The sequence below is a fragment of the Novacetimonas pomaceti genome (assembly GCF_003207955.1).
In the GTDB taxonomy this organism is placed as follows: Bacteria; Pseudomonadota; Alphaproteobacteria; order Acetobacterales; family Acetobacteraceae; genus Novacetimonas; species Novacetimonas pomaceti.
In genome coordinates this window covers 345,874-430,529 of record NZ_NOXG01000002.1, presented here as the reverse complement: position 1 = coordinate 430,529, position 84,656 = coordinate 345,874, and the positions used below count along the sequence as shown (strand labels likewise).

The 84,656-nt window shown below is 64.5% G+C and carries 77 protein-coding genes and 1 tRNA gene (1 of these 78 running past the window's edge); 34 read left to right on the top strand and 44 right to left on the bottom strand.

Features of this window, described 5'->3' with window-relative positions; genetic code table 11:
• On the bottom strand, positions 1 to 284 hold a 284-nt coding region (locus CFR71_RS04295), incomplete at its 3' end, for a transposase (RefSeq protein WP_207781322.1).
• Between the two features lie 378 nt (positions 285 to 662).
• Between CFR71_RS04295 and CFR71_RS04290 the strand changes: the two genes are divergently transcribed.
• From CFR71_RS04290 to spt, 4 genes are all read left to right on the top strand, one after another.
• Entirely contained in the window at positions 663 to 1,796 is a 1,134-nt protein-coding gene (locus CFR71_RS04290; protein ID WP_110527427.1) for a sensor domain-containing protein, read from the top strand.
• 53 nt (positions 1,797 to 1,849) lie between these two features.
• Positions 1,850 to 3,586, top strand: coding sequence for a fatty acyl-AMP ligase (locus CFR71_RS04285; RefSeq protein ID WP_207781321.1), 1,737 nt, complete (start codon positions 1,850 to 1,852; stop codon positions 3,584 to 3,586).
• A 219-nt stretch (positions 3,587 to 3,805) separates the two neighbouring features.
• Positions 3,806 to 4,057 carry an acyl carrier protein gene (locus CFR71_RS04280; protein WP_110527421.1) on the top strand — a complete coding sequence of 84 codons (252 nt, stop codon included), beginning with the start codon at positions 3,806 to 3,808 and terminating at the stop codon, positions 4,055 to 4,057.
• A 5-nt stretch (positions 4,058 to 4,062) separates the two neighbouring features.
• Positions 4,063 to 5,274 carry a serine palmitoyltransferase gene (gene spt, locus CFR71_RS04275; RefSeq protein WP_110527418.1) on the top strand — a complete coding sequence of 404 codons (1,212 nt, stop codon included), beginning with the start codon at positions 4,063 to 4,065 and terminating at the stop codon, positions 5,272 to 5,274.
• On the opposite strand, the gene CFR71_RS04270 is transcribed toward spt, so the two are convergent.
• A complete protein-coding gene (locus CFR71_RS04270) occupies positions 5,249 to 6,217 on the bottom strand; it encodes a hypothetical protein (protein ID WP_110527647.1) in 969 nt (322 codons plus the stop codon). The two genes, spt and CFR71_RS04270, sit on opposite strands and share 26 nt — an antisense overlap.
• Positions 6,218 to 6,225: 8 nt before the next feature.
• A complete protein-coding gene (locus CFR71_RS04265; RefSeq protein ID WP_110527644.1) occupies positions 6,226 to 7,203 on the bottom strand; it encodes a diacylglycerol/lipid kinase family protein in 978 nt (325 codons plus the stop codon).
• A gap of 181 nt (positions 7,204 to 7,384) precedes the next feature.
• On the opposite strand from CFR71_RS04265, the gene CFR71_RS04260 reads away from it, so the two are divergent.
• From CFR71_RS04260 to CFR71_RS04225, 8 genes are all read left to right on the top strand, one after another.
• Positions 7,385 to 8,302 carry a metallophosphoesterase family protein gene (locus CFR71_RS04260; RefSeq protein WP_408891638.1) on the top strand — a complete coding sequence of 306 codons (918 nt, stop codon included), beginning with the start codon at positions 7,385 to 7,387 and terminating at the stop codon, positions 8,300 to 8,302.
• A 17-nt stretch (positions 8,303 to 8,319) separates the two neighbouring features.
• On the top strand, positions 8,320 to 9,540 hold the full coding sequence (locus CFR71_RS04255) for an LptF/LptG family permease (RefSeq protein WP_165829196.1): 1,221 nt from the start codon (positions 8,320 to 8,322) through the stop codon (positions 9,538 to 9,540).
• Complete coding sequence (locus tag CFR71_RS04250) at positions 9,537 to 10,664, top strand: LptF/LptG family permease (RefSeq protein WP_110527412.1); 1,128 nt, start codon at positions 9,537 to 9,539, stop codon at positions 10,662 to 10,664. Before CFR71_RS04255 ends, CFR71_RS04250 begins: the two co-directional genes overlap by 4 nt.
• A complete protein-coding gene (locus CFR71_RS04245) occupies positions 10,661 to 11,443 on the top strand; it encodes a sterol desaturase family protein (RefSeq protein WP_110527410.1) in 783 nt (260 codons plus the stop codon). Before CFR71_RS04250 ends, CFR71_RS04245 begins: the two co-directional genes overlap by 4 nt.
• On the top strand, positions 11,440 to 12,222 hold the full coding sequence (locus CFR71_RS04240; RefSeq protein ID WP_110527407.1) for a nucleotidyltransferase family protein: 783 nt from the start codon (positions 11,440 to 11,442) through the stop codon (positions 12,220 to 12,222). The genes CFR71_RS04245 and CFR71_RS04240 overlap by 4 nt, the downstream gene beginning before the upstream one ends.
• Positions 12,223 to 12,290: 68 nt before the next feature.
• A complete protein-coding gene (locus CFR71_RS04235; protein ID WP_239020259.1) occupies positions 12,291 to 12,809 on the top strand; it encodes an MmcB family DNA repair protein in 519 nt (172 codons plus the stop codon).
• A 35-nt stretch (positions 12,810 to 12,844) separates the two neighbouring features.
• A complete protein-coding gene (locus CFR71_RS04230; protein ID WP_110527404.1) occupies positions 12,845 to 13,636 on the top strand; it encodes an inositol monophosphatase family protein in 792 nt (263 codons plus the stop codon).
• Positions 13,637 to 13,783: 147 nt separating this feature from the next.
• Entirely contained in the window at positions 13,784 to 14,569 is a 786-nt protein-coding gene (locus tag CFR71_RS04225) for a lipid-binding SYLF domain-containing protein (protein WP_110527401.1), read from the top strand.
• Positions 14,570 to 14,736: 167 nt separating this feature from the next.
• Here the strand turns inward: CFR71_RS04225 and mltG are convergent, their stop codons facing one another.
• From mltG to CFR71_RS04175, 10 genes are all read right to left on the bottom strand, one after another.
• Positions 14,737 to 15,729, bottom strand: a complete 993-nt coding sequence (gene mltG / locus CFR71_RS04220) for an endolytic transglycosylase MltG (RefSeq protein ID WP_110527398.1) — start codon at positions 15,727 to 15,729, stop codon at positions 14,737 to 14,739.
• Between the two features lie 50 nt (positions 15,730 to 15,779).
• Positions 15,780 to 17,066, bottom strand: coding sequence for a beta-ketoacyl-ACP synthase II (gene fabF, locus CFR71_RS04215; RefSeq protein WP_110527395.1), 1,287 nt, complete (start codon positions 17,064 to 17,066; stop codon positions 15,780 to 15,782).
• Positions 17,067 to 17,138: 72 nt separating this feature from the next.
• Positions 17,139 to 17,378 carry an acyl carrier protein gene (locus CFR71_RS04210; RefSeq protein WP_003618476.1) on the bottom strand — a complete coding sequence of 80 codons (240 nt, stop codon included), beginning with the start codon at positions 17,376 to 17,378 and terminating at the stop codon, positions 17,139 to 17,141.
• Between the two features lie 271 nt (positions 17,379 to 17,649).
• A complete protein-coding gene (gene fabG, locus CFR71_RS04205) occupies positions 17,650 to 18,411 on the bottom strand; it encodes a 3-oxoacyl-[acyl-carrier-protein] reductase (protein ID WP_110527380.1) in 762 nt (253 codons plus the stop codon).
• A gap of 77 nt (positions 18,412 to 18,488) precedes the next feature.
• The gene (fabD, locus tag CFR71_RS04200) at positions 18,489 to 19,460 is read right to left on the bottom strand and encodes an ACP S-malonyltransferase (protein ID WP_110527377.1); all 972 of its coding nucleotides are present in this window, start codon (positions 19,458 to 19,460) and stop codon (positions 18,489 to 18,491) included.
• A 68-nt stretch (positions 19,461 to 19,528) separates the two neighbouring features.
• Positions 19,529 to 20,056, bottom strand: a complete 528-nt coding sequence (locus tag CFR71_RS04195; RefSeq protein WP_110527374.1) for a YdcF family protein — start codon at positions 20,054 to 20,056, stop codon at positions 19,529 to 19,531.
• Positions 20,056 to 21,324, bottom strand: a complete 1,269-nt coding sequence (locus CFR71_RS04190) for a class I SAM-dependent methyltransferase (RefSeq protein WP_239020257.1) — start codon at positions 21,322 to 21,324, stop codon at positions 20,056 to 20,058. The genes CFR71_RS04195 and CFR71_RS04190 overlap by 1 nt, the downstream gene beginning before the upstream one ends.
• Before the next feature lie 7 nt (positions 21,325 to 21,331).
• Entirely contained in the window at positions 21,332 to 22,093 is a 762-nt protein-coding gene (locus CFR71_RS04185; protein ID WP_110527368.1) for a glycine betaine ABC transporter substrate-binding protein, read from the bottom strand.
• Positions 22,094 to 22,220: 127 nt separating this feature from the next.
• Entirely contained in the window at positions 22,221 to 23,045 is an 825-nt protein-coding gene (locus CFR71_RS17235; RefSeq protein ID WP_239020256.1) for a Dabb family protein, read from the bottom strand.
• A 29-nt stretch (positions 23,046 to 23,074) separates the two neighbouring features.
• Positions 23,075 to 23,899: a ferritin-like domain-containing protein gene (locus CFR71_RS04175; protein ID WP_110527366.1), complete on the bottom strand. Its 825-nt coding sequence runs from the start codon at positions 23,897 to 23,899 to the stop codon at positions 23,075 to 23,077.
• 184 nt (positions 23,900 to 24,083) lie between these two features.
• On the opposite strand from CFR71_RS04175, the gene sucC reads away from it, so the two are divergent.
• From sucC to CFR71_RS04140, 7 genes are all read left to right on the top strand, one after another.
• Positions 24,084 to 25,286 (top strand): ADP-forming succinate--CoA ligase subunit beta, encoded by a 1,203-nt coding sequence (gene sucC, locus CFR71_RS04170; RefSeq protein ID WP_110527363.1) that lies wholly within the window; start codon positions 24,084 to 24,086, stop codon positions 25,284 to 25,286.
• The gene (sucD, locus tag CFR71_RS04165; protein WP_110527360.1) at positions 25,286 to 26,158 is read left to right on the top strand and encodes a succinate--CoA ligase subunit alpha; all 873 of its coding nucleotides are present in this window, start codon (positions 25,286 to 25,288) and stop codon (positions 26,156 to 26,158) included. The genes sucC and sucD overlap by 1 nt, the downstream gene beginning before the upstream one ends.
• Positions 26,159 to 26,314: 156 nt before the next feature.
• Positions 26,315 to 27,346, top strand: a complete 1,032-nt coding sequence (gene bioB / locus CFR71_RS04160; protein WP_110527357.1) for a biotin synthase BioB — start codon at positions 26,315 to 26,317, stop codon at positions 27,344 to 27,346.
• Between the two features lie 57 nt (positions 27,347 to 27,403).
• Positions 27,404 to 28,039 (top strand): 7-carboxy-7-deazaguanine synthase, encoded by a 636-nt coding sequence (gene queE / locus CFR71_RS04155; RefSeq protein ID WP_110527355.1) that lies wholly within the window; start codon positions 27,404 to 27,406, stop codon positions 28,037 to 28,039.
• 1 nt (position 28,040) lies between these two features.
• On the top strand, positions 28,041 to 28,766 hold the full coding sequence (queC, locus tag CFR71_RS04150) for a 7-cyano-7-deazaguanine synthase QueC (protein WP_110527352.1): 726 nt from the start codon (positions 28,041 to 28,043) through the stop codon (positions 28,764 to 28,766).
• Positions 28,759 to 29,292 (top strand): 6-pyruvoyl trahydropterin synthase family protein, encoded by a 534-nt coding sequence (locus tag CFR71_RS04145; RefSeq protein WP_110527349.1) that lies wholly within the window; start codon positions 28,759 to 28,761, stop codon positions 29,290 to 29,292. The genes queC and CFR71_RS04145 overlap by 8 nt, the downstream gene beginning before the upstream one ends.
• 91 nt (positions 29,293 to 29,383) lie before the next feature.
• On the top strand, positions 29,384 to 30,847 hold the full coding sequence (locus CFR71_RS04140) for a SulP family inorganic anion transporter (protein WP_110527346.1): 1,464 nt from the start codon (positions 29,384 to 29,386) through the stop codon (positions 30,845 to 30,847).
• A gap of 39 nt (positions 30,848 to 30,886) precedes the next feature.
• On the opposite strand, the gene CFR71_RS04135 is transcribed toward CFR71_RS04140, so the two are convergent.
• From CFR71_RS04135 to CFR71_RS04095, 9 genes are all read right to left on the bottom strand, one after another.
• Complete coding sequence (locus CFR71_RS04135; RefSeq protein ID WP_110527343.1) at positions 30,887 to 31,789, bottom strand: hypothetical protein; 903 nt, start codon at positions 31,787 to 31,789, stop codon at positions 30,887 to 30,889.
• The gene (locus tag CFR71_RS04130) at positions 31,789 to 32,745 is read right to left on the bottom strand and encodes an MlaD family protein (RefSeq protein WP_110527338.1); all 957 of its coding nucleotides are present in this window, start codon (positions 32,743 to 32,745) and stop codon (positions 31,789 to 31,791) included. Before CFR71_RS04130 ends, CFR71_RS04135 begins: the two co-directional genes overlap by 1 nt.
• On the bottom strand, positions 32,745 to 33,440 hold the full coding sequence (locus CFR71_RS04125; protein WP_110527334.1) for an ABC transporter ATP-binding protein: 696 nt from the start codon (positions 33,438 to 33,440) through the stop codon (positions 32,745 to 32,747). The genes CFR71_RS04130 and CFR71_RS04125 overlap by 1 nt, the downstream gene beginning before the upstream one ends.
• Positions 33,441 to 33,442: 2 nt before the next feature.
• On the bottom strand, positions 33,443 to 34,351 hold the full coding sequence (locus tag CFR71_RS04120; RefSeq protein WP_110527330.1) for an MlaE family ABC transporter permease: 909 nt from the start codon (positions 34,349 to 34,351) through the stop codon (positions 33,443 to 33,445).
• On the bottom strand, positions 34,348 to 36,693 hold the full coding sequence (locus tag CFR71_RS04115) for an adenylate/guanylate cyclase domain-containing protein (RefSeq protein WP_110527327.1): 2,346 nt from the start codon (positions 36,691 to 36,693) through the stop codon (positions 34,348 to 34,350). The genes CFR71_RS04120 and CFR71_RS04115 overlap by 4 nt, the downstream gene beginning before the upstream one ends.
• Before the next feature lie 150 nt (positions 36,694 to 36,843).
• Positions 36,844 to 37,524 carry a DNA polymerase III subunit epsilon gene (dnaQ, locus tag CFR71_RS04110; RefSeq protein ID WP_110527324.1) on the bottom strand — a complete coding sequence of 227 codons (681 nt, stop codon included), beginning with the start codon at positions 37,522 to 37,524 and terminating at the stop codon, positions 36,844 to 36,846.
• Positions 37,521 to 38,135 carry a dephospho-CoA kinase gene (gene coaE, locus CFR71_RS04105; protein WP_110527321.1) on the bottom strand — a complete coding sequence of 205 codons (615 nt, stop codon included), beginning with the start codon at positions 38,133 to 38,135 and terminating at the stop codon, positions 37,521 to 37,523. Before coaE ends, dnaQ begins: the two co-directional genes overlap by 4 nt.
• Positions 38,136 to 38,181: 46 nt before the next feature.
• Entirely contained in the window at positions 38,182 to 39,078 is an 897-nt protein-coding gene (locus CFR71_RS04100) for a shikimate dehydrogenase (protein WP_207781324.1), read from the bottom strand.
• A gap of 2 nt (positions 39,079 to 39,080) precedes the next feature.
• A complete protein-coding gene (locus tag CFR71_RS04095) occupies positions 39,081 to 39,875 on the bottom strand; it encodes an N-formylglutamate amidohydrolase (protein WP_110527318.1) in 795 nt (264 codons plus the stop codon).
• A gap of 240 nt (positions 39,876 to 40,115) precedes the next feature.
• Between CFR71_RS04095 and argH the strand changes: the two genes are divergently transcribed.
• Positions 40,116 to 41,582: an argininosuccinate lyase gene (gene argH, locus CFR71_RS04090; RefSeq protein ID WP_110527316.1), complete on the top strand. Its 1,467-nt coding sequence runs from the start codon at positions 40,116 to 40,118 to the stop codon at positions 41,580 to 41,582.
• The gene (locus CFR71_RS04085; RefSeq protein WP_110527313.1) at positions 41,579 to 41,779 is read left to right on the top strand and encodes a hypothetical protein; all 201 of its coding nucleotides are present in this window, start codon (positions 41,579 to 41,581) and stop codon (positions 41,777 to 41,779) included. The genes argH and CFR71_RS04085 overlap by 4 nt, the downstream gene beginning before the upstream one ends.
• Positions 41,780 to 41,803: 24 nt before the next feature.
• On the opposite strand, the gene CFR71_RS04080 is transcribed toward CFR71_RS04085, so the two are convergent.
• Entirely contained in the window at positions 41,804 to 42,226 is a 423-nt protein-coding gene (locus CFR71_RS04080) for a cytidine deaminase (protein WP_110527310.1), read from the bottom strand.
• Between the two features lie 107 nt (positions 42,227 to 42,333).
• Between CFR71_RS04080 and lysA the strand changes: the two genes are divergently transcribed.
• Together lysA and CFR71_RS04070 are read left to right on the top strand one after the other, a co-directional pair.
• Entirely contained in the window at positions 42,334 to 43,692 is a 1,359-nt protein-coding gene (gene lysA, locus CFR71_RS04075) for a diaminopimelate decarboxylase (protein WP_110527630.1), read from the top strand.
• Positions 43,689 to 46,463 (top strand): DUF4175 domain-containing protein, encoded by a 2,775-nt coding sequence (locus CFR71_RS04070; RefSeq protein ID WP_110527307.1) that lies wholly within the window; start codon positions 43,689 to 43,691, stop codon positions 46,461 to 46,463. The genes lysA and CFR71_RS04070 overlap by 4 nt, the downstream gene beginning before the upstream one ends.
• 237 nt (positions 46,464 to 46,700) lie before the next feature.
• On the opposite strand, the gene CFR71_RS04065 is transcribed toward CFR71_RS04070, so the two are convergent.
• The 7 genes from CFR71_RS04065 to glmU all read right to left on the bottom strand — a co-directional run bounded on the left by CFR71_RS04065 (position 46,701) and on the right by glmU (position 55,439).
• The gene (locus CFR71_RS04065; protein WP_110527304.1) at positions 46,701 to 49,325 is read right to left on the bottom strand and encodes a cation:proton antiporter; all 2,625 of its coding nucleotides are present in this window, start codon (positions 49,323 to 49,325) and stop codon (positions 46,701 to 46,703) included.
• A 253-nt stretch (positions 49,326 to 49,578) separates the two neighbouring features.
• Complete coding sequence (locus CFR71_RS04060; protein WP_110527301.1) at positions 49,579 to 50,211, bottom strand: thiamine phosphate synthase; 633 nt, start codon at positions 50,209 to 50,211, stop codon at positions 49,579 to 49,581.
• On the bottom strand, positions 50,208 to 50,981 hold the full coding sequence (locus tag CFR71_RS04055) for a thiazole synthase (RefSeq protein ID WP_110527297.1): 774 nt from the start codon (positions 50,979 to 50,981) through the stop codon (positions 50,208 to 50,210). The genes CFR71_RS04060 and CFR71_RS04055 overlap by 4 nt, the downstream gene beginning before the upstream one ends.
• A gap of 9 nt (positions 50,982 to 50,990) precedes the next feature.
• Entirely contained in the window at positions 50,991 to 51,188 is a 198-nt protein-coding gene (gene thiS / locus CFR71_RS04050) for a sulfur carrier protein ThiS (RefSeq protein WP_110527627.1), read from the bottom strand.
• Positions 51,189 to 51,210: 22 nt separating this feature from the next.
• On the bottom strand, positions 51,211 to 52,218 hold the full coding sequence (gene thiO / locus CFR71_RS04045; RefSeq protein WP_110527294.1) for a glycine oxidase ThiO: 1,008 nt from the start codon (positions 52,216 to 52,218) through the stop codon (positions 51,211 to 51,213).
• A gap of 36 nt (positions 52,219 to 52,254) precedes the next feature.
• The gene (glmS, locus tag CFR71_RS04040) at positions 52,255 to 54,078 is read right to left on the bottom strand and encodes a glutamine--fructose-6-phosphate transaminase (isomerizing) (protein ID WP_110527291.1); all 1,824 of its coding nucleotides are present in this window, start codon (positions 54,076 to 54,078) and stop codon (positions 52,255 to 52,257) included.
• Positions 54,078 to 55,439 carry a bifunctional UDP-N-acetylglucosamine diphosphorylase/glucosamine-1-phosphate N-acetyltransferase GlmU gene (gene glmU, locus CFR71_RS04035; protein WP_110527288.1) on the bottom strand — a complete coding sequence of 454 codons (1,362 nt, stop codon included), beginning with the start codon at positions 55,437 to 55,439 and terminating at the stop codon, positions 54,078 to 54,080. Before glmU ends, glmS begins: the two co-directional genes overlap by 1 nt.
• 111 nt (positions 55,440 to 55,550) lie before the next feature.
• Here glmU and CFR71_RS04030 point away from each other — a divergent pair, with 111 nt between their 5' ends.
• Positions 55,551 to 56,228 carry an HAD-IA family hydrolase gene (locus CFR71_RS04030; RefSeq protein ID WP_239020255.1) on the top strand — a complete coding sequence of 226 codons (678 nt, stop codon included), beginning with the start codon at positions 55,551 to 55,553 and terminating at the stop codon, positions 56,226 to 56,228.
• A gap of 13 nt (positions 56,229 to 56,241) precedes the next feature.
• Here the strand turns inward: CFR71_RS04030 and gyrB are convergent, their stop codons facing one another.
• The 6 genes from gyrB to mutM form a co-directional block, all read right to left on the bottom strand.
• Complete coding sequence (gyrB, locus tag CFR71_RS04025) at positions 56,242 to 58,710, bottom strand: DNA topoisomerase (ATP-hydrolyzing) subunit B (protein ID WP_239019244.1); 2,469 nt, start codon at positions 58,708 to 58,710, stop codon at positions 56,242 to 56,244.
• A 99-nt stretch (positions 58,711 to 58,809) separates the two neighbouring features.
• Positions 58,810 to 59,934, bottom strand: a complete 1,125-nt coding sequence (recF, locus tag CFR71_RS04020) for a DNA replication/repair protein RecF (protein ID WP_110527286.1) — start codon at positions 59,932 to 59,934, stop codon at positions 58,810 to 58,812.
• Between the two features lie 25 nt (positions 59,935 to 59,959).
• Positions 59,960 to 61,084: a DNA polymerase III subunit beta gene (dnaN, locus tag CFR71_RS04015; protein WP_110527283.1), complete on the bottom strand. Its 1,125-nt coding sequence runs from the start codon at positions 61,082 to 61,084 to the stop codon at positions 59,960 to 59,962.
• A gap of 112 nt (positions 61,085 to 61,196) precedes the next feature.
• A complete protein-coding gene (gene dnaA / locus CFR71_RS04010) occupies positions 61,197 to 62,645 on the bottom strand; it encodes a chromosomal replication initiator protein DnaA (protein WP_110527617.1) in 1,449 nt (482 codons plus the stop codon).
• A gap of 374 nt (positions 62,646 to 63,019) precedes the next feature.
• Positions 63,020 to 63,289 carry a 30S ribosomal protein S20 gene (gene rpsT / locus CFR71_RS04005; protein WP_110527280.1) on the bottom strand — a complete coding sequence of 90 codons (270 nt, stop codon included), beginning with the start codon at positions 63,287 to 63,289 and terminating at the stop codon, positions 63,020 to 63,022.
• 103 nt (positions 63,290 to 63,392) lie between these two features.
• Complete coding sequence (gene mutM, locus CFR71_RS04000) at positions 63,393 to 64,259, bottom strand: bifunctional DNA-formamidopyrimidine glycosylase/DNA-(apurinic or apyrimidinic site) lyase (RefSeq protein ID WP_110527277.1); 867 nt, start codon at positions 64,257 to 64,259, stop codon at positions 63,393 to 63,395.
• Positions 64,260 to 64,288: 29 nt separating this feature from the next.
• Here mutM and CFR71_RS03995 point away from each other — a divergent pair, with 29 nt between their 5' ends.
• The 5 genes from CFR71_RS03995 to CFR71_RS03975 all read left to right on the top strand — a co-directional run bounded on the left by CFR71_RS03995 (position 64,289) and on the right by CFR71_RS03975 (position 69,892).
• On the top strand, positions 64,289 to 65,095 hold the full coding sequence (locus CFR71_RS03995; protein WP_110527274.1) for a class I SAM-dependent methyltransferase: 807 nt from the start codon (positions 64,289 to 64,291) through the stop codon (positions 65,093 to 65,095).
• On the top strand, positions 65,095 to 66,327 hold the full coding sequence (coaBC, locus tag CFR71_RS03990) for a bifunctional phosphopantothenoylcysteine decarboxylase/phosphopantothenate--cysteine ligase CoaBC (RefSeq protein WP_165832029.1): 1,233 nt from the start codon (positions 65,095 to 65,097) through the stop codon (positions 66,325 to 66,327). The genes CFR71_RS03995 and coaBC overlap by 1 nt, the downstream gene beginning before the upstream one ends.
• Positions 66,324 to 66,785 carry a dUTP diphosphatase gene (dut, locus tag CFR71_RS03985; protein ID WP_110527272.1) on the top strand — a complete coding sequence of 154 codons (462 nt, stop codon included), beginning with the start codon at positions 66,324 to 66,326 and terminating at the stop codon, positions 66,783 to 66,785. Before coaBC ends, dut begins: the two co-directional genes overlap by 4 nt.
• Positions 66,786 to 66,859: 74 nt before the next feature.
• Positions 66,860 to 68,503, top strand: coding sequence for an ABC transporter permease (locus tag CFR71_RS03980; RefSeq protein ID WP_239019253.1), 1,644 nt, complete (start codon positions 66,860 to 66,862; stop codon positions 68,501 to 68,503).
• A gap of 9 nt (positions 68,504 to 68,512) precedes the next feature.
• Positions 68,513 to 69,892: an ABC transporter ATP-binding protein gene (locus CFR71_RS03975; protein WP_110527269.1), complete on the top strand. Its 1,380-nt coding sequence runs from the start codon at positions 68,513 to 68,515 to the stop codon at positions 69,890 to 69,892.
• Between the two features lie 312 nt (positions 69,893 to 70,204).
• Here CFR71_RS03975 and CFR71_RS03970 read toward each other — a convergent pair.
• A tRNA-Cys gene (locus CFR71_RS03970) sits at positions 70,205 to 70,278 on the bottom strand.
• Between the two features lie 183 nt (positions 70,279 to 70,461).
• On the opposite strand from CFR71_RS03970, the gene CFR71_RS03965 reads away from it, so the two are divergent.
• The 4 genes from CFR71_RS03965 (at position 70,462) to msrA (ending at position 76,245) form a co-directional block, all read left to right on the top strand.
• The gene (locus CFR71_RS03965; RefSeq protein WP_239020254.1) at positions 70,462 to 71,163 is read left to right on the top strand and encodes a protein-L-isoaspartate O-methyltransferase family protein; all 702 of its coding nucleotides are present in this window, start codon (positions 70,462 to 70,464) and stop codon (positions 71,161 to 71,163) included.
• A gap of 141 nt (positions 71,164 to 71,304) precedes the next feature.
• Positions 71,305 to 72,750, top strand: coding sequence for a TolC family outer membrane protein (locus tag CFR71_RS03960; RefSeq protein ID WP_110527266.1), 1,446 nt, complete (start codon positions 71,305 to 71,307; stop codon positions 72,748 to 72,750).
• Between the two features lie 161 nt (positions 72,751 to 72,911).
• Positions 72,912 to 75,608 carry a valine--tRNA ligase gene (locus tag CFR71_RS03955; RefSeq protein ID WP_110527263.1) on the top strand — a complete coding sequence of 899 codons (2,697 nt, stop codon included), beginning with the start codon at positions 72,912 to 72,914 and terminating at the stop codon, positions 75,606 to 75,608.
• An 88-nt stretch (positions 75,609 to 75,696) separates the two neighbouring features.
• Positions 75,697 to 76,245 carry a peptide-methionine (S)-S-oxide reductase MsrA gene (gene msrA, locus CFR71_RS03950; RefSeq protein WP_110527259.1) on the top strand — a complete coding sequence of 183 codons (549 nt, stop codon included), beginning with the start codon at positions 75,697 to 75,699 and terminating at the stop codon, positions 76,243 to 76,245.
• Between the two features lie 214 nt (positions 76,246 to 76,459).
• Here the strand turns inward: msrA and CFR71_RS03945 are convergent, their stop codons facing one another.
• From CFR71_RS03945 to CFR71_RS03935, 3 genes are all read right to left on the bottom strand, one after another.
• Positions 76,460 to 76,807, bottom strand: a complete 348-nt coding sequence (locus CFR71_RS03945; protein ID WP_110527256.1) for a hypothetical protein — start codon at positions 76,805 to 76,807, stop codon at positions 76,460 to 76,462.
• Between the two features lie 554 nt (positions 76,808 to 77,361).
• On the bottom strand, positions 77,362 to 78,330 hold the full coding sequence (gene glk / locus CFR71_RS03940) for a glucokinase (protein ID WP_110527253.1): 969 nt from the start codon (positions 78,328 to 78,330) through the stop codon (positions 77,362 to 77,364).
• 212 nt (positions 78,331 to 78,542) lie between these two features.
• On the bottom strand, positions 78,543 to 79,385 hold the full coding sequence (locus CFR71_RS03935) for an SDR family NAD(P)-dependent oxidoreductase (protein ID WP_110527250.1): 843 nt from the start codon (positions 79,383 to 79,385) through the stop codon (positions 78,543 to 78,545).
• Positions 79,386 to 79,537: 152 nt separating this feature from the next.
• Between CFR71_RS03935 and CFR71_RS03930 the strand changes: the two genes are divergently transcribed.
• Positions 79,538 to 80,707 carry a hypothetical protein gene (locus tag CFR71_RS03930; protein WP_110527246.1) on the top strand — a complete coding sequence of 390 codons (1,170 nt, stop codon included), beginning with the start codon at positions 79,538 to 79,540 and terminating at the stop codon, positions 80,705 to 80,707.
• 208 nt (positions 80,708 to 80,915) lie between these two features.
• Here the strand turns inward: CFR71_RS03930 and thiL are convergent, their stop codons facing one another.
• The 4 genes from thiL to recQ form a co-directional block, all read right to left on the bottom strand.
• A complete protein-coding gene (gene thiL, locus CFR71_RS03925; RefSeq protein ID WP_110527243.1) occupies positions 80,916 to 81,902 on the bottom strand; it encodes a thiamine-phosphate kinase in 987 nt (328 codons plus the stop codon).
• A gap of 42 nt (positions 81,903 to 81,944) precedes the next feature.
• Positions 81,945 to 82,496, bottom strand: a complete 552-nt coding sequence (nusB, locus tag CFR71_RS03920; protein ID WP_110527240.1) for a transcription antitermination factor NusB — start codon at positions 82,494 to 82,496, stop codon at positions 81,945 to 81,947.
• Between the two features lie 83 nt (positions 82,497 to 82,579).
• Entirely contained in the window at positions 82,580 to 83,086 is a 507-nt protein-coding gene (nrdR, locus tag CFR71_RS03915; RefSeq protein WP_110527237.1) for a transcriptional regulator NrdR, read from the bottom strand.
• Positions 83,087 to 83,218: 132 nt separating this feature from the next.
• Positions 83,219 to 84,656 carry the 3' portion of a DNA helicase RecQ gene (recQ, locus tag CFR71_RS03910; protein ID WP_110527234.1) on the bottom strand. The gene runs 395 nt beyond the window's last position, so 1,438 of the gene's 1,833 nt are visible here — the last part of the coding sequence; its start codon lies off the right edge, out of view — the gene reads right to left on this strand; the stop codon is at positions 83,219 to 83,221.

Below are 84,656 nucleotides of genomic sequence, written 5' to 3'. Positions count from 1 at the left end.
TCATGCCGCAGGGCATCGTGATCATTGAGATCTTCATAGCCCAGTGCCAGGCCCATGATCCGCTGACGGACAAGGTCTTCAACCCGGTATTCCACAAAGCCGGGATGCCGCTTATCGCGAAAACAGGCAGCAAAGCGGCGGCTGAGCCCCAGAATGTCATCAGCCTGCTTCACCAGAATGACGCCCCCATCCGAACTCATGCGACCCCCGTCAAAACGGGCCACAACACGCCGTCCACAGGAGGCTGGAAACTCATACGCGCCTGCGCTACACTCTGTCTGCATCGGGTTTTCTTATAGCTTACGAAAATTTCTTTTGTGCAAAACAGACTTTTTCATAATCTAACCCGATGTACAACCCTTCTGTGAGATTTCCGCGTTGAACATTCAGGGATCAGTCCCCGTCAACAACATGCCCGTCAATCGTCAGGTGGTCATCCGACGCCGAAACCTTCACCGTCTCGCCATCATGAATGTCAGCAATGTCAACAGACAGGCGAACGGGACACTTGATGGGCCTGCATGCGCCATGAAATAACATCTGCCATCATATCCGCAGCAGCCTTTCGCGTCTGCATGCCAACGTCCCTTACTTAATCTATCGCAAGGATCGTTCCGAACGTCATTCCCTTGTTACGATACAACAGCTGTCTGGATTGAAACGTGCCACGCGTTATTTTTCCTTATATCGGACATCCGCATCAGGTGTTCCATTCGTTGCCTATCGCACTTGAAATGGCGGCCCGCCATCCAGAGACAGAAGTGCGTCTGGCCAGCCTGACAGAAAAACGCGAAGCCCACCTTCAATCCCTGGCCAGCTTCTATCCCGAAGCGGGCGTGCATTATGATCTGCTGAAACTTCCCCCGTTCCTTCGCAGGAAGATCGACCGCCACGGACCCCAGCCATTCGACAAGCTGCTGACCCTCTTTTTAAACAAAGAATATTTCCGAACGTTTCAGGCGATCGTTGTTCCCGAACGCACCAGCCTGTATCTCCGTCGCATGGGGGTTCGTGCCCCCAGACTGATCTGGACCCGCCATGGCGCGGGGGATCGTGCGGTGGGTTTTGCCAAGGATGTCCGGCACTTCGACTATATCCTTCTTGCCGGCAGCAAGGTCGAACAGCGCCTGATGGAACACGGAAGCCTGCGACCCGGCCATTACCGAAGTGGAATTTATGCAAAATTCGACCTGGTCCGGCGCATGAATATTCAACGTGAACCCCTGTTCCGGAACAACCGCCCGACCATCCTTTATAATCCGCATTTCAGCCGCCACTTGTCATCATTCCCGAAATTCGGCATTCAGATACTCGATTATTTTGCACGACAGCAGAAATACAATCTGGTTTTCGCGCCGCATTTCAGGATGTTCGACGGTCATCGCGCCCGGGCCGAGCGGCTGTTTCATCCCTACCGGGACTGTGGACACATGCTATTCGATCCAGGTAGCGAGAAAAGCATCGACATGACTTACACCATGGGGGCCGACCTCTATATGGGTGACGTCAGCAGCCAGATCGCCGAGTTTCTGATCACGCCGCGTCCATGCCTGTTTGTGGATGCGCACGCGACCCAGTGGCAGAATAATCCCAACTATGCGAGCTGGACCCTGGGAAACGTGATCCATTCCGTCGCCGACCTGGGCCATGAAATCGACAGGGCGTTTACGATGCAGACCCAATTCCTCGATCGGCAGAAATTATATATAAGCGATACGTTCGGCAGCGCCTTGCCGGGACCGACAGCTGCGACTGGTGCGAATTCAATCGTTGACTTTCTGAGGTCAAATGATTGATGACCAATTTTTCTTCATTCCAAGTCCTGCCAGTGGAAGTCACATTACCGGAAATGACACGTCTCCCGACCCCTACAGATTCTGGCCAGCCGCGACGCTACGGCGATTTCGATACCTTCCCGCAGGCGCTTGATTACGCCGCACAGGGCGAAAGTGGTTTCAATATCTATTCGGGTCGCGGTGAACTTCTCGAAGCCCTGCCTTACCGCGTCCTGCGCGAACAGGCGCGGGAAGTCGCGAAACGCCTGCTGTCGCTGGGGCTGCGGCCGGGGGACCGGGTCGCGATCGTGGCGGAAAGCGACGGGGATTTCGCCCGGATTTTCTTCGGCTGCCAGTATGCCGGCCTGATCCCTGCCCCGCTGCCGCTTCCGGTGGCATTCGGGGGGCGTGAGGGCTATATCGCGACCCTGCGTGGCATGGTGACGGGCGCTGATGCCTCGGCCGTGGTCATCGCCTCCATCATTGCGTCGTGGAAGGATGACCTGACCGAAGGGCTGGACCTGAAATTCGCGGGGGTACCCGAAGACCTGCTGGCAACGCCAATCACGGTGACCGACCTGCCCGAGGTTGGCGCGGACGATATTTCCTATCTGCAGTTTTCATCCGGCAGCACGCGTTTCCCCATGGGCATCGCGGTGACGCAGCGTTCGGGCATGGCCAACGCACACGCCATCGCGCTCAATGGACTGAAAGTACGTGAAACGGGTGATCGCTGCGTTTCGTGGCTTCCGCTTTATCATGACATGGGACTGGTGGGTTTCTTCCTGACCCCCATGACCTGCCAGCTGAGCGTGGATCTGCTGCCCACCCGTGAATTCGCGCGCCGCCCCCATGTCTGGCTGGACCTCATCAGCCGCAACAGGGGGACGATTTCCTATAGCCCGTCCTTCGGTTACGAACTGTGCGCCCGCCGCGCGACGTCCATTTCCCTCGACCTGTCATGCTGGCGCGTGGCCGGAATCGGTGGGGACATGATCCGCTACCATATCCTGGAGGATTTCGCCGAACGCTTCGCGGCATCGGGGTTCGACAGCCATGCCTTTACCGCCAGCTATGGCATGGCGGAAACCACGCTTGCCATCAGTTTCGTGCCGCTTGGTTCCGGGATTCAGACCGATACGATCGACCTGCGCGTTCTCGAGACACAGGCCATCGCCTCGCCTTCCAATGATCCGTCCCAGGTGCTGCGCACTTTCGTGATCTGTGGGGAGGTGCTGCCGGAGCACGAACTGGAAATCCGCGATAGCAATGGCAAGGTGCTTGAAGACCGGAAGCTGGGGACGATTTTCGTACGCGGCCCCAGCCTGATGCAGGGCTATTTCCGCCAGCCGCAGGAAACTGCCAAGGTGCTGGATGCGGATGGATGGCTCAATACGGGCGATCTGGGGTATATGCTGGACGGGCAGGTTGTCATTACCGGTCGCGCCAAGGACCTGATCATCATCAATGGCCGCAATATCTGGCCACAGGATCTGGAATGGTCGGCTGAAACGGAAATCTCCTCCCTCCGCAGCCGTGACGTGGCCGTTTTCTCGGTCGATGAAAATGAGGGGGAAAAGATCGTGGCCCTGGTGCAGTGCCGCGCCACCACCCCCGAAGCGCGGGAAACCCTGCGCAACGAGACCGTAAGCCTGTTCCGTCGCCAGCATGGCGTCGACGTTTCGGTCATCCTCGTGCCGCCGCACACCCTGCCCCAGACTTCGTCGGGCAAGCTGACGCGGGCACGGGCCAAGGCAATGCTGCTGTCTGGCGCGTTCAAGCCGATCGACACCACCATTTCCGTCGCCTGAGCCTGCCCGCACCTGCAGGTCAGGCCTGCGGAGAGCCCCTTCCTGCGGGAAGTGGCTCAACGCGGCACTGGTCAAAATGACGTTTTTCAATCATAAGGGGTTCCGTCATGGGGGACGCCATGTGGCGCGACCCCTGTTCCGGGGAAATCCGGACTCTGGCAACGATATGCTGATCCCCTACCGCAATATCCGGCAGGGTCATGCCATAAGGATGTAATAATGAGTGAAACGGTAGCGGACGTCTCGGCCATCATTGTGCAGACACTGCTGGCGAACCCCAAGGTTCCTCGCGATATCAATGGCAGCAGCAAGATCGTCGAGGATCTGGCTTTCGATTCACTGGCCGTCATGAACTTCGTGATGGAAATCGAGGACAAGCTTGACGTTTCCGTTCCGCTGGACCGGCTGGCGGATATCCGCACGATCGACGATCTGGCGGCCTGTATCGTGTCACTCAAGCAGGCGTCCTGATCCGCATGTCCATCTTCTCGAAATATGAAGGTCTGTCGCACTCGCTGTCCAGCATCACGGCCGACGGGGGACGCAATCCGTTCGATGTCGTGATCGAACGCCCGATCTCCTCCACGGTGGGCCTGATCGAAGGGCGTGAGACGCTGCTGTTCGGCACCAACAACTATCTCGGCCTGAGCCAGTCGCCCGCGGCAATCGAAGCGGCGGTCGAGGCGGCACGCAAATATGGTGTGGGAACGACCGGATCACGCATCGCCAACGGCACGCAGGGCCTGCACCGTCAGCTGGAAAGCCGTCTGGCCGCCTTTTTCCGTCGCCGCCACTGCATGGTGTTTTCGACGGGATACCAGGCGAACCTGGGCACGATTTCCGCGCTGGCGGGCAAGGATGACTATCTGCTGCTCGATGCCGATAGCCATGCCAGCATCTATGACGGCAGCCGTCTGGGCCATGCGCAGGTGATCCGTTTCCGTCATAACGATGCCGATGACCTGCACAAGCGCCTGCGCCGCCTTGACGGCAGGCCGGGCGCCAGGCTGATCGTGGTGGAAGGCATCTATTCCATGATGGGCGACGTGGTCCCGATGGCGGAGTTCGCGCAGGTGAAGCGCGAAACCGGCGCATGGCTGCTGGCCGATGAAGCCCATTCCGTGGGCGTGATGGGCGAGCATGGCCGCGGCGTGGCCGAGGCGGACGGCGTGGAGGAAGACATCGACTTCGTTGTCGGCACGTTCTCCAAAAGCCTTGGCACGGTCGGGGGATACTGTGTTTCCAACCATGACGGCCTGAACCTCATCCGCCTGTGTTCGCGTCCCTACATGTTCACCGCCTCCCTCCCGCCGGAAGTGATTGCAGCCACCATGGCGGCGCTGGATGAGCTGGAAAACCGGCCGGAACTGCGCCATCAGCTGATGGACAATGCCCGTCGGCTGCATGCGGGACTGAATGCCGCGGGCCTGCGCACCGGTCCGCAGGCGAGTCCTGTCGTTTCCGTCATCCTTGATGATGTCGGACAGGCGGTCGCTTTCTGGAACCGGCTGCTGGATCTGGGGGTGTACGTCAACCTCAGCCTGCCGCCCGCGACACCGGACCAGCATCCGTTGCTGCGTACCTCCGTCATGGCAACGCATACGCCGGCCCAGATCGATCAGGCCGTCAGTGTCTTCGCCGCCGTGGCCGGGGAAATGGGGATCAATCGGGCTGCTGTTTCCGCCTGAAAAAGCCTGCCTGCCGCAGCGACCATAACAGGCGCGGCAGGCAGATCAGGGGATGGCGTTCGGCAAAGGGCGACAGCGGCAGCTCTATGCCGGAATGCCGCTTTATCTTCCACGCGATGTAGCGCGCGCCACCCGTAAAGGTGAACGCGGCCTTTGTCAGGCGTGCGATATTCAGCGGACGCCCCGCCTTCTGCCGCAACCACCAGCCCGCATGCATCCGCTCCCGCCACGCCGCGTTCGTCCGGGGCACGAGCATGTCGCCATGCTGATCGAAAGGAAGACCGTCCGCGCGCCACGCGGCCGTCAGCAGCGCTGCATAGCGGGCTTCCTTTCCTTCGACGAGGGCGCGCGGACGCTTGCGGCTGCTTTCGACCCGCAGTTCCGCGCCATAGGTATTCGAAAAAAGCGCGTTCCAGAATTCGTCTGCCCGCCCTTCGCGCGGCCCCAGCGCCATGGCCCATCGCGCCGCCATGCCAACTGCCCGGATCAGGCAGCCAAGAATTGCATCGGCCGCATCGGGACCACTGACCCAGACAAGCCTCACGGGCTGGCAGAACCTGGCCCAGATCGTCGTATCCAGCGTCGTGCGGCCTGTCATGTGCCGGAACTGCTCCAGTGTCAGGATCGCGACCTTGGCCCGCAGGATGCGCCCGTTGACCGGCAATTCATGGTATTCCACGTTTGGCGGCAGCAGCCGGTTGGCCGTCCGCGCCCACCCACCGGCGGGCCAGTCGGACAGGTGCCGCACGATGACATAGAAATCCAGCACCCCATCCATGTCCGGCTGGCGCAGGGCCGACCCGTAAAACAGCACGCCCATGGGCTGCGCCGCGCCGATCATACCGGTCACGAAGGCCGTGATTTCGACAGGAACCGGCTGGACCAGTTCGGATGCCAGCAGATGGGCGACCTGGCCGCCGGCGCTGTCGTGTCGTGCGTTCATCTTGTCCATCAGGCCTGAATGAAATCGATGGGGGGTGTCACCGAAAGGTAGGTCACGCCGTCAGGGCCGGAATCGAGGACTTCGCCATCAAGGACGAAATCCTCCTTCATCTCCAGCCGGATCCGCATGGCGCATCCGCTGTCATAGGCGCTTTCGTTCCTCAGCCACTGGGGCACGCGCCCGCGCAACAGCGACGTGACGGCGGCGGTCAGCCGGGGCGGCATGCCCGCGACATCCAGATAACGGATGCCATCATCGTCCGAGTCGGCGCCGTGCCAGAAGGGCCATACGCCATAAGGCAGGCTTTGCAGCGTGGTCGCCAGGAACAGGAAGCAGTTCTCCTGCCGCGCGGGGGCATCCCCCACCGTGATCAACAGGCGGTCGCCCTGCGTCCATTCACGCCTGAAGCGTCGTGACAGCAGGTGCGCAACGGACGATCCCAGCGTCACCACCACCGCCATTTCATGGGAGTACCGGTCCAGGATCGCGGGCTGGTGCGCCAGTTCGATGGCGCGCCGGAACGCGGCCGTGCCGTGGAACATCCCCACGACGGACGGGCGCTGCGGGTCGCTCCAGCTGACGACAAGGCCACGGCGACGACGGATGTTGCGCCGCATGTCCCCCCCCAGCGCAAGCTGGTTCAGGCGGACCAGCGCCTCCACCCCCCGCAGCCCGAAACCGACGTCGCCGGCGATCAGGTTGGTATTGCCCGACGGCAGGAGCGCCAGCGCGGGCAGCCGGTCGGGACGGTAATATCTGTGAATGGCACTGAGCACATCGCTCAGCGTGCCGTCCCCCCCATCAACGACGATGCACCCGACATCGCGGCGCGCCAGTTCCTCCACCTGGTGGAGCAGTTCTGCCTGTGACGCGGGCGAGAGGAAATTTTCCCCCAGCGACTGCCGGGCCATCATGCTGTAATGTTCGTTCCCGCTCCGATTCCGCCGACTGCGCGGATTATGGATGATGACGAAGCGTGCTGTCACGGATGATCCCAATCGTTTAGAAATTTGACGTACGGGCCATAAGCAACCATCTGCCTTTTATTGCAAGGCACGAAAACCCGCCTTCCCCCGACATTGTCCCTGTCGGGGCGGCCCGACCCGGCCAGCGCAATGCCTGATATGCAAAGCCCGTTTGGCGCATCCATGATGCTTCCAGAGGAAAGTGCCTTTGATCGACATTACACTTGCACACGCCTCCGACCCGCATCTGACGATGGACAGTCTTCATATCCGTCCGCGTGACCTCCTCAACAAACGCGCGCTGAGCTACCTCTCATGGCAGAGGCGGCGGCGGTGTCATCAGGCACGGACGCTGCAGCGGGTCATGGACGACATCATCGCCCATGATGTCGACATGCTGGCGCTGACGGGGGACCTGACCAACCTTGGCCTGCCGGATGAATGCGCGCAGGCGGCCCGGTGGCTGTCGCGCCTGCCGATGCCTGTCACTGTCATTCCGGGCAATCATGACGCGCTTGTCCGCAGCGACTGGCACGAGACGATCGGCCAGTGGAGCGCGTGGATGGGCCCCCTGCCCTTTCCCTATGTCCGCCGGATCGGGCCGGTCGCCCTGATCGGCGTCAATTCGGCCCATCCCACGCCCTGCTTCTGCGCGGCGGGAAGCATCGGCCCCCGACAGTGCGCGCGCCTTGCCACGATCCTGGAGGAAACGGGACGCCAGGGACTCTATCGCGCCGTCATGATCCACCATCCGCCGCTTGCGCGCCTGACGACGCCGCGCAAGGCCCTGCGCGACGCGGACGCGTTCGCCGCATGCATCGCACGCAATGGGGCCGAGCTGGTGCTGCATGGACATACCCATGTCTCCACCCAGACGACCATGCCCGGCCCTGCGGGGCCAGTGCCGGTCGTGGGGGTGGCGTCGGCCTCCGCCACGGTGGCTGATCCCGCGCGCGCGGCGTCATGGAACCGGGTGCACATCTCGACCCAACCGGGCGGCTATCGCACCGAAATCACGCGCCGCATCATCGTGCCGGGGGAAGCGCCCCTTGGCACGCCGCCAATTATTTTCACGACGGCTGCTGCATCGCCGCGTCTTTCGGGTATAAGCAGCCCCTGATGAACGTTCCGCCATTCATGCACCGCGGTCTCCGGGGATTGGTGCCCGGAACGCTGGATCGTTACCTGCTGCTGCAGGTGGTGCCACCATTTTCCATTTCGCTGGGCGTGGTGATGGCGGCCCTGCTGCTGGAACGGCTGCTGGCGCTGTTCAACATGCTGGCGTCGAACGGCAGCTCGATGAAGACGTTCCTGGCGCTGCTGACGGATCTGGTGCCGCATTACCTTGGCCTCGCCCTGCCGGCCGCCATGTGCGTCAGTGTGTTTTCCGTCATCCGGCGCATGAGCCAGAATCACGAAATCGACGCCCTGATGGCCAGCGGCGTATCGATGTTCCGGATCGCGCGGCCCTTCATCATCGTGGGAACGATCCTCGGCGCGCTCAGCTTCTCGCTCTATGGCTTCATCCAGCCCTATGCGCGCTACGACTACCGCTCGGCGCTGTATTTCGCCAGCCACAGTGGCTGGGCGCCGCACCTGCAGTCCCACATGTTTGCAGCGCCGTCGCGCGATCTGATGCTGACGGCGGAAAAGGTCGATGACGCCGGGTCGCGTCTGTTCACGGTCTTCATCCGCGATAACAGCAGCCATGAGGTGACCCGCTATATCACCGCGCGCAAGGGATACCTGTATATCCCGAACAGCGACGAGAAGATCCGCCTCGACCTGATTGACGGGACGATCATCACCGACCGGCATGACAAGAGCCCGTCAATCATCCATTTCGACCATACGACCGAACTGTTCTCGCCCCATGGCCAGCTTGACAAGATGCAGGCCAACCGCAGCCGGGGACAGACGGAACGTGAACTGACGCTGCCAGAGCTGTATCACGACATCCGCCATGGCATGCCGGGGATCAAGCATTCCTATCTGGTCGCGGAACTGCATTTCCGCCTTGCACGCACGATCGCGATCCCGTTCATTCCCTTCCTTGCCTGCGCGCTGGCGATCATGGCCAAACGGCAGAAACGCAGCATCGGCCTGCCGATCGCCGCCGTTACGCTGGTAGGTTTTGACCATACGTTGCAAATGGGTCTCAGTCTTGTCGCGAATGCCCACATGTCGCCACTGGTGGTGATCTGGCTCCCGACGCTGGTATTCGCCGTGGGCTGTGTCGGGACACTGGTCTGGCGCTGCGGGGGCCTTCGCGTCCTGCTCATGGCGCCGCATCCTTCTTCGCAACGCGTCCTGTCGCCTGACGGCCTGCCGACGCGGACGCAGGATTCGCATCCATGAACCTGAAGGGAAAGACAATACGCCTGCTGCCCGGCGGGCGCGTGCTTGTGGGCTATCTGACCCGCGAACTGCTGGGCAAGATTTTCGCCACCGCCGCGGTCATCGTCGCGCTGATGGAGGTCCTGGCGCTCTTGGAACAGGTGACGGAAATCATGGGCCGCCATCTGGGCCTGTCCGGTGTGCTGTATTACGCCGTGATCCGCCTGCCGCTGCTGTTTGGCAACGCGATGCCGCTGGCGGTGCTGATCGGGGCGCTGATCACATTGCTGCAGCTGACGATCTCGAACGAGATTTCGATCCTGCGCGCCGCCGGGCTGTCGACGCCGGGCCTGTTCCGCCTGTTCCTGCCCGCGATACTGGGGCTGGGGCTTTTGTGCGTGGTGGTGGACGATCAGGTCGTCCCGCGCAGTGAAATCGCGCAGGCACGATGGTGGAACGCCACCAATCCCTCCCCCACCGGGGTGTCGCGCGATGTCTGGTTCCGCACCGGCATGACGCTTGTCAACGTTCAGGGCATCGCGAAGGGAGGGCGCGAACTGCATGACGTGACCGTCTATCGCCGCGATCACGACGGCCAGGTGGAAAAGGTCATCCACCTGCCAAAGGTCAGCTATTTCATCAACAGATGGAGTGGATATCCCGATCATGTCCTGACGGTCATCAGCCCCACGCGCATGGAACAGCTCGATCCCGATTCCAGTTCCGACACGCGCCTCGTGCTGGACTGGCCGCGGACGCTGACGCCGGATCTGGTCCTGCAGCTGGCGCTGGATACGCCACAGTCGATTCTGACCATGATGCAGGTGCTCGACAATGATTTTCCTTCCAGCCAGTCCCCTGCATTTTTCATGACCGAAATACTGGGTCGTATCATGTTACCCCTGACATTTACGGTTATGCTGTTATTGGCTATCCCGGTGGTTTATATCCCCCCGCGGGCCGGAACACGCAGCTGGCTGCCAATATGGTGCCTGGGGGCAGGTCTGCTGTTTGTCGTATTCCAGGGGTTATTGCGGGCCTTGGGCAATGCCGGTACGCTTCCCTCTCTGGTGGCGGTTTTTGTCGGGATCGTAATTTTCATTCTCGGCGTGGTGACAGTGCTATTGAGGATTGAAGAACGATGATTACCAGTACCCTGAAGAACACAACCATCAGGACGGGGCGCAGCTTCGACCTGGGGAAGATGAATCTTCGCCAGCTGTGGATCGCCTATCTGACCTATCCGACCATCCTTCTCTACTTCGCCCTGGCGGCGGGAAGCTTCGCGGTCACGGTCCATACCTTCGTCTCGTGGCTGCCGGTCGTCATCAGCATCCTGTCGGTCGTCCTGGTCTATCCGCTGGTCTGGTACGCCATCCACCGCTTCATCCTGCACGGACGCTTCCTCTATCGCCTGAAAATGACCTCCGCCCTGTGGAAGCGCATCCATTTCGACCATCATCAGGACCCGCACCTGCTGGACGTCCTGTTCGGTTCCCCGCTGAACACCATCCCGACCATCGCGATCGTCACCATTCCCATCGGCTTCGCCATCGGACAGGCCGCGGGTGCCGCCGCCGCCTTTGGCGCGGGACTTACGATCACCTGCATCTATGAATTCTTTCACTGTATCCAGCATCTCAATTACAAGCCGAAAATGACGTGGATCCAGCGGATGAAGCAGCGTCACGTGCTGCATCACTTCCACAACGAAAACGGTAATTACGGCATCACCAGCTTCGTCGCCGACCGCCTGTTCCGCAGCTATTACGTCGATGCCAAAAGCTGCACGCGCAGCCCCAGCGTCTTCAACCTGGGATACGATCAGGACGAGGCAAAGCGTTACCCATGGGTCATGGACCTGACCGGGTCGCCGCCGCGTGACCGCCCCGATGGCGCGAATTCCAGCCGGAATGCTGCATGACCGACATTCCGGGGCTTAACGTCCTTATCCTTGCCGGCAGCCGCCGGGGGGTGCGCGACCCCATGGCGCAGGCCGCGGGCATTTCGCACAAGGCCCTTCTTCCCGTCTGTGGCCGCCCGATGATCACCCGCGTATGCGATGCCCTGATGCAGGTGCCGGGGCTTGGCAAAATCGTGGTGTGCATTGACGACCCCGAAGCCCTGCGCGGCGCGGTACCCCCCTCCGTCACCTTCATCCCCGAGGCGGCAGGCCCGAGCGCAAGCGTCATGAACGCGCTTGCCACGCTTGGCGCGCCCCTTCTTGTCACGACCGCCGATCATGCGCTGCTGCGGCCGGAATGGGTCGAGTCCTTCATTGCCGATTCCACGCGCGCGCAGTGCGACATGTCTGCCGGAATCGCGCTGGAGGCCGCCATTGCACGCGACGTGCCCGATACGAAACGCACGATGATCCGCCTGGCGGACGGGGCATTTTCGGGATGCAACCTGTTTTTCCTGCGCACGCCTGCGGCGATGTCGGTCCTCAAGCTGTGGCAGCGGCTGGAAAATGACCGTAAGCATCCGCTGCGCATGGCCCGCCTGCTGGGCCCCGGCATCCTGCTGCGTTTTGTCCTGCGCCGCCTGACGCGCGCGGCCCTGTGCCAGCGCATCGGCCGCCTGACGGGCGCGCGGGTCGGGCTTATCCCCATTGATGACGGACGCGCCGCCGTGGATGTAGACAAACCGGCGGACCTTGAACTGGTGACCCGCCTGATCGGACGGGACGCGGTGCCGGCCTGAAGGTTCAGACGGGATGATCGCAACGCCGGGTGTTATCCACGACCTGAAAAATGGCATCGGATAGTCGCATGGACGCCCCTCCGACCGATACCGACATGACGACCGCAGATGTCCAGCCCGCAATCCGGCGGGCTGTGGCGCATCTGTGTGGTCAGCATGACTGGGCCATCCTGCACGAAATGCCATTGCCCAACCGTCGCCGCGCGGATGTCATGGCGCTGTGTCCCGCCGGTCGGCTGACCTGTATTGAAATCAAGTCCGGGCTGCCTGATTTCCGCAGTGACCTCAAATGGCCGGAATACCGGCCATGGTGCGATGCCTTTTATTTCGCGGTGCCCGGCTTTTTCCCCCCCGACGTCCTGCCCGACGATGTCGGGGTGATGGTGGTGGACCTGCCCGCGTCCCCTATCCGGGCCAACATGATCGCGGATGCCGCCATCGTGCGTCCCGCGCCCTCCCATCCCCTGGCGGCGGCGCGGCGGCGCAGCCTGACCCACAGGTTCGCCATGCTCGCGGCACAGAGACTGAACAGGATGGAAGATCCCACGCTGGCTGCCGTTTTGCAGACGGCACTTCGATCCGACTGACGCGTTTGCCTTCCCACCCCCAAAAGGAGTTCCCCATGCCCAGCCCCCATATCCTGTACCGTTTCGAGGCCGCGCGTTCCGTCGTGCGTGATGCGGCGGAACTGGCGATGAAGATGCGCCCGGCCCCCGGCGGTCCGCAGGCGACGCAGAAAGCCGCGCAGGACTGGCTGACGGAAACCGATGGCGCGGTGGAAGCCCTGATTTCGCATCGCATCGGCCAGCTGTTCCCCGAAGACGGTTTCCAGGGCGAAGAGGAAGGCCGCACCCGTGGCGGCAGCCTGCGCTGGGTGGTTGATCCCATCGACGGGACCTCCAACTACGCGCGCGGACGCAACCGCTGGTGCATTTCCCTTGGGCTGATGGATGGCGATACCCCCATCGCCGGCATCATTGAAGCCCCCGCCCTGCGGGAGACCTATACCGCCGTGCGGGGACAGGGCGCCTTTCTGAACGGACGGCCGATCCATGCCTCCACCGTTTCGGATCCCGCCTCATCCATGATCGAGATGGGGTGGAGCAACCGGGTGAAGCCGGGCGTATTCCAGCAGAAGATCGACGCCATCCTGAACCTTGGCGCGATGCCACGTTCCGGCGGATCCGGCGCCATCGCCCTTGCCGAAGTCGCCTGCGGACGGCAGGACGGCTATCTGGAAATGAGCATCAACCTGTGGGACGTCGCCGCCGCCCTCGTCCTGCTGGAGGAGGCTGGCGCGCGGGTTTCGCCCTTCCTGCGCGACGGCGGGCTGGAGGGGGACGCCACAATCCTGGCGGCGGCCCCGCATATTGCCGATGTCCTTTCGCAGGCGGTCGGCGTATCGATGGATTGATGAACCGCCGACACTGACATAAGCAGCCATTATTCGGCCACGAAAACGGGGCATGTCCCGGCGCGGGGCATAACCCGTTCATGCCACGGCCCGGCACGATCGAGAGGGAGCACAGGCGTGCGAAACGGTTTTTTCGTCAAAAGTCTCATGGCCGCAACGCTTATGGCCATGCCATGCCATGCCGTCATGGCCGCAACGGCCACGGCGGAAAAGGAGCAGAACCTTGTCGATCAGGCGACGCTGACGGTCCGCGACATGTTTTCGGGCGCGAAGTCCAACAGCAAGATCACGCGCTACCTTGCCCAGGCGCGTGGGGTCATCGTGTGTCCGTCGGTCATGCGCATGTCCATCGGCTTTGGCGGGGGCAGCGGGGGGTGCGTGCTGCTGACGCGCGACGGGCGCGGGTCATGGTCGGACCCGGCCTTCTACAAGATCACGACCGCCAATTTCGGGCTGCAGCTGGGCATGCAGGATGCGGAGATCATGATGTTCGTCATGACCGATACCGGCGTGCAGTCCCTGCTGGACAGCCAGTTCAAGCTGAGCGCCGACATGGGCACCTCTTTCGCGTCATCCGGATCGGGGGTCGAAAGCGGCACGGCAGGGTCCCATAACACGGGCATCATGGGCGTTCAGAAATCCAAGGGCCTGTTTGCCGGCGCCGCCCTCGGCGGGTCCAAGCTGAAGGTCAACAGCCCGGCGAATCGCGCCTATTACAACCAGATTGTCGGCCCCGAAGACATCGTGATTTCCATGCGCGTCAACAATCCGGGCGCCGACCCCCTGCGCAGCGCGCTCAGCGAGGTCCTGACGACGGCGCAGGCAAACGTTCCCCCGGGCGAAAACGCGACATCAGGCACGACCGGTAGCCAGCCCGTCGTCCAGCCCGCGCAGGCGGGACAGGTCCACAGTCAGGAACTGCCGAGCCAGTAAGTAAACGGCCGTTTGAAAGCAACAGAAGGTTTTGGGCGTCGCCTTCTTTCGGACAGGCGACGCCGTCCAGAGCTTTTTGAAAAAAGCTTCACCAAAAACCTTTAAAATTTCAGAGTGTTATGGGCCTACCTTTTCAAACGTCCTCCAGGGACGCGTGATCGTATGTCCTAGTGTTCCGGCTGCGCTGCCTGTCGCGCCCGGAATGCACTGACATGGCGGTTATGTTCGCCCAGGCTGGCCGCGAAATCATGGCCGCCACTTCCGTTGGCAACGAAATACAGCATATCGCCTTCCGCCGGATGGGCCGCAGCTTCCAGCGACGCCAGCCCCGGAGAGCAGATCGGCCCCGGTGGCAGGCCGGATATGACATAGGTGTTATAGGCGGTGGGCGTGGTCAGGTCGGCGTGTGACAGGGCATGCCCCAGCGGTCCCGCGCCCTGATTCAGGCCATAGACCACCGACGGGTCGGACTGAAGCCGCATTCCCTGATGCAGGCGGTTGAGGAAGACACGCGCCACCATGGGGCGTTCCTGCGCCACGGCGGTTTCACGTTCGATCATGGAGGCAAGGATCAATAGCGTCCGGGGATCGGGTATGGCGGGATCGGGCTGCCGTCCGTCCCATACGCGCGACAGCGTACGCGTCATGGCATGCTGCATCCGGCCCAGCAGGGCCTGACGCGCCATTCCCCATTCATAATCATAGGTCAGGGGCATCACGTCCCCTTCCGCTGGCGGGGTAACCGTCCCTTCCAGCGCGGGCGCATCATTCAGCAGTGCCGCAATCTGCAGGGATGACCTTCCTTCGGGAATGGTCAGGCGATGTATGACCGGCTTTCCATGGCGCAGCACGAACAGGACCTGCTGCATTGACGCATGGGCGGGAAAGTTCAGTTCGGCGGCATGCAGCGCACCGTCAGGACGGGTCAGTTGCACCGCGATACGGAATATCGCATGCGTCCACGCATCCCCGGGAAATACGCCCGCATCACTAAGCGAGGCAAAGGCACGTCCCTCGCCCCCCCTGGCCACCACGATCACGCGTGCGTCGGGCATGGGACCGGGACGGGTAAAGACCCATGCCCCGTAACCGACACCCGCAAGCCCCGACAGAACCAGAACAAGAAAGACGATACCAAGTCCTGTCAGAACCCTGCGCACGTTTCTCCCTTCCTGTCGGCCTCATGCCACCGGGCGGGCACGCCCCGTTTTCAGACCCCGCGCAGGATGATGCTGGCGTTCGTGCCGCCAAAGCCGAAGCTGTTGGACAGGATGGTGTCGATACGGCGTTCCTGCGCCGTATGGGCGACACGGTCGATCACGCTTTCACGTGACGGATTGTCCAGATTGAGGGTGGGCGGCGCGACATTGTCACGCATCGCGAGAATGGAATAAATCGCCTCCACCGCGCCGGCAGCACCCAGCAGATGCCCGACGGCCGACTTGGTGGACGACATCGCCAGCTTGCGCGCGTCATCGCCAAACAGGCGTTCGACCGCTTCCAGTTCAAGGTCATCGGCCATGGTGGAGGTCCCATGCGCGTTGACATACTGGATATCCGCAGGCGTCAGGCCCGCGCTGCGCAGGGCGCCCTGCATGGCGCGGAAGGCGCCATCATGCCCTGGCGCGGGCGCGGTGATGTGATGGGCGTCACCCGACATCCCGTATCCCACCACCTCGGCATAGATTTTCGCGCCACGTGCCTTGGCGTGTTCATATTCTTCCAGCACGACAATGCCCGCGCCCTCGCCCATGACGAAACCGTCGCGGTCACGGTCCCACGGGCGCGATGCCTTGGCCGGCGTATCATTGAAATGGGTTGACAGCGCCTTGGCCGAACAGAAACCGGCGATGCCAAGTTCGCACACCGCTGCCTCCGCCCCGCCGGCGACCATGACATCCGCATCGCCCAGCATGATCATGCGCGATGCGTCGCCAATGGCATGCACGCCCGTCGCACAGGCAGTGACCACCGAATGGTTCGGCCCCTTGAATCCGTACTTGATGGAGACATGCCCCGACACGAGGTTGATCAGCGCGGAAGGAATGAAGAAGGGCGACAGACGCCGCGCGCGACCTTCCTTGACCGTGACCGATGCCTCGTAAATGGTCTGGAGACCGCCGATGCCCGCGCCGATCATGACGCCGGTGCGGCAGCGATCCTCCTCGGATTCGGGCTTCCACCCGGAATCCTCGACCGCTTCGGTTGCTGCCACCAGTCCCAGATGGATGAAGCGGTCCATCTTCTTCTGGTCCTTGACAGGAACCCAGTCAGAAAGAGTCAGGCAATGATCTTCGGTGGGTCCGACCGGAACCTCGCCCGCGACCTGGGCCGGCAACCCGGACGGATCGAACGCGGTAATGCGGCCAAAGCCGTTTTCCCCCGCCACCAGACGTGACCAGTTATGTTCGATCCCCAGCCCGAGCGGACTGACGATGCCCATACCGGTCACAACAACGCGTCGCTGCTTCGACGCCAATCCGGCAGACTGTATCAACCCGACCTGCTCCCTGACTCTAACGATATCTGACTGTTTTTCTACTCAAGCCACAAACGCCACGCGCGTGGCTCAGGCAGCCTTCTGCTTCTCGATGTAATCGATCGCGTCCTTGACGGTCGTGATCTTTTCCGCCGCATCTTCGGGGATCTCGACGCTGAAGGCTTCCTCGAACGCCATCACCAGTTCAACGGTGTCCAGGCTGTCCGCACCCAGATCGTCAATGAAAGAGGCGTCCGGCGTCACCTTGCTTTCGTCGACACCAAGGTGTTCGACAACGATCTTCTTAACCTTATCGGCAATTTCGCTCATCTGTCTCTGCTTCCTGTCTGCCCCTGAAGAAACGGGCGGTTCGAAACTCATTCGTCCTGATAACGTCCCGCAAACCGGAACTGCGGGAAAAGCGTCCGGCCCGCTTCGGACGAAGCTGCGGGCGATTAGCACGGTTTACCTGTCCACGCCAAGGCGATGATCGCATTTCGTTATGCCTGCGATGCCCCGGGGTGGATCCCCCGCGCCCGTTCACCCCTTCTTTTTTGCCACTTCGGCGCTGGTGTCCAGCGAAATTCCGTACCCCACGCCTTCAGGACATGGCCATGCCGCCATTGACATGCAATGTGGCGCCCGTCACCCACGCGGCCTCCGCCGAGACAAGATACACCACCGCCGAGGCCACGTCGGCGGGCTGTCCCATGCGGCCCAGCGGAATCGCGGATGTCAGCTTTTCCTTCTGCGCATCAGGCAGGACATCGGTCATCGCGGTCTGGATGAAGCCCGGCGCCACGACATTGACCGTCACCCCGCGCGACCCGGCTTCCTGCGCCATCGACTTGCTCATGCCGATCATGCCCGCCTTGGCGGCGGAGTAATTGACCTGCCCCGCATTGCCCGTCACGCCGACGACAGAGGCGATGTTGACGATCCGGCCGGAGCGCCGCCGCAGCATTCCCTTCAGCGCCGCGCGCGACAGCCGGAACGGGGCCGAAAGGTCCACGTCCATGACGCGGTTCCAGTCATCGTCCTTCATGCGAATCGCAAGCGTATCGCGCGTCAGCCCGGCATTGTTGACCAGAATATCCAGCGGCGCGCCGGCCTTTTCCTCCGCCGCCGCGACCAGGGCGTCAGCCGCCGCAGCGTCGGACAGGTCAGCCGTGCAGACATGCAGCCGCCCTTCATCCGTGCCCGCGTCCGACGCAATGGCCGTCGCGACATCGCGCAGCACCTGCTCACGCGTGCCCGACAGCACCACAACCGCGCCCTGCGCATGCAGGCTCCGCGCGATCGCGCTGCCGATTCCACCCGACGCCCCGGTTACCAGCGCCACCTTTCCATCAAGCCTGAACATCTACCCGTCATTTTCCCTGTTATCTGGAGGTGCGGCCCACATTGCCGGCAGGCGGGGCCGCCACAAGCCACGCCGCATCAGCGCGCGGCCAGAAAAGCCTCGATATCGGCCGGGGTCCCCACCGAACGCGTGGCCACGTCGCCGTTGATGCGGCGCACGAGACCCGACAGGACCTTCCCCGCCCCGATCTCCACAAAACTGTCCACGCCCATGCCGACCATCGCCTCCACGCTTTCGCGCCAGCGCACGGTGCCCGTCACCTGCCGCACCAGCAGGTCGCGGATGGTCGCGGGGTCCGTGACCTTCGCCGCCGTCACGTTGGCGACAACGGGGATCACCGGCGGACGGATGTCCTCGCGCGCCAGCGCTTCACGCATCGCCTCGGCCGCGGGTTCCATCATGGAACAGTGAAACGGCGCGGAAACGGGCAATGCCAGCGCCCGCTTGACCTTGCGCGCCTTGGCGATCGCGATCGCACGTTCGATCGCGGGCAGTTCGCCCGCCACCACCACCTGCCCGCCGCCATTGTCATTGGCGATCTCGATGATCTCGCGCCGGTCGGGCCGGCCTTCCTCCCGCACGATGGCCGCTTCCTCGCAGATGGCGCGCGCCTGCTCCAGGTCCACGCCGATCAGGGCCGCCATGCCGCCCTTTCCCACCGGAACCGCCTTCTGCATGGCCTGGCCACGCAGGCGCAGCAGGCGCGCCGTCTGCGTCAGGCCAAACGAACCCACCGCCGCCAGCGCGGAATATTCCCCCAGGGAATGCCCCGCCACCAGCGCGACCTCCGAACGCAGGTCCACCCCGCCCTCGCGCTCCAGCACGCGCAGTACCGCGAGAGAGACGGCCATCAGCGCGGGCTGGGTGTTTTCCGTGCGGGTCAGGTCCTCGGCCGGGCCTTCGAACATCACCTTCGACAGGTGCTGGCCCAGCGCATCGTCAACTTCCTGGAAAACTTCGCGCGCGGGGGCGAAGGCTTCGGCCAGGTCGCGTCCCATTCCGACGGACTGGCTTCCCTGACCGGGGAAAATAAAGGCTTGCACAGGCATGGTTATCTCGTCCGGATCCACATGTTCAAAAAAATCCCCGTGGTGATGACGGCACGAGGCCCCACCTGTCAATCACGCGATGCCGGGCGGTGTCCGCGCCGCGCCACCATCAGCAGCGCATCCCACGGCAGGGCCGCCACCTCACGCAGGCGCCAGAACCAGCGACGCGGCAGGGACCGGGCCGCGGGATGGGGCGGTGGCGGAACGGGGATGACCTTCCACCCCGCAAGGGACATGAGCATCATGCAGCGCGGCAGGTGATAGGCACTGGTGGCGATGGCAACCGGCCCCGCATGCCCCCTGTCATGCAATATCTGCGAACAGGCCCGGACCGAATCCAGTGTGTCGCGGGCCGTTTCCTCCATCACGATGTCATCGGGCGCGACGCCCCCGGCAACCAGCAGATCGGCCATGACCCGTGCCTCCGACGGCAGGCCGTCCCGCGCGCACCCGGTCGGGATCAGGAACGGGTTTTTACATTCCCGCGCAAAAACCGCCGCCGCCTCAACCCTGTGGCGCAGCGTCCGTGACGGGGTTGCGTCCGGACGGACCCGCGCCCCGAAAATGACAATCGGCAGGCGCGGGGATCGCGGCATCAGCGCGGGGCGCGCAGCAGCACCCGGTTCAGCCCCGACAGGGTCGTGAACATCGTGCGCCAGATGGTGGCGAAACGCGCGGCGGAGATCCCGCGCGGTTCCATGATGGCCGCAAGATCGGCCACCGTGCGTTCCCCATCGATCAGGGGCAGGAAGCCGCGCGTCTGCGGCGGAACCGCGACGGGCACGACCAGCGTGCCGAAGGCAAAGGGCAGACGGTCGTCCGGCGTGATCTGTTTCGCCAGTTCGGCGCCGGGGATTTCACGCATGACCGGCACCGAATCAGGCGCCATCGGATCCGCGCGACGCACTGCCGCCCCGGCCCGCGTGACATAGACCACGTGCGTCGCCATGTTGCCTGCCACATCCTCCGCCACGGCGGCGCGCTGGCGTTCGGGCAGGTCCCTGATCCGCGCGCGCAGGCGTGGATCGGCCAGCAGCAGCGCCGGATCGTAACGCAGCGGTTCCATCAGGCACGCCACCGACAGGCCGGCACGGTCCAGCAGGCCAAACAGCGCGGTCACGTCATAGGCGCGATCGCGCGGGTTCAGCAGCAGGTCATACAGCCCCGCATCCCCGCCCGTCAGATGATCGCCGAAATTCGCGTTCTGCCGCAGCCACGCCGTCGCGGGCAGGTGCCGCATGACGCGACGCGCCACGTCCAGCCGACGCGCCGGGGGATCATCCAGCGGGGCCAGGCGGGCCAGCGCATCCTGCAGCATGTAGACGCCCGTGCGGCCATAGGGGGCATAGACCATCAGGCCCATGCCGCCATCGGGCGCAAGCATCGCCGTCAGGCCGGACAGGGCGGCATCCGGGTCGGGCAGGTGATGCAGCACCCCGCAGCAGTCGATGTAATCGAATACACCCAGATCCAGCGTATCCAGCCGCGTCAGGTCCCCGGTGATGAAGCGGATATTTTCCAGCCCGCGCATCTGGGCACGTTCGCGCGCGATGCGCAGGGCGTGTTCCGAACGATCGACGCACACGACCTCGCCCGGCCGTCCCTCGCGCGACATGTGGGTCGCCAGCATGATGGCCCCGTCGCCCGTGCCGCAGCCCGCCACCAGCGCACGCAGCGGGCGGGAACGCGGACGCGTCGCACCGAATACCCAGTAATCGATTTCGCGCAGGTGGCTGGGACTGCCGATCAGCAGCCGCTTTTTCTCCTCGCGCGGGTCGCGTTCCGGATAGGGGTAGGCCTCGTACTGGGCGGCAAGCCCCCCGTCACGCGCATCGCCGCCCACGCCGCTGCCTGTCGTTTCCATCGGTCCCTCAGCGCGGCAGGAGCTTGCCACGCTGCCATGCCTCGGCGGCGGCATCGGCGCTCATGCCGTCCACGCGCATGGCATGGTCCAGCGCGCTGACCACCTTGTTGCCCAGCGTCAGTTCGTCGAGTTCATCCAGCATGTCGGAATCAAGGTCCGGTCGCACGGCGCTGCGCACCAGCATCCGCGCCGTCTGCGCCGGGCCCAGCGCCCCCTTGGGATCTGCCAGCGACGTCAGGTTCGTGCTGCCATAATGCAGGAAGTTCGGCTGCCACAGCGCCAGGATCGCGGGATCGCCCGTTCCCACGGCCTGGATCGCGTATTCCATCGCCTCCTCATCCGGCCGCGCGGCGATGGTGAAGCCATGCTCGGTCAGGTTATAGGCCACGACCCCCTGACGCACGCGGTCCAGCGTGGACTGCGCGGCCACGATCTCGCGGTTGACGTCATGCCCTTCGGACGCCAGCTCCGCGATGGAGGTCAGGCCCGTGGCGGCGCTGGTGGGCAGGTACCAGCCGAATTCCGGGCGATACAGATCGCCCAGCGGCTCCATCCCCAGCGAGGAATCGAGATAGGCGCCATCCACGTCCGGCAGCCACGCCGACACGAACAGGTCGATGTCGCCATTGCGCATGTGCCCCATCAGTGCCTCGCGATTGCCCGGCACGTATTCGATTTCCAGCTCATAGGCCTCCAGCACGCGCGCGACCGCGGCGGCCGTCGCCTCATGCAGTGTTTCGTCCAGGTGTCCAAGCGTGACCGATGTCATGAGAATTCTCCATTCTGACGGGTGCGTTCCTGACAGGCGCACATGATCGACACAAGCGCGACACTCCCGAAACCCGATATGTCCTATTCCTCCCGTTGCCACCCGATGGTGGCAGCGGGAACGTTATCTATCCCTGCTGCTGCGTCAGGCCGGGCCGTGGGGCCGACGCGTGGCGGGCATGCTGTGGCTGGGCCGCGGGCAGTTCATAATCGAACACCAGGACGCCGATGATATAGGGGGCCGCGAATTTCTTGAACGCCTCATGCGCCGGATCGAAATAGGCGGGATCCGTGACAACCGGCCGGCCGACATAATAGTTGCGGTCCCCTTCCGAATTGAAGGTCATGACGAAGGCCTGGTCAAACCCCTGGTCCGCGCCCTCCCCGCTCATCTGCACGCCGGTTTCGATGCCTGCCACCACCTGCTGTCCGTTATCGCGTCGCGACACCTGCGCCAGCGCCCTGAAACGGCGCACCACCTCCGCGCGCTGGGCGTCGGTGATGGTCGGCAGGAAACGCATCAGGACGATATGACGGACCTTGCCCGGACGGAAATCCGGGGCGGTGAAGGCACGCAGCCCTATCTGCGCCGCAAGCAGCCGGACCGCGCGCGCCTCTTCCCCCAGTTCGGCCTCCTGCGCGCTGCCCGCCGGCAGGGTGCCGGTGGCGACGGCCGGGGCAGGCTGGACAGGGGCAGGCTGGGTGGGCGCGGCCTGAACTGGCGCCGACTGTGCCGACGTTGACTGTGCCGGTGCCGGTGCTGCCTGGGCTGGTGCCGACTGATCCGGCGCGGGAACGGGCGCGGACGGGGACGGCTGGGCCGGGACGGCGGAAGGCGCTGGCGGGTCGGCGCGGGCCTCCGTCCCACCTGCCACCCCCATGAGGAAGCCGGACAGGATCATCCCATGGATAATGCCCCGCGACGGACCACGCCGCCTGTAACCTGGTATCATGCCTTCTCCGTGCCCCTTTTCCGCGTGCCTCAGGCCGACGCGGTAATGCGGGCAAATTTTTTCTGCTGCAATTTCAGAAGATAATAAAACACGCGCGCGATCAGGGCATGCAGGCGCCCATGCGGCGTCCAGCCGATCGTCTTGAGGATCATGCCCGTCACGCGATTGGTATGGCGCGGCTGATAGACCTTGAGCGCCCGCGACATATACGCCGCGATACAGCGCCGATGGTCATAGGGCTGTCCCGGCGCGTCATTGGTCACGTGAAAGGCGGAGGCGAGTTCATCGTCCTCGCTTTCGCCCACGCGACCCAGCGCGATGCGCGTCCGCTGCCACACGCCCAGTTTCTCGCGCCCGAGATAGCGGTGCATGTGGTCGTAAAACAGCTTGAAATGACGGTATTCGTCGGCGGCGATCTGCTTGCACACGGCCTTGAGCACCGGCTCGTCCGTCGCGTCGGCCAGCGCGGTATAAAAGGATGAGGTCCCGGTTTCCACCATGCAGCGCGCGATCAGTTCGCCCGTGCGCGACCCGCGGATGGAGGTGTCGACATCCAGATCCAGCTGGTAGGAGCGCCGGTACCGGTGAAAGGCATCCACGTAATCCCACGACGGATCCGCCAGCATCGCCCAGCGTCCCAGCGCGTCGCCGTGCTGCACCTCCTCATGCGCCCACCTGTCGGCGGCCTGCCTGAAATCCGGATCGTCGGCGAAAACGTTCTTCAGATAGGCCGCGTAATCGACACCATTACGTTCCACCACCGATGCGGCCTTGACGAGGGGCACGATCTCGGGATTTACCCGTGACGGGTCGAATCTGTCCCAGTCCATCTGTTCAATGCGCCAGTGTTTCATCGCCGCCCGTACTCTCGCATAAACTCCGTTCGGTCCCACCGGGACATGTCATTACGCCGCCCGACATGGCACATGTTTCGCCCTTACGCCAAGTCCGCGTATCATGGATCGTTGTAAAACCACGTACTGATCGTGTACGCCATTTTTTCGCAACAACAAGAAAAACGACAGATTGGGTCGCAACATGAACATTCACGAATATCAGGCCAAGGCGCTGCTGCGTTCGTTCGGCATGCCCGTGCCTGACGGTCGTGTCGCTACCTCTGCCAAGGACGCGGTCAGCGCGGCGCGCGAGCTTGCCGCCCCCCTGACGGTGGTCAAGGCCCAGATCCACGCGGGCGGGCGCGGCGCGGGTCGTTTCGCGGGCGCGACGGACGACAGGGGCGGCGTGCGCCTTGCACGCAACGCGGAGGAAGTCGCCAGCGCCGCCGACGCGATGCTGGAGCGTACCCTGATTACGAAACAGACAGGACCGCATGGCAGGGTTGTGCGCAAGGTCTATGTCGAATCGGGCTGCGACATCGCGCGGGAGCTGTACCTGTCCCTTCTGGTGGACCGCAGCTGCGGGCGCATCGCGGTCATCGCCTCCTCCGAAGGGGGGATGGAAATCGAGGAAGTGGCCGCCGCCCACCCCGAACGCATCCTAAAGGCGACGATCGATCCCGCGCTGGGCCTTTGCGATTACCAGTCACGCGACCTCGCGGTGCAGCTCGGGCTGAAGGGGCGTTCCGTGCGCGCGTTCCAGCAGGTCGTGCGCGCGGCCTATGATGCGTTCTGCGGCCTTGACGCCGCGATCGTGGAAATCAATCCCCTGATCGTCACCGGATCGGGCGACCTGCTGGCGCTGGATGCGAAGATGTCGTTCGACGACAGCGCCCTGTTCCGCCATCCCCACCTTGCCGAGCTGCGCGACGAGGACGAGGAAGACCCGCGTGAGCGCGAGGCCGCGCGCCATGGCCTCGCCTATGTCGGGCTCGACGGGTCGATCGGCTGCATGGTCAATGGCGCGGGCCTTGCGATGGCCACGATGGACATTATCAAGATGGAGGGCGAATCGCCCGCCAACTTCCTTGACGTCGGCGGCGGCGCCACGACGGAACGCGTGGCCGCGGCCTTCCGCATCCTGATGTCGGACCCCAACGTGCGCGGCATCCTTGTCAACATCTTTGGCGGGATCATGCGCTGCGACGTGATCGCCGAGGCAATCGTCTCCGCATCGCGCGACACGGGGCTTCGCGTGCCGCTGGTGGTGCGTCTTGCCGGCACCAACGTGGAACGTGGCAAGGCGCTCCTTGCCGAATCCGGCCTGACCATCATTCCCGCCGACGACCTGGGCGATGCCGCCCGCAAGATCGTCGCCGCCGTTCGCAATGCCGGAGCAGCCTGATGTCCATTCTCGTCAACAGTTCCACCAAGGTCATTACGCAGGGTTTCACCGGCGCGCAGGGCACGTTCCATACGGAACAGGCCATCGCCTATGGCACCCGCATGGTCGGCGGCGTCACCCCGGGCAAGGGGGGCGAGGTCCATCTTGGCCTGCCGGTATTCGACACCGTGGCGCAGGCGCGCGAGGCGACGGACGCCGATGCAAGCGTCATCTACGTCCCGCCCGCCGGCGCCGCCGATGCGATACTGGAGGCGATCGCCGCCGAAATCCCCCTGATCGTCTGCATTACGGAGGGGATCCCGGTGCTTGACATGGTACGGGTCCGCATGGCGCTGGAACGTTCGTCAAGCCTGCTGATCGGCCCGAACTGTCCCGGCATCATCACGCCGGGCGAATGCAAGATCGGCATCATGCCCGGCCCGATCCACCGCCGGGGACATGTGGGCATCGTCTCGCGCTCCGGCACGCTGACTTACGAGGCCGTGGCCCAGACGACCGCCATCGGACAGGGGCAGAGCACCTGCGTCGGCATTGGCGGCGACCCGGTCAAGGGCATGGATTTCACCGATGTCCTCGAACGCCTGATCGCCGATCCCGACACCCATTCGATCGTCATGATCGGCGAAATCGGCGGCACGTCCGAAATCGACGGGGCGGAACTGATCCGCGCCAGCGGCACGAAAAAGCCGGTCGTGGGCTTCATCGCCGGGGCCACGGCGCCGCCGGGCCGTCGCATGGGCCATGCGGGCGCGGTCATCACCGGCGGCCATGAAACCGCCGCCGCCAAGATCGAGGCCATGCGCGCGGCCGGCATCCACATCAGCGCCAGCCCCGCCGAACTGGGCACCACGCTGGCGCGCATCCTGGGCTGATCGCGCGGGCGACCGCCGTCACGGGGACAGGCCATCCGTCCCCGTGACGGCGGACACCAAAAATTGTTCGCCACGGGCCATCGTCCGTGACAAAAGACCGCATTGTGTGGCAGATGCTGCTTTCCCTATCCCACAACCGTCCAAGGATCCCGTCATATGTCTGATGGCATTACAGCGGCCTCCCTGCCGTATGTGTCCCCAACGCAGGCCCCGCCGCCGTCGCCCATCCGGACCGACTGGACCCGTGACGAGGTCGCGGCGCTGATCGCGCTGCCGTTCCCCGAACTGCTGTTCCGTGCGCAAAGCGTCCATCGCGAACATTTCGACCCGTCGGAAATGCAGATTTCCACCCTGCTGTCGATCAAGACCGGTGGCTGTCCCGAGGACTGCGCCTACTGCCCGCAAAGCGCGATGCACGAGGATGGCGGCGTCAAGGCCAGCCGCCTGATGGCGGTGGAGGCGGTGATGAAGGAAGCCCGCGCCGCCCGCGACGCAGGGGCCGCGCGGTTCTGCATGGGGGCCGCATGGCGTTCGCCCAAGGAACATGACCTGGAAACGGTGTGCGCCATGGTCGAGGGCGTCAAGAGCCTTGGCATGGAAACCTGCGTCACGCTGGGAATGCTCGACAACAGCCAGGCGCACCGCCTGCGCGATGCCGGGCTGGATTACTACAACCACAACATCGATACCTCCCCCGAATATTATGGGGAGATCATCAGCACCCGCACCTATCAGGACCGTCTGGATACGCTGGCGAACGTGCGTGACGCGGGCATCAATGTCTGCTGTGGCGGGATTGTCGGCATGGGCGAGGATGAAAATGACCGCGCTGGCCTGATCGCCGCGCTGGCCAGCATGCCGCGCCATCCCGAAAGCGTGCCGATCAACATGCTCGTCCGGGTGGAGGGCACGCCCCTTGCGAAAAAGGACGCCCAAAAGGACGCGGCCGTGGTCGATCCCATCGAGTTCGTGCGCATCATCGCCGCCGCCCGCATCACCATGCCCACCAGTCGCGTGCGCCTTGCCGCCGGGCGGGAGGACATGAATGACGAGGCCCAGACGCTGTGCTTCCTCGCCGGGGCGAATTCCATCTTTTACGGTGAAAAACTGCTGACGACCCCCAATCCGGCCGCCAGCCGGGACATGCGCCTGCTGCAGCGGCTGGGGATGCATACCTCTGGCGCGTAAGGCACGCCTGTTGTCCGTCGCAATGGTTTTTCCGCCCCAACAAGGTCGCGTTCCGTCATGTCCTATACGGTAAAGGAGATATTTCCCACGCTGCAGGGCGAAGGCGGGCAGGCCGGACGGGCCGCCGTCTTCTGCCGGTTCGCAGGGTGCAACCTGTGGTCGGGACGCGAGGAGGACCGCGACGGGGCGACATGCCGGTTCTGTGACACCGACTTCATCGGCACGGATGGCACCGGCGGCGGACGCTTCGCCAGTGCCGACGCCCTTGCCGATGCCATCGCCGCCGCATGGACCGCCACGTCCCGCGACGAAGCCTTTGTCGTCTTTACGGGGGGGGAGCCGCTGCTCCAGCTTGACGCGGCGCTGATCGCGGCGATGCACGAACGGGGCTTTTCCATCGCGGTCGAAACCAACGGCACCGTGCCCGCGCCGGACGGGATCGACTGGATCTGCGTCAGCCCCAAGGCGGGCGCGCCGCTGGTACAGACATCGGGGCATGAGCTCAAGCTGGTGTTCCCCCAGGACGGCCTGATGCCCGAACAGGTGGCGGGGCTGGATTTCAGGCAATACTGGCTTCAGCCGATGGACGGTCCCGCGCGTGTCGAAAATACGGCGCGCGCCGTGGAATACTGCATGGCCCATCCGCGATGGCGGCTGTCGCTGCAGACACACAAGCTGATCGGGATTCCCTGACATGACCCTTTCCGCCCTTTCGCCCGATACTGCGCTGGTTGTCTTTTCCGGCGGCCAGGATTCAGCCACCTGCCTGGCATGGGCGCTGTCACGCTTCGCGCATGTGGAAACCCTTGGATTCGATTACGGGCAGCGTCACAGCATCGAACTGTCATGCCGTGAAAAGCTGCGTGACGGGATGGCGCGGCTTGACCCGGCATGGGGCGCGCGGCTTGGCCCTGACCATACGCTTTCGCTTGATGCGCTGGGGGCGGTGTCGGACACCGCGTTGACGCGCGAGGCGGAAATCACCATGGGCGAAAATGGCCTGCCCACGACATTCGTGCCGGGGCGCAACCTGATTTTCCTGACCTTTGCCGCCGCCCTCGCCGCGCGGCGCAATGCGCGCCACATCATCACCGGCGTGTGCGAAACCGACTATTCCGGCTACCCCGACTGTCGCGATGACACGATCAAGTCGCTTCAGGTAACGCTGAACCTTGGCATGGCCAGCCGCCTGGTGCTGCATACGCCCCTGATGTGGATCGACAAGGCCCGGACATGGCAGATGGCGCGTGACCTTGGGGGCGACGCTCTGGTGAACCTCATCAACCGCGAAAGCCACAGCTGCTATCTCGGCACGCGCGGGGTCATGCATCCGTGGGGCCATGGATGCGGCACCTGCCCCGCCTGTCAGCTGCGGCGCGCCGGGTGGGAACGTTTCCAGTCACTGTCGTCCGATGCTTGAACTGGTCTTTACCCGCCGTTTCTGCATGGCGCACCGGCTGCTGTCAGGCGAAAGCGAACGCTGCGCCCTGCCCCATGGTCATAACGAATATGTCCGCGCGACGCTGCGGCCGACCCATCCGGGCCGCCTGGACGGGACGCAGAACATGGTCGTGCCCTTTCACCGGGCAAAAGGAACATGGCACGCCTTCGTCGATAACTGCCTCGATCACGCGCTGCAGCTGGGGGAGGACGATCCCCTGCTGTCGTGGTTTCGCGCGCACGAGCCGGAACGGGCGCAGCGGATCATCGTGACGCCGGGCGATCCCACCACGGAACTGATGGCCTGTCTGATGATGGCGAAGCTGAACGCATTCCTGCATGCCGATGGAAACGTCCTGACCTGCGCGGCGATCGCGCTGGAGGAAACACCGACCAATACCGTACGCTATGAAGGCGATCCGCTCCTGATGCTGCCTGCGCCGCGCCCGGCGCGGCAATGCTGGTGGCGCCGCGCGGACATGAGCATATCGGACATGGGGCACTGATCCCTGCTCCATCGCGCGCGATGACGGACTGACCATGCCGGGGACGTTGTCGCGTCCTTTTTCCTGCCCGCCCTGCAATGGACATGAACGAATGAATGGACTGACACGCTATCGCGACGAATGGTTTGGCAACATACGGCGCGATATCCTTGCCGGCATGGTGGGGACCTTTGCGCTGATCCCGGAGGTCATTGCATTTTCCTTCGTCGCCGGTGTCGATCCTGAGGTCGGGCTTTACGCATCCTTTGTCATCAGCGTGGTCATCGCCTTTACCGGCGGCCGGCCGGGCATGATTTCCGGCGCCGCCGGGTCCGTGGCCCTGGTGGCGGCCGCACTGGTGCGCGGGCACGGGGTCCAGTACCTGCTGGCGGCCACGCTGCTTGCGGGCGTATTCCAGGTGGCCTTTGGCGTGCTGCGGCTGCATGTGCTGATGCGCTATGTCTCGCGCTCCGTAAGGACGGGGTTCGTCAACGCGCTGGCAATCCTGATTTTCTCCGCGCAGCTGCCCCATATGATGCACGTGTCGTGGCAGACCTACGCCATGATCGCGCTGGGACTTGCGATCATCTATGGCGTGCCGAAATTCTTCACGGCGATTCCGTCACCGCTGATCTGCATCCTTGTCCTCAGCCTCATCTCCATCGCCATTCCGATGCCGCTGCATACGGTGGCGGACCTGGGACGGCTGCCGGACAGCCTGCCGCATCTTGTCTGGCCGTCCGTCCCGTTCAGCAGCGCCACGCTTGCGATCATCGCGCCCTATGCCCTCGCCATGGCGACGGTCGGGGTGCTGGAATCCATGATGACCGCCAGCGTCGTCGATGACATCACCGAAACCCATAGCAACAAGCGCATGGAATGCACCGGGCTGGGAATCGCCAACATCGCCGTGGGACTGTTCGGTGGCATCGCGGGATGCGGCATGATCGGGCAGACGGTCGGCAACCTGCGCTATGGCGGCCGGGGCCGGCTGTCGACTTTCGTGGCGGGCGCCTTCCTGCTGCTGCTGATGGTGGCGCTGCGCCCCTGGGTGGCGCAGGTGCCGGTGGCGGCACTGGTGGCGATCATGATCATGGTGTCGGCCAGCACGTTTTCCTGGTCGTCCCTGCGTGACCTGACGCATCACCCGCGCCTGTCCAGCGCTGTCATGCTCCTGACCGTCGCGGTGGTTGTCAGCACCCATGACCTTGCCGCCGGCGTGGTGGCTGGCGTGCTGCTCAATGGGGTATTCTTTGCCTTTCAGGTGTCGCGCATGCTCGATATCACCAGCACTTACGACGCCGCCCATGACACGCGCACCTATGTCGTCACGGGACAGGTCTTCTTTGCCTCCGCCGACAGCTTTACCGACGCGTTCGACCTGCACGACAGCGCGCGCAGGATCCGCATCGACCTGACTGGCGCCCATTTCTGGGACATCACCGCCGTCGGCGCGCTGGAGAACGTGGTGGAAAAAATGCGCCAGCACGGGATGGACGTGGACATCATCGGGCTCAACGCGGCAAGCGCCGCGCTGGTGACCCGCCATTCCGCGGTCGAGGTCCCTTCGCCCTGATCCGGTTCCGGCCCGTCACAAAACGGGCCGGTCCCATCCTTACTTTTTGGCGGTGGTCTTCGTCGTGCCCGTGCTGTCCGCCGCAGGCGTTGCGAACGGGTCGGGCATGGTGGTCGAACCTGCCAGCTTGCGCCACGTATCCGCGTTCTGCGTGTCGCCCTCTTTCTGCGCGCTCTGGCTGGCACGCATGTACAGGTCGGCCGCCTGCGCCGCATTGCCAAGGCTGCTTGCGGCACGCGCCGCGACACTCAGCCCCCGCGCCATGTCACGATATTCGACATGCGTCTGCCGTGCGGAAACCGCCTGCATCGCGTCCTGATACGCGCTCTGGGCGTTGCCCCCCTCCACAAGAAGCTGGCGGGCCGCGATTTCCTGCCCATCCGCCAGCATCGCCCAATTCGATGTCTTGGGCAGCCTGGCGAAATAGGACGCGACATTATCGAGCGTCGTCCTGTCGCCACGGGCATCGGCGATGATGCCCGCCAGAAGCTGGGCCTTCTCCACAATGGCGGGGTCGCTGGCGCTGGATGCCGCGCTCGCGCTGGTTGCGGCCTCGTCAAGGCGGCCGAGCCGGTAAAGGGCGCCAGCCTGCACAAGGTCAAGCCCTGTGTCATCCGTCTTCGCCCCGCGCACCGACAGCGCCGCGCGCGTGGAGGCGATGGTGGACAGCGCGTCCTGCATCCGGTTTTCATCCAGCTGCACGACGGCGAGGTTATAGCCGGCATCCCCGATGGCGGTTACGTCATCACGCGCCAGCGCCCGCACGCCCGCCGCGCGATACTGCCCTTCCGCCACCGACAGGCGGTCCATGTCCACCGCATCGCGCCCGGTATCCATGTCCTGCGACAGGGTGCCATCGGTCGGGGCCTGCACGCTGCCGCCCCCCCCGCAACCGGCCAGCAGGACCACCAGTGCCGCTGACGCCAGATAGCCCGCCCGCATCACGGCTGCACCTTCTGCGGCGACAGTCGCCCATGGGTCCTGGTCGGCGTGCCGTGACCACCCAGGATCCACAGTCCGCGCAGCTGATCCACCAGCTGCTGCAGGCTGTGCGCGGTCGACTGCGCCTGCACCAGAAGGACCGGCAGCTGCTGGCTGGTCTCGTTCAGGTTCTTCGTGATGCTTGGCAGCTGGGGCGATGCGGCGCGCAGGTCGCCCGTTGCTTTCTGTACATTGGCCATGCTGGCATCGGCCTTCTTCATGACTTCGGACAGTTGTCCTTCGATCGGGGTCAGCTGCGAGATCGTGGCGTTCAGGGTGGTGATCGCGCCTTCCGCCTGACGGATCAGTTCATCGTTCGTCATCAGGCGGCCAATCGATCCCTTGCCCGCATGCATATCCGAAATCGTTGCGTCCATGGTCGCCATCATGTGCTGGGCATTGTCCAGCACCGGCATGATGCGCGCGCGGATGTCGGCAAAGGTCTGGGTGATCGTATCCGCCGGATTGGGCGCGTTGGTGGCGTTCAGGACGGCGTAGCTCCAGTTCAGCTTCTCCCCCGTGCCGCGGGAGATGTCGATATAGCTTGCGCCCGCCACCACGAACTGCCGCCGGATCACCGCCGTGCTGTCGCGACGGATATAGGGCTCGACGTCGGGATCGACTTCGGCAATCGCATACATCCCGCCCGCCGGATTGATCCGCACGCGGCGCACCGTGCCGGCATGGATGCCCATGACCTCCAGGTTATCGCCAACCGACAGGCCACCCACCCCATTTTCCGGCAGGACGATCCGCAGTCTGCCCGCCGGCGTCAGCCAGTTGCGCAGGACGCCCGCCTCCAGCACCGCGCCAAACAGGATCAGCAGCGAAAAGAGGACAAGAACACCAACCCATTCATCCGCATAGCGGACACGGACAAGCTGACGGATTCCATAGGATTGTTGTTTCTGTGCCATTATATCACCCGCATGGGGAAAAGACCTTCATCGAGAAGGCGCATATGAATGTTCACCGCCTTGCGATAGACGCTCCATGATGAGGTATGCCGTGTCAGCCATACCACGCCGCATCCCCGGTCACGCGCCGCGGTAAGCGCCTCGAGAAACGGCAGTACCATTTCCGATGGCAGCATATCGGATATGTCCTCCAGAACAAGCAGGTCAGGCCGCCCCATGAAGGCACGCACACAGGACGCGCGCGCCAGATCGGCGGTGGACAGGCGATCGGGCGTGCTGATCGGCAGGCCGGGAAAACCGAAGGCTTCCCCCAGCTGCGTCGCATTGGCGACCACGTCCTCGAAACTGTCGGTGGTGTGATACAGCTGCTGCATCATGATGTTGATGTGGGTGCCCAGCATGTTCACCCAACCGCCCGCGCGCGGGATGCGGCCGATCCGGCCACGCAGGGCATTGAGCTGCCGGTCCGCAAGGGTGCTCCATTCCAGTCCCATGAAACGGCACGTCCCCTGCGACAGGGACACCATGCCCGAACACAGGTCGGCGAACATCGCGGCACGGCCGGAATCACGGCATTCGATGATTGCGCAATCGCCAGGCATCAGCCGGAAATCGTAAGGGGCGGGCATCAGGCCCGTTTCCTCGAACGAGGGGACAACCTCGCGCATTTCCAGAAGGGGTGCGTTTGCCACCATTGTCAGAAATCCAGCATGAACAGGATGTTGACCACCATGATGAGCATGATGCCACGGGCGAAACCACGCGGCATCAATGTCGCGATCGTATCATTGCTGCTGACGGTCAGGCCGGAAATGCAGGCCCCCAGCCCGACGAAAAACCCGACCAGCAGGAATTTGAGGGGAATGATGAGGTAATCCCACGTTGTCATCGCCCCCAGCACGTTGAAGAAAAAGGTCCAGACGGATGACGTGATGGCGCCATTCGCATGCGCCACGACAAACCCCATCAGAAGCGAGACCAGCGCGAAGATCATCCCGAGCGCGAAGCCACCCAGCGTAAAGGCGAAGGTACGCGGCATCACCAGCGTAAGGAACGGATCAAGCCCGCGCGCCTGAAGTGCCCGGACCTCCCCATTAAGGACCATCAGCCCGATTTCCGTAAGCGACAGCATGCCACTGCGTCCAAGCAGGATGATCCCAACCAGGATGGGCGTGATTTCACGCACCAGCACGGACACAAGGATGGACCCCGTCATCTGCGCCATGCCTGCGAAACCAAGCCAGTACGCGGCCTGCGACACGACCATCAGCCCCGCCAGCGTTGCGGTGACGACCGTGCTGATCAGGCCACCGCTGAGAACCTGCCGCAGACAGACGCGGAATTCATGGACAACCGGCCTGCGCCACGAATTGGGCCGCATGCTTTCGCGGAACGTGCCCCATCCCGCCCCGATCAGCATCAGGGTAAAGCGCACCTGATGCCGCGCGAACCGGCCTATCGCCGCAAGCCATGGCGCGACGCGCACCATCAGCCGGACAAGCGGCGGGGCTTCCTGCGCGGCGACGGCCGGCACGGCTTCCTCCGGCGGAGGTGCCGCGGGGGGACCCGCGGGCACATCTTTCGTAGGGGGGGCGTTCTGGGTCATCGCCGTCCGGCCAGCACGTAGGTACGCGTCAGCCCAAGCCCCGGAACGAAGAAGCGCCCGCGTTCACGGAACAGGAACGACTGACGCAGGCTGAGATACATTTCTTCCGTCACCTGGATGGTGCCTGCTTCCGGCGCGCCCTGCGCCATCAGTTCGGCCATGCCCATCGCGTCGCCCCACAGGTTGAACACCCGCGGATTCTGCCCCAGCAGGCCGCCGAAGACCGGGCCGACATCGATGCCGATGCGGAAGATGGGATCCAGATCGGCCTTCGCCAGCATCGACATCGTCACTTCGCGCATCGACAGCGCCGCGTTGGCGATCCGTTGCGGCGCCGTCTTGTCCGGCACCTTGGAACATCCGGCCACGCATACCAGCCGGTGGCCCAGCATGCGGATGGAATACAGCCCGTAATGTTCCGCGATCTGCTGAAGCTGCTGCGACATTTCATCAATCAGCTTCAGGTTTTCCGACGGATCGTTCTGCGCCGTAAGAATCATGTCGGACAGGCTGATGACCATGATCGCCACGGCCGGATAGTAGCCATCCATCTGGCTGGGATCGGCATCCGGCGCCCTGGCGCCTTCCACCCGCAGCGAACCCGGGGGCAGAAGGAAGCCCTGGCTTGGATCCGGCGCTTCTTCCTGCACCCGTTCATTGTCAGCCAGTTCGGCGCGCGCCGCTTCGACTGCGGAATAATGCTGCGCGGAAAAGCGGGTCGCCGCGATGCCGGCGATCATGTCAACGAAATGCGTGACCGTCTGTGCCTGTGGCGCGTCCTCCAGCGTGATAACCCCGACCGGGCCGTTCGCGCCAAGGATGGGACCAAGGAACAGGCTGTGGCTTCCCATCGAACGCATGTAGAGGCGATAGAAATTGGCGGTGCGCTGGTCCTGCGACGCATCGGCCACCACCAGGGAATCCCCATGGGAAACCGCGTCGAAGAACGCCTTCAGCTCACTGGTGGAAAGTTCGAAGCCACCGGAATGGGCGTCCTGCTGACGGTCGTAGGAATCGATGCACATCAGCGTGGCGCCGTCGTGCAGGATGCGCCAGATCCCCGCGCGATGCGCCTGCGACAGGTCGGCCAGGCTTTCCGTCAGGATCAGCGCGTCATCGGACGGATTGAACAGTTCGGAATATGACGCCACCGTCTGCAGCGAATGGCTTTCGTAACTGGAAATCGCGCGGAAGCGTTCAAGCTGATGCTGGACATGCTCGGTCTTGCGTCCCTGCCTGAACAGCAGGACCGCAAGGAGGGAGGACATGACGACAACCAGAAAGGCGAAGAACAGGTTCTGCCGGCCATCCGCCTTGGCAAACTGGGCAAAGTCGCTTTCCGGCGCGACAAGCATCAGGACCCAGTTCTGCGACGCCAGCGGCACCGGGGACAGCATCGCGATATAGCTCTGCCCGCCGAACTTGACGACGCGCGTGCCATAGCTGTGGACACGGTATTCGTCGAACGCCTTGGTCATGACGGGATAGTATTTGGGATCGAGAAGCATCTTTTCCGGATCGCCATGGGCGGCGACCTCGATTTCATGCATCTTGTGCCCGGCAAGGACATGTCCCGTCTGGTCAAGCAGGATGCCGTGCCCGCTCTGCCCGATTTTCAGCGCATCAAGGAAATCCGTCAGGTGGCTGAGCGACATGTTGATGGCATAGACATAGGTCTTGCCATTCGCGGTGGTGTAGGGCATGCCCGCCGAAATCGCCATCTGCTTGGTGACTTCGACGATATAGGGCGATGTCCAGACCATCTTCCCGGCCTTGACCGCCTGCTGGTACCACACATGCAGGCGCGGGTCGTAGCCGTTGGCCTTTGTCTTCTCCTCCCGCAGGAGCTTGCCCTGGTCGTCAAGGATGTGGTGGATGAACACCGCGTCCGGCGTTCCCTTGTTCTGCAGGGTGATCTGCTCCAGCCCCTTGCCGTCGGGGCCGCGCTGGACAAGGCTGAAATTGCCGTCGCTGTCGGCAAGGTAATAGGACTGTATCTGCGGCACGTTGCGCAGCATGCTGCCGCTGTAGCCATAGAAGATCTTGTCTTCCACCGACGGATTGCCATGCTGGAGCATGTCGCGGGCAATCACCGCGCCGGCGGAGGCTGGCGCCAGGAAATTCGTGACTTCGTTACTGACATATTCCTGCTGGCTCTGCAGCAGGCTGCGCGTCAGGCTGAGCGCGCCGTTACGCACCGTGCGATAGGAATGCCAGCCGACGCCGGCGATGACCGCGATGACCATCAGCACCCCGGCGACCGGTATGCCGACATGGATGACGAAGCGCCTGAACTGATCGGAAGGGGCAACCGAGGGATCGACAATCTCGTCCGGGGACAATGCTCTCTTCCTGTCTTTACAATAACCTGACGTTATACAGGGACGATCCTAGATCATGCGGCCACATACGGCCACACCCCCCTGCGCATGAAAGCGATGCCGACCGGACAACGCAAACACACTGTCATCACATATAAATGAAAAAACCCCTCAGGCCAGCCATAATGGCTCCGTCAGGCCCTCCACGAATTTCTCGTGCGCGGCAAGCTCCGCCGGGCCGGGCGTCACGCGCACTGTCACATGCCCTGCGGGACGGACATAGCCATAGGTCGCGGTGGGCGTTCCCCCCTCTTCCACCGACAGGCCCAGCCCGCGCTGCCGTCCGCCGCTGAGTTCGATATAGACTTCCGCCAGCAGCTTGCAGTCCAGCAGGGCGTTATGGGTGGTGCGCGCCGACAGGTCGATGGAAAACCGGCGGCACAGCGCGTCAAGGCTGTTGGGCATGCCGGGGAAACGCGCGCGCGCGATCTGCAGCGTATCGACCATGCGATCCATCGACAGTTCCGGCAGGCCCGCGCGTTTCAGCTCGGCATTGAGAAAGCCGAAGTCAAACGCGGCGTTGTGCGCGATCAGCGCGTCGTCGCCGATGAACTCCAGGAACTGCGCGGCGATTTCGGCGAATTTCGGCTTCCCCTCCAGATCGGCGCGGGTGAAGCCGTGCACGCGCGACGCCTCTTCCGGCACATCGCGTTCGGGGTCGATCAGGACATGGAAATTCCGCCCGCTCGGCAGGTCGCCGATCAGTTCCAGCGCCGCGATTTCGATCACGCGGTCGCCCGTCTGCGGATCGAGGCCGGTCGTTTCGGTATCAAACAGGATGGAACGCTTCATGTCATGAACCTTGCTCTTGTCCGTGCATTGCGCAACGACGCCACCAGCGCGCGCACCTGCCGCCATGCCTGCCGACGCGAAAGCCCCGTCCAGATGACATGATCGGCGCGGCGGCGACGCTGCGGATCCTTCATCTGCCGCGCGATGATGGCATTGACCTGCATCCGGTCCATGCGCCCGCGCGCCAGTACCCGACGACGCTGCACCCCGACCGGCGCACTGACGGCCAGAACCCGGTCACACAGCCGGTCCATGCCCGCTTCGTACAGCAGGGGAATGTCCAGCACCGCCAGGGCGCATCCGGCACGGCGCGCGGCGCGCAGGAAGGCGATGCATTCATCATGCACCATCGGGTGGATGATGTCCTCCAGCTTCCGGAACAGGGCGGGATCGGCGATCACGGCCTGCCGCAGGACAGAACGCTGCAGCTTTCCATCCCGGACCGATCCGGGCACCAGACGCGAAATCGCGGGCAGGGCGCGACCACCGGGCGCCTGCAGTTCATGAACAACGGCATCGGCGTCAAAAATCCGCGCACCCTGCCCGCGCAGCATGGTGGCCACCGTGGTCTTGCCCATGCCGATGCCGCCGGTAAGCCCCAGAATCAGCATATCGGCTTCATCATTGCAGCGGCATGTCCGTCATCGGCGCGCGCCCTCAGCGTCCCTGTCCCCGCAGATCGGCATCCAGCAGCGCCTCCACCTCCGGCCCGATGACGGGATCGGTGCCAAACCACTTGCGAAAGCCCAGGCGTGCCTGATGGATCAGCATCCCCAGCCCGTCCACGCAGCGCAGGCCATGCGCCGCCGCATCGCGCAGCAGGGGCGTCTGGCGCGGGACATAGACGATATCACACACCACCAGCGCCGGCCCGGCCGCCGCCAGGTCGAGCGGAAAGTCGCCCGGCGGTCCGCCCTCCATCCCAAGGGACGTCGTGTTCACCAGCATGTCGCAGCGCGGCAGCGCCGTCGCCATGTCGTCCCACGCCACGACCTCGACCGCCGGGGCCGCGTCCTCGCGCAGCGCGCGGGCCAGTTCCTCCGCCCGCGCGGCAGTCCGGTTGGCAAGGATCACCGCGACGCCACGATCCAGCAGGCTCGCGGCGATGGCACGGGCCGCGCCGCCCGCGCCCAGCAGCAGCGCGCGACCGCCCTTCACCGCGATGCCATGCGCTTCCACATTCGCGACAAAGCCCTCGCCATCGGTCGAAAACCCCTCGATCATGCCGTCGCTGGCGAAAACCAGCGTATTGACCGACCCGGACCGCCGCGCCGAACGGTCAAGCCGGTCGACAATCCGGAATGCCGCCTCCTTGTGCGGAATGGTGACGTTGGTGCCGCGGAATCCGGCGGCCTGCAGGCCACGCACGGCGGTCTCAAAGGCGCCCGGCCGCACAGGCAGGGGGACATAGGCGCCATCGATGCCGTATTGCGCCAGCCAGAAATTATGCATCAGGGGCGAACGTGAATGCGCGACAGGCCAGCCGATGACCCCCGCCAGCGCCGTCGCGCCGCCGATCCTCCGTGGCGCGGGCATGTCCGGTGCGGCCTTCATGGTCATGCGCCCATCCCTTCCCATGCCTGCGGCAGGATGCGGGCAAGGCGCTCCGCCCATTCACGCTGCCCGCCCTCGTTCGCGATCAGGTCCTGGCGTACCTCCAGCTCCAGATAGGCAAGGCCGCGTCCCTCCGCATGGGTGGGAATGGTGTAGTCGCTGATATCGGTCAGGGCATAGGGTTCGTTGCTGCCGATGACCAGCCCCTCCTCCGCCGCCAGCAGGTCGCGCACCCGCAGGCCAAAGCCGGGATTGCGGTTATGCAGGACGCCTGCGTGCCACGGGCGGCTGACCCCGTTCATCCGGGGGGTAAAGCTGTGCAGCGCCACCATGACAACCGGATGCCCCGCGCCACGGCGCGCCGACAGTTCGGCCGCGATCCGGTTGTGGTAGGGGTGGAATATCTCCTCCACCCGCGCGCCTTCGTGCTCGACCGTCAGGTCATGGTTGCCCGGCACCCGCGTCCCGTCGCTTTCCCTGACGATGGAGGTCGGATGCCCCGGCGCGCGGTTGCAGTCGATCACCAGCCGCGAATAGGCCTGTTCGATCAGCCTGCTGCCAAGGCGTTCGGCCAGCATGCGGCCCATCGCGGCCACGCCGATGTCCCATGCGATATGACGTTCCCAGTCATCGGGCGCAACGCCGAGATCCCCAAGCGCGCCAGGCACGGCGCGACCGGCATGATCGCTGACGAACAGGAACGGCGAATCGGCCCCGCGCCTGCCGGGCGTGGCGGCGGGATCGAATTCGACCACTGGCGACGGATCCCCGTCCCCCAGAAGGCGCGTCATGTTCATGGCGGTCCCGAAAACTCCTGTCCGTGATCTGCGTGCTGGGCCAGACCCTACCGGCCACGACGCCCGAACGAAAGGGGGCGGGCGTGATCTGTTTTCCCGCCGGGGGGCAATTTCGCGCCATGATGGCGCGGCGGGAGCAAGGTCGCGATTGCACAGCCCGCCCCCCGTCATTAGGGTGCGTCGGCCGCGCCGGGGCGTGGCATCCGAACGGGTCGGAACAGATGGCTGGGGCATGACGAGATGGCTGTAGACAAGAAAACCGGAACCAACGCGCATCAGGCAGGCGCCCCGTCGAATGCCCAGTGGGGGGGACGTTTCGCTGGCGGGCCCGCGGCCATCATGCAGGACATCAATGCCTCCATCGGGTTTGACAGGGCACTGTGGCGCCAGGACATCGCCGGGTCGCTGGCGCATGCGGCCATGCTGGCGAAGACCGGCATCATCAGCGCCGGGGACGAGGCGCAGATCCGCAAGGGCCTGGCGGACATCGCGGCGGAGATCGAGGCCGGCGCCTTCGATTTCAGCACGGCCCTCGAAGACATTCACATGAATATCGAGGCCCGCCTGTCCGAACGCATTGGCGAGGCGGGCAAGCGCCTGCATACCGCGCGTTCACGCAACGACCAGGTCGCCACCGATTTCCGCCTGTGGGTGCGCGACGCCATCGACGGGCTGGATGCGCAGGTCACGGCACTGCTTACCACCCTGTGCACCCGCGCGCTGGAACATGCCGCGACCCCCATGCCCGGCTTCACGCATCTCCAGACCGCGCAGCCCGTCACCTTCGGCCATCACCTGCTAGCCTATGTCGAAATGCTGGCGCGCGATCGCGGGCGCCTGTCGGATGCGCGGCGCAGGCTCAATGAATCGCCGCTGGGGGCCGCCGCGCTGGCGGGCACGTCCTTTCCCATCGACCGCGACATGACGGCCCGCGCCCTCGGCTTTGACCGCCCGACGGCCAATTCCCTCGATTCCGTGTCCGACCGGGATTTCGCGCTGGAATATCTTTCCGCCCTGTCGATCATGGCGATGCACCTGTCGCGACTGGCCGAGGAGATCGTGATCTGGTGTTCCGCGCCGTTTTCCTTCATCCGCCTGTCGGACGCGTTCACCACCGGATCGTCCATCATGCCGCAGAAGCGCAATCCCGACGCGGCCGAACTGATCCGCGCCAAGGGGGGACGCATCACCGGCGCGCTGGTCGGGCTGCTGATGGTGATGAAGGGGCTGCCGCTGGCCTATGCCAAGGACATGCAGGAAGACAAGGAGCCCGTATTCGCCGCGACCGACGCGGCGGCCCTGTCGCTTGCGGCGATGGATGGCATGATCCGCGACCTCAACGTCAATGCGCAGCAGATGCGCGCCTATGCCGGGGCGGGCTTTTCCACCGCGACGGACCTTGCCGACTGGCTGGTGCGCGTCCTGAAACTGCCGTTCCGCACCGCCCATCATGTCACGGGACGCCTGGTGGGCAAGGCGGAGGCACGCGGCATCGACCTGTCGCAGCTCAGCCTTGAGGACATGCAGGAGGAGGAAGCGGGCATTACGAAGGAGATCTTCGACGTCCTGACGGTCGATGCCTCCCTCGCCTCGCGCACGAGCTTTGGCGGCACCGCGCCGGACAATGTGCGCGCGCAGGCCAGGCGCTGGCTTGACGCGCTGTCATCCACGACGCATCCCCGGAGTGCGGAAGGAGAAAAAGCATGATCCCCCACAACGTCAGGACGCATCATGACGGCCCGGCCCGCAGGCGCGGACGCATCGCATGGATCATGACCTGCGTCATCGGCCTTGGCCTGGTGGGCAGCGTCCTGAGCGCCTGTGGCCGAATCGGACCACCGCAGCCCCCCGGACCGCGTTCCAAATTCACCTACAACCGCACATATCCCGCGCCGGACCGCTGATCCGGCGCGCGCGTCACGCGCCCGTCACAGGTTTTCAGGGCCGAACGCGTCGGGCAGGAGATCGGCAAGGGAGCGCCGCGCCAGCATGTTGCCATCCGCATCGACCATGCCGATGGCGACCGAAGCAGCTGCGAATTCACGTATTTTCTGCCGACACCCCCCACACGGGAAACAGGGCTGCGGGCCACCGCCGCACACGATGACGCGACGCAGCCCGCGTCCGCCCGCCGCCACCATGGCCACGATGGCCCCGGCCTCCGCGCAGGTGCCTTCGGGATAGGCCGCGTTCTCCACATTGCAGCCGGCGAAGATGCGCCCGCTTTCATCCTCCACCGCCGCCCCCACCGCGAATCCGGAATAGGGCGCATATGCATTGCCACGCGCCGCGACCGCTGCCTGGATCAGGCATGCGTCGCGATATGCATCCTGCCGTTCATCGTCTTCCATGACCGCCACCCTGCTCCCGAACCGTGCGACATGCTATGTCGCGCAAGACCATGAATATAAGCCACAAGCACCTTGGAAGGCGCAGGGCGAACCGGTATCCTGTCACGATGGCTGACACTTTTTCCACCCATGCGGGACAGGACCCGACCCTGCGGGACCTGCTGGCCGCCCGCCCCGCGCTGTCAATGCATGCCATTGACGGGCTGGTGTTCGAGGACGTGCCCCTCAACGCGGTCGCGGATGCGCTTGGCACCCCGACATGGGTGATGGGCGCGCGCACCCTGCGCGGGCGTTACGCGCGCCTGTCCGGCGCGATGCGCGACGCGGGGCTGGATGTCGCCATCCATTTCGCGGTGAAGGCCAATGACCATCTGGCGGTGCTGAAGGTCCTTGCCGCGCAGGGGGCCGGGGCGGATGTCGTCAGCGGTGGCGAGCTGTGCCGCGCCATGGCGGCGGGCATCCCCGCACGCGAAATCGTGTTTTCCGGGGTGGGCAAGACCCGCGTCGAAATGGAACTGGCGCTGCGCCACGACATCGCCCGCATCAATGTCGAAAGCGCGGAGGAACTGGAACTGCTTTCCGCCGTGGCCGTGGCCTGCGGACGCACCGCCCGCATCGCGCTGCGGGTCAATCCCGATGTCGATGCCGGCACGCATGCCAAGATCACGACCGGCCTGGCGGGCAACAAATTCGGCATTCCCTATGACCGCGCAGCCGATCTTTACGCGCATGCCGCCGCCCTGCCGGGCATCCATCCCGCCGGGCTGGCGGTGCATATCGGCAGCCAGATCGAACGGATGCAGCCCTATCGGCAGGCCTATGCCCGCGTGGCCGAACTGGTGCGCGTCATCCGGGCGCGCGACCTGGGGGTGGAGGTCATCGACTGTGGCGGGGGGCTTGGCATTTCCTATCGCCATGAAACCGAAGGCGCGCCAGAGGCCCTCGCCAACGCCATCCGGCTGGAACTGGGCGATCTTGGCACCCGTCTGGAGATCGAGCCGGGACGCTGGCTTGCGGGACCGGCGGGCCTGCTGCTCAGCACCGTGATCCTGCGCAAGCGCGGATATGACGGCATGCCGCCTTTCATCGTGCTTGATGCCGCCATGAACGACCTTGCCCGGCCCAGCCTGTACGACGCATGGCATGGCATCATTCCGCTGTCGCCGCGCGACGCCGTCGCCCCGGCGGAACAGGTGCACGTGGTCGGCCCGGTCTGTGAAAGTGGCGATACGTTCGGCCACGACCGTACCCTGCCGCACCTGCGGGACGGATCACGGGTGGCGATTCTGGACGCCGGGGCCTATGGCATGGTCATGAGTTCGACATATAACGCGCGTCCCATGGCGGCACAGGTCATGGTGGATGGATCGCGCTGGGACGTGATCCGCGCGCGCCAGAAGATCGAATCCCTGTGGGAAGGCGATATCGTGCCCGATACCCTTACGCATCCCGCCGGAGGCAAATGACGCAGGAGCGCGACATCCCGGCCACGGTGCCACAGCGGGACAGCGTTCCCGCCGCGCCGTCGGACGCGTCCTCCTTCACGCTTCGCCTTGCACGGGCACGGCTGCGGGCGCGGCGGATCCTGCTGGTTGAACGGCTATGGCCCATCATGCTGCCCATCGCGGATGTCGCGGGGGGGATCGCGCTGCTTGGCCTGCTGCGCATCCCGCAACGGCTGCCCGATGGGGTGCATGCCGCGGCACTGGTGGCGGTTGCCGGGGGATGCGTCGCATGGGGCGTGCGTCGCTATCGCAATGCCACGCCCCCTGACGAAGCCGCACTCGACCGGCGCATCGAACAGGCTTCCGGCCTGCCGGACCGACCGCTGCAGACGCTGCTCGACAGACCGGCGCACCCTGACCGCGACCCGGCGGCAATCCATGCGACCGATGCGCTGTGGCATATCCACCTGCAGCGCACGGGCGCGCGGATCGGTCGCCTGCATGCGGGATGGCCGCATCTGTGGCCCATCGGGCGCGAGACATCTTACATCACGCTGGGACTGGCCCCGCTGCTGGCGGTGGCCCTGATCTGGGCCGGGCCAAAGGCGCCGGGACGCATCGGGGCCGCGTTCATCCCCGGCACGGACGATGCCGACACGCCCCGCCCCCAGATCCACGCATGGATCACCATGCCATCATATGCTCCCGGCGCGCCGGTGTTCCTTGATGACCGCGACGGATCGGCCACCATCCCGGCCGGAGCACTCCTCAGCGTGACCGTAACCGGGCTGAAGGGGGAACCGGTCCTGCGCGTCCGTTCCGCCACGCATTCGGACAGCATCGGGCCCCATGCGTTCCATGCGCTGGATTCCGCGAACTGGTCCATGGAAACGCCCCTTCTTACTGACGGGACGCTGACGTTGCGCGGTCGTGGCCGCATGTTGAGCCAGTGGAACCTGAAGGTTACGCCCAACCCGGCCCCCATGGTCGCATGGGGCGCGAACCCCGGCGCCGCGGACGGGGAATGGCGCACGCGGCTGCCCTACAAGGTGTCGCAGCCCTATGGCATCTCCTCCCTCCGGGTGGAACTGCGCATGCCGGGCGACGAACACATGGCCCATCCGCGCGTCGTTTCGGTCCCGATCCTGCTGAACGGTCATCCCCGTTCCGCCGAAGGCGTCGCAACGCCCGACCTGTCATCCGACCCGTGGGCGGGCGAAGACGTCACCGGCACCCTGATCGCCACCAGCGACAGCGGCATGACCGCGTCCTCCACCCCCGTGCGCCTGCGCCTGGGCGCGCGGGTGTTCCGCAACCCCATGGCCAAGGCGATCCTTGATATCCGCAAGCGTCTGGCGCTTGGCCGGGAAAACCGCTTTACCGCGGGCGAGGAACTGCACGGGCTGGGCATGACCTCCGCCCCGATGACGCACAATCCCGGCCTGATGATCGCCCTGAGCAGCGTGTCCTACCTGCTGGGCCTGAGGGAGGTCGATACCGCGCAGGCCATTGAACAGGCGGTCGGCCGGTTGTGGTACCTGGCGCTGGATGTCGAACATGACCGTCATGGCGACATTGAAAACAGCCAGGCCGATTTCGACATCCAGATGGCCGAGGAAGCCCTGGATGCGCAGATCGAGCACATGCGCGAACCGGGCGCGAAGGGCGAACATTCATCGCAGCAGCAGGCGGAGCTGCAACGCCGGGTGCAGGCGCTCAAGGACGCGATCCAGCGCAAGATGCAGGCCCTGATGGAACAGGCCATGCGCGATCATTCGGCCATTCCCGCCATGCCGGAGATGTCGCAGACCGGTGAACAGAACCTGTCGCGCATGATGCAGCAGCTGCAGGACGATGCCGCGAATGGCCGGTCGGCCGACGCGCTGGACAAGCTTCACCAGATGGAGGACATGGCGGGGCAGATGCGCAACGCCACGCCTCAGGACATCATGCAGGCCGCGCGGCAGTTCCAGGCGCAGCAGGAACTGCATGAGCAGCGCGAAGCCCTGCGGGACCTGATCCACCGCCAGTCCGGGCTGCTTGACCACACGCAGCAGCGCATCGAACAGGACGCGGCGGCGGACGCCGCGCGCCAGACCGACATGGACGCGCCCGATGGCGAGGATCTGTCCACCATGTCCACATCGGACCTGTTGCGCCAGCTTGGCATCACCCCGCCGGGACAGCCACCCGCGCCCGCGAAACAGCCACCTTCCCCCGAAAGCGCGACACCCGAGGCGCATGAGGAACAGCAGCATGCCGACCGCGCCACCCAGCACGCGCTGGCCCGCGCGCTGCATGAACTGCAGAAGGAATTCAAGACTGTAAGCGGCAAGGACGTGCCGGCCATCAAGCAGGCGCTGGCGGACATGAAAACGGTCCGCACCGCCCTTACGGCGGGCAAGGATCCCGACGCCGCGACGGCGGAACGCAAGGTGCTGGCGGACCTGCAGAAAGGTGGCCAGCAGATGCGCCAGTCCACGCGGGGATCGGGCAAGGGCATGACCATCTTCCTGCCCGCGCTTGCAGGCAGCAAAGGCACCGGCGGGTCAAAACCGGGACAGCCGGACGACGAGGAAACGCCCGACAATGCCAGTTCCGAACCACGTGATCCACTGGGTCGCAAGACGGGGGACGGACACACAGGCATGGACAGCGATACCCACGTGCCGGACAAGGCCGCGCGCGAACGTGCGCGTGAAATAGAACAGGAACTGCGCCGTCGCGATTCTGACCGCACCCGTTCGCCCGAGGAACTGCAGTATCTCGACCGGCTTCTGCAGTCCTTCTGATCCAGACATCTGGAAAAACAGGACAGGGACAATAAAAGTTTCCGGGTAGCGCCTTCTTTGAGGAAGGAGGCGTCCATTCGAAGCTTTTTGCAAAAAGCTTCACCAAAAAATTTTATGATTCAGGATGTTATTGGGGATGTCTTATTGCAGCCCCATGCGCCCGTGCATCCATTGTGACGACCGGACCTCGCAACGCGCGTCTGCATCATCCGTCCCATGCCTGACGGATGACCGGCTTCAGTCTTCCTTGGCGTCCGTATCTTTGCGCACGGGAATGGCCGAACCGACAGGCGCGGTCGCCAGGGCAATGGCGTCATATGATGGGGACGTCCCCGGCCTGTCCTTGCCCTCGCCCGGCAGCAGGCGCGCATCGGGCAGTTCCCCGTCCGCGCGCGCCTGTTCCAGCTGTGTAAGGTTATCGCGCACGATGGGATGTTCCTCCACCAGGCGGCGGAAGGTCCGCGCACTCATCGTCAGGAAATGCCCGAACTGCAGCGACCGGCTGGTCGCGGCCACCCGTGCGCCCGTCAGCGCCTCCGCCGCGCCGATCACGGCACCCGCGCCAAAGCGGACGTCACGTTCGGCGTAATGTGTCTCCGCAAGGCCCGCGCTGATGAAATAGATGGTGTGCACTTTCTGCCCGCGCTTGTACAGCCGCTCCCCCGGGGAGGAAAAATGCAGCGACATCTTCATCGACAGGTCATGCAGCACCCCGTCGGGCAGTCCCTTGAAGATCGCAAAGCCATGGATGCGGCTTTCGATCCCGGCCTTGATGTTGAACTTCAGCCGGAAATCCAGATGCGCGCGGCGCTGTTCCACGTCACGGTGCAGTTCACGGTGCAGTTCATCGCTGAGCAGGGATTCCGACAGGAGGGAGTCGTATTTCTCCTCCTCAAGGCGCAGGGCGATCTGACGCAGCATGCGGTTTTCCAGCGCCTCGGAATATCCGTGATAATGCAGGCGCAGCGTCTGCAGCGCCTCGTCCAGCAGCTTGCACTGCCGTCCCAGCACCTCGCCCACGATTTCGCTGATGCGCAGGCCCAGGGTCGGTTCCATGCGGGTACGCATGAAACGCGTCAGCGACAGCGATACGAAATGCGCGATCATCAGCATCTCGAAGCGTTCCGTCATGCAGTACATCAACGGCAGGTCGAAATGCAGGCGATGGTGGATGGCCTGCGCGATACGGAAACGCAGCGAAGGCTTCAGCCGCCGCCGCAGGGCGCGGACATAGCCGAAGCGTCCCTCCAGCCGGGCGCCATCGACCATGGCCTCTGCCGAGCGCAGCAGCGTTTCCATCACGCGACGCGACAGGCCCTGGATGCGAAACAGGTCCAGCAGGATGGAACGTTCCCGGTTGCCGATCACGATCAGCGCCAGCGTCACGCGCTGCCGGTCACCCAGCGCGGTGTCGAACGTATTGGCCTGCTGTTCCGTCGTGACGCGACGGTCAAGGAACTGCACCACCGAATTCGTCACGTTCTGCGAAAATCCCAGCTCCCCCGCGACCTCGCGCGTCTGGTCGCGCACCTCCCCCAGCCCGATGGCAAGGATCTGGTGCCGCAGGGCCTGATCGATCAGCGGCAGCTGGTCCAGTTTCAGGAACAGGACGAGATAGCGCAGCGTGGTGCCATTGATGAACAGGGTAATCAGCACGAAGCCCGTCGCGATGATCCCGATGAAATGCGCGATCTGGGTGGAGACATGTTCGTTTTCCGTCACGGCCAGCGCCAGCGCCAGCGTGATCGCGCCACGCAGCCCGCCCCAGACCATCGTGATCTTGAACGGGGTGGGCACCGGGGGCGACAGGCGCGTGGCGGCAAGGATCGGCAGCATCCCGAACACCACGCTGGCGCGCGCCAGAAGCCCCGCCCCCGTCGCGATCAGGATCAGCACGCAGTCCCAGCGCGTCATCCCCGCCAGCAGGCGCGGCACCAGCATGGAGGCCAGCACGAACACCAGCGATCCCGCCCAGAAGACCAGCTGCTGCCACAGTTCATTGAGGAAGCGCCATGTCTGCGGCCGGAAGGTGGAAGGGCCATAGATGGAAATCGTCAGCCCTGACGCCGCCGTGGCGACCACCCCGGAAAAGCCGAGGAATTCGTCACACACGATATAGGACAGGTACGGCAGCGCCACCGTCAGGGTGATTTCGGCGGCAGGCGCGGCCCCGATGGTCGCGATCAGCATCAGCGTCAGGCGACCGAAGACCACGCCGATCACCAGCGCGCCCGCGAACGACACCAGGAATTCCAGCACCGCCCCGCCCAGCATGATCTTGTGGTGCGCGGTGATGGAGGCCAGCAGGATGGAAAAGATGGAAATGGCCGCCGCGTCATTCAGCAGGGCCTCGCCCTCCACCAGGCGGGTCAGCCGGCTTGCCGCACCAATTTCCTTGAAGATGCCCGCGACCGCCGAAGGGTCGGTCGTCGCGACGATGGACCCCAGCAGCAGGCAGACGGCAAGCGGCAGCCCGGCGAAGGGATACAGCGCCAGCCCGATGGTCGCGGTCGAGACGACAACCGCCACCACCGCCAGCAGAAGCACCGTCGCCGTTTCATGCGCCAGACGCCGCACGTCGATGCCCAGCGCGCCCTGAAAGACGAGGATCGGCAGGAAAATAAGCAGGAAGGCTTCGCTATTGAGCGGGAAATCCAGCAGGGTTTCGGCCGCGCCGCTGAAAATCTCCAGATGCGCGTTGCGCAGGACAAGGTCGGCCACGCCACCGATGACAATCCCGACAATGGCCAGCAGAACCGTTTCCGACAGTTCCAGGCGACGGGCAATAGGCTGCACGGTACTGACGACCACCAGCAACATGGCGATCGCCATCAGAATTGCCGCAAGACCCGCTATCGCCATTCAATGCCCTCAAAATTATGGAACCCAGACCGTCGTTCCGCTACATCCTGTCGCGCAACCATGGACAGAATATGTCCGCCACCCGAAGTTTCCCTATCGGGCAGAGGTAAAAAACCGTGTCTTCGTCCCAGACCGCAATAATGGTCAGGGGGGAAAGGAGTCGCCCCCTATCCTGACACGCCCGTGATAAAAATCCCGTTTCTCCTGTAATTGTATTTATGCCACATCTACGTTGCATATAATACACAGAATTTCAGGCTGAAGCCTTTCCCATGTCCTCCCGCGTCCGTGTCGCCTGCAACCACGCGCGTACCTGCGCCTGCGGGTCGGGCATGCGTATGAAATCCGACACGGCCGAGACACAGTCCGCCCCCGCCGCAAGGCATGATGGCGCGCGCGCCAGGGTGATGCCCCCGATCGCGACCAGCGGCAGGTCACCGATCAGGCGCTTCCATTCCGTCAGTCGCTCCACCCCCTGCGCCCCCCAGGGCATTTTCTTGAGCTTCGTCGGCCATACGGGGCCAAGCGCCACGTAATCGGGCCGCACCTCCAGCCCGCGATGCAGTTCCTCGTGGCTGTGGGTGCTGACCCCCAGCCGCAGCCCCGCCCGACGGATCGCGGGAAGATCGGCCTCGTCCAGATCTTCCTGGCCCAGATGGATGAAGTCGATGCCTTCATCGATCGCGATGCGCCAGTAATCATTGAGCACCAGGCAGACACCATGGGCGCGCGCCAGTTCGCGTCCCTTGCGTATCTCCCCAAGCAGTGCCTCCACGGGCATGTCCTTGAGGCGCAGCTGGATCAGCTTCGCGCCGGCCTGCCCCAGTGTCGCCACCCAGTCGGCCCGGTCGACCACGGGATAGATGCGCGAGGGCAGTCCCGTCATGCCAGCACCGCCTGTCCGATGGTCGGCGTGGAGGGAACGGCCATGTCACGCGCCTCCATCGGGTCGGCGATATAGGCCATGCGCCCCGCCTCCACCGCCATGCCGAACGCGCGCGCCATTTCCACCGGGTTGCCCGCCCGGGCGACTGCTGTGTTGATCAGCACCGCGTCGTAACCCAGCTCCATCGCCTGCGCCGCGTGGGAGGGAACCCCGATCCCGGCATCGATCACCATCGGAATATCGGGGAAATGCGCCCGCAGCGCCCGCAGCCCGAACAGGTTGTTCAGTCCCTTGCCCGATCCGATCGGCGCCCCCCAGGGCATCAGCACCTCGCACCCCGCGCGCAGCAGGCGTTCCGCGCCCACCAGATCCTCCGTCATGTAGGGAAAGACCCTGAATCCGTCCTCGCTCAGGATGCGCGCGGCCTCGACAAGGGCGAACATGTCCGGCTGCAGGGTATCGGATTCCCCTATCACCTCCAGCTTGATCCAGTCGGTGCCGAAAACTTCCCGCGCCATCTGGGCCGTGGTCACGGCCTCGCGCACGCTGTGGCACCCGGCCGTATTGGGCAGCACCGGGACGCCAAGGTCGCGGATCAGGTTCCAGAAGGCCTGCCCCGCGCGCTGCCCCGCCGATTCCCGGCGCAGGGACACGGTCACGACGCCCGCGTTCGCGTTCCGCACCGCCTCCGCCAGGATTTCGGGGGATGGATACTGCGCCGTTCCCAGCATGAGGCGGGAGGAAAGTGGCGTGCCATAAAACAGGGTCATGTCGTCTGCCTACCCCCCTTGCATCGGGGCCAGGATTTCCACCCGGCATCCATCATGGAGCTGGCGCGCGCCGCGTCGGGCGGCCGCGACGAAGTCACCGTCAACCGCGGTCGCGACACAGGCGTCGCCATAGCCAAGTTCGCGCAGCAACGCATCCAGCGTTGCCACACCGACATCATGAACCTCTTCGTTCACAAGGATCTTCATCAGCATTCTCCCCGCGTTGCGGTCATGAGGGGCCAAGGACGATATCCGCAGCTTCCCGCGCCCGAACAGGCGACAGTAGGAAACCGTGGCGATACATGCCATTCACATAAATTCGCTTACCCTCGCGCCGGACGGCAGGCATGTTGTCCGGATATGACGGGCGAAGCCCCGTGCCGGTTTCCAGGATTTCCGCCTCGCCAAAGGCGGGATGCAGGGCATAGGCCGCGCCAAGGAGTTCCACCATGGAACGCAGCGTCATGCCCCCGTCATTTTCACTTTCGATCATCGTGGCCCCGACCATGAATACGTGGTCCGCCCGGGGGACGATGTAAACCGGGATGCGCGGATGCAGCATGCGCACCGGGCGCGACAACGTGACATCACGACAGCGCAGCAGCAGCATCTCCCCCCTGACGCCGCGCATGTCGGCCATCTTTTCGCGCGCGGCAATGCCGGTGCAATCGACGATCCAGTCATATTCCCCCCCGTCACAGGGCGGGGCGTTGCATATGATCTGTCCGCCCAGCGCCTCCAGCCGGCGGCCCAGCGCCATCAGCGCGTCACGCGGGTTGACGTGGCCTTCATGTTCAAAAAACAGCCCGCGTGAAAAGCGGTCGGCCAGTTCGGGTTCCAGCTCCGCCAGTTCCTTTTCGCCGATCGCGCGGAAATGCGACGTTCGGCGCCCGAAACGCGCGATTTCGCCAACGTCGCGCGCGGGGGCGAGGACCAGCGTGCCGTTACGCACCACGTCAGGCACATGCGCGTCCCACCAGTCCAGCGAGGACAGCGACTGGCGCGTGACCTCCGGCGTCGCGGATTCCGCCTCGCACCATGGGGCCAGCATGCCGCCCGCCTTCCACGACGCGCCCGATCCTATGCGCGGTCCGCGTTCATGCACCACCACGCGCGCGCCACGTTCGGCCAGCGTCACGGCGGCCGTCATTCCCGACACGCCGGCGCCAAGCACCAGAACGTGCGGCCCGGTGGCGGACGCGGACGGAATGGCGGACGTGATCGGCGGCTGTGACATCGGCTGAATCCTTGATCTGTCGCGACAGGGACAAGGTTATTCCACCGTGACCGATTTGGCGAGGTTACGCGGCTGGTCCACGTCCGTCCCCTTCAGCAGCGCCACCTCATAGGCAAGGATCTGGACCGGGATGGTCTGCAGGATGGGGGACGTGAACTCGTCAACCGTGGGGATTTCCACCACGACCTCGGCAATGTCACGCAGCCGGGGGGCGCCCTGCGTGTCGGTAAAGACCAGCAGCCGCCCGCCACGCGCCTTCGCTTCCTGCAGGTTCGACAGCGTCTTGTCGAACAGGCGTCCCGACGGCACCGTCGCGACCACCGGCACCGTGCGGTCGATCAGCGAGATGGGGCCATGCTTCATTTCGCCCGCCGCATATGCCTCCGCATGGATATAGGTGATTTCCTTGAGCTTCAGCGCGCCTTCCAGCGCGACGGGGAACGAGGACCCGCGCCCCAGGTACAGGACATCGCGCGCTTCGGCCACGATGGCGGCCATGCGACGGATCGCGTCGCGCTGCTCGAACACTTCGGTCGCGCGGCTGGGCAGGTCCAGCAGGGCCGTGACCATCCGTTCCTCCGCACTGGCGTCAAGATGCCCGCGCGCCCGGCCCAGCGCCACCGTCAGGCAGGCCAGCACCGAAAGCTGCGCCGTGAACGCCTTGGTGCTGGCGACGGAAATTTCCGGCCCCGCGACCGTGCCCAGCACCGCGTCGCTTTCGCGCGCCATGGTGCTCTGCTCCACATTCAGGACCGAGACGATGTGCTGCCCCTGCTGGCGCATGCCGCGCAGGGCCGCAAGCGTGTCCGCCGTCTCCCCCGACTGTGAAATCAGCAGGCCGAGGCCGCCGGGCGTCAGCGGCGGATCGCGATAGCGCATCTCGCTCGCCACATCGATATCGATCGGCAGGCGCGCGTACTGCTCCAGCCAGTAACGCCCGATCATCCCGGCATAGAACGCCGAACCGCAGGCCGTCACCACGCCGCGCGGCACGGCGGCCAGATCGAAAGGCAGGTCCGGCAGCACGACCCGACGCGTCGCGGGGTCCACCAGGCGCTGCAGCGTCTGGCCGATGACAACGGGATGTTCGTGCAGTTCCTTTTCCATGTAATGGCGATAGCCATCCTTGCCCACCGACGCCGCGATCAGCGCGGTCGTGCGGACCGGCCGCGTGACGGCGTTGCCCGCCATGTCAAAGAACTCCGCCCCGCCGGGCGTCACGATGACCCAGTCCCCATCATCCAGATAGGCGATCCGCCGCGTCAGCGGCGCAAGGGCCAGACTGTCGGAACCAAGGAACATCTCATTTTCACCAAAGCCGACCACCAGCGGCGCGCCATGCCGCGCACCGATGACCATGCCGTCATGCCCCGCGAAAATCATCGCCAGCGCATACGCCCCCTCCAGCCGCTTCAGCGTCTCGTGCGCTGCCTCGCGCGGGGACAGGCCACGACGCAGGTGATAATCGATCATCTGCGCGATGGTCTCGCTGTCGGTATCGGTGGAGAAGGTCTGCCCCGCGGCCTCAAGCTCCCGGCGCAGCTCCTCGAAATTCTCGATGATGCCGTTATGGACCACCGACACGCGTTCGGTGCCATGCGGGTGCGCGTTGTTTTCGGTCGGCGCGCCATGCGTGGCCCAGCGCGTATGGCCGATGCCCGTCACACCGGGCAGGGGCACGCGCGCCAGCACGCTGGCAAGGTGGTCGAGCTTCCCCGCCGCGCGCCGCCGTTCCACATGGCCGTTTTCCAGGGTGGCGATGCCGGCGGAATCGTATCCGCGATATTCCAGCCGCCGCAGGGCATCGAAAATGACCGGGGTTGCCTGGTTCTTGCCAACGACACCGACGATACCACACATCAGCCACGCTCCTTCGCGTCTTTCAGGCGGTTGCGGAATTCTTCCGCGTATCCGTCCCTGTTTTCCTGTCTTGCGCGCCCGAACGCCATGGCGTTGTCCGCCACGTCCCCGGTAATCACGCTGCCCGCGGCGGTCATCGCGCCCGACCCCAGCGTGACCGGCGCGACAAGGATCGTGTCAGAACCGATGAAGCAGCCCTCCCCGATGACGGTGACATGCTTGAACACGCCATCGTAATTGCAGGTGATGGTGCCCGCCCCGATATTGGTCCGCGCGCCGACGCGCGCGTTGCCGAGGTAGGTCAGGTGGTTGGCCTTCGCCCCCTCGCCCAGCGTCGTGGCCTTGAGTTCGACGAAGTTGCCGACATGCGCCCGCGCCCCGACATCACTGCCCGGTCGCAGGCGGGCGTACGGCCCGATCTGCGCGCCCGTCCTGACGACGCATTGCGCAAGGTGGGAAAAGGAATGGATTTCCACGTCGCGCTCCACCTTCACCCCGGTGCCAAAGACGACATGGGGATGGACCACCACGTCTGGGGCCAGGTCGGTATCGGCGCACAGGAACACGGTCTCCGGCGCGATCAGGGTGACGCCCCGGTCCATCGCGGCATGGCGCAGGCGCGCCTGCACGCAGGCCTCCGCCACCGCCAGTTCGGCGCGGGAATTGATGCCGCGCAGCTCGTCTTCGGCGGCCACCACCGCCCGCACGCATGCCCCTTCGGACACGGCCTGCGTCACCACGTCGCCCAGGTAATATTCGCCCTGTGCGTTATCGTTGCGCACCGCGTTGAGCCAGCGGCGGAAATCCCCCGCGTCGGCGCACAGGACGCCCGCGTTGCACAGGTCGATGCGGCGTTCCTGCGGCGTGGCATCGGCCCATTCGACGATGCGCTGCACATTCTCCCCCTGCGTCACGACCCGGCCGTAACGTCCCGGATCGGCGGGTCGCATCGCCAGCAGCGCAAGCCCGACGCCGGGCTGCCGGCGGCAGGCAAGCAGTTCGCGCATCGTTTCCGCGGTGATGAGGGGATTGTCGCCATACAGGACCGCGACATCGCCGGTGCCGAACTGCGCCTGCGCCTGCAGGGCCGCATGCGCCGTGCCCAGCCTGTCGGACTGCACCACGACCGTGTGCGGGGCGGCGATGGCGGCGACATCGTCCATTCCCGGCCCGATGACGACAACGATACGGTCAAACACCTGCCGGGCATTTTCCAGCAGGTAGCGCAGCATCGGCTGCCCCGCGAGGGGATGCATGACCTTGGGGCGTTCCGAACGCATGCGCGTGCCACGCCCGGCGGCAAGGATGACCGCCGTTGCGGAACGGGAAGGCGTGGACGCGGAATCGGTAATGGTGCTCATGACTTTTTGCGGGTAGCCCCGGCCCGGCAGACCTGTCAAACCCAGAGGAGAACAAGATACCATCACTTAGAATTTCCGATTGCTACTGCAAGAGCCACCGAGGAGAACCGGATGCTTTCCCTTCCCCCCCGCCTGGCGGTTTTCGACATGGATGGCACGCTGATCGACAGCCTGCCGGACCTGACCGCCTGTGCCTGTCGCCTGCTGCGCCATTACGGCCTGCCCCCTGTCACACCCGATACCGTGCGCCCCATGGTGGGCGATGGCGTCGGCATGCTGGTGCGCCGCCTGCTGGCCCATGCGGGCGAACCCGCCCGAAGCATCAACGCGGATGAGGCCGTCAGCCGCTACATGGCCGATTATACCCCCCATTCGACGGACCTGTCGCACCCGTTCACCGGCACCCGCGCCACGTTGGCTGGCCTGAAGGGCGCGGGATGGAAGCTGGCGGTCTGCACCAACAAGCCGGTCGCCGCAGCCCGCCACATCCTGCAGGTCATGGAACTGGACCAGTGGTTCGACGCGGTGGGCGGGGGCGACAGTTTCGCGGTGCGCAAGCCCGACCCGCGACACCTGCTGGGAACCATCGAAATGGCGGGCGGCGTCCCCGATCGCGCCATCATGGTGGGCGATCACCATAACGACATCGCCGCCGCAATGGGCGCACATGTCCGGGGCATCTTCGCCCGCTGGGGATACGGCGCGCCCGAGATGGAGGCCGGGGCCACGGTGGGCGCGGATTCCATTTCCGAAATCCCGCACATTGCCCGTGAACTGATCCCAGACTAGATCCGGCACGCCCTCAGACGTCGAGATTCGCGACCTTGAGGGCGTTGCCCACGATGAAGTCGCGGCGGGGTTCCACCACGTCGCCCATCAGGGTGGAGAAGACCTGCGCCGCGTTTTCCACGTCGCCCACCCGCACCTGCAGCAGCGTGCGCATGGCGGGATCCAGCGTGGTTTCCCACAGCTGCGCATCGTTCATTTCGCCCAGCCCCTTGAATCGGTTGATCGAAAGGCCGCGCCGCCCCTGCGCCAGGATGCGTTCGTAAACCGACGCCGGACCATTGAGCGGCAATGTATGGCTGTCGAGGGTCAGTTCCACCCCGCCACCGAAATCGGCGGCGATGCGGTCATGATGTTCCGAAAGCCAGCGGACCTCCGCGCTGCGCAGGGTGGCGGGGTCAAGGCGATAGACCTCCCCCACGCCGCGCACGCTGCGCGCCATTTCCAGCCCGTCCGCGCTTGCCGCGACCTTCCACCCACGCTCCGATTCGGGGGAGACGGCATCAAGCCGCGACTGCAGGTCGATGATCCGTTCCGGGATGGCGGACGGGTCCGCCGAAAGCGCCCCGGCAATCGCCGCCTGTTCCAGGATCCAGACAGGCGCGCGCACCGCAAGGCGCGAAAGCGCGCGCGCGACGTCACGGATGAAGCTGACTTCGGGCTGTATGGCCTCCCCCGTGATTTCGCGGCCATCGGCGTAACGCAGGCTTGCATGCGCCAGCGCCTTGTCGAGCAGATACTGCTCCAGCGCCGCGTCATCCTTGAGATAGCGTTCGTCATTGCCGCGCTTGGCGCGGTACAGCGGCGGCTGCGCGATATACAGATATCCCTTTTCAATCAGTTCGGGCATCTGGCGGAAGAAGAACGTCAGCAGCAGCGTGCGGATATGCGACCCGTCCACGTCGGCGTCCGTCATGATGACGATGCGGTGGTAACGCAGCTTGTCGATCGAAAAGCCGCCATGTTCCACGTCACCCCGGCCGATGCCGGTGCCCAGCGCCGTAATCAGCGTGCCGATTTCGGCCGAGCCGAGCATGCGGTCGAAACGGGCGCGTTCGACATTCAGGATTTTGCCCTTCAGCGGCAGGATCGCCTGGAACCGCCGGTCGCGTCCCTGCTTGGCGGTGCCGCCGGCCGAATCCCCCTCGACGATGAACAGTTCGGACTTCGCCGGATCGCGCTCCTGACAGTCGGCCAGCTTCCCCGGAAGGGAGGAAACGTCCAGCACCCCCTTGCGCCGCGTCAGTTCGCGCGCGCGACGCGCCGCCTCGCGCGCGGCGGCGGCATCCATGACCTTCGCCACGATCTGGCGCGCTTCCTTGGGGTGGGTTTCGAACCAGTGGGAAATCATGTCGGCCGCGGCCGCATGCACCACGGGCTGCACCTCGGACGAGACAAGCTTGTCCTTGGTCTGCGAAGAGAATTTGGGGTCCGGCACCTTGACCGACAGGACCGCCGTCAGCCCCTCGCGCATGTCCTCGCCCACGAGGGAGTGGGAATCCTTCTTGTTCGCGTTCGCCTCGGCATAGCGTCCGACAATGCGCGTCAGGGCCTGGCGGAAACCCGCCAGATGCGAACCGCCGTCACGCTGGGGAATGTTGTTGGTGAAGCACAGCATGGTTTCATGGAAACTGTCGTTCCATGTCAGGGCGAATTCGACCTTGATGCCGTTATCGTCGTTCTGCAGACTGCCGGTGATCGGCGGTTCCACGATCGGGGTCTTGCCACGGTCAAGCCATTCGACAAAGGCCGACAGCCCCCCTTCGTAATGGAACGATTCCTCACGCGCGGGGGTATGGCGTTCATCACGCAGGACGATGGCAAGGCCGGAGTTCAGGAAGGCCAGTTCGCGCAGCCGCCGCTCCAGCACCGAAAACTGGAATTCCACGATCGCGAAGGTCTCGGCGCTCGGCTTGAACGTGACCTGGGTGCCGCGCGCCTCGTCACTTTCGCCCACGACCGACAGGGGGGCCTCACGCTCGCCCGCGCGGAAGCGGATCATGTGCTCCTTGCCGCCACGCCAGATGCGCACCTCCATCCATTCGGACAGGGCGTTGACCACGGCGGCGCCCACGCCATGCAGGCCACCCGACACCTTGTAGGAATTCTGGTTGAACTTGCCGCCCGCATGCAGCTTCGTCAGCACGACCTCCGCCGCGCTGATGCCCTCTTCCTGATGCATGTCGGTGGGGATGCCGCGCCCGTCATCACGGACGGTGACGCTGCCATCGCCGTTCAGCGTGACGGTGCATGTCGTCGCATAGCCGGCCTGCGCCTCGTCCACGGCATTGTCGATGATTTCGAACGCCATGTGATGCAGCCCGGAGCCGTCATCGGTATCGCCGATATACATGCCCGGGCGCTTGCGCACCGCATCCAGCCCCTTGAGAACCGAGATCGAAGCCGCATCATAATCCGCACCTGTGACGGGAATATCCTCCCCCCCGGCATCGTGTTTCTGATCGGGATTGGATTGGTCAGACATGCCGGACAGATGCTCCACAACAGGGTCACGCGTTGAAGTGCGGTTATACATCGAACCCGCCCTTCCCACCAAGCTTTCCCGGCCATTAATCGCGGCGAATCAGGGAACTGAAACCAGATTGCCATCCCGGGGCATGACAAAGGCCGCCTGATCGCGCAGGGGCGCGAACTGCGCCGCATCGGTGCCACTCAGCATCACGGTGGTATCCAGACGCCCGATGGCGCGGAACAGGGCCGCGCGCCGTGCCTCGTCCAGGTGGACCAGCGGCTCATCCAGCAGGATCAGCGGCGCCTGCCCCCGCATCCGCGCGATCAGGCGGGCATGCGACAGGACCAGCCCCACCAGCATGGCCTTCTGCTGCCCCGTGCTGGAATGCGCGGCACCGCGTCCCGTCGCGCGGTCATGCAGCCGCAGATCGGTGCGGTGCGCCCCGTGCCCGGCACTTCCCCGCGCGCGGTCGCCGGAACGCGAGGCCGCGAGCCGCTCTCGCAGCCAGTCCTCCACCATCAGGGCGGGGGCATGGCGCAGGCGTTCCGCCACTTCGCTTTCCAGATGCAGGGTGGTGGCGGGGAACCCGTCGCACAGCGCCTCCTCATCCGCATTGAGCAATGCGACCAGACCGGCGCGGGCGGCCATGACGGCCACGCCGTGACGCGCCATCGCGTCCTCCAGCGCGCACAGCCACGCAGGATCGGCCCGCCCATCCCCCAGCAGGCGATTGCGCTGCATCATGGCATGGTCATAGGCGGCAAGTTCGCGCCCATGTCCCGGCTCCATCGCCAGGACAAGCCGGTCAAGGAAACGCCGCCGGCCGCCGGCCCCTTCCTGAAACAGGCGGTCCATCTGGGGCGTCAGCCATACGGCGGACAGGAAATCGGAAACACGCGCCCTGTTGCGCAATACCTCGCCATCCAGCCGGACGGTGCGGCGTTCGGGGCGGGCGGGGTCGGATCCGACCGCCAGTTCGCGCATCCCTTCCTCCACCCCGTCGGGCACATGGATGCGCGCCGCAACACCCCAGCGGGCGCACCCGTGGCGTGGCAGGTCCGCGACCCGCGCCCCGCGCAGGCCCCGTCCGGGCAGGAGAAGGGACACCGATTCCAGCAGATTGGTCTTGCCGCTGCCATTTTCCCCCACCACCACCGTAACCGGGGCATCGGGGGTCCATGACAGATGGCGGTAATTGCGAAAATCCGTCAGGACAAGCCGCGCAAGATGGGCCATACGCGCCCGGCGACCGATCGTGGCGTCAGACGCGCATCGGCATCAGCACATACAGTGCCGAGGGACGATCCACATCGCGCACGATGGTGGGCGCGGAGCTGTCGGAAAACGCGAACTCGACATTCTTGTCGATCTGGTCGGTGATATCGTTGAGGTAACGCGCCTGGAAGCCGATTTCGATCGGGCTTGCGTCATAGACGACATGGGTATCGTCCAGTTCCTCGGTCGCGGTGCCCTGATCCTGGCTGACGGCGGTCAGGGTCAGCAGGTTCTGAGTGACCGTCAGCTTGACCGGGCGGGAACGTTCCTGGCTGATCGCGGCCACGCGCGATACCGCGTCGGAGAAAATCTTCTTTCCCACATGCAGGATCTTGTCGTTGCCGGTGGGAATCACGCGTTCATATTCGGGGAAGGTGCCGTCGATCAGCTTGGACGTCAGGATCACGTTGCCGACGGTGAACTGGATGCGCGTATCCGACAGGGCGACGCCGATATGTTCCGGCCCTTCGTCCAGCAGCTTGCGCAGTTCCGTCACCGTCTTGCGCGGCACGATGACGCCGGGCATGCCCGCCGCCCCCTCCGGCACGTCGGTTTCCACGCGGGCAAGGCGGTGCCCGTCGGTCGCCACCGCGCGCAGCATCTCCCCATGCGGGGTCTGCGCGACGTGGAAATAGATGCCGTTGAGGTAATAGCGCGTCTCTTCGGTCGAAATGGCAAAGCGCGTCCGGTCGATCAGGCCGCGCAGCACCTGTGACGCGATGGTGAATTCGTGCGGCAGCGCGCCCGCCATCATGGAGGGGAAGTCATCGACATCCAGCACGTTGAGGCTGGTGGTAAAGCGTCCGGCGCGCAGGCCCAGCGGCGCGTCGCCCCCCGCCTGGTCCAGTTCGATCACCGCGCCGTCAGGCAGCCGGCGCACGATATCGCACAGCACGGCTGCGGGCGCGGTCACGGCCCCGTCACGCAGGATTTCAGCCGAAATCCCCTCCACCACCGCGATTTCCATATCGGTGGCCGTCATGGTCATCAGCCCGTCGGTGACGTTGATGAGGACGTTGGCAAGAATGGGGATGGTGTTACGCTTCTCAGCCACGCCCTGAATATGCATCAGCGCCTTGAGCAGGGTCGCGCGATCAGCCTTCAGCTTCATGTGTAACAAATCCTCCTTGCCCGGCAACGCGTTTCGTGACCGAAGCACGTAATGGGGGCAATAGGTCTAGCAGCCTGACGCAAATGCGAAAAGAGGGCGTTGAACGAAAATATCAGCTTTCGAGCATCCGGCGCAGCAATTCCACATCCTCGGCAAAAGCCGGATCCTGTTCCATAAGTTCCATCACGCGCCGCACGGCATAGATGACGGTGGTATGGTCGCGGTTTCCGAACTTGCGCCCGATTTCCGGCAGGGAGCGCGAGGTCAGCTGCTTTGACAGGTACATCGCCACCTGCCGGGGCCGCGCCACCACGGTGGAACGCCGGGCGGAAGACATGTCCGTCAGCCGGATGTTCCAGTGTTCGGCGACCTTGCGCTGTATTTCCTCGATCGTGACGCGGCGGTTGTTGGCCTTGAGGATGTCATGCAGCACATCCTGCGTCGCCTCCAGCGTCACGGGGCGGCCAAACAGGTTGGCATGCGCGATCAGGCGGTTCAGCGCGCCTTCGAGTTCGCGGACGTTCGAGGTGATCTTGTGCGCAAGGAATTCCAGAACCTTGGCGGGCACTTCCACCCCGGACGCGGCGGCCTTGGCCTCCAGGATGGAAATCCGCAGCTCGAACGTCGTGGCATGGATGTCCGCCACCATCCCGCACCCGAGACGCGTGCGCAGGCGATCCTCCAGCCCCGACAGGTCGGAGGGCGACTTGTCCGCCGAAACGACGATCTGCCGCCCCGCGTCAACCAGCGCGTTGAAGGTGTGGAAGAATTCTTCCTGCGTATTGTCCTTGCCGATCAGGAACTGCAGGTCATCGATCATCAGCACATCGACCGAACGCAGCTGTTCCTTGAATTCCATGGTGGACTGCGAACGGATGGCGGCGATGAAACGGTACATGAACTTTTCGGCCGACATGTAGGCCACGGAAACCCGTCCCTCGCGCACCAGTTCGGAGCCGATCGCATGCATCAGGTGCGTCTTGCCCAGACCCACGCCGCCATACAGGAACAGGGGGTTGAAGCCGGGGCTGGACGGGCGTTCGGCCACCCGCCGGGCACAGGCGTACGCGAATTCGTTCGGCTTGCCGACAACGAAGGTATCAAACGTGAAACGCGGGTCGAGCGGCGCGGCAAGGTCGCTGCGCACCTCGGCGGCGCGGGGTTCCTCGACCACCGCCACGACCTCGGCCACGGGGGGTGTCGCCGCTGCGGCGGACGCGGGCCCGGCGGATGGCGCGTCGCCATCCGTCGCGGGTGAGGCGCCACGCGCGACCTGAAGTTCGACGCGGCGGATCGCGGGGACTTCGGCATGCCACAGCGCGCCAAGGCGATCGCCGTACTGTCCCCGCACCCAGTCACGCAGGAAGCGCGTGGGAAGGTAGAGGGTGATTTCATCCTCGTCGACGGGGCCGACACCCATCTGCCTCAGCCAGGTGTTGTATTCCACCTCCCCGACCTCGGCCTTGAGGCGGGCGCAGATACGCGACCAGTGGATGTCGAGAATGCTTTTCTGGGCATTCGCTTCGGCAACCTCGTCATATCCTTCCAGTCCGCCCGTCATCTTCACTCCCGGCCATTCAGGGACATGACAGTCCGCGCCCGCGAAATGCCTGTTCAAAATTAACACATCCCCCCAACGCATGCGGACACGTTCGCGTTTTCCGCGCATGCCTGCACGAAAACCCATGCGCCGACGGATCAGCGCCCCAGCCGCTACCGATGAGGATGACCCCGAAGTTAGTGCAGGGAATCGGAGGAAGCAACGGGAATCTGACCAGCCGCCGATCAAAACCGAGTCCGCGACGGAAATACGCAATAATGAGGAGTAGATGACAAATAAAAAGGACCACACCTTGCCGGAATGACATGATGCGGTCCCATTTATTACGCGAAATTATTTATTCCGCGCGCACGCTTATTTATCCAGTAAATGGATCAGGCAGCGGCAAGCGCCTTGATACGCGCGGACAGGCGCGAAATGCGGCGTGCCACCGTGTTGGCGTGCATGACGCCCTTGCCCACAGCGCGCTGCAGTTCGGGCTGCGCCGCGCGCAGGGCGACGGTGGCGTCTTCCTTCTTGCCGGCCTCGATCGCGGTCTCGACCTTCTTGACGAAGGTGCGCACGCGGGAGATGCGGGCGGTGTTGCGCGCGTTACGGCGCTCGGTCTGGCGGATGCGCTTGCGCGCGGATGCGGTATTGGCCATCGTTCTCAGTTCAGCAAAAAATCAGGTTACGGCGGTCCGCCACCCGATAGTTGCGGACATCCAGATATCAGGATCGCGGTCTAGTCCACACTTTCCCCATCCGTCAAGACAAGTCTTCGGCTTCCGCCCCGACTTCCTGGCGCATGGGACAGAAAAATGAGGACCGTCCCGCCTGCGTGATCCGCATGACACCATCGCATGCCGGCGGGCCGGGACATTCGGGACATCCCTCCCCCGCCCGGCCATAGACACGCCACGCATGCTGGAAATAGCCCAACTCCCCATCGGGTTTCACGTAATCACGCAGACTCGACCCGCCAGCGGCGATCGCCTCGGTCAGGACGTCGCGGATGCTGCCCACCAGCGCCCCGCACTGCGCCGCGTCCAGGCTGGCGGCCATGCGGGCGGGATGGATGCCCGCGCGGAACAGCGCTTCGGAGACATATATATTACCCAGTCCCGCGACGACCCGCTGGTCCAGCAGCAGCGACTTGATCGGGGTACGTCGCCCTGCCGCCGCGCGCGCCAGTCCCACGGCATCGAACCCGTTGCCCAGCGGCTCCGGCCCCATGCGCGCCAGCAGCGGGTGGGCGCCCACGTCCTCCGTGCGCACCAGGTCCACGACCCCGAAACGGCGCGGGTCCACCAGCCCGCATCGCGCGCCCTGATGCGTCAGGATCAGCAGGTGTTCGTGCCGCGCCGCCGGCGTCGAGATGTCGGAACCCAGCACGATCCGCCCCGACATCCCCAGATGCACCAGCAGCGTCCGCGCGTCGTCAAGATCGACGAGAATGTATTTCCCCCGTCGCCCGAACCGCGTGATCACCCGGCCACGCAGCGAGTCGCCCAGTCCCGGCGGGAAAGGACGACGCAACCCGTCGCGCCCGGTCGTGGCAGTTGCAATCTTGTGACCTTCGAGGTGCAATCGCATCCCGCGCATCACAGTTTCTACTTCAGGGAGTTCCGGCATGGCGGGTTATAAGGTTATATCTCCCGATCATGAGCGACAATAGCCACCATACCCAATCCGCCCCTTCCCCGTCCGATGGCCCCACGCCGAGCGGACATCCCTCCGGCACGACCGATTTCGGCTTCCGTCACGTTCCCGTCACGGAAAAGAAATCCATGGTGCGCGAGGTGTTCGACAGCGTCGCGGGCAAGTACGACATCATGAATGACGTGATGTCGCTTGGCATCCACCGGGCATGGAAAAAGATTTTCGTCACCGAACTTGGCCCCCATCCCGACCTGCGCCTGCTCGACCTTGCGGGGGGGACGGGCGACATTTCCTTCGGCTGGCTGCGTGGCGGCGGTGGTCCCGCCATCCTGTCGGACATCAATGTCAGCATGCTGGCGGTCGGACGTGACCGCGCGCTGTCACGCGGGCTTGTCTCCGGCCTGAATTTCGTGGCGGTCGATGCCGAGGCGATTCCCATCGCAGACTGCTCCGTCGATCGCGTCTCCATCGCGTTCGGGCTGCGCAACTGCACGGACAAGCTGCAGGTCCTGCGCGAGGCACGGCGCGTGCTGCGGCCGGGGGGACGTTTCCTGTGCCTCGAATTCTCCCGCGTGCAGGTCGCGGCCCTGTCGCCCATCTATGACGCATGGTCGTTCCAGGTGCTGCCCCGCATGGGCGCCGCCATCGCCGGGGACCGCGAAAGCTACCAGTATCTGGCCGAAAGCATCCGCATGTTCCCCGATCAGGAAACGCTGGCGGACATGATGCGCGAAGCGGGGCTGGAACGCGTCTCCTACCAGAACCTGTCCGGCGGGATCGCCGCCATCCATTCGGGCTGGCGCATCTGATGAAGGGCGCGCGCCCGTCCGTCCTGCTGGTGATCTGCGGCGGGATCGCGGCGTTCAAGGTGCCGGAACTGATCCGGCGCCTCGTGGAACGCGGCGTGCAGGTCCGCACCATCCTGACCCGCGCGGGCGCGCGCTTCGTCACCCCCCTCACCCTTCAGGCACTGACGGGCGAGCGGGTTTCCGAAGACCTGTTTTCCCTGACAGACGAACACGAAATGGGGCATATCGCCCTGTCGCGCGCCAGCGACCTGATCGTCGTCTGTCCCGCCACGGCCGATATCCTGGCCCGCATGGCCAATGGCATGGCGGACGACCTGGCGACCACCGTGCTGCTGGCGACCGACACGCCCGTCATGGCAGTGCCCGCGATGAACGTGCGCATGTGGCTGCATCCCGCCACCCGCGCCAATGTCGCGACGCTGTCCGCGCGCGGCGTCACCTTTGTCGGGCCGGAAGAAGGCGTCATGGCCTGCCATGAAACCGGGCCGGGCCGGATGAGCGAACCCGCGGCCATCGCGCAATCCGTCATGGCTGCCCTGCGCCCGGCGGCCAGCCTGCCGCTGCATGGAATGCGCGCGCTGGTCACGGCGGGGCCGACGCATGAACCCATCGACCCGGTGCGCTACCTCGCCAACCGCTCTTCCGGGCGGCAGGGATACGCGATTGCCGACGCGCTGGCGGCCATGGGCGCGCAGGTCACGCTGGTCAGCGGACCGACCGACATCGCCCCCCCGCCCGGCGTGACGCTTCATCGCGTGGAAACGGCGCAGCAGATGCTGGCGGCGTGCGAAGCCGCGCTGCCCTGCGACGTGGCCGTCTGCGCCGCCGCCGTGGCGGACTGGCGCGTGGCGCAGCCGGGAACGCGCAAGATCAAGAAATCCCCCGGCGCTCCACCGCCGAGCCTGACGCTGGTGCCCAATCCCGACATCCTGGCCCACCTGTCGCGCCCCGGCCCGGCACGCCCGCGTCTGGTGATCGGCTTTGCCGCCGAAACCGACGACGTGCGGGACAACGCGGCGGCGAAACGCCTGCGCAAGGGCTGTGACTGGATCGTCGCCAACGACGTGCGGGCGGAAACCGGCATCATGGGCGGCCATGAAAACGAGGTCACGCTGATCACGGCCACTGGCACGGAACACTGGCCCCGCACATCGAAGGATGCGGTCGCGCGCGGACTGGTGCATAAGATTGTAACAGAAATCGCCCCTTCCCATCATGGAGCCCCCGCATGAGCCAGCCTTCCCTGCCCATCCGTATCCGTCGCCTCGCGCATGCGGCGGGACTGCCGCTTCCTGCCTATGCGACGCAGGGGGCTGCGGGGATGGATCTGGTCGCGGCGGTGACAGATCCGGTCACGATATGGGCGGGTGGACGCGCGCTGATCCCGACCGGCCTGTGCATCGCGCTGCCTGCCGGGTACGAACTGCAGATCCGGCCGCGTTCCGGCCTTGCGCTGAAACATGGCATAATGCTGCCCAATTCGCCCGGCACGATTGACGAGGATTATCGCGGGGAAATCGGCATCATCATGCTCAATACCGGCACGGATCATTTCGTGGTCGAACGGGGCATGCGCATCGCGCAGGGCGTGCTGGCCCCGGTCGTGCGCGGTGTCTGGCAGGAATGCGATACCCTTGACGACACGGCGCGCGGCGCCGGTGGATTCGGCAGCACGGGAACGACAGGGTGATCGAACCGACCCTTACCGCCCACAGCCTGCGGGTCCGTCCCAATCTGTTCGACCTCGTGGGGCTTGTCATCCTGATGGGGCTTGGCGTGGCGATGGCGACGGTGGGGCGGCACATGCTGGTGCCCCTGTCCCCCGCCACGGCGCAGACGATCCACCTCGATCCGTCATGGCTGCCGGGATATGCCCTGCGCACGACGTTCCGGATGTTCGCGGCCCTGCTGGCATCACTGGCCTTTACCTTCACCTATGCCGTATGGGCGGCGAAAAGCCGGCGGGCGGGACAGATCCTGATCCCGGTCCTCGATATCCTGCAGTCGGTGCCCATCCTCGGGTTTCTGACCTTTACCGTCGTCTTCTTCCTCGGGCTTTTCCCCGGCCAGATGATGGGGGCGGAACTGGCGGCGATCTTCACGATCTTCACCAGCCAGGCGTGGAACATGGCCTTTAGCATGTACCAGTCGCTGCGCACCGTGCCCGCCGACCTGGAGGAAGCGGCCCGCTGTTTCGGCCTGACGGCATGGCAGCGGTTCTGGCGGCTGGAGGTGCCTTTCGCCATCCCTTCGCTGGTGTGGAACGCAATGATTTCCATGTCCGGCGGGTGGTTCATGGTCGTCTATTCCGAAACGATCACGGTGGGCAGCACGGATATCGCGCTGCCGGGAATCGGTTCGTATGTCGGCACCGCGATCGCGCACCGCGACCTGCTGGCGATCGGGTATGCGATCGTGACCATGCTGATCGTCATCCTGGCCTATGACCAGCTGCTTTTCCGTCCCCTTGTCGCATGGTCGGCGCGTTTCAGCGTGGAGGACACGCAGGGCGAGGCCGCGCCGGACCCATGGGTCCTGGCGCTGCTGCGGCGCACGTCGGTGCTGCGGCGGATCAGCGACGCGCTTGGCCATGCGCTGACCTCCATCGGCTGGCTGCGCATCGGGCGCGCGCCCTCCGACATCGGGCCATCGCATGTTTCGGGCCGCGTGCTCGATATCGCATGGTGGGCCTGCCTCGGGCTGTGTGTCGTCATCGCCGGTGAAAAGGTGGCGGGCTATGCCGCGGCACACTTCACCGTGTCGCAGGTGCTGCATGTCGCGGGGCTGGGTGGCCTGACGCTGGCGCGGGTGCTGGTGACCCTGCTGGTGGCGTCGCTGATATGGGTGCCGGTGGGGATCTGGCTGGGTCTGGATGCACGCCGGGCGCGACGCGCGCAGTTCGTGGCGCAGTTCATGGCCGCCTTTCCCGCCAACCTGTTCTTTCCGCTGTTCGTGCTGTTCATCGTGCGCTTCAACCTCAACAGCAATATCTGGCTGACGCCGCTCATGCTGCTGGGAACGCAGTGGTATATCCTGTTCAATATCGTGGCCGGCGCATCTTCCTATCCCACCGACCTGCTGGAGGCCGCGCGCAATTTCCAGGTGCGGGGCACGCTGTGGTGGATGCGCGTCATGCTGCCGGGTATCGTGCCGTTCTTCATTACCGGCGCGATCACCGCGTCAGGCGGGGCATGGAACGCCGCAATCGCCACGGAAATGGCAAGCTGGGGTTCCACCACCCTGCGCGCGCAGGGGCTGGGGGCCTATATCGCACAGGCCACGATTGACGGCGCGACGGACCGCGTCGGGCTGGGCATGGTCGTGATGTCCATGTTCGTCCTGCTGTTCAACCGTCTGGTCTGGCGTCCGCTGGCCAATTACGCCGCGCGTCATTTCACCTTCAACTGAAAGCATACGATGCCTTCGCCTTCCGCAGCCCCCGCACCGACCCCGACTCCGGCCCCGCAGAGCGAGACACTGGTCCGGATCATCGACTGCAAGCAGGCCTATCACAAGGAAAGTGCTACCGATCTTGTCGTGCTGGACAATGTCAACCTGACCCTGCGATCCGGCGAAATCGTGGGGCTGCTTGGACGCTCCGGGTCTGGAAAATCCACCCTGCTGCGGATCATCGCGGGGCTGCTGACGCCGACATCGGGCGAAGTGATCTGGAAGGGGAAGAAGCTGACCGGACCGGCCGCAGGTGTCGCGATGGTGTTCCAGTCATTCGCCCTGTTCCCATGGCTGACGGTTCAGAAGAATGTCGAACTGGGGCTGGAAGCCAAGGGCGTCGCGGCAGCGGAGCGCGAGGAACTGGCGGAACGGGCCATCGACCTGATCGGGCTGGGTGGTTACGAAAATGCCTATCCCAAGGAACTGTCGGGCGGCATGCGCCAGCGCGTGGGGCTGGCCCGCGCGCTGGTGGTGCATCCCGACCTGCTGCTGATGGATGAACCATTTTCGGCGCTGGATGTCCTGACGGCGGAAAACCTGCGCACCGACCTGGTGGAGCTGTGGTCGGAACGCAAGCTGCCGATCAAGTCGATCCTGCTGGTGACGCACAATATCGAGGAAGCGGTCCTGATGTGCGATCGCATCCTGATCTTCTCGTCCAATCCCGGACGGGTGGCCCATGAGCTGAGCGTGCCTTTCGACCATCCCCGCAACCGGGAGGACGCGGCCTTCCGGCAGTTCGTCGACCGCATCTATGCCCTGATGACGCGTCGCGCGCCCGTCGTTTCCGAAGCTGACCTGACCGATACGGGCGCGCAGGGGACAAGTGCCCCGATCGAGGCCATCGCCCTGCCGCGCCTTGCGATCAATACCATGGTCGGCATGATGGAAACGCTGGCGGCCGACCCGCTGGACGGGCGCGCCGACCTTCCGCTTCTGGCCAGCAGGCTGCAGCTGGAACTCGACGACCTGTTCCCACTGGGTGAATCGCTACAGCTTCTGGGCTTCGCGGAGCTGGAGGACGGGGATATCCTGCTGACGCCCGAAGGCATGCGCTTTGTCCAGAGCGAGCATGACGAACGCAAGCAGATCCTGTGCCACAGCCTGCTGCATAACATTCCGATGGTGCGCAGCATCCGCTCCGTCCTGGATGAACGCCCCAACCACCGCGCCAGCGCCGAGCGTTTCCGCGACGAACTGGAAGACAGCATGTCGCCCGATTATGCGAAACAGACGCTGCAGACCCTGATCGGCTGGGCACGGTATGCCGAACTGTTCGATTTCGATGAGGAGGCGGACCAGCTTTTCCTTGATGACCGCGACAGGGCGAATGGAACGGTCTGATGCCGTCACGATCAATGGAACTGAACGCGTCCGTGCAGGACTGAAGCAGTTCCGGGATATTGCAACATGCTACGGCAGGCTGAAACCAGCCTGCCTCGCGGCCATACGCCCGTCTTCGGCATCATCTGGGCTTAACTGATGGCACGATCCGGGGCCTGACGCGCCGGACAGCGCCATCCATCCGCACCGATACCCCCATCAGTCCTGTCATCGGGTAACGCCCCATGCCATCGCATATCCAAAGTTACGCGATGAAAACGGCCGTTTTTCGGGGATTATGTCAATCACACTCCTTCCCTGTCATGGAAGGAGTGGAGGTCCGGGCGGGAATCGAACCCACATTCACGGATTTGCAGTCCGCTGCATCACCATTCTGCCACCGGACCTGACCGGGACAGGGGCTATATCCTCTTAATCATGCCGCAGGTCAAGCCGTTGTGTGCGGCCTACCTGCTAGGCAGACATGAAAAGCGGGAATAGAACAGGATTTGCGGGGAAATAAAAATCACGCACCCGCCGCGATGCACGGATCGCCACCCCCGTTCACGGGGCCGATGGAAGGGAAGGTCATGAAGCAGCCAGTTATCGAATATCCCCCCCTTGATTACGAGGCGGCACGCCAGCGCATGGTCGATGCGCAGATCCGGCCGGCGCAGGTCAACGATCCGCGCATCATCACGGCGATACGCCACGTCCCGCGTGAACTTGCCGTGCCGGAGTCCTTGCGTGAATTCGCTTACGCGGACCAGTCGCTGCCGCTGCCTGACGGGCGCGTCCTGACCGAACCGCGCGTGGTCGCGCGCATGCTGCAGGTCGCCGCCCCCCGCCAGGGGGATCGGGTGCTGATCGTGGGCGCGGGGACCGGCTATCTCCCGGCACTGGCCTCGCGCATGGAAGAGGGGCTGCGGATCGACGCGCTGGAATCGGACCGGACGCTTGCCGCCATAGGGCAGGCGCTGTGCCGGACGTTCGCCCCCGACGTGTCATGGCATATCGGGCCACTGGCCGCTGGCGTGCCGGATAACGCGCCATATGACCTGATCCTGATTGACGGCGCCGTGCGCGCGATTCCCCCTGCCCTGCTGTCACAGTGCGCAGCCGACGGCCGTGTCGTCGCGCCCGTCTGGCCTGCCGACAGCGTGGCCTCGGTCTGCATCGTGCAGCCTACGGCCGAAGGTACGGGCGCCACGCGCGCCGTGTTCGACGCCAATGTCCCGCTGCTGCCCGAACTGGCCCCGGCCCCGGCCTTTTCCTTCGATTCAGTCGCCTGATCCCGCCACCCGTTACGGATATCGCGACAGCGTGCATCAGCGTCCCCTGCGTGCGATTAACCTGACCGCAACCTCCTGACGATAAGGTCCCCTCCCTCAGGCAGGCATGCCTGCATCAGGCCGGGCGCAGGGGATTATCGCATGAAGGGACGCAGGATTGTTGGCATCGGATTTGCCGCCATTCTGTATGGGGGAACCGCGCTGGCGCGCGCGCCAGCGGCACACGTCGCGGCGGACGATACCCCCGTCCAAGTTCCGCGCACCCTGCAGGAAGCACTGGCCAGCGCCTATCTGACCAACCCGGTCCTGCGCAGGGAGCGCGCCACCCTGCGCGCGACGGACGAACAGGTGCCCACGGCACTTGGCGGCTGGCGGCCGACCATTACCGGCACCGCCGACATGAGCTATTATACCGGCAACATGACGATGGCCGCGCAGGGCGGTAACGGCGGATATACCCGCCGTTACGACCAGCCCGGCTATGGCGCGGGCGTCACGATCAGCGAACCCATCTATACCGGCGGGCGCACGACGGCCTCCACCCATCGCGCCGTTCATGACGTGATGGCCGAACGCGCGCGCCTGATCGCGACGGAACAGCAGGTCTTTACCGATGTCGTCAACGCCTATGTCGGCGTGATCGAGGACGAGCAGATCCTGCGCATCGACATCAATAACGAGAAATTGTACCAAGAACAGCTGCGCGCCACCCAGCTGCGCGCCCGTGGGGGCGAAATCACCCATACCGACGTGGCACAGGCCGAAGCCGCGCTGAACGCCGCGCGCGCCACGCGCCAGCAGGCCGAAGGCACGCTGGCGGCGGCACGCGCGACCTACCTGCAGGTCATCGGCGCCGATGCGCCGGACAACCTTGAACCGCCCCAGCCGCTGGTGCTGCCTGTCACGTCCGAACAGGATGCGACGGTCCGCGCGACCGAAAACAATCCCTCCGTCATCGCCGCCCTGTTTGACGAGGCCGCACGCAAGGACGCGGTCGGCGTGGCCTTCGCCGCGCTGCTGCCCTCCATCAACGCGCAGGCCACCTACATGCACGACATCAACCAGAACGAGGGACGCTCCCTTTATGACAACAAGGCGGCGCTCGTCTCCGCCTCCATCCCCATCTATCAGGGGGGGAGCGAATACGCCGCCGTCCGCGCCGCCAAGCAGCAGGTCGCGGAGGCCCATCGCGCGGTCGAGGTCCAGCGCCGCAGCGCCATCCAGCTGGCGGAGGCAAGCTGGCAGCGCATCCTTGCCAACCGCGCCGCCATCACCAGCAACCGCGAGGCGATTTCCGCGAACATCACCGCCCTTGCCGGGGTGGAACGGCAGGCCATCGTCGGGACCGGCACGACGCTGGCGGTACTGCAGCAGCAGGAAACCCTGCTTCAGGCACAGGTCGCGCTGGTCATGAGCCTCGGCAGCCTTGTACAGGCTTCGTACCAGGAGGTCGCGGCCATCGGGCGGCTGACGGCGCGCGACCTCAACCTCGACGTGCCGCTTTATAACGAGAAGGCCTATTACAAGGCCGTGCACGACCGCCTGTGGGGCATCAGCGACTATGCCGTGCGGGAGCCGGGACGCTGATGGCCGCCTGATCGGCGGGGATTTTTCGCATGGCCGCAGGCATGCCATGGGGCATGGGGGAATCTTGCGCCGTTTCTTTCGCCACGGATTGGGGTATATCTGCCACGGGCGGACATGTTGTCGCGTCGCGCGTCTGATTTAGGTGGATCTGGTTTTTAGCAATGCTTGATAAGTCTTTCTCCCCCGGCGAGACAGAAACCTCCCTCTATGCATTGTGGGAGGGATGCGGGGCGTTTGCCGCAGATCCCGACAGTCCGCATCGCCCCTATACCATCATGATCCCGCCGCCCAATGTCACGGGCACGCTGCATGTCGGCCACGCCCTGACGATGACGTTGCAGGACACCCTGATCCGCTGGCGCCGCATGCAGGGACGCGACGTCCTGTGGCAGCCGGGGACCGACCATGCGGGCATCGCCACGCAGCTGGTGGTCGAACGGATGCTGCAAAAGGAAGGCACGTCACGGCAGGCGCTGGGGCGCGATGCCTTTGAAAAGCGCGTATGGGAATGGAAGGCGCAGTCAGGCGGCGGCATCACCACGCAGCTGCGCAGGCTTGGCGCCTCCCTCGACTGGCCGCGTGAACGTTTCACGATGGATGACGGCCTGTCGGACGCCGTGCGCGAAGTGTTCGTCACCCTGTACCGCGAAGGGCTGATCTATCGCGACAGGCGCCTGGTCAACTGGGACCCGACCTTCCGTTCCGCCATTTCCGACCTGGAAGTCGACAACCGCGAAACGCGGGGCAACCTGTGGTACATCCGCTATCCGATCGACGGACAGGCGGAGCGCACCATCACGGTGGCGACCACGCGGCCCGAAACCATGCTGGGCGACATGGCGGTCGCCGTGCACCCGGATGACGAACGCTATGCCGATCTGGTGGGACAGTCGGTTGTCCTGCCGCTGACGGGACGGCGCATCCGCATCATCGCGGACGAACATTCCGATCCGGAAAAAGGCAGCGGCGCGGTCAAGATCACCCCCGCGCATGACTTCAACGATTTCGAGGTCGGACGCCGCCATGACCTTGCGATGCCGAGCGTGCTGGACGCCGATGCCTGCATCACGCTGGAGGAAATCGCCGGCGAGATGCAGGCGCAGGACGGCATTTCCGACCCCGACTTTGTCCGCACCCTTCAGGGCATGCCGCGCGATGAGGCGCGCAAGGCCATCGTGGCCGAGCTTGAACGCCTGGGATGGCTGGAAAAGGTCGAGGCGCACACCAATCAGGTGCCCCATGCGGAACGCAGCGGCGCGGTGGTCGAACCCCGCCTGACCACGCAGTGGTACTGCGACGCCAAGACCCTTGCCGCCCCCGCGATCGAAGCGGTGGAGACGGGACGCGTCGAATTCGTGCCCCGCCAGTGGGAAAACACCTTCTTCGCATGGATGCGCGACATCCAGCCCTGGTGCATCAGCCGCCAGCTCTGGTGGGGACACCGCATCCCCGCGTGGTATGGTCCCGACGGCCATGTGTTCGTCGCCCATGACGAGGCCGATGCCGCTGAACAGGCCCGTGCCCATTATGGCCGTGACGAGGTCCTGACCCGGGACGAGGACGTGCTCGACACGTGGTTCTCTTCCGCGCTGTGGCCGTTCTCCACCCTTGGCTGGCCGCAGCAGACGCCTGAACTGGCGCGGTATTACCCGACGGACGTACTGGTCACGGGGTTTGACATCATCTTCTTCTGGGTTGCGCGGATGATGATGATGGGCCTGCATTTCATGAAGGACGTGCCGTTCCGCAAGGTGTTCATCCACGGGCTGGTGCGCGACGAACGCGGACAGAAAATGTCCAAGAGCAAGGGCAACGGCATCGACCCGCTGGAGATGATCGATACCTATGGCGCGGATGCCATGCGGTTCACGATCTGCGCGCTGACGGGGCTGGGCCGCGATGTAAAGCTGGGCCGCAGGAAGGTGGAGGAATACCGTTCCTTCACCACGAAACTGTGGAACGCCGCGCGCTTTTGCGAGATGAACCAGGTCGCCCCGGTCTGTGGCTTTGACCCCGCGAGCGTGAAATCCCCGCTGGGCCGCTGGCTGCTGGCGGAGGCGGGACGCGCGGTGGAGGACGCCACGGCGGCGCTGGAGGCCTTCCGCTTCGATGAATACGCCGCGACCTGCTACCGCTTTGTCTGGAACTGTTTTTGCGACTGGTTCCTGGAATTCGCCAAGCCGGTTTTCAATGCGGATGATGATGCAGGCGAAGCGGCCGAAATCCGCGCGGTTACGGCCCATGTGCTGGGCCTGATCCTGCGCCTGCTGCAGCCGGTCATGCCGTTCATGACCGATGAGCTGTGGCATCGCTTTGGCTATGGCGCGCGTGGCAGCCTGATGCAGGCGACGTGGCCCGCGCCCGACACTGTGCCCGACGCGCAGCAGGCCGGGGCGGAGATGGAATGGCTGATCCGTTTCATTACGGAAATCCGCACCGTGCGGGCCGAAATGAACGTGCCGCCATCGCGTCTGGCCCCGGTGCTGTTGCGCGATGCCTCGGCCCAGACCGTCGCGCGCGCCCGGAAATGGGCCGAAGCAATCGGACGCATGGCCCGCGTGTCCGAAGTCCGCCCCCTTGAGGGTGAAATGCCGGAGGGCGCGGCCCAGCTGGTGGTTGACGAGGCCACGCTGATCCTGCCGCTGGCGGGCATCATCGACCTGTCGCAGGAACGCCAGCGCCTTGAAAAGGAATGCGGCAAGGTGGATGGCGAGATCGCCAAGGTCGAGCGCAAACTGGCCAACGCCGATTTCGTGGCCCGCGCCAAGCCCGAAGTGGTGGAGGAAAACCGCGAGCGCCTTGCCGCGTTCCGTGCGGAACGCGTGCGGCTCGATGCCGCGCTGGCACGTATTTCCTGACGGTCTGACCTATCGCTGCGCCGCGTTCGCGTTCTGGAGGAAGGATGCGGCGCGGCCATCCGCAAATCATGAAGAAACGGGGACTCCCATGACGCAGCAAAAGACGGAAGTGGCCGTTCTGGCGGGGGGATGCTTCTGGTGCATCGAAGCCCCGCTGCGCGAAATCCGTGGCATCATCTCGCTCGAACCCGGCTATGCGGGCGGACATGTTCCCGATCCCACCTATGAAGACGTCTGCACCGGCCGGACGGGGCATGCGGAAGTCGTGCGGATCGAGTTCGATCCGGACATCCTGTCGTATCGTGATCTTCTGGGGATGTTCTTCGTCCTGCACGATCCCACGACCCTCAACCGGCAGGGCAATGATGTCGGCACGCAGTACCGATCCGCCATTTTCACACTGGACGATGAACAGGCGCGGACTGCGCGACAGGTGTGCGACGAACTGAGCGCGGCCGGGACATGGCCCGATCCCATCGTCACGCAGATCGTGCCGCTGGAACATTTCTATCCCGCGGAAACCTATCACCAGGATTATTTCGCCAAGAACCCGGGCAATCCCTTCTGCAACGCGGTCATCCCGCCCAAGATCGCCAAAATCCGCAAGCTGTTCCGCGAACGCCTGACCTCGCCCTGAGGGCTGGCCTGACAACAGCAGGTTCTGGGTGTCGCTCTTTTAAAAAGGGCGACATCTTTCGAAGCTTTTTATAAAAAGCTTCACCAAAAACTTTTATAATTTCATGATGTTATTGGGGCTGCTTTTTCAAACAGCCTCTGAACCGCCCAGCGGGCGGGGCATGCCATCCGTGCCTGTCCGGCCTATATGGGCCACGGGCCGGATGGCTGACAGATCAGGGTTTCGGATCGAATCCGTCCATCAATCCATCAAAAAATGATTTCAGCCCCAGACGCGGGGACTGCGCCTGTTCCACGGCCACGCCATTGACCCCATCCTCGGGATATTTCGGCAAGGTAGGGATGGCCGTGCTCAGTTCACGCCAGAAAGCGGCAAGCTTCTGATGCTCCGCCTCGTGCGAGGCAGCGATGTCCTGAACCAGCTTCATGCAGGCCACCGCCTGCGGATCCTTGTTATGCACGCCTTCGTGCAGAAGATTGGCAATCTTCAGCACGCCGCTGGAACTCTGGTCCATCTGCGCCGACAGCGCGGCATAGGCATCGAGAATGGGCTTGAGATTCATCGGGGGTTCTCCATCCGCTTTCGCGTCATGTCTTCCATGTCGTTTCACTACCCTGCGCGCGTATCGCCGGGCCGTTACCGCTTTCCTTCTCAATAGGCCACAAGAGTCTGCACGACCAGAGGCTCGCCCTCGTTCCCCATAATCACCCAACCCTGCGGATCGCCATATGGTTGCCCGCCAGGACCTGTCCATGCATCCGGCATGCTTTCATCCACTCCCAATTATGTAGGGTGCGATAATATTATTTCCATCCATCTGGAAACCGGCATAAAAAACGCCTGCCCCGCATCTTGCGGCACAGGCGCTCCGTTCAGGCTGGAAACATGGATATTACCCGCGCCCCCCTCGCCCGCCCAGACAACGCTAAAGGACGCGCGAGAGGTGCCTTCCCAAAGGCAGCCTGAAAAAGAAAGGTCAGTAACATCCTGAAATCATAAAAGTTTTTGGTGAATCTTTTTATAAAAAGCTTCAAAAAAGATGCCGCCTTTCTGGAAAAAGGCGGCACCCAAAAACTTCTGTCATTTATTATCAGCAGGCTGTTTTCAAACGGCCTCTTAACGATAGGCCTCGGCAAAGGCTGCCGCCGCCCCCAGCAGGCCGGGCTGCGGATAGGTAATCAGCTTGACCGGCATCGCCGCCATCAGGCTTTCGAAACGGCCCTTGGCCACGAACCGCTCGGCAAAGCCCGATACGCCCAGATGCTTCGCCAGACGCAGGCCAAGCCCACCGGCGATCACCACGCTGCCGCCCCCCTGCGCCAGCGCCAGATCGCCCGCCACCGTTCCCAGCGACAGGCAGAAACGTTCCAAGGCGGCGGCGGCGACATGGTCGCTTCCGTCCAGCGCCATCGTCCACAGGGTCTTGTCATCGCGGGTGCGGACCGGAAGGTTGCCGATTTCCGCGATCGCCTCGTACAGGTTGCCAAGTCCGGGGCCGGAGACCACGCGTTCCACCGACACGCGACGATACCGCAGCCGCAGCAGTTGCAGGATGCGGTCTTCCAGCTGGTCCAGCGGGGAGAAATCGATATGCCCGCCCTCTGTCTCGCACACGAAATATCCGTTCTTGTGCCGCACGACATAGGCCGAGCCCAGCCCCGTGCCGGGACCGACGATGGTAATGATCCCTTCCTTGGGAAGCGGCGTGTCCGGGCCGCAGATATGCTGGAGGCTTTCTTCGCCCACCTGCGCCACGGCATGGGCGACGGCTCCGAAATCGTTGACCAGCACATGCTCGTCGATGTCCAGCTTCGCCCCGAGCTGGGCCGGCTGGATGATCCACGGGTTATTCGTCAGCTTCAGGATTTCGCCCTTTATGGGACATGCGACCGCAATGCCCGCCGCGCGCGGCAGCGGCTTGCCCACCGAACGGCCAAACGCCTCCCATGCAAGCTGCAGGCTGGCATGTTCGGCGCATTTCAGGGTCGTTGCCTCCCCCATGCTGACAACGCGCCCATTTTCCACGCGTGCCAGCGCGAAACGCGCGTGCGTGCCCCCAATATCGACGGCTACGATTTCTTTCATGTGCGATCATTCTCCGCAGTCAGCAGGCAATCTTCTTCCGGGGGAATTCTGTCGGGCGACAGGGTCCATGGAACGCCCGTTGCCCTCTCCCCGTCAAATCAGACCCTCTAAAATGAATTATGTCATCTGACGCAACTATGGCCGGAAACAGGGACGTCACATTGACTGATGTCACGTAAAACCGTCAAATCCGGACCTGCCGCGCGTGAATATTATTTTTTCTGTCCATCCTGCTCATCCTGCGACACCTCCCCACGCGGGACCTGACCGGCCTTCAGCCGCGACAGGATCCACCGCTTGAACGGCCAGGGCACGATCACGTCCACCAGCCGCAGGATCGAAAACAGGAAGGGAAAGACCACGTGCGCCCTGTTGCGCTCCACCGCGCGGGCGATCTGCCGCGCGGCAGAGGGCGCGGTTTGCAGAAAGGGCTTGAACCCCACGACGCGACGGCTCATCGCGGTATCGACAAAACCGGGCGATACCAGCGTTACCCCCACACCATGTGGGGAAAGCGCCATGTGCAGTGATTCCGCGAAACGCTTCAGCCCGGCCTTGGACCCGGAATAGGCGGCGGCGAACGGGATGGCGTGAAAGGCCGCGACAGATCCCACCAGCACGATATGCCCACGTCCGCGCCGGACCATCGCCTCCGCCGCGGCGGCCGCCATGGCCGACGGCGTGGCGTAGTTCACCAGCCCGAGTTCCAGGACCGTCTCCGCCTTTTCGGTCACGTCATCAGCCGTCTTCATGTCGCCCAGCCCCGCCGCGAGGATGGCGAGGTCAATCGGCGTCCGGGCATCGTCCTCCCGATAGGATGCAATTGCGGCATGCCCGTCCTGCAGATCAAGCGCGCGTATCCGGACATCCCCCCCATAACGCCTGCAGTCACGCGCCACGGCCTCCAGACGGCCCTCATCACGGCCCCACAGCAGCAGATTCCAGCCCCTGCGGGCATAAAGCCGCGCCAGTTCCGCGCCAATTCCACCCGACGCGCCGGTAATCAGCGCCCAGGCAGGGGTCCCGTTCATGTTCTGGCCGGGCCGTACTTCCATTGTCTGTCTTCCTTTCCACCACCATTTTGTGCCATCAGCACAACGAACGGGTTATTCAACCTTCTACACCACTCGCTGACATTCCCGCCACGTCATGCCCCCCCGGCGCGGCAATGGTAACGCCAGCACAGTCAGGAAGCTGCGGACAGGTCATGAACGAAGCCGACCAACTTGTCATTATTCCCGTTTCCGGTTTTCGTCAGATGACCACCTTCATCCAGTTACCCCGCCTGCTGTATGCGGGGCTGCCAGGTTATGTCGCCCCGCTGGACATGGTGCAGCGCGACCTGCTGCTGCCAGGCCGCAATCCGTTCTTCCGCCGGGGGCAGGCGCAATATTTCCTCGCCATGCGCAATGGGGAGGCGGTGGGGCGCATTTCCGCGCAGATCGACCCGATCGCCATCGCCCATATCAAGGAGAAGGTCGGCTTTTTCGGCGCGCTTGACGCCGTGGATGACCTGGGGGTCGTTTCCGCCCTGCTCGACGCCGCGGCGACATGGCTGCGGGAGCGGGGCATGAAGGTCATGCGCGGCCCGCAGACACCGAACAGCAACGGCGAATTCGGCATGATGATCGAAGGCCAGCATGAACTGCCGATGGTCGCCATGCCGTGGCATCCGCACTGGCTGCCGGGCATGATGGAAGCCTGCGGCATGGTCGGGCAGGAAGACCTGCTGGCCTATCGCATCTTTACCGGCCCCGACGCGGAGGAGGCGCACCTTGTCCCCGCCAGCCTGAAGATGGGCGAAGGCCGCCTTGGCAGCATCAGGACGCGCGGGCTGGACATGAGCCGCCTGCATGAGGAAGGGGAGATCCTGCGCCAGCTCTATAACGACGCATGGCGCAACAACTGGGGCTCCCTCCCGCTGACGCGCGAGGAGGTGGACGGCATGATCAGCGAGCTTCGCCCCCTGCTTCGCCCCGAACATTATGTCCTGATCGAACAGGACGAGCAGCCGGTGGCCTTCGCCCTGGTGGTGCCCAACGTGTATGACATCTCCAGCGACCTGGGCGGCGCCCCCACGCCGCTGGGCTGGCTGAAGCTGGGCAAGCGGCTGCTTCGCCATGAATTCCATTCCGCGCGCGTCATCCTGCTGGGCGTCAGTTCCCGGCTGGAGGGAACGGCGCTGGGTGCGATCATGCCCGCGCTGGCCATTACCGAACTGATGAAGCGCGGGCGCGTGCTGCCCTACCGCACGGTGGAGCTTGGCTGGGTGCTGGAAAGCAACCTGCCGATCCGCCGCCTGATCGAACGGATCGCGCCCCAGCCTTACAAGCGCTATCGCGTATATGACCGCGCCCTGAGCGATAACGACCTTTGAAAGGCCGCTTGAAACGGCGGACCCGGCAACACACTGAAATTATGAAAATTTTTTGGTGAAGCTTTTTATAAAAAGCTTCGAAAGACGTCACTTTTCCCCAAAATGCGGTGCTTTGCGAAGCCCCCTGAAAACAGCCTCACCGAAAACCTGCTTATGCCAGCCTTTCAGGCTGTCCACAGCACACCGGCATATCATGCGATGCCGGGGCTTACAGGTGGCTCCAGCCGGGGCGCGCGACACTGACCGGCGCACCCTGCGCGTCATGCAGACGCACGGTGCCCGCCGCGCCGCTGGGGTCGGTAAAGCGTCCGATGCGCGTCATGGGCACCCCATGGCGGCGGCCCTGGCGTTGCAGCGCTGCTTCCCGCTCCGGCGGCACCGCCAGCAGCAGTTCGTAATCGTCCCCACCCGTCAGGCAGGTTTCGCGCCATTGCGGACCGGCGGCGCGCGCCGCATCCGACAGGGGAACGCGATCGACGTCGATGTCCACGTCCAGACCGCTTTCACGCGCCAGATGGCCCGCGTCCTGCACCAGCCCGTCCGAAACATCCATCGCCGCCGTCGCAATCCCATGCAGTTCCAGCCCCAGCCGGGGGATGGGCAGGCGATAGCGTTGCGCCAGTACATGTCCGGGATCGGCCACCCGCCCCCGCAGGGCCAGCAGCCCGAGCGCCCCGTCCCCGATGGTGCCGCTTACCCACAGCCCGTCGCCCGCGCGCGCCGTGCTGCGTTGCAACACGCAACCGCTGGCCACATGCCCCACGATCGTCAATGACAGCACCAGCGGCCCGGTGGTGGAGGTCGTATCGCCACCCAGCAGCCCCAGCCCATATGCCTGCTGGTCCGCACGCAGCCCGGCGGCGAAATCCGCGAACCAGTCTTCGGCGTATCCCGGGGGACGCGCCACCGTCAGCAGGTAACCCAATGGCGTCGCGTCCATCGCGGCGAGATCGGAAAGGTTGCAGCGCAGCAGCTTGCGCCCGATCGTATCGGGCGGGTCATCGGACAGGAAATGCACGCCCTCGACCATCGCATCGACCGCCATCACCATCTGCCGTCCCGGCGGGGGCGTGACGACAGCCGCGTCATCGCGCAGGTCCAGCGCCCCTTCCCCGGCCAGAGGGCGGAAGATGCGCCCGATAAACCCGAATTCCGCAGGCAGGGCGGCAGGTCCGCCAGTTTGATGCTGCGACATGCGACCTCGTCTTTCAGGCGGCTGTGGCGCCGTTTACGCGGCTCAGCCGGCCGATGGCCCGTCATCCGGCGCGGACGGGGCTGACGCTTCCGCCTGACGGGGCGCTTCGCCCGCGATCCTGCGCGCCATCGTGTCAAGGACGCCATTGAGCATGCGCGGTTCCTCGCCGGAAAAGAAACCGTGCGCCACATCCATGTATTCGTTGATGATGACGCGGCTGGGCGCGGGGTCCGCGGCGGTCAGTTCGCCGCCCGCCGCGCGCAGCAGCGCGCGCAGCACGGGGTCCAGGCGTTCCATCGGCCACGATGACGGCAGGACGTCCATGACCATTGCGTCAATCTGTTCCCTGCGCGCCACGCTGCCACGCACGATGGCGGTAAACAGGCGCACGTCGGCATCGGGCACCTGCCCTTCGGCATATTCCGAAGGGGCGTCGCCGCTCGCCAGGCGATGGCGCGTGAACTGCGACACCACGGTCTCGGGGTTGTCGCCCGCCTGCTCGATCTGGAACAGCGCCTGAACCGCGCCCACGCGCGATGCCGTCCTCGACCTGTTCCTGCCGCCGGTGGGGGCGTCGGCGCCTGTCTGTGTCATGTCTGGCTGTCTCCTGCTATGGCGTCGTGCGCGATCAGGGCTTCATCGCCTCTTTGACGCATCGGGTCCATAGGGTTTCGGCGTCATTTATCCGCCACGGGGGCCTGATCGCCATCCTTTGGGGCCGTATCCGCCGCGACAGAGGTGGAGATCGTCTCGAGTATCGCGGCGAAATCCTTGGTTTCCCTGAAATCCCAGTGCACGCTGGCAAAGCGGATATAGGCCACCGAATCGATTTCCCGCAAAGTTTCCATCACCCTTCGCCCGATATCGGCCGATGGGATATCCGGCTCCCCCGCGGCCTCGAGATGCCGGACCAGCCCGTTGACGATGCGTTCGATGCGCTCCTCATCGACAGGGCGCTTGCGCAGGGCGATGCGCACCGAACGCGCCAGCTTGTCACGTTCGAACGGAACCCGCCTGCCATCCGCCTTGACCACGATCAGGTCACGCAGCTGGATGCGCTCGATCGTCGTGAAACGCTGCCCGCAGGAGGCACAGATGCGACGCCTGCGGATCGCGGCCCCATCCTCGTGCGGGCGGCTGTCCTTGACCTGGGTATCTTCATGTCCACAAAACGGGCAACGCATGGAAATTACTCATCATCAGGCAGAAGTTCCGGCGGCCATGGCCCGATACAGGCCCCGCCGGCGTGATTGCATAACAGAAAAACACATCCCCGGCGGATGCGGCGTTACTTCGGCGGCATCATTCTGGCAGCATCATTCTGGCGGCGTCTCGGACAGGACCTGCAGGACCGCGTCGCCATAACGTTCCAGCTTTGACGATCCCACCCCCTTGATGGTGCCCAGCTCATGCAGGCTGGCGGGACGTTCGCGCGCGATATCATGCAGCACCGCGTCATGGAAAATCACATAGGGCGGGATCTCCTGCTCCCGCGCCTCGCCCAGGCGCCATGCCTTGAGGGCACGGTACAGCCGCGCCACCTCCGGCGGCAGCGTATCGGGATCCAGCCTGCCGCCGCCGCGCCGTTCGCCCCCCGCCGCGCGCAGGTCCTCAGTCGCGTCTTCCCTGAGGGAGACGACTTCCTCCCCCCTCAGGATGGGACGCGCGCGCGCCTGGTCAAGGGAGAGGGCATTATATTCCCCGCTGACCCGAATCGCGCCCCGCGCGATCAGCTGCCGGATGACGCCACGCCAGAACACTTCGGGACGGTCCTTGCCAATGCCGAAGACACTCAGCCTGTCATGCCCGTGCCGCCCCGCCATGTCCGATGCCTTGCCCCGCAGGACAGAGGCCACGTGCACCGCGCCGAAACGCTGCCCCGTGCGGTATATGGCCGACAGCACCTTCTGCGCCGCGACCGTGCCGTCGAACGTGACCGCGGGATTGCGACAGTTGTCGCAATGCCCGCATGGCTGTTCCAGACGTTCGCCAAAGCAGGCCAGCAGGGCCTCCGTCCGGCATCCCGTCGTCTCCGCCAGCGCGATCATCGCCTCCAGCCGGCCGCTCATGATGCGGCGCTGGGCCTCGGGCGCGTTGGACTGCTCCAGCCAGTAACGGGCGCGCGCGATGTCGTCGCCGCCATACAGCAGCACGGTTTCGGCGGTTTCCCCGTCGCGCCCGGCACGGCCGATCTGCTGGTAATACCCCTCGGGCGAGGCCGGCATGTCCAGATGGATCACCGTGCGGACGTCAGGGCGGTCAATTCCCATGCCGAATGCGATGGTCGCGACGATGACCACCGCCTCGCCCGAGCGGAAGCGCATCAGGACCGCACGCTTTTCCACCGGCGACAGCCCGGCGTGGAAAGCCAGCGCGACATAACCGCGATCGCACAGGGATTTCGCGATCCGCTCCGTCTTGTTGCGGCTGCCGCAATAGACGATGCCCGCCTCCCCCTTGTGACGGTCGAGGATGCTGACAAGCTGGCGCATCTCCGACGTCTTGGGGCTGACGGCGACATCAAGGTTGGGACGGTGGAAGCTTGCCTTGAGCACGGTGGCATCGGGCATTGCCAGCGCTTCGAGGATATCGCTCTGCGTGCGCGGGTCAGCCGTCGCGGTCAGGGCGATGCGCGGCACGCCGGGAAAATGCTGCGGCAGGGAAGCCAGCGCCCGGTATTCGGGACGGAATTCATGCCCCCACGCCGAAATGCAGTGCGCTTCGTCAATCGCGATGACCGACAGCGTCAGGCGC

Coding starts and splice junctions, on each gene's coding strand:
- rpsT (WP_110527280.1), bottom strand. CDS start 63,289: ATGGCCAATACCGCATCCGCGCGCAAGCGCATCCGCCAGACCGAGCGC.
- sucC (WP_110527363.1), top strand. CDS start 24,084: ATGAACATTCACGAATATCAGGCCAAGGCGCTGCTGCGTTCGTTCGGC.
- dnaN (WP_110527283.1), bottom strand. CDS start 61,084: ATGAAGCTGAAGGCTGATCGCGCGACCCTGCTCAAGGCGCTGATGCAT.
- coaBC (WP_165832029.1), top strand. CDS start 65,095: ATGAAGGGCGCGCGCCCGTCCGTCCTGCTGGTGATCTGCGGCGGGATC.
- CFR71_RS03935 (WP_110527250.1), bottom strand. CDS start 79,385: ATGGAAGTACGGCCCGGCCAGAACATGAACGGGACCCCTGCCTGGGCG.
- spt (WP_110527418.1), top strand. CDS start 4,063: ATGTCCATCTTCTCGAAATATGAAGGTCTGTCGCACTCGCTGTCCAGC.
- CFR71_RS04065 (WP_110527304.1), bottom strand. CDS start 49,325: ATGGCGATAGCGGGTCTTGCGGCAATTCTGATGGCGATCGCCATGTTG.
- msrA (WP_110527259.1), top strand. CDS start 75,697: ATGACGCAGCAAAAGACGGAAGTGGCCGTTCTGGCGGGGGGATGCTTC.
- mutM (WP_110527277.1), bottom strand. CDS start 64,259: ATGCCGGAACTCCCTGAAGTAGAAACTGTGATGCGCGGGATGCGATTG.
- CFR71_RS04135 (WP_110527343.1), bottom strand. CDS start 31,789: ATGCGGGCGGGCTATCTGGCGTCAGCGGCACTGGTGGTCCTGCTGGCC.
- CFR71_RS03960 (WP_110527266.1), top strand. CDS start 71,305: ATGAAGGGACGCAGGATTGTTGGCATCGGATTTGCCGCCATTCTGTAT.
- queC (WP_110527352.1), top strand. CDS start 28,041: ATGACCCTTTCCGCCCTTTCGCCCGATACTGCGCTGGTTGTCTTTTCC.
- CFR71_RS04055 (WP_110527297.1), bottom strand. CDS start 50,981: ATGACCCTGTTTTATGGCACGCCACTTTCCTCCCGCCTCATGCTGGGA.
- CFR71_RS03995 (WP_110527274.1), top strand. CDS start 64,289: ATGAGCGACAATAGCCACCATACCCAATCCGCCCCTTCCCCGTCCGAT.
- dnaA (WP_110527617.1), bottom strand. CDS start 62,645: ATGACGGGCGGACTGGAAGGATATGACGAGGTTGCCGAAGCGAATGCC.
- fabG (WP_110527380.1), bottom strand. CDS start 18,411: ATGTTCAGGCTTGATGGAAAGGTGGCGCTGGTAACCGGGGCGTCGGGT.
- CFR71_RS04080 (WP_110527310.1), bottom strand. CDS start 42,226: ATGGAAGACGATGAACGGCAGGATGCATATCGCGACGCATGCCTGATC.
- CFR71_RS03980 (WP_239019253.1), top strand. CDS start 66,860: ATGGGGCTTGGCGTGGCGATGGCGACGGTGGGGCGGCACATGCTGGTG.
- queE (WP_110527355.1), top strand. CDS start 27,404: ATGTCCTATACGGTAAAGGAGATATTTCCCACGCTGCAGGGCGAAGGC.
- glk (WP_110527253.1), bottom strand. CDS start 78,330: ATGAAAGAAATCGTAGCCGTCGATATTGGGGGCACGCACGCGCGTTTC.
- lysA (WP_110527630.1), top strand. CDS start 42,334: ATGGCTGACACTTTTTCCACCCATGCGGGACAGGACCCGACCCTGCGG.
- argH (WP_110527316.1), top strand. CDS start 40,116: ATGGCTGTAGACAAGAAAACCGGAACCAACGCGCATCAGGCAGGCGCC.
- CFR71_RS04125 (WP_110527334.1), bottom strand. CDS start 33,440: ATGGTGGCAAACGCACCCCTTCTGGAAATGCGCGAGGTTGTCCCCTCG.
- CFR71_RS03955 (WP_110527263.1), top strand. CDS start 72,912: ATGCTTGATAAGTCTTTCTCCCCCGGCGAGACAGAAACCTCCCTCTAT.
- CFR71_RS04210 (WP_003618476.1), bottom strand. CDS start 17,378: ATGAGCGAAATTGCCGATAAGGTTAAGAAGATCGTTGTCGAACACCTT.
- CFR71_RS04185 (WP_110527368.1), bottom strand. CDS start 22,093: ATGACATCGGTCACGCTTGGACACCTGGACGAAACACTGCATGAGGCG.
- CFR71_RS04145 (WP_110527349.1), top strand. CDS start 28,759: ATGCTTGAACTGGTCTTTACCCGCCGTTTCTGCATGGCGCACCGGCTG.
- CFR71_RS04130 (WP_110527338.1), bottom strand. CDS start 32,745: ATGGCACAGAAACAACAATCCTATGGAATCCGTCAGCTTGTCCGTGTC.
- CFR71_RS04280 (WP_110527421.1), top strand. CDS start 3,806: ATGAGTGAAACGGTAGCGGACGTCTCGGCCATCATTGTGCAGACACTG.
- CFR71_RS17235 (WP_239020256.1), bottom strand. CDS start 23,045: ATGATACCAGGTTACAGGCGGCGTGGTCCGTCGCGGGGCATTATCCAT.
- glmS (WP_110527291.1), bottom strand. CDS start 54,078: ATGTGTGGTATCGTCGGTGTCGTTGGCAAGAACCAGGCAACCCCGGTC.
- CFR71_RS04085 (WP_110527313.1), top strand. CDS start 41,579: ATGATCCCCCACAACGTCAGGACGCATCATGACGGCCCGGCCCGCAGG.
- CFR71_RS04245 (WP_110527410.1), top strand. CDS start 10,661: ATGATTACCAGTACCCTGAAGAACACAACCATCAGGACGGGGCGCAGC.
- CFR71_RS04190 (WP_239020257.1), bottom strand. CDS start 21,324: ATGGAAACGACAGGCAGCGGCGTGGGCGGCGATGCGCGTGACGGGGGG.
- CFR71_RS04060 (WP_110527301.1), bottom strand. CDS start 50,211: ATGACGGGACTGCCCTCGCGCATCTATCCCGTGGTCGACCGGGCCGAC.
- bioB (WP_110527357.1), top strand. CDS start 26,315: ATGTCTGATGGCATTACAGCGGCCTCCCTGCCGTATGTGTCCCCAACG.
- thiO (WP_110527294.1), bottom strand. CDS start 52,218: ATGTCACAGCCGCCGATCACGTCCGCCATTCCGTCCGCGTCCGCCACC.
- CFR71_RS04235 (WP_239020259.1), top strand. CDS start 12,291: ATGGACGCCCCTCCGACCGATACCGACATGACGACCGCAGATGTCCAG.
- CFR71_RS03930 (WP_110527246.1), top strand. CDS start 79,538: ATGAACGAAGCCGACCAACTTGTCATTATTCCCGTTTCCGGTTTTCGT.
- CFR71_RS03975 (WP_110527269.1), top strand. CDS start 68,513: ATGCCTTCGCCTTCCGCAGCCCCCGCACCGACCCCGACTCCGGCCCCG.
- CFR71_RS04195 (WP_110527374.1), bottom strand. CDS start 20,056: ATGCCGCGATCCCCGCGCCTGCCGATTGTCATTTTCGGGGCGCGGGTC.
- fabD (WP_110527377.1), bottom strand. CDS start 19,460: ATGCCTGTGCAAGCCTTTATTTTCCCCGGTCAGGGAAGCCAGTCCGTC.
- glmU (WP_110527288.1), bottom strand. CDS start 55,439: ATGAGCACCATTACCGATTCCGCGTCCACGCCTTCCCGTTCCGCAACG.
- CFR71_RS04230 (WP_110527404.1), top strand. CDS start 12,845: ATGCCCAGCCCCCATATCCTGTACCGTTTCGAGGCCGCGCGTTCCGTC.
- gyrB (WP_239019244.1), bottom strand. CDS start 58,710: ATGTCTGACCAATCCAATCCCGATCAGAAACACGATGCCGGGGGGGAG.
- nusB (WP_110527240.1), bottom strand. CDS start 82,496: ATGACACAGACAGGCGCCGACGCCCCCACCGGCGGCAGGAACAGGTCG.
- CFR71_RS04250 (WP_110527412.1), top strand. CDS start 9,537: ATGAACCTGAAGGGAAAGACAATACGCCTGCTGCCCGGCGGGCGCGTG.
- CFR71_RS04120 (WP_110527330.1), bottom strand. CDS start 34,351: ATGACCCAGAACGCCCCCCCTACGAAAGATGTGCCCGCGGGTCCCCCC.
- CFR71_RS04100 (WP_207781324.1), bottom strand. CDS start 39,078: ATGAAGGCCGCACCGGACATGCCCGCGCCACGGAGGATCGGCGGCGCG.
- CFR71_RS03945 (WP_110527256.1), bottom strand. CDS start 76,807: ATGAATCTCAAGCCCATTCTCGATGCCTATGCCGCGCTGTCGGCGCAG.
- dnaQ (WP_110527324.1), bottom strand. CDS start 37,524: ATGAAGCGTTCCATCCTGTTTGATACCGAAACGACCGGCCTCGATCCG.
- CFR71_RS04285 (WP_207781321.1), top strand. CDS start 1,850: ATGACACGTCTCCCGACCCCTACAGATTCTGGCCAGCCGCGACGCTAC.
- recF (WP_110527286.1), bottom strand. CDS start 59,934: ATGGCCCATCTTGCGCGGCTTGTCCTGACGGATTTTCGCAATTACCGC.
- thiS (WP_110527627.1), bottom strand. CDS start 51,188: ATGAAGATCCTTGTGAACGAAGAGGTTCATGATGTCGGTGTGGCAACG.
- CFR71_RS04175 (WP_110527366.1), bottom strand. CDS start 23,899: ATGAAACACTGGCGCATTGAACAGATGGACTGGGACAGATTCGACCCG.
- CFR71_RS04270 (WP_110527647.1), bottom strand. CDS start 6,217: ATGAACGCACGACACGACAGCGCCGGCGGCCAGGTCGCCCATCTGCTG.
- nrdR (WP_110527237.1), bottom strand. CDS start 83,086: ATGCGTTGCCCGTTTTGTGGACATGAAGATACCCAGGTCAAGGACAGC.
- CFR71_RS04240 (WP_110527407.1), top strand. CDS start 11,440: ATGACCGACATTCCGGGGCTTAACGTCCTTATCCTTGCCGGCAGCCGC.
- sucD (WP_110527360.1), top strand. CDS start 25,286: ATGTCCATTCTCGTCAACAGTTCCACCAAGGTCATTACGCAGGGTTTC.
- thiL (WP_110527243.1), bottom strand. CDS start 81,902: ATGTCGCAGCATCAAACTGGCGGACCTGCCGCCCTGCCTGCGGAATTC.
- CFR71_RS04030 (WP_239020255.1), top strand. CDS start 55,551: ATGCTTTCCCTTCCCCCCCGCCTGGCGGTTTTCGACATGGATGGCACG.
- CFR71_RS04225 (WP_110527401.1), top strand. CDS start 13,784: ATGGCCGCAACGCTTATGGCCATGCCATGCCATGCCGTCATGGCCGCA.
- CFR71_RS04140 (WP_110527346.1), top strand. CDS start 29,384: ATGAATGGACTGACACGCTATCGCGACGAATGGTTTGGCAACATACGG.
- coaE (WP_110527321.1), bottom strand. CDS start 38,135: ATGCTGATTCTGGGGCTTACCGGCGGCATCGGCATGGGCAAGACCACG.
- CFR71_RS04095 (WP_110527318.1), bottom strand. CDS start 39,875: ATGAACATGACGCGCCTTCTGGGGGACGGGGATCCGTCGCCAGTGGTC.
- dut (WP_110527272.1), top strand. CDS start 66,324: ATGAGCCAGCCTTCCCTGCCCATCCGTATCCGTCGCCTCGCGCATGCG.
- CFR71_RS03965 (WP_239020254.1), top strand. CDS start 70,462: ATGAAGCAGCCAGTTATCGAATATCCCCCCCTTGATTACGAGGCGGCA.
- CFR71_RS04070 (WP_110527307.1), top strand. CDS start 43,689: ATGACGCAGGAGCGCGACATCCCGGCCACGGTGCCACAGCGGGACAGC.
- CFR71_RS04255 (WP_165829196.1), top strand. CDS start 8,320: ATGCACCGCGGTCTCCGGGGATTGGTGCCCGGAACGCTGGATCGTTAC.